We start from the raw sequence: 101,239 nt of genomic DNA, 5'->3' as shown, positions 1-101,239 counted from the left end.
TGCCGGTGGCCGAGGAAGCCATGGTCACCGCCCAGATCATGGGCAACCGCGTGGAGCTGGTGGCCGACGTGGGTGTGGCGGGCATTCACCGCCTGCTGAGTGTGCGGGAACAGATCGCCGCCGCCTCGGTGGTTGTCGCGGTGGCCGGCATGGAAGGCGCCCTGCCGAGCGCGGTGGGTGGTCTGGCGTCCTGCCCCGTCATCGCCGTCCCCACAAGCATCGGCTACGGCGTGTCTTTCAGCGGCGTCGCCGCGCTGCTCGGCATGCTCAACTCCTGCGCGTCCAACGTCGCCGTAGTCAACATCGACAACGGCTTCGGCGCCGGCTACGTCGCGGCGCTGGCCAACCGCCGTTGAGCGGCGGTCCGCCCAAACCCAACAGAGGAGATCGTCATGTCCCACACCTTCGACGTGCCCGCCACCTGTGTGGTGGACCGCTTTCTGCGCTACGTCCGGATCGACACCACCTCGGCCGAGGACTCTCCCCACTTCCCCTCCACCCCCATGCAGCTGGACCTGGCCCGGCTGCTCGCCCAGGAACTCCAGGAGCTCGGCCTGACGGACGCCGCCGTGGACGAGCACGGGTACGTGTTTGCCACGCTGCCCTCGAACCTGCCCCCGCGGACCGCGAAACAGATCCCGGTCATCGCCTTCATCGCCCACGTGGACACCTACTTCGGCGTCAGCGGCCGGGACGTCAAGCCCATCGTGCACCGTGCCTACGGCGGCGGCGACATCGTCCTGCCGGGCGATCCCGCCCAAGTCATCCGCGTCGATGAAAACCCGGAGCTGGCCGATTTCGTCGGGGACGACATCATCACCTCGGACGGCACCACCCTGCTCGGCGCCGACGACAAGGCCGGCGTCGCCGAAATCATGGCGGCGGTGGAATACCTGGTGCGGCACCCCGACATTCCACGCGGCACCATCAAGATCGCCTTCACCCCCGATGAAGAAGTGGGTAACGGCACGAAGCACTTCGATGTGGCCGCGTTCGGCGCGGCCTTCGCCTACACCATCGACGGCGGCTACCCCGGTGAGGTGGAAAACGAAACCTTCTGCGCCGACACCGCCATCATCCAATTCACCGGCCGTGACGTGCACCCGGGCTATGCCAAGGGAAAGATGGTCAACGCCGTCCGCGCTGCGGCATATTTCGCCGGTCTATATTCTGAGGAATCGCTCCCGGAAACCACCACGGACCGCCAGGGTTATATCCATCCGTACCAGATCGAGGGGAACGTGAGCGCCGCCAAGCTGACCACCCTGATTCGCGACTTCAGCGTGGAGGGATTGGAGCAGTTCCGCGACATCCTGAAAAGCTATGCGGCAATCACCCAGGAGCGTTTTCCCGGTATCGGCGTGAGCATCGAAATCAAGGAGTCGTACCGGAACATGATCTACAAGCTCCGCGAGGAGCCACGGGTCATGGATTACGCCATCGAGGCGGTGCAGCGGGCCGGCCTGGCGCCCATCATGAAGGCCATCCGCGGAGGCACCGACGGATCGCGGCTCAGTTACATGGGTCTGCTGACGCCCAATCTATTCGCCGGCGGCATGAATTTCCACAGCAAGCAGGAGTGGGTGGCTGTCGGGGCCATGGTCAAGGCGGCGGAGACGATCCTTCATCTTGTCCAGATCTGGCGCGAGCGGTCGCTGGATAAACGCTGACGCTGCGCTCCGGCGGCGGTCAGGCGACCGGATCCGTTTCATCCCGACGGCGGCGGATGGCCCGCCCGGAATCGTGGAGGTGCCGTGGTCAAAATTTACACCCGAACTGGCGACGCCGGACAGACAAGCCTCTTCACGGGCGAGCGCGTCCCCAAGGATCATCTGCGGCTTCATGTGTACGGGACTCTGGACGAGCTCAACGCCGTGCTGGGACTTGCGCTTGCGGCTGAGCCCGGACCGGAGGTCGCCCACCGCATCAGCCGGCTGCAAACGCTCCTGTTCATCCTCTGCTCCGACCTGGCCACGCCGCTCCCAGCCCGCGGTGAGGCTGACCGCGTGACCCGCATCGACGCCCGGCACATCCGCTACCTGGAAGCGGACATCGACGTCATGTCCGCTGTGCTGCCGCCCCTCGGCCAGTTCATCCTCCCCGGCGGATGCCCGGACGCAGCCGCACTGCACCTGGCCCGCACCGTCTGCCGGCGGGCGGAGCGCTGGCTGATCCGCCTCCGGGCCGAGACCGAGCTCGGCGACCACGTGCCGGTGCTCGTCAACCGGCTGAGCGATTACCTTTTCACGCTGGCCCGCTACGCCAACCACCTGGCGGATTGCGGCGACAAGTTGCTCGACCGGGGGTTTCCAGAGATCGACCACCTGTGACATCCTCCCCGCCGCAGCTTGACAACCGCCGGACGGGACGGCTACACTGCCTCCACCCCGTCTCCGGGCAGGCCCGATGACCCTGATTCTCCTCATCTATAACCTCGCCCTGGCCCTGCTGTTGCCGCCGGCCTTGGTTTATTTCCTCATCCGACGCGCCGTCAAGGGCCGCGCGTTCGCCGGCGTCGGCGAACGCCTCGCCTTCAGGCTGCCGCCGCCGAACGACGGGCAAGACGCCATCTGGATCCACGCGGTGAGCGTCGGTGAAGTGCTTGCGGTGGCCCCGCTGGTGGAGCGTATCCGCCGCGATGAGCCGGACACACGGATCTACCTGTCCACCATCACCCCCACCGGCCAGGCTACCGCCCGGAAGACCTTCGCCGACACCGTCGTCCCCTTCTACTGTCCGTATGACCTATGGTGGCCGGTCCGGCGGGTGTTGCAGCGGATCCGCCCCCGCCGGCTGGTGATCGCCGAGACGGAGATCTGGCCCACGCTGCTTGCGGCCGCCCGCCGCCAGGGCACCCCCGTTCACCTGGTCAACGGCCGTATCTCCGACCGGTCCCTGCCTCGCTACCGGCGGGTGCGTGCGCTGCTGCGTCCGTTCCTGGACATCCCGGATCACTGGCTGATGCAGACTGAGGAGGATGCGCGGCGTATTCGCGAACTGGGCGCCCCGCCCGCGCGGATCCAGGTGGCGGGCAACCTGAAATTCGACTCGCTCCGGTTGATTCAGCCCAACACAGCGCTCGCCGCCGCCATCGGGACCTGCTGGGGAACCGATCGGCCCCTCGTGCTTCTCTGCGGCAGCACCATGGAAGGCGAGGAGGCCATCCTGGCCGACCAGTTCATCCGCCTCCGGCCGAGCCGGCCGGCGCTCCGGCTGCTGGTGGCGCCACGGCATCCCGAGCGGTTCGGCCGGGCGGCCGACGCGTTCCGGCAGCGCGGCCTGCGCGTAGCGCTCCGCTCCAGTCTGACCTCCGACGCCTCGGGGGAACCGGCGGACGTGGTGATTCTGGACACGCTGGGTGAACTCGCCGGGCTCTACGCGGCGGCCGATCTGGTGTTCATCGGCGGCACCCTAACGCCCACCGGCGGTCACAACGTGCTGGAACCCGCCGCCGCCGGCCGTCCCATCCTGATCGGTCCGTCCATGGAAAATTTCCGCGAGATCGCCGCACTCTTCCGCCAGGCGGAGGCCCTACAGCAGGCCGCCGACACCGACGACTTCGCGCGTCGGCTGGCACGCCTCCTCGACCATCCCGACGAGCGCGCTGCCCTGGGTCACCGCGCCCTTGAACTGATCCGGTCACACCAGGGAGCCGCCGACCGGTGCTGGACAATCATCCGCGGCCGGTTTCCGGCAGGGAGCGCGACGCCATGAATCCGTATGCTCCGCCCGCGGTGCTCGCCCCCGTCCTCCGTCCCGCTGCCTGGCTCTACGGCCTGGCTACGGCGTGGCGCAACCGGCAATATGAAGCCGGGACACGGCCAACGGAGCAGTTGGCGCACCCGGTGCTTGCGGTGGGCAACCTTACCGTGGGTGGGACGGGCAAGACGCCGGTGGTGGCGCACTTGGCGGCCGAGCTCCAGCGGCGCGGCTGGCGCCCGGCCATCCTCAGCCGCGGCTATCGCCGGCGGGGTGAACGCGGCGAGGCGGTTGCGGTGGTGTCCGACGGCACGATCATCCGCCTCGGTCCCGAGGACGCGGGAGACGAACCGGTGCTGCTGGCGCGGCGCCTGCCCGGCGTCCCGGTGTTATGCCATCGCCGCCGCGGTATCGCCGGCCGCTGGGCCGAGGCCAACCTGTCCGTGAACCTGTTCATCCTGGATGACGGGTTTCAACACCTGGCGCTCGACCGGGACTGCAACCTGCTACTGCTTGACGGCGCCGAGCCGTTGGGCAACGGCCGGCTTCTGCCCGCCGGTCCGCTGCGGGAGCACCCCCGCGGCATGCGCCGGGCGGATTTAATCCTGTTCACCCGCTGCGCGGCGCCCGCCGTCGCGCTGCCGCCGGACGTGGCGCGCCATGCTTGCAGTGTGCCCGTTTTCTCCTCGGACTTCGTCCCGGCCGGCCTCGTGGATGGAGACGCGCGGGCCGCCGGTGCGCTCGATGCTCTCCGCGGCCGACGGGCCGTGGCCTTCTGCGGCCTGGCCCGCCCCGAGACGTTTTTCGGGATACTGGAATCGGCCGGGATCGCCCTCATCGCCCGACTGGCCTTCGCCGATCACCAGATTTACGACGCCGCCGCCCGCGAGCGAATCGCGGCGGCCTGCCGACGCGACACGCCCGACGTGCTCCTCACCACCGAGAAAGATCTCGTGAAGCTGCCCCCGGAGGCCTGGCCGTGTCCCCTCCGCGCTGTTTCCATCGCCGTGCACGTTCACCAACCCAGCTGGCTGGACGCCATCGAGGCCCGACTGACCGCCCGGCAGTCCGGAAAATAGAAATTCAGGATAGCGTCCACCGTAGCCCCCGCGCACGCCATGGCTACCGCCCCGGCCAGGCATAATCCGGCGTTATGCCCAAAACCGCGGCCGGAAAATTGCAACCGGTCCCCCGCCTGCCGCACCTGGAAGCGATTGCTGCGAATCAGGTTCCACCCAAAGGTCCGCCCGCAGGCGATCCGGAACTCCTCCACGGGGATCCGGCGCTCGCCGCAATCGCCCGCCAGCACCACCACGGGAGATCGCCCGGGCGGCTCCTCAACCCGGATCCTTGCGGGTGCGAACCCTCCGAGCGCCGAACCGATTCGCGGCAGGAAATCCGGGCTGGCCGCTATGGCTGTCCAGACCGCGTCGGGATTTTCCCGGCAGCGATCGCAGGTTCGGCCGGGGCCGGTATCCACCGCCCCCGGCCAGATCCAGGCGGCGGGAAGCGGCGCTCCCCCACAGCAGGCAGTAAATGGCGCCATGGCCAGCTGACCGTTCCGGACGAGCACCACGTCGCGCAGTGGTGCCAGCACGCGGCGGACCGCTGCCGCACCGTTCTCCTCGCCCTGGTACAGCATGCAATGGGTGTTGTCGCACAAGTCGCACCCTTCGTCCGCATGGCGTCCCCGCCACCGGAGCGTCTGGGTGCGCACCACCGTCGCCAACGCCTGAAGCGCCGCCGGCGGGGCGGATGCCCCCAACTCAGCCGAGACGACTCCCGCCACATAATCCTCAAGGGGCCGGTGCGCGACGAGCTGGAGCCAGTCGCCTGCGATCGCGGGACGGACGGTGACGGTGCCGCAAAACACGCGGCGGAATCCATTCGCCAACCGGATCTCAATCCGTCCGTCGGGGGCTGCCGGTGTCACCGCGCACTGGCGGCCATTCTCGCGAATCTGACCGGCGTGCACCGCCTGCACCCGCCCCCCGTTCCGGCTGAGCGCCACCGCCGCTCCCGGCGGCAGGACGCGCACTATCCCGCCGCCGTCATTAAAACTGAAACTGGCGGTATCCACGGCCACCAGTTCGACGGCCGGCGGACGGAACAAGCCAAGCACATCGATCCGGACCACAGGCGTCGGCGCCGCCGCCTCACCGCGGCTCAGCGCGGTGCTGAGCAGCATCATCAGAATCACGGCCCGGCTTGCGACTAACACTCGGCGGTTCATGGCATCATCCGTCGCCACCGGCAAAAGTCACGCAGCACGTCGCAGGCCAGGGGCGCCGCTGTGGTCGCAGCCATCCCCCGGGGCACGAACAGGACGATGCACGCCCGGGGGTGTCCGGCCGGCCAGAAGGCCGCGACCATGCACACCGCATCGGGCCGCCGTCCGGCGACGTCGCCGTACGGTGACTGCGACGACGAGGTTTTGACCCATAGCTCGGCGGAACCGAACCGTCGCGCCAGCTCCAGGCCGGTGCCACCTGCGGCCGCCGCATGCAACCCTCGCCGCACGACTGCCAGGGCGGCCGGATCTCCCACCGGCGAGCCGAGCGCCAGCTCGCGCACCCCCGTCCCGGCCGGCCAGTCCACCCGGCGGCCCAGCACCAGCGCCGCCAGCGCGCGGCTCCAGGCTTCGAAGGTCAAGCTTCGGGCGGTCAGCCGTCCGGCGATGAAGGTGTTTTGCCACTCTTCCGCTGTCGCTATTTCAGTGGTCGCATCGGACCATCCGACGGGGAAAAACGGGGCGTTGATCCTCTGGAACTCGTCCGGTTCCAATCGCGGTGTCACCTGCTGGAACCATGCATTGCAACTCTGCGCCAGCGCCTGTTCCAGGTTCAGGCGCCCGTGGCCGGGACCGTACCAGCACCGATGCCGGGGATCCCGCCAGCCTGTGCACAGAAGGGTTTCGGTTTCGTCGGATTTTCCGCAGGCCAGCAGCGCGTAGGCAAGGAACGGCTTGACCCAGGAGCCGGCGGGCACACGGGCGTCGCCTACGGCCGTCGCGCCCGCCGGGTACAGCCGGCCCGCCTCCAGATCGCCCAGCAGGGCGTAGGCGCCGGGTTCGCCCGCCACGCGGCCGGCCCAGTCCCCGGGAGCCGCGCCGCTCGCTGCCGAGGCGCCGAGCGCTGCGGCGAAGACCAGGATGGTCAACCGTTGACAACTACGGCGCGGCCAGGTAATCGACACGCTCGTAGATCCCCGTCGGCACCTTTTTCTGCACGAAACGGATCCGGTCCACCGCCTGGAAAACGCTAAGCAACGACGGCACCACATGGGTCATGAAACGGGGGGCGCCGTCGGACGACTGTTCCGCCGCGGACTGTCCCATGTCTGTCAGCAACCGGCGATACGTGTCCCCGACCGCCGCCAGGTTCCAGCCGGCGGCGGCGTCCACGCCATCCGCAACTGCGGCCAGCCGCCGCGCCTCGGCGAGCATCGGGGCGGAGGAGGCGACGAGCAGCACCCCCGGCGACGCTTCGGCCAGCCACACATCCACAGGCTCGCGGCAGCGGAATACGCCGGGTTCCGCCTCCGCCCACGCCACCGCCGCCGGATTGGTCAGGTAGGCGGCCGCCAACGCGCGGGTCAGGAGTTCCCGGAACCGGCCCACCGAACCCGCCGCGTTCTCGCCGATCAGGGTCAGTCCGCCACCCGGCATACTCCATGTCCGGGCGTCGCCGGTCTGCGGCGCATCCCACGTCCAGCCGGTCCGCCACGGCCCGGCCGCAGCCAGGTAGGTGTCGAGATCCGTTCCGACACCGGCTGCACCGGACCAGAGCGTTTCAACGGAAACGTCGGGTGACGACTGATCGATGGCCCGCTCGAAGTCGGATGTTTCGGCTGCGGCGACTTTATAGGCGGTCCCCTGATACAACGTGCGCGGCGCGAGTTCGGCCTGCCGTTCGGCCGGCAGCCGGAGGACCCCTTCCAGCAGCAGTTCCTGGACGTCGTCCGCCGCCGACCGCCGCACCGACCAGAAGGGCGCGATGACGCCCGGATTCGGCGCCGCAGCCGTCGGAAACACCGCCGGTCCGTCCGCCGTCGTCAGGAAGAGCCGTTCCTCGGTCCAGCCGGCGCCGTCGCGCGCGATCACCAGCAGCGCCCGGGCGCAGCCGGTCCACTCGCCGTCCGGATCGTGAACCCAGTAGCGGTGGTAATACGACGTCTTGCGGATCGCGGCCAGATCCAAGTCCAGCCGCAACGCGTATGGCCGCTCCGCGGCCGCCTCTGGAAAGCTCCAGCCGCCGCCCTCGCGGCGCAGGCGGATCACCTCGCGCAGCAGTCGGTCCGACGTGGCCAGGTACACCGTGGCCCCGTCGCGCCACAGCCCGAGGAACACGCCGTCGTCCTCCAGAAATCGCCCGCGGTAGGCAGTGCCTTTGGCGTCCCGCGCCTCCAGCGCAGCGGCGACCGCGTCGGCGGCCGCCCGCCCGTTGGGCCCCGTCTCCACCGCCAGGAGGCCCTCCCGCCGGCCCGGGTCGTACACGGCCAGCACCGCCCGGCGGGCGTCGAGCTGACGCAGAAAGCTCAGATCCAGCTCCCGGCCCGCCAGCGCTGAAAGCTTACCCAGTCGGTCCTCCCACTTGAGGAAAACCCGCGACCGGATGAACAGCTCCCGCGCCGCACCGGATTCCCATGACTTCCTGGCCGTGGAAGCCTCCCACTGGGCCAGCAATCCGTTCAAGTCGGGAGTCTCGGCGTACAGCATCGCCCCGGCCGGAATGGCCGGCGCAGGCGTCCCCGCAGCCGCAGGTCGACCGGTCGCGCCCATCGCTGCCACCAGAGCCAGGATTCCCAACAGCCGCCCGATGCCTCTCATGATCCACCTCTCAGTTGCTCAGCTGGTGGTCCAGCTGGAAACGGGCATCCCAAGCCCGGCGCTGGCGGGCCTTTTCCTCGAGCAGAACGAACAGCCGGTCGGCCACACCCTGTCGCGCGGACGCATCCAGCCGCCATGTCAGGGCCCTCAGCCAGACGTTCTCCAGCGCCCCGCGCAGGTTCAGCCGGTCCATCAGATTCTCGACCACGATCAAATCATCCGGTCCGCGGGCTTCTCGGGACAGGAATTCCGCCAGGCCGCTCCCGACGTCGTCGCCGGATTCCGGATTGTCCCGGGCCATCAGGTGTTCGTAGTTCAGCGCCGACTGGTTGACCAGCGTGACCGCCGTACGCTCCAGGCCGGCGGGCACCGCCTTCTGGAGCAGCGGCAGCACCGGCTCACTCTCGGTCCGGGTGCGGAACAACACCGGCAGGTATTTGGCCTGCAGGGCGGTGTTGCCCGCGCCTTCCGCCCGCTCCACGAGCCACCGAACCAGCAGGCGCGCGTCGGGATAGCCCGCCAAGTCGGCCTCCGCCGCGGGGAAGGCGGCCGGAGCGCCGAACTGGAGCGCATGCAGACGCAACGCCAGGAGGCGACGCACTTCCGACCAGCCGGTTGACGGCGGGGTGATCGGCACGCCCCTGGCCAATTCGGCAGCCCATGGCCGATCCTTCAACCCATACCGGATGACGGTCTCGATGGTCTCGGTCTTCGCCTCCAATGGAACATCGGGCCGATCCAGATACGCCAGCAGGCGGGCGAGGGTGACTTGCCGATAGTCGGCGGCGAATTGCATCCGCAAGCGGTAGCCGGCCGTAACCGGGGAACCCCGGTCCAACCCCTCGAACACGGCCAGAACGGGCTCCATCAGGTCATACCGATCGTGTTCCGCCAGGAACAGCAGGATCCGGTGGGCCATCTCGAGCCGGTCTTCGGCCCGATTCATGGCCTCGCGGAAGCGGGCGGCCGTCCCCGCCACATCACCCCGCTCCGCGTCGTACACCGCGACCAGGAACGATTCTTCGGCGGTGAGACAGCGATCCTCGATGGCCGACAGAACCAAATCCCGCGACAGCTCCGCTGCCTGCACAGTCCAGCCGAAGGCGCGCAGGAAGCGACTGTTCAATTCGCTCCAAGATGTGGTCCCTCCGGGCTGGGACTCGATCCATGCCTGGAATGCCTTGGCTGGCGGGGGCCCGCCCGTCGGTTTCTGGCTGTTCAACCAGGTCCACCACCGCCGCCAGTCCGCCGGGGTCAACTGGCCCACCGTGTGCGACAGGGTGTCATCGGCGCACAGCGTCGCCCGCTGGACGCTCAGGTTGTCGCCGGCTTGAACCGATGGCCCGGCCGCGCCCCAGCTCCGCACCAAGGTGGCGAGACGGGCCTCGCGGCCCAGCGTGCTGTCTTCGGGCGCCACTTCAGCCGCCAGAGCCGCTAGTCGGCCGTCGGTGTCCACAGCCGCCAAGTTGCGGTTCAGGCAGAATTCCAGCGCCGCAACGGGCCGCGCATGGCGTCGGACGCATCCTTCCACCACCGCCCACCGGTCCGCCGGCGGCAGGGCGAACAACAGGACCATCAGCGAGTCACCGGACGGTCCGTATTCCTCCAGCGCACCCTGGCTGATCATGACATCGGGCCACGTGTCGCGGAACCGGGTCAAGAGGGCATATCGCTTGCCGATGCCCACAAGTTCCAGTCCGTTGCCGGACAGAAAGTTGCCGACCTTGTCGGCGGCCAGCAACTCGAGGAGCTGGCCATAGGCCGTCGTCACCGCCGCGGCATCCGAGCCGGCGGCGGCCAGCCGCAGCCGGTTCCAGGCGTCGTCGAGCGGCCGTGCCTCCATGGCCGTCAGCCACGGCAGGCACCGCCGCGCCTCGGCGGTGCGACCCAGAGCCAACAGGCGCTTGAAGAGGGCTTCGTACTCGAGCCGGCGATGGTTGTTCCGTTCCAGCTCCGCCACCATCCACGCCGCACCGGAATCGGCCTTGCCCGACGCCAGCAACCAATCTCCATACCGGGCGGCATAGCGGTACCAATGGGGCGGCATCAGCGTCATGTCGTCCTCGACGGCCGTCTCCAACAGATCGCGCACCGGCACCAGGCGCAGGATGCGTTTGAACGGTTTGTCCGCCGCCAATTCACTGCCCGGGCATCCCGCCAGCAACGCGGTGTGGGCGTCGCGCCAGACCGGGCTCTGGTCCGCGAACACCGTCTGCAGGGACTGGGCGGCCTGCGCGTACTCCTTCTTGGCCGCCAGGAATTCGACGAGCGCCCCCTTGTGCCACTGAACCGCGCTGAAACCGTCGCCGAGTTCCGTCAATGCGCCCTGCCGGGACAGCAGCTCGAAGTACCGCCACGCTTCCTCCAGCCCCGGCTCGTGGTCCGGATTCCGGTAGATCTGGCGCAGTCGCTCCAGCTCCGCCGGCGTCCTGGCCTGGAGCATCTCCAACCAAGCCTGCTCCGCCTGCAGCCGTCGGTGATCCCAATCGCCGGGATCGATCCGGGACAGGATCACGTCGTTCAGTGCAGACAGCTCCGCCCACATACCCCGGGCAAACAGGTATTCGCGGATGCGCCAGTTGACGTAGTTACCTCCGTCGCTGCGAACCTTGGCCAGGTAGAGCGGTCCGAGCAGCTCCGTGATCGCGCCTTGCTCAGCCGGCTGAATCAGAACCTCCAGGGCACTGTCCTTCAACGGGCCGTTGAGATACCCGCCCAGGCGTGTCTGGAATTGACGGACCACCGCCTGACGGATCTCGGCCGGCAGGGTTTCCCTTAAGCCGGCGCCCGCCAGCGACAGCCACGCCGCGGCGCGCTCGATCTCGTTCTGACGGACCGCCGCGTCAACAATCGCCAGCAGCCGCTCCACAAGCAGAGGCATCCGGTCGGATCGGGCCGCGATGGTCATCAGGTTGTTGCTGTCCAGATCCCAGGCCAGTGCATCATCCGGTTTGGCCGAATGCAACAGCTTGAGGAGGGTATCCACGGCCCAATCGTTCCGATGCCACTCCGCGTAGAGCAGCATCTCGGCCATCGCCTGAACGCGAGGTACGTCGGAGTTGGCTTGCGCGTATTGACGGGCCAGGTCGCGCGCCTCACCCTCCAGACCCGCGCGCCATGCGGCAGTGGCCGCATCCCGCAGCCAGTCGGGATCGTTGTAGTTGAGACGGGCCAGCTCCAGGCAGCGATCCTTCATCGCCCGCCAGTCGCCCATGAGCTCCAGCGGTCGGAGCGCCTCGGCGCCCAAATCGACCCGCTGCGGCACCACCTTCAGACACTGGGTGTACAGCGCCGCCGCCGCCTTGGGATTATTCCGCAGCATTTCAAGGCGGGCCAGCACCAGAGGCCAGCGGTAATCGGACGGACTGTCGGCCGCGGCCTTCCGGAAGTAGCCCTCCAGCCGGGGCAGCAACTCCGCCCGCTGGGCCGCCAGCACGCCCCGTTCCAGCACCTTCCGGTCTTCGGGCACGAGCTTCAGGATCTCATAATATTCGTCCACCGACTGGACGCGGTCGCCGGCGGCCCACGCCGCCGCGGCCGCCCGGCTCCGCAGGTCCACCGCCCGCTCCTTCCGGACGGCGGGATCGGGAACGAGGGACCCAAGCCGCGCCAACGTCTGCCGGATCTCCGGAACAGCGGCGGCCGGCTGGCCGGCTGCCGTCAGGGCGGACCAGCGGAGTTCCATCACCGCCAGATCGTCCGGCTCCGCGTTCAGCCAGTCGGCGGCCACCGTCGCGGCCTCCAGTGGCTTCCCGTCATCGGTCAGGATGTGGATGAGCCGTTCGGTGAACTCGCGCCGGTACGGCGCCACGGCCCGCGGCAGGGCGTTGCGAAGCACACCCGCTGCCCGGCTGCGTCGGTCGAGGCTCACGTAGGTGTCCACCGACCGCCGGATGACACCCAGGTTGACGGGGTGTTCGCGCACCAGTTCAGCCAGCGCACGGTCGGCCTCATCGCCCCGCCCGTCATCCACCAGTTGCTGAATCCAGGCGAAGCTGGCGCTCAGCCGTTCCGCACCGGGCGGCGCCAGCTGCACCAAAATCCGGTATCCACGCATCCGGTCGGCGGCGGTCAGCAGGTCGGAAAGCTGGCCCAGCGCCTCGCGGATGGTGTCGGTTCCGGCGGATTCCGTCACCAGTGAGGCGGCCCACTCCGCCAGCGGAAATTCATCCGCCCGATTCCATTCCTGCAGAAAATTGCGCAAGTTGTTCAGGTACTCCACCGGCTTGGGACCACGGCGCAGCCGCTCGGAAACCGCCTGCATAAAGATGCGGCGGTTCTCCTCTTTCTGGAGGAGCTGGTTGAGGCGGGCCCGAGCCTCCCAGTGCCGGTCGCCCCACGCCAGCGCCAGTTTGAGATATTCGGTCATGGCCGCGCCGGTCTGACCGTCTTCTTCCAACAGTACGCCCATTTCGAACGGGAACAGGTCAGGATCTTTCCGGCGCTGCCGGATCTCCCGGATCACCGAACGCGCCTCATCGAACAGATAGTAGTCCCAAAACACGGTGGCCACGCTCAGCCACTGGTCGGGATCGTCCGGATATAGCGTCAGCACCTGTCGCCAGCGGCGCGCGCCGCCGGCTACGTCGCCGCCCAGGGCCAGGCAATCACCGGCCTCGATAAGCATCTCGCCTTGTCGGCCGGTGCGCCGCCCCAGGTCTGCCAGCAGGTCCGCCGCCTGCGCGTAGCGGGCGGGATCCTGGACGCCGCCCGAGCGGAGCAGTTCCGCGGCGCGGCGGGCGATGGTGTCATCACCCGGATACAGCTCCACCAGCCGCTGGTACAGCGGGGTGGCCGCCTCGAACCGGCACCGCCAGATGTTGGCCTCGGCGCTCAGGTAGAGCTGCAGCGGGTCATCGCCGGACGACGCGGCGGTCAGCACGCCGTCCAGCAGCTTCCGGGCGGTCAAGTCCTGGAAGTAGCGGTCGCGTGCCTCGGCGGAGAGCATGAAATAGGTCGCGACGAGCTGCCGGTAACGGCTCGCATCTATCTGGCTGGCCAGCCGCATGGCCTCCGCCTGGAACCGGGGACTGAGTGGAAATCGGTCGAGGGCGGCCGTCGCCACCTCCAGGGCATACCGCCGGTAAGGCTTTTCACCCAACGGTCCGGACGCCTGGGGGAGCACCGAGCCGATGTACGATTCCAGGCTGGAGCCGTCGAATGTCTGAACCAGCTTGGCGGTGAGTTGCTGGAATTCCTGGATCCGCTTGATGCGGATGTAAAAGCGGGCCAGCCGGTTAAACCAGCCGGGACCCTTGAACTGATCCGTGGCCCGGCGGTATAGCGCCTCCTGTTCCGCCGCCAGATCGCCCGATTCGAGGAGGCCCGCCAGCTTCTCATACAACTGCTCGTCCTGCGGGTGCGCGTCGATAAGCCGGCGGTACACCGCCACCGCGTCCAGCAGGCGCCGGTGACTCGTTAGAAAATTCGTCAGGGCGTCCAGCGCCTGCCACCGGTTCCGTCGGGGCGACTCGTCGCCCGGTGTCCAGTACTCCAGGGAGCTTGCGCCGAGCGGCACAGCGGGTTGGGACTGGCCCTCCACCGCCACGGCTTGACGGTAACAGCGTTCGACGGTGACCGTCGCCGCGTCGCCGCCAGCCGCGGCGGTCTCGGCCGCCTGCAGCCACAACCCGCGCCGCAGGTCTGGATCGCGCGCTGCCTGCGCCAGCTCCTCCAGCAAGACCTGGGCACCCGTCCGGTCCCCGGCTCGCACGTAGAGCGGGGCCAGACCGGCCCGATAACGCACGTAGTCGTCCGGCGCCAGGGCTGGCCGGAGCTCGGCGACTACCGCCTCGGCTCGTCGGGCCAGGAAATACGGCTCGCCGGCCCGTTCCAGCTCCCGCAGCTCGCCCGCCGGATTCACGCCGTTGAGCAAGATGGAGAGCATACCGTTGAGGAATCCCGGGTTGGCGTCAGCGGTCACCAGGGTGGCCAGGCCGCCCAGAGACCGGGCGGTGTACCCGTCCACGCCGCTCTCGGGCGCGACCAGCAGTCGGTACGCCGCCCGAAGCGCTTCCTCGCGGACCAGTGCCAGCGGCACGCCGGGTACGCGCACCGTCTGGCCGACCGGGACCGCCAGATAGAAACTGTGGAAGTACCGAAGAGCCTCGGCGTCGTCCCGGCAGCGATGGGCCAGAATGCCCATCACCGCAAGCTCCTCGCTCCGCCAGGCCGCCGCCGGCGCGGCGGTCCCCAGGCGGGCGTTCCGAATCAGCCGGTAATCGCGCAGGAGCGAGGCGGCACCGCTCAGGTTCTCTCGGAACATCTGGGCGTGGTACAGGCGATAGACCGCGCCGGCGTCCAGCGGATCGCGCCGCAGCCGTTCCTCGGCCTCGCGCAGTGTGTCGGGCCACAGCCTGGCTTTCTCCAGCGCCCCGAACAGGTGCCGGACCGTTTCCGCTTCCATCAAGGGGTGGAACTCTTTCTCGAACAGCGCACGGACCGCCGCAGTCTCACCGCGTGCCGCCATTGCCCGCGCCTGGAACGCCGTCACCGTGTCGCGATCATCCGGGAAGGCCTGCCGGTATTCGCCCAGGGCCGCGGCCAGCGTGTCCCAGCGCGCATCGGCCAGCAGGGCTTCCAGCCACGACTGGAAGACGGCCGCCTGGTCGGGGCGCCCGTTGAAAGCGGCGATATGCCGGCGGTGCAGGGCGTCCTGTTCCGCCGGCGTCAGCCCGGCCGGAACCGCCAGGCTCATGATCCGGTTCCACACCTCGGCGAGGCTGAGCGGCGCCTTCTCCCCGCTGGTCAGAAGAGCGGCGGAACGTTCCAACAACTCCAGCTCCGGGCGGGCCAGGCCGTGCCGCCGGTAGAACGCCGCCAAGCAGGTCACGCCTTCCGCCGACGGGCCGATCTGCTCGTTCCAGTTCCGCCAGACGGCTTCGGCTTCCTCCAGCCGGCCGGTCTGCTCCAGCAGGCGGGCCCGCACGGGTAGGCGCCAGTTCTCGTCGCCGGTCGCCAGTAACTCCAGCGCACGTCCCGGCGGGATGGGCACGAGAACGTTCTGTCCGTCGAGCGCCCGCCGCTCGTAGAGCGCGGTCAGCTCCGGTGAACCACGCTCCAGGTACTCGGGCTGGATCAACCGCAGGCATTTCCACGTGCCGGTGTCCGAGGCTAGGAAAGTCAGGCCGGCGGCTAGCAGGACGGTGCAGAGCGCGATTTTCTTCATGGCAGGATCCTCACTTGGTAATCCTTCCGATACACGTTGTGGGCCTGGTCCTCCGCCACCAGGGACAGCACCCGCATCCCCGGCGCCGACCCGGCGGGCACGGACAGCATGCCCGTGCAGCAACGGTCGGCGGCGCTCCACGCCAGGCGCACCCGGCCGCCGCCTTCGATCGTCGCGGTCAGGTGGCGAGTGTCCGGCGGGGCGTCCACATCGAGCCGGAGCCGGGCGCCGCCCGCGACCGTCTCCACCATGTTGCGCCACCGCACCGCCGGCGCCCGGCTGTCGATCACGAAGCTTTTCTCCTCGCGATACAGCCGGCCGCCGCCGTCCCGCAGGATCACGAGGCAGCGATGGGTGCCGTCAGCCACTTCGGCCGGCACAAAGAATCGCGTCTGCCAAACGCCCAGCGATTCGATCCACCGCATGGGCAGCGTCTCACCCCACGGAAGCCGGACCGTGGCCGCTACCACCGACGGGTCGGCGGCCACCCGCAGCACGGGATCCTTGGGCTGGATGACCCGCGGGCGGAGCAGCGACCGCGGCGCAGCCAGAAACGACGTGTACGGGGTGACGAACTTGTATTTGCGCGACAGCTCAATGATCTCGCGGATGCCGGCGGCGTCCTCCCCCTCCCGGTTGATGCGGTCGAGCAGGAAATCCACCCGGGCCCGGGCCCAGACGCGCGGCAGCAGGTCGTGTTCCAGGTTGCGTTCGGGCAGGACGGCCGTGACCGTTTGCTCATAGGCGGCGCCGTCCGGCGCCGCGCCGCGCAGACGCAGTGTGACGTCGGGCGCCGGCTTGTAGCGCCCCACCCACGTCCCGCTGGCTGCGGCGAAGATACTCACCGGGTGAGCCGGGTACACGCGGTTCAACACGCCGGCGCCCCCCTCGAGGCCCAGCCCGCCGAACGGCTCCCGCCCGAACCGGCCCACCTGCAGCCGTAGATCGGTGGTGATGTCCTCGCGGCTGCCCAGGGCGAGGACCTGGCCGCCGGTCCAGCCGGCCAGGATCTCCAGCAGCGTCCGGTTGGCGTCATCGCCGGTGGCCACACCGTGCACCTTGACACCGCGACCCTGGAGGAGCGGCTTGACTTTGACCAGCACGGCGGCATTCTTGACATGACCGGTCGTGGGCATCCAGTCGCCGATCAGCACGAGGTGGCGGTCCAGCGACCGCCCCTGCGCCGCCTGAGCCGTCGCGACCTCCAGGGCGGGCACCGGATCGGTGCCGCCGGCCAGGTAACCGCTGAGAAACACCTCCAGCGCCCGGCCGACATTCTCCGGCGTGGCCGCAACCGGCTTGGGGAAAACCGGCCGTGCCTTCTCACCGAACAGCACCAGATTGAAATCGTCCGTCGGCTGCAGCGCCCCCAAGTAGGCGCGCAGGGCCTCGTGCGCCTGTTGGAGCTTGCCCCACCACATGGACAACGACGTGTCCAGTGCCACGATCGCCGTGACCGGCCGCCGGCCGGACGCAGGCGAAGCCGGGAAGAGGTGGTCCAGCAGGAAGTAGCCGTCGTCCGTCGCCTCGCTGGCCGGCCGGTCCTCCGCCGTCAACGCCCGTCCCGCCAGCAGCTCGGACTCCCGCCCCCGCCAGGTCAGCCAGACGGATGACGGCTGGGCGGTGTCCACCGACCACTTGAAGCCGAAATCTTCCGTCAGCACGACATTGCGGCCCTGCCAGGCCCCCACGACCCGGTTGGCGTCCGGCTGGCGCCACGGCAACGGGTAGGCGGCGGCAGCCAGCGCGAAATCCCGGATCGCCCGTCCGTCGGCCACAGCCAGCTCCACGCTGAGGGAGCGGACGGTCTGGGCAGGGAAGATCCGGCTCTTGAGCGGCAGAACCATCTCCACCCGCCCGTCATGCACCGCCAGGTGCTGCTGGTACTCCAGCTCCACCCGCTTGAAGCCACGAGGCGGTATGGGTGCCACCTTGACCGTAAAGAAGTCGGCGGGGATCTCCGACTCCTCCCCTTCGCCGCCCATTTGGAGCAAGCCCGGATCGATGGCCTGTGCGGCCAGATCCCGGTAGATTTCGGCCGCTTTGCGTTTCTCCAGGATCACGCCGGGAATGCGAGTGACGCCGTCCCAGATGGCGAAGTCACTCAGCGACGCCCCCGGCGGAAAGGAGAACAGGTAGGTCCCCTCCAGAATCCGGTGGTCGTGGCTGGCGTAGTACTGGATCATCCGGACGCGCATCAGGCCCTGGTCCACCTCGATGCGGATCTGCATCTCCTCCAGGCTGAGAATGGCCGGGTCCGGCTGCGACTTGACCGACGACGGGATGAGCACCCCTGCGTCGGCCAGGGGCCGCGCTCCCAACAGGACGGTCCAGATCAGCAGCCAGCGGATTCGGGCTCTGTTCATGACGCATGCTCCGGTTTCAAGAATTCGGCAGTCAAGGGGACACGCAGCACTCCGTTGTCGGTGGCAACATACAGGGTGGCGCCGTCGGCCAGCACGGCCTGTACGCTCCGTGACGGCAGCGGCAGCTCCAGGCGCACGGCCTGCAGGCGGGCCGGGTCGAGCCGCCACAGTCCCTCCTCCAGCGTGCCGGCCAGGATCCACGGGCCGGTGGCGCAGAGCGCGTTGGGGTTCACGTTGAGCCGGCGGCCGGCGCCACGAAATTCGCGCCAGGTGCCGTCCGGCGCCAGTAGCTGGATCCCGCCGCCGTACGTGCCCACGATCACGCCCTGGGCGCAGGCCTGCAGTGCGGTGATCCAATTGACCCGCAGCGGCGAGTTGTCGACCTGGTGGACGGCCGCCACGCGCTCGCCCACCATGACGGCGAGACCGCCCAGCGTACCCACATACAAGCGGCCCTCCCGCTGGACCGCGCAGTACACCTTGTTCGACGGCAAGCCGTGCAAGGCGTAAAACAACGCCTCGGACCCGCCGCGCAGAACCGACAGCCCCTGGCCATGACACACCCAGGTGACGCCCCCGGCGGGGATCACCTGGTTGATATAGGCCGAACGGAGCGGGCTTTCCGCCGCACCCGCCGGCTGGACTCCGGCGGCGCTCACCGTCCACAGTCCCTGCGCAGTGCCCGCCCAAAGGCGCGCCCCGTCCCAGGCCAGGTGGTTGATCGTGTTCAGCGCGGGGGTGTCCACACCTTCGCGACGGCGGCCCGTCCCGTCCCGCGCCTCGATCCCGCCGTCGAAGTATCCCAGCCAGACCGACCCGCCGCCGGCGGCCAGAGCCATGACCGACGGACGCGCAAGCTCGCCCGCCGGCACCTCGACGGGACGGCAGCCCGTCGCTCCGGGCGTCCAGCGAAAGATGCCGCGGTCCGTGAGCAGGTCGATCGCCGCCGGTCCCGCCACGGCGCTCCGGACCAGACCGGGCGCGCCGATCGGGATGAAGCGCCGCCGGCCGGCGTTCCAATCGGACCATGCGACAGCGTAGACCTGATCCTCGATGCAGGCACAGATCACCTGCCCGACGCGGTGGCCGGCGAACGACACCGGGCGGCCGGGGAAGAGCATCTCGATGAAATCGCCCGCCGGCGACAGCACCGCCAGTCCGGCGTCGGTGGCCGTCAGCAACGAGGCGTCGGGCAGCGCCTCGAGCCCGGCAACCGATTGCAGGGGCGGCAGCGCCCCACCCGGCCGGACCAGCCGTCCATCATCCAGGCGGTAGAGCCCGTGGCGGAAGGTCCCGAGCACCGGGCCGCGGCGGCTCATGGCCACGGCCGCCACCCCGTCGTCCCGCAAACCGGGGAGTGCCACGGCCCGGAACCGCCCCGCTTCCAACTCCAGCAGCTGGCCGCGGCGGGTGGCGCACCAGATCTGACCCGCTTGGCCGGGTGCGAGCGCCGTCACCCAGTCCGCCGAAAGGATCGGCAGATTGAACCGCTCCACCGTCCGCCCGTCCCAGCGGGCCAGCCCGCCGCCTAGGCCCAGATAGAGACGGCCACCCAGCTCCGCCATGGCGGTGACCCGCCCCACCGGGAGTCCGTCGAGCACACTCACCGACTGCCACCCGGCGCCGCCGTCGCGGCTGGCGAGCAGGCCCCGATCGCCGCCATAAACCAACCGCTCATCGAGACGGGCGCCGGCCCGCCAAGAACGGCCGTCGGTCCACAACTCGCAGCCGGCGCCGGCGGGCACTGCGGCGGTCGCGGCCCACGGCGCCGGGTACCACGTGTCGCGCGCAGTCTCCTCCGCCAGCTCCAGGCGCCGCTGGAAGACCAGGTACAGCGTGAAGCAGGCGACCAGCACCGTCGCCGCCAACGCGATGAGCGGACCCCGCAACGGGTTTCGGGCAGGAGTTGTGTCCATACAGCTATTGCCATTATAGGGCACCCCCTTCGCGGATTCAACGCCGCGCCCTTCGCCTTGGACCGTTCGGCCCATTCTGATATAATTCGATTTCTTTACCGATACCGGTGACCACCGCCGGACGGGGGGAGCAGCCGGTCCCATGACGGTCAAACTGATCGCGCGCAACAAGAAGGCGTTCCATGACTACGAAGTCGTGGAGAAAATAGAGGCCGGCCTGGCCCTCCAGGGGACCGAGGTCAAGGCGCTGCGCGAAGGCCGGATCAACCTGAAGGACTCCCACGCCAAAATCCGCAACGGCGAGATGTGGCTGGTGGAATGTCACATCAGTCCGTACACCCATGGCAACATCCACAACCACGACCCGATCCGCCCGCGCAAACTCCTGCTCCACGGCTCCGAAATCCGGCGGCTCATCGGCAAGGTCGTTGAGAAAGGCATGACCCTGATCCCGCTGTCGGTCTACTTCAACCCCAAGGGCCGGGTGAAGGTGGAACTCGGGCTGTGCCGGGGCAAGAAGACCGTGGACAAGCGCCGCACCGAGCAGGAGCGGACCGAAAAGCGCGAGATCGAGAAGATCATGAAGAACCGGGGGCGGGAATGAGGCGGCCGTTGTTTCGCACCATCCTGTTTGCCTGGATCGGCGCCGCGACGGCGATATCGGGTGCGGCGTTGGACCTGATGGACCGAGGCGCCTTCGCGGTCTATCGCGATGGACGTCCCGTGGGCAGTGAAGATTTCCAAATCTCTCTGCTGGATGGCGCGGGCACCGTCCGGGCCGCCACTGCGCTCCGGGTGCTGCAGGACGCCTTGACCCGCGACGTCGTCCAGACCAGCACCCTGGTCCTAGACCGCAACCTGGCGCCCCGTTCCTATCAGCTCACCAGCCAGGTGGGCGTCATGAAGCAAAGCCTCCAGGTGGAGTTCAAGCTGCGGCTGGCCATCTGCCGGTTCGATCTCGGCACGTCGCAGAAATCGGAGGCGGCCGTGCTGGCGCCCGACGTGACCATCCTCGACGACAACGTGTTTTGCCATTGGGCGATGCTCCTGTCCCGCTACAACCTGGAGCTCAAGGGCGCCCAGACCGTCCAGGTGTTCATCCCTCAGATGGGCGAGCGGGGGACCGGGCCCATGGTGATCGAGCACCTCGGTCGGGAGCGCGTCGAGGGTCTCAAGGGACGGCCGCACCGGTTCCGGGTCCGGAGCACCCAACTCACCGCCAACGTCTGGTACGACGACGGGCGCGTGCTCAAAATCCAGGTTCCAGAAAACCGGGCCGAGGTCGTCCGGGTGCAATAATCGGGGACACAGGGAAACACTCCGCCATGATCATCCACACCGAAACGCGCACCTACGAGACCACCGGCCGCACCGACATCCTCGACCTGACGGGGGACGCGGCGACCTGCGTCGCCTCCGCCGGCGTCCGCCGGGGGCAGCTGACCGTGTGCGTGCCCGGCTCCACCGCCGCCGTGACCACCATCGAGTACGAGGACGGCGCGCTGGCTGACCTACGCGAAGCGGTGGAGCGGCTGGCACCGGCCGGTGTGCCCTACCACCACGACCGGCGCTGGGGCGACGGCAACGGCTACGCCCACGTCCGGGCGGCTCTGCTGGGCCCCGCCCTGACCCTGCCCGTCGACGATGCCCGTCCCGTTCTCGGCACCTGGCAACAGGTCGTATTGCTGGATTTCGACAACCGACCCCGCCGGCGGTCGGTGGTCTTCCATGTGATGGGGGAGTGAATGATCCGACCGCTCGCCATCTGCATCCTCGCCTGTCTAACCGTTTCGCTGGCGGCCGCGGCCGCCGCACCGACTGACACCGACGGCGGCGCGCCGCTCCGGGGCGTGATCCGCCAGGCGGACGAGCGGACGTGGTTGGCGGCCGACGACGGTCGGCGCCTGCTCATCGAGGGAGACGGGGCGATCTGTTTCAAGTACGCCAACTGCCGGATCGAGGTGCTCGATCCCCAAATCGGCGCGGACACCATCCTCCAGTTCACCCGCTACCGCATCCTGGCGGGCGACGACGGCCAGGTGCTGGACTTCCCCCCGCGTAAGATCCTCAACACCAAAAACCGCCAGCCGTACACCGAATTCCAGTTCGTGCATGTGGGGCCGACCCTGCGTTTCACGCTGTATCTCGCCAACCGCAGCGACAAGCCCTTGCGGGTCCGTTTCCCGTCCAGCCAAAAATATGACTTCGCCGTGATGACGTCCGACCAGCAGACCACCCTGTGGCGATGGTCGTGGGGGCGCAACTTCGAGATCGGCTACAGTGACCTGATCCTCGCGCCCGGCCAGCAATACACGTTCACCGAGAAGTGGGAGTACCAGCGCGACTATGTCGAGGACGGCGAGTACATCGCCTTCGCCGAGCTGCACTGCCTGCCCCACGGCATCCTGACCGACGTCCAGAAGTTCGTCATCCAGACCAAACTCCACCAGCTGGGCATGCAACCCTATTTCCTCCCGCTGGAGTTGAACAACACCTGGACCTATCGCGCAGCGGGCGGCGGCCCCCTCCTGAAGAGCCAGATCACCGGGCTGGCGACGGCCGGCGGTCGGGAGTACTACATCATCTCCTTTTTCCCCGACATCGACTGCCTGGACGCCAGCGGCGAGCCGCAGCTGGGGGACAGCCGATTCATCCGTTGGGATCCGGCCACCGCCGAATATCGGGAATGGACGCCGCAGGGCGAGCGCAGCCTGTTGGGCGTGGGCGGCACGCGCCGCCTGTTGCCGGCGGAGAAGCCCGCCAGCACGCCGGTGGGCCAGTTCAGCACCTGTCTGGAGTACCGCGCGCTGGAGGATCGCACCTGGAAACTGCGCGGCCTGATCGTGCCCGGACTCGGCCTGATCCGCACCGTGGTGCCGCGCGAAGACCGGCCGCCCGTGGAGCTGGAACTCGTGGACGTGGCCCTCGGACCGGCGGCGCGCCGGCCGGAGGCTGCGCCGCCACCCGCCGCCCCCGGCGACGCATTGGGCGACTTCCGGCTGCTGTACCGCCGCAGCGGCGGACAACCGCCTGAAGATTTCCTGCTCAGCCTGCGGGCCAACGGCACCCTGGTGGTCCTGGAACGGGGTGCCATCACCCGCCAGACGGTGGTGTCGGCCGACCGTCTCTGGGCGCTCATCCAGATCATGGACCGAGCCGGGCTGTTCCAGCTCAATGAACGCTACGGCGACGGCGACATCGATAATCCGTTGACGATCGAACTCGACGTCGTGTTCGACGGACGAAGCCGACAGGTGCACATGCGGACCAGCGCCAAGGACAAGCCGCCACAGGCGTTCTGGACCATCGTCAATGAGATCGAGAACCTGCTGAAAAGCCTTCCGTGAGGGGGAACCCGTGCGTCAAGTCGTCACTATTATGCTTCTGGCCGCACTGGCGGTCGCCCCACCCGGACACCCGCAGCCACAGGAACCGGCAAAGGCCGCCGACACGGTGACCACCGGCGTGTCCATGGTGCTGGTGAACGTGACGGTGCTCACCAGCTACGGCTTCCCCGTCGCCGGGCTCAAGGCGGACAACTTCAAGGTGTTCGACAACGGCCAACAGATGGCCATCGCCGCGTTTCAGGAAGCCGCCCAGCGTTTGAACATCGTCATGATCATCGATTCGAGCGGCAGCACCTACAAACAGATGAGTCTGATCAAGCAGGGGGCCATTGACTTCCTGCGTCGGCTGCAGGACACCCGCCCCCAGGACCGTCTGGCCATTGTCCATTTCAACGACGACGTCAGCCTGCTGGCCGACTTCGAAACCGGCTGGCGCGAGAAGGCGGCCCTGGTGCAGGACCGCCTCGACGCCATGGGGGGCACCGCCCTGTACGACGCCATCTTCCTCTCCACCCGCGATGTGATCCAGCGGACGCCCGGTCGACGCATCGTCGTGCTGTACACCGACGGCATCGACAACAAGAGCCTGAAGGATTTCAGCGACGCGTTCACAACGGCGCTGGCTTCCGATGCCACCTTCTTCGTTCTGACGGTGGACAACATGAAGCAGGCGCTGGCCGACGCCGACAAGGATGTCTACCAGTTGTCCCGCCGCCAGTACTACGAGCACGCCCAGGGCGAAGCCGCCAGCCGCACCGGCCGCGTGGAGCCGCAATGGACCCAGTCCATGCATCAGCAGTACCCGGCGCCGGCCGTGCTGGAGACCTCGTACCGCCTGGCCCATCAGCGGCTGGCACGGCTGGCCGAGACTTCCGGCGGCAAGTTTTTCAAGGTGGGTTCGTACGAGGAGCTGCCGGGCATTTACCGCGCCATCGCCGCCGAACTGCCCTATACTTACACGCTGGGCTACCAGCCCGATTTCGCCACGTTCAAACCCGGCGAGTTCCACACCATCGAGGTGCGCGTGGACGATCCGGCGCTGCGCCCCCGCTACCGCCGCGGCTACTACTACACCGCGCCTCCCGCTGCCGAACCGACCAAGCCGTAGGCGGAGTGGGCTGGACACTCTCCTGGCGGGACGTCCGGCAGCACGGCACGACGTGTTCGGAAATTCGTTCACCGACAGCCACAGCTTCCCATGTTTCGGTGGATTCAATAAAGAGATCGTCCACCATTTCCGGCTGATCGGCGAACGGACGCCGGGGCCGCATCCAATTACTCACGCCCAGACAATCGGCTGGCCGCGGCTATTTTCCCAGCACGAGGTCCGCGGCGTCGATCCTTCCATCGCCATTCAGGTCACCGTCCAATCCTGCCGGCAGCGGCGAAATTTCCGCCAGGTACCGTGCCAGGTCCAGGTAGACGGATCGCTCCTCCCGGATCACGAACGGCTCCAGGGTAAGCTCCAAGATGACTCGGTCGGGGTCACCTGGCGGGGCCGAGGCGAATTGAATGTCGAAACTTGTGATAAAGGAGGAACCCAGATGAGCGGTGACCACGCCGGCCAAAGGCGGTCCGGCGGTGATTAGATGGAACGATCGCCCGCCCATGTCGGAGCCGCCATCCACGTCCAGCCAGTATTGTGCCCGCTGGGCGGGTTCCCCGGTCGGCATGTCGCCCCAGATCTCGCTCTCATTCACCGACAGCTCGGCGGCGGTGTACGGATCCGTCTCGAAGACGCACCAGACGGGGTCGCCTAGAAATCCTGTGGTCCGGTCGGCGTCGGGATGGCCCAAATACACATTGAAATGGGCGTTTTCGGTCCCGTGGCCGCTTCCCCGTGATCGCAGGATCACCAGCCAACCGGCCGGGTCTTCGATCTCGTATTCTATGGCGTAATAGATGTAGCCCCGTTCGCCCGACTGGTCGGCAGCTATGGAATATTGATACTGCCGGGCTTGCACCTGAAAGCCATAGTCGGCGTAGATATGTCCCGTCGTTCCGTCGCAAGGGATTGCCAGCAGCTGATGGGCGAGCACTTTCGCCCCTGGACATACATTCGGGTATGTGAAATACATGTGTCCGTATGTGCTGTTGACACCCCAACGGCCTTCAACATAAAAGAGCGCGCCCGAGGTGTTCAAAGGGCTTTCTTGCCCGATCAGAACGACATCTCCGCCCGGTTCGGTTAACACATGAACGGGACCTGGATTGGCTCCGAAAGAAGCGGTCAGGGTCATGTCAGCCGATACATTCTGGATGGTGAGCGGGTTTAATCGCGTGTTGGCAAAGCCTCCCGTACCCGACCAACAGAAGAACAGATTGCCGCCGTCAGCCACTGCTCGGACCGGCGTACAATCGCCGCCCGGCGGCACCGTCTGTACAGTATCCCCCTGCAACTGCCCGGGTCCAGACGCGAGAAAAGTGACTGTATAAGCTGCCACCGGAGAAGATAACATTGTCGTGGCGAGCAATCCAGCCAGACACAGATAGAGGGTCGAACGACGCCTGTTGATGCCGCCGGTACGAGCATAATGGTTGATCATCTATTTCTCCTTGGTTATCATCCACAATATCGGCGATCCATCCGTTTACCCGATTCATCAGTCCCGGACAAACTGCAAACAGTCTGTCAAATCCGGTGGTTGCCCTCGACGGGCCCGGTCCGCCAGCGCACCAGGATCGGGCAGTCGTTCCAGCGGCGGCGCCAGCGTGGTGTTCTGGCCGTGCACCACGGTTGGATCGGGCGCGGCCAGCAGATGCAGCGTCACGCCTCGCGCCTCCACAACCGGGAAATCGGTTCGGGTGACGTCGGGTCCGGTTTCATAGCATACCAGTGCACTGGCGTTGGTGACGATGCCGCCCTCGAGACGGACCCGCGCCAGCGGACTGACCAGACGCAACCACGCACCACCCAACCGATGCTCGGCGAGCAGGCAGTTCGTGATCGCGGTTTGGCGGGTGAACCAGGGTTCCAGGGCATGGGCAGCCGCGTTGCTTGAGAACACGCACCCCTCCAGCCGGAGCTCCGCCAGGTCGGCGCGCCCCGTCCGCGGTGTGGCCAGCAACGGGGCCTGCCCCGCAATGCGATTACCGATCAGCCAGGCATGCCGGAGGGTCGCCCGGGCGGTGGCGCCTCGGGACCCGGAGGCGGCGAGGCGAACCAGCGGCTCGGTGCCGGTGGGATCCTGGCATTCGTTGTCGATGAGCGCCAAGCGTTCGCCCGTGAATTCGGTCGCCACCCGGACGTCCAGGACGGCGGCGGGGCGGCGGTTCCCCTGCAGCACCAGGTTGCGAATACTGACCCGGTCCGCCGCCAACTGCAGCGCGATGCCGTCGAGGGCGACCGGCGCGTCGCCCTCACCGGCCACCACCAGCGCCATCCCAGCGGGGCCGCGATCATCCCGCAGCGACAGGGCGAACTCCCGATACTTCCCGGGCGCGATGGTCAGGATGAATCGTCGGGTACCGGCGGCCACGGCCCGCGCGAACGCCTGCTGCAGGGGTTGCGCGAGATCCGCGCTGCACCGCGCCCGGAACTCTGTCGCTTCACTCACTGCCGCCGCCTCCTGCGCCGCAGCCAAATACCCGGCCGCCCCCATCGAGGCAACCACACCCGCACCCAGCCACCCGATGAGTGTCAGGCGCCACCGCCTCTCAACCTGGTGCACCTTCAGGCCGCTCAGTCGTCCTCCTCGGCTTTGCCTTGAAAGACGGTTGTTTCACCCGTGGTGAAAGTTCCTTCGCCGTGATGCTCCCAGAACGTATCGGTGCCATCGCTGTAGCGGGCGCCCGAGCCGGAGACGGCGCGAGGCAAAGTCACTGTACGGCCGCTCGGCAGGGTGACCGTCACCGCGTCGGCGACGTTGTCGAACCGGGCGCTGAGGCGTTCGCCGGTGGCTGACACGTAGACGGTTTCCAGCCGGACCTGGTCCGGAGCGATGTCGAAGTCTGGCTCAGCCGCCGCCGGTTCCGCCGCCGGAGCGGGCGGCGCCGGGGTTGACGTGCAGGCGGCCAAACCCAGAACAAGGCACAGGAGCACATTTGCAAGAATCAGGCGCATCGGAACACCTCTTTCTATGGAATTGCCGAAACGATCGCCTTGCCAAGCATACCACAGACTGAATGCCGCCGGCAGTACGGGAACAGCCGGCGCCACGGCATCATCCCCACCTATGTTTGTCAGCCGGATGGTCCGAGTTTGCGTATACTGGATGGACGATTCGCTTTTTTTGAGGAAACGATCCACCATGTCCCGGTTCAATCGTCACTTGTCCGCCGCCGCCGGCCCGGACGCTTACGACGCCGAGGCCGAGGCCACTGGCTGGCGCGGGCCCGAAATCGCCTTCGACCTCATGCATCCTCACCTCGAGCCGGGTCAGACGCTTCTGGAGATCGGGATCGGCACCGGCCTGGCCGCCGCGCGGTTCCACCAGGCCGGTCTCATCGTGCACGGCCTGGACAAAGATCCGGCAATGCTGGACTCGTGCCGCCGCAAAGGTTTGACCGATTTGATCCGGCACGATCTGCGCCACATCCCCTACCCCTGCCCCGCCCGGAGCGTGCACGGCGTTGTTTGCGTGGGAGTGTTCCAATTCTTCCGGAGGCTGGGACCGGTATTCGGGGAAGTCGCCCGGATCCTCCGCCCGGGCGGATTCTTCGTGTTTGTGGTGGGCGACCGGGCCGGCTGTGAACACACATCATGGGTGGTCGAGGCGGCGCTCACCCACACCGGTCGGCCCGTCACCATGTACCGCCACAGCGAGCGACAGATCGTCGGTTGGCTCACCCCGGCCGGATTCGACCCGCTGGACCAGATGGCGTTCACCCTGTTCGTGGACCGCACCCGCACCCGGTCCTTTCCCGCCCGAGCCTATCTGGCGCAGCGGAAGAACACGCTGAGGGCGGATTGATCCCACCGGGAACACTTGAACCCTGCTCCGGCCGCGGTGCAACCCGATTCATCCACTGCGCATCTTAGAAAACGATTCCGCCGCCACGTAGACGGTGGAATCCATAAGAGCAACAGCAACAACTTTGGCCGGGAGGCGGTCATGACGGGTCCGGGACGATTCTGGCTGATGGTGTCAGCGGCGACCGCCGCAGCTTTGAGCTGGGTGGTTTTCATCGCCGTGGCGCGCCCCGGCTGGGCCGAAGCGGCTCTCGAACGCGCCGGCCGCGGGACATCGGAGGAAAGCATGGCGGATTTAACCGTTACGGTTCGGCTCATCGGTGACGACGGACGGCTCACGGAACCCACGGAGATGCCGCGAGTGGTCAAGAGCGACGACGAGTGGCGGCGGCAGCTCACCCCCGAGCAGTACCGGATCACCCGTGGCAAAGGGACGGAGCGACCGTTCTGCGGGCGCTTCCACGATCACAAGCAGCCGGGTCGCTACGACTGCGTCGGCTGCGCCCTGCCGCTGTTCGACGCCCGGGCCAAGTTCGACTCCGGCACCGGCTGGCCCAGCTTTTTCCGGCCGGTGGCGGTTGAGAACATTCGGACCGAAACCGACATCAGTTGGGGCATGACCCGCGAAGAGATCCTGTGCGCCCGCTGCGGCGCCCATCTCGGCCACGTCTTCGACGACGGCCCGGCGCCCACGGGACTTCGCTATTGCCTGAATTCCGAATCCCTCGTCTTCGTTCCCGACTCCCGGCAGACGAAACCCTAGGTTATTCACCAGCTGTTGAGGTCGTCGCCTCAATGAGGGGACATCGGATCGGGCGGGTCAGCCACCGATACCCCGCATCGCGGCCCGCCGCTTTCGAACGCCTCGATCACCGCATCGTAGCGGAGAATGAACTGGATGTCGTCCATCCCCTCCAGAAGCCGGATCTGATTGAACCTGTCCAGGGGAAAACCCACCGCCTGGCCATCGGGCGTGATCACCGTCCGGGCCGCCAGGTCGATGGTGAGGCGCGCAGCCGGATCGTTTCTCGCCCACTCCACCAGGCGGTGGTGGCAGTCACCGGGGACAATGACGGGCAACAATCCGTTCTGAAGGGCGTTCTGCCGAAAGATGTCGGCGAACGACGGGCAGATCACCGCCCGGAAACCGAACTGGACCAGGGCCCATGCCGCGTGTTCCCGCGAGCTGCCGCAGCCGAAGTTCTCGCCCGATACCAGCACGGCGGCGCCGGCGGCATCGGGCCGGTTGAGGACGAAATCGGCCCGCGGATTCCCCGCGGCGTCGTACCGCCAGTCGTGAAACAGGCGCTTCCCGAAACCGTCCTTGCCGACGGCGGTGAGGAAGCGGGCCGGCATGATCTGATCGGTGTCCACCTGATCCACCGGCAGGACCACGTAACGGCTGGCCAGCGGCGACGGAAACACGGACGGGACATGCCCTTGGGCTGGATTGTCCATTTCATCCCTCCAGGAAGATCCGCGGGTCCGTCACCACCCCGGTGACCGCGGCCGCGGCCGCCGCCGGCGGCCCGGCCAGCAGCGTGCGGCTGCCGCTCCCCTGCCGGCCTTCGAAGTTGCGGTTACTCGTCGAGACGCACCAGGCGCCCGGCGGCACCCGGTCGCCGTTCAGGGCCAGGCACATGGAGCAGCCCGGCTCGCGCCACTCCGCTCCTGCCGCCTGGAACACCTTGTCCAGGCCCGCCGCCTCGGCCGCCCGCTTCACGGCGCGGGAGCCGGGCACCACCAGTGCCCGCACGCCGGGCGCCACACGCCGGCCGCGGAAGACCGCGGCCGCGGCCGCGAGGTCCCCGAGTCGGCCATTGGTGCAGCTGCCGATGAACACCACATCCACCGGGTGGCCCAGCAGCGGCCGTCCCGCCGGCAGGCCCATGTAATCCAGCGCCTTGCTCAAGCTCTGCCGGATTTCTGCATCGCCCACTCCGTCCGGATCGGGGATGTTTCCGGTGATGGGCATGCCCATGGCCGGGGTGGTGCCGAAGGTGATCATGGGTTCAAACGCGCCCGCGTCAAGAGAGACAACGCGATCGTAGACCGCCTCCGGATCCGATGGCAGGCGCCGCCAAGCGGCCACCGCGGATTCCCACGCTGTGCCTTGCGGCGCGTACGGCCGGCCGCATAAGTATTCGAACGTGGTGTCGTCAGGCGCAACGAGACCGGCACGGGCGCCCGCCTCGATGGACATGTTGCACACCGTCATCCGCTCCTCCATGGACAGCGCCCGTACCGCCGCGCCGGCATACTCCAGCACCTGGCCGGTCCCGCCCCCCGTGCCGAGCGCCGCAACGAGCGCTAGCACGAGGTCCTTGGCGGTTACCCCGCGTTGCAGCCGGCCGGCGATCTCCACGCGGCACGTATTCGACGGCCGCTGCAGCAGACACTGGGTGGCCAGGACTTGCTCCACTTCCGACGTGCCGATGCCGAAGGCCAGGGCGCCGAACGCGCCGTGGGTGGCCGTGTGACTGTCGCCGCAGACGATGGTCATCCCGGGCAGGGTCAGGCCCAACTCCGGCCCGATGACATGCACGACGCCCTGGTGCGGGTGACCCGGTCCGTAGCAGGTGATGCCGTGGAACCGGCAGTTGGCCTCCAGCTCCGCCACCTGGGCGGCCGCCTGGGGGTCCGCCGGTCCGTCGGCGGGACCCGTGGGCACGCTGTGGTCGGCGGTGGCCACCGTCCGTTCCGGTCGCCGCACCTCGCGGCCCCGGCGGCGGAGTCCGGTGAACGCCTGCGGCGACGTCACCTCGTGGACGTAGTGGCGGTCGATGTACAGGATCGCCGGAGCTCCGGGCGGCTGGACCACCACGTGGGCGTCCCAGATCTTCCGGTACAGCGTCCGCGGCGCGCTCATGCCGCCCTCCGCAGGGCGGCGCATACGGCGTCGCCCACTTCGGCCGTCCCCGCCGGTTGGTCCGGCCGCAGGTCGGCGGTCAGGACGCCGTTGCCGATCACCGCGGCGATGGCCGCTTCCACGGCGTCCGCCTCCGCCGCCAGACCGAAGCTGAGCCGCAGCAGCGCCGCCGCCGAACCGATGGCGCCCAGCGGATTGGCCGCGCCCCGGCCTGCCAGGCCCGGCGCCGAACCGTGGACCGGTTCGTAGAGCCCGACCCGGCCGCCGCCCGGACCGGCGTCGCCCAGGGACGCCGACGCAAGCAGGCCGATGGATCCGACCAGCACCGCGGCTTCGTCGCTGAGGATGTCGCCGAACATGTTCTCCGTGAGCAGCACGTCAAATCGGTTGGGATTGAGGATAAGCTGCATGGCGCAGGTGTCTACCAGCAGGTGCTCCAGTTCCACTTCCGGATAATCCGCGGCCACCTCCGCCACCACCCGCCGCCAGAGCTGGGAACATTCCAGGACATTGGATTTGTCCACGCTGGTGACTTTCCGGCGGCGGCGGCGCGCCTCTTCAAACGCGATCCGGGCGACCCGATCGATCTCAGCGTGGCTGTACCGCATGGTGTTGACGGCTTCAGCCCTTGCACCGTCGCCGAACAGTCCGCGCGGCCGACCGTAATAGAGACCGCCCGTAAGCTCCCGCACGATGAGCAGATCCGTTCCGGCCACCACCGTCTCCTGCAGCGGCGACGCATTGCCCAGCGGCGCCCAGGCGCGCACCGGACGCAGGTTGGCGTAAACACCCATCGTCCGCCGCAACTCCAGGAGCCCCTGTTCCGGCCGCCGCTGGGGGGGCAACCCGTCGAACGCCGGCGATCCCACCGCCCCCAGCAGCACGGCTCCGCTCTTCCGGGCCCGATCCCGCGTTTCCGGCGGCAGGGGGTGACCGGTGCTGCAAAGCGCTGCTCCGCCGATTACACCGTCGGTGACCTCCAACCGATGACCGCCGGTGCCGGCCACCGTCTCCAGAACCTTCACCGCCTCACGGGTGACCTCCGGTCCGATGCCGTCGCCGGGCAGAACGAGAATGTTCAGATCCATCGCCGCCTCACAGGTAGAAGGACGGCGCCAGGGTCCAGTCGTCCGGTTCCGGCGCTTCCGGAGCCGGCGCATATTTCCAGCGCCCGAACAGGACATCCCGGACCAGGTGGGCGATCTCGTCGTCGGTCAGCCCCTTCTTCCGGTCGGCCGCCCGGGTGAACGCCCGGTACACCGCGTCCAGCTGGTCTTGGGTGAGGTTAAAGCCGAGATCCTCGCAGCGCCGGTCCAGCGAGTGACGGCCGCTGTGCTTGCCCAGCACAATCCGGCTCTCGGGTACGCCCACCTCCACCGGGTCGATGATTTCGTACGTGGTGCGCTCCTTAAACCAGCCATCCTGGTGGATGCCGGCCTCGTGGGCGAAGGCGTTGGCGCCGACGATGGCCTTGTTGGGCTGCGGCCCGAAGGCGATCAGCTCGGTCAGCAGCCGGCTGGACGGATAGAGTTGCCGGGTCACCACCCCGGTGTCGAACGGCAGCGCGTCCTGGCGCGCCTTCAGGATCATCACCACCTCCTCCAGCGCGCAGTTGCCCGCTCGTTCGCCGATCCCATTGACAGTGCATTCCACCTGCCGGGCGCCGGCTCGGACGGCGGCGAGGGAGTTGGCCACCGCCAGTCCCAGGTCGTTATGGCAGTGCACACTCACCGTGGCTTGACCATCAACGGTGCGGACCATGCGGCCGATGAGTGCGGCGTATTCCTCGGGCAGGCAATGGCCCACCGTGTCCGGCAGGTTGACGGTGGCGGCTCCGACGGCGACCACCGTGCGACACACCTGTTCAAGGAAGTCGGGATCCGAGCGGGCGGCGTCCTCAGCGGAGAACTCCACGTCGTCGGCATAGCGGCGCGCCTGCTCCACGGCGGCTGCCGCCTCCTCCAGGGCCTGTTCCCGGGTCTTGCGGAGCTTGTACACCAGGTGGATGTCGCTCGTGGCGATGAACGTGTGGATGCGGGGCCGGCGCGACGCTTCCAGCGCCCGGGCCGCCCGCTCGATATCCTGCGGACACGCCCGGGCCAGCGCCGCCACCCGAGCCGCTGGCAGCTCACGGCAGATCGCGGCCACTGCCTCGAAGTCGCCGTCTGAGGCGATGGGGAAGCCCGCCTCGAGAATATCCACGCCCAACTCGACGAGTTGGCGCGCCATCTTCAGCTTCTCGCCCTTGAACATGCTGCATCCCGGCGCCTGTTCCCCGTCGCGCAATGTGGTGTCAAAAACCGTGATCCGATCGTTCATGATTCACCTCCCGGGCCCGGCGCCGCCGGAAGCCGGCCGGCGACAGGCGCAGTATTTCCGCCGAGGGTGACAGGAGGTTAAAAATATGTCAAATTTATAATTTTACATTTATAAATTAATTTCTATTATTTAATAAACTTCAACAACCCAAAGCATCACCTTCCCGCATTTCAATAAACCGTATCAATGGCCATATTCACTCAGCGTAGAAACCAATTGGCCTGTCACGTCTTTATCGTCGACAGGTTGCCGCATCCACTATCTCTGGAACGCCTGACTGTTGAATAATTTCCTTGAATTATTATTTGACATATTTTAATTATAAATATTTATACAATGTCATCAGGAGCTCCTTAACATGGACCTGCACACCCTGAAGATCTTCATGGCCGTGGCCCGCGAGCGCAGTTTCTCCCGCGCGGCGGAGAAGACCCTGCGCACCCAGCCGGCGGTGTCGCTGGCTATCCAGCGGCTGGAGGGCGAACTCGGCGAAAAGCTCATCGACCGGACCGGCAAGGAGCCGGTGCTCACCGACGCGGGACGGATGGTCCTGGAGTACGCCAACCGGTTCGAGAACATGGAGCGCGAGCTGGAGACCGCCCTCGCCGAGTTGCACGATGTCCGGGCCGGCCGGCTGTCCATCGGCGCCAACGAATCCACCACCCTCTATCTCATCGGCCACATCATGCAATACCGGCGGCTTTACCCCCGGGTTCAGGTCCAAGTGCGGCGGTGCCTGTCCAGCAAAATCCCCACCCAGATCGTGGACGGCGATCTGGAACTCGGCGTCATCAGCTACCGCCCGGCCGATGAGCAGATTCAGTCGACGCCCTTGTTTACCGATCATCTTGCCTTCGTCGTCTCGCCCCGTCACCGCTTCGCCCGTCGCAAATCCATCTCCATCGCGGAGCTCGGCATGGAGACGTTCATCGCCCACAACGTCCACTCCCCCTACCGCGAACTCGTTCTGCAGGCCTTCCAGCAACACCGGGTCCCCTTGCACATGGATCTGGAGATGCCCACGATTGAAACCATCAAGATCCTGGTGCAGCGCGACGAGGGCGTCGCCTTCCTGCCGCGGATGTGCGTGGTGCAGGAATTGCAGCAGGAGGTCCTCCGCGCCATCCGGGTCAAGGAGCTCGACGTGGAGCGCCAGATCCGGCTGGTCTATCCGGCCCGCCGGCAGCTCAGCCACGCTGCCACGGCGTTTCTGGAATTGGTCGGGAAGCGGGAGAATCGGAGAACCGGTGAATCGAAAGAGAGGGTGCGAACGTTCAGGGTGCCGGGGTGATGGCGTCAGAAGGCAGGTGCCAGCGCCAGGTGCGCACCGGCGGCTCGCCGCCGGAGGCATCGTATCCGCCCCGGCGCAACGCCCTGTCGAAGCGGGTGAAATCGATGGCTGAGCTGAACTCGACGGTGTCGGCGTCAAGCCACCTGACAACCTCGATGGTGAGGGGATAGGGATCGACGGACGTCTCGGCCGGCAGTCGCGCCCCCATCCGGCCGCCGCCGGCCACGAGATCGGCCACCCGATAGACTGTCATGACCGGGTGTCCTTCCCCCACCGACACGATCGCCACGCGGACGCCGTCGGGGGCGATGGCCACGGACTGGATCTGCGCCAACAGGTCCGTCTCCGCCCACACGAGGTGGAAATTCCCCGCCGCGTCAACCCAACCCAGCGCGTCGCCATCCTCACACGCCGCCACCGCCAGCGCCCGGCACGGCCCGCCGGCGATGGGGTACTCGCGCACGTTGCGGTAATCAGGCCCGCACGCCACGAAACTCAGCACGACGATGCCGGCCAGCAAAACGATCCGCCCCGGTGAAGCGATCATGCGATTCTCCAACCATCAGACTGCACCCAGCCTATCCCGGCCATTCGCCAAGTCAAGAGGAATTCGGTCACACAGATCGGATCCTGCCTCCAGGCGCCTGACCGCACTCAAACCGATATGCCACAACTGCTCAGACCTCCTCTTTCACCAATTCACCCATTCACCGATCTTCTTTTCCATTGGCCTCCCACCCATCTTTGTGTACCCTGTCTCTTCATGGCTCGATCCCCGGTAGGAGAGTTTCCTCCATGAAGCACCGTGTCGTCCTCCTGATCTTGCTGGCGCTGGCCGCCGGCGCATCTGCAGCCTGGGGCTGCACCGTCATCGGCGTGGGCAAGAAAGCCTCCGTCGACGGCTCCGTCATCGTCTCCCACACAGACTGCGGCCCCGATTCCCGTATCCGGGTGGTACCGGCCCAGACCTTCGCTCCCGGCGCGAAGGCCCCGGTCTATTGGGGTTTGCAGGATCCAGCCCAGCCGCTGGCGGCGCCTGCGGAGATCCTCGGTTACATCCCCCAGGTGGAGAGGACATACGCCTACTTTCGTTCCGCCTACTCCCACATGAACGAGCACCAGCTGGCCATCGCCGAGAGCACCACCAACCAGCGGCCGGAACTGGCCAACGAGAAAGGGAAGTGCGAACAGATCATGACCATCGAGCAGGCGCAGATATTCGCCCTGCAGCGCTGCCGCACCGCCCGCGAGGCGGTGCGTCTCATCGGGGAGCTGGTCACCGCCTACGGTTTCCTGTGCTCCAGCGGCGACGGTTCCGAAACCCTCTGCATCGGCGACCCGAACGAGGCGTGGGTCATGGAGGTGTTCGGCGTAGGGCCGCAGTGGAAGAAAGCCAGCGGGGCCCCCGGCGCCATCTGGGCTGCCCAACGACTGCCCGACGACCACGCCACCATGATCCCCAACTGGAGCATCCTCAAGGAGCTCCACCCGGAGGACACGGCAAACTGCATGGTCTCGGCCAACTGGCGGCAGGCAGCCATCGACCGCGGCTGGTACGATCCGGCCGCCGGCCGCCCGTTTGTCTGGCAGGAGATCTACGCGCCTCTGCCGCAGGAGTTCGCCACGAGCCGATTCTGGCTCTTCCACACGACCTTCGCCCCGTCTTATCGCGAGTGGCCCGACCGGAAACTCTCGGACGACCCGCTCAAGGGGATCAACCCGTACTACCAGTACGTGGAGCCCCTGTCCATCTACCCGTTCTCCGTCAAGCCCGAGCGGCCCGTTTCCGTCCGCGACGTGATCGCATTCCAGCGCTCCGTGTTCGAGGGGACCATCTACGACCTCACCGCTGACCCCAACTGGCTGGTGCCCGACGGCAAGGGCGGCTTCGTGAAGAGCCCGCTGGCCACCCCGTTCCCGGGAAAGGATCTGCGGCTGTTGTTGAAGCTGACGAACCGCCGCCCCGTGGCCCGGCACCGCGGCCACTACGGCATGGTCTGTCAGCTGCGAAGCTGGCTCCCCGACCCGGTGGGCGGCGTCTACTGGGTGTACCTCGACAATCCCTACTTCAGTCCCTACGTCCCCTTTTACGCCGGAGTAACGGCCACTGCCGCATGCTACCAGACCTACGATCCCGAGCGCTTCTCCGAGGAATCAGCCCGCTGGGCCATCGACTTCGTGGACAATCTGGCCGGCCTCCGGTTCCAGCAGGTCATCAAGGATGTCCGCGCCGTCCGCGACCCATGGGAGGAAAAGATGTTCGCCCGGCAGGCCGAGGTGGAGGCCGAAGCGGTCCGGCTGCACGGACAGGATCCGGCGGCGGCCCGTGATTACCTGACTCGATACTGCGTCGGTCTGCAGGCGGAGGTCCCGTCGATGTTCCGGCAGCTGCGGGAGGCGATCATCACGAAGTATACGAATAACCGGGAATGAGGGGATGGGGAATCGGTGAATTTGAACTATCCGAAACCGGGAATTTGACTCGTCCATTCCCTTCAAGATGGCCAGTATCTAAGGCCGGCGGTCCCTTGTTTCGACGGGACCGGGTGCAATAAACCGGAGCGTTGGGCGACCATGCTCAATCGAGGGAGATGTCATGGCGTGTTCATTTCCCAGCTGAAGTTCCGACCATCGGCGGAAGCCGCCAATCTTGCTTTGGAGCGCCGGCACCGCGGTCTTCGCGATTCTGCTCCTGTTCGGGTGCGGCGGGTCGCCGGCGGGTCCCGGCGAACAGCCGGCGGCGGCACCGGCGACCGAGACAACCGCCCACGCCGCCGAAGCCTCCGCGGCTGACTATCAGGATCCCGTCATCGCCCCCATCATGCCGCCATGGACCGGCGACCACGACGGCATGGTCAAGCGCCGGTACATCCGGGCGCTGGTCCCTTACAGCAAAACGTATTTCTTCATTGACCGGGGCGACCAGCGCGGGATAGCCACGGAAATGCTCCGGGAGTTCCAGAAGGTCCTCAACCAGAAGCTCCGCACCCGGGCGCTAAAGGTCCACGTGGTGGCCATCCCGGTTCGCCGCGACCAACTGATCCAGTACCTGATCGAAGGCCGCGGCGACCTGGCCCTGGGCAACCTGACCGTCATCCCTGAACGGCAGGAGCTGGTGGATTTTTCCGATCCGGCCATGACCGGCGTTCAGGAGGTCGTGGTCACTGGCCCGGCTGGACCGGACGTCCGGAGCTTAGACGATCTCGCCAGCCGGGAAGTCTGGGTGCGGACGTCCAGCAGCTACTGGGAGCACCTGCAGGCGGTCAATGCCGAACGGCGCGAGACCAAGCAGCCCGAGATCCTCCTCCGGGCGGCCGACGAGCAACTGGAGGACGAAGACATCCTGGAGATGGTCAATGCCGGCCTGCTGCCGGCGACGGTGGTGGACAGCCATCTGGCAAGATTCTGGGTTCAGATCTATCCGGACATCCGGGTGCACGAAACGCTGGCGGTGAACACCGGCGGCGACATCGCGGCAGCGTTCCGCAAGGGGAGCCCCGGGCTGGCCAAGGAAGTCAACGCCTTCGTCAAGTCCCACAAGATGGGCACCCTGTTCGCCAACACCCTCCTGCAGCGTTCCCTGAAGGACACCCGCTGGATCAAGAACTCCACCAACGAGCGGGAGGTGAAGAAGTTCAAAGCCCTCGTCGCGCTGCTCCAGAAATACGCCGGCCAATACGATTTCGACTGGCTGATGATCGCCGCCCAGGCGTACCAGGAGTCAGGGCTGGACCAAGGGGTGCGCAGTCCCGTCGGCGCCATCGGGGTCATGCAGGTTATGCCCACCACCGCCCGGTCCCGGGAAGTGAACATCCCCGATATCGAGAAGGAAGACCGCAACATCCACGCCGGCGTCAAGTACATGCGGTTCATGATGGACGAGTATTTCAAGGACGCGCCCATGGACCGGATCAACAAGGGCTTGTTCGCGTTCGCCTGCTACAACGCCGGTCCCAACCGAATCGCCCGGCTGCAGAAGGAGGCGACCGCCGCCGGACTCGATCCCAACAAGTGGTTCCATAACGTCGAGATCATCGTTGTCAAGCGGGTGGGCCGCGAGACGGTGACCTACGTCAGCAACATCTACAAGTACTACCTGGCCTTCAAGCTGGTGCAGGAGCGGATGAATCAGCGCCAGAAGGTCCAAGCCGCCGCCGGAAATAAGGAAGCCAGATTTCGCCGCCGGCCCGCTGCGGACAGCGGAACATACCCACCGTCGGAATCCGAAACAACCGCATCCACATTCAGAATCCGGCCTGACATTTCTTCCGGTGGCACCCCCGGCCGGCTCATGGTGTACTTTCCCACGCATCGAGAATCATGCTAGTCTGTTGCAGTATCTCCCGGAATCGAAAATTTTCCTTCAGGAGGATTGATGTCCATGTCCCGGATGAATCGAACCTCCGTCTGTGTCGTCCTGAGTGGCTTGCTGATCCTCGGCCTGAGCGGAGTCCTGCAGGCGGCCGAGACGGCCGGCACCACCCTGGAAAACCTTCAGGCCGCTTTCAACGGGGAAAGCAACGCCCGCGCCCGCTATCTCGCCTTCGCCCAGAAGGCCGATGAGGAAGGGTACGGCGCCGTCGCCAGCCTGTTCCGGGCGGCGTCCAAAGCCGAAGAGATCCACGCAAACACCCATGCCCAGGTGATCAAATCGATGGGTGGCGTTCCCAAAGCGGACATTCAGAAAGCCGTCGTGAAGACAACGCGGGAAAACCTGCAGGCGGCTATCGGGGGAGAATCGTACGAGCGCGACACGATGTATCCTGCGTTCATCGAGGTCGCCAGAAAGGATAAAAACAAGGCGGCCCTGCGGACTTTCAATTTCGCCAAAGGGGCGGAGACTGGGCACGCCAAAATATACGCGGAAATCCTGGCCAAGCTGGACAGCCTGAAAGGCAGTAAAAAGACGGATTATCAGGTCTGCACCGAGTGCGGCTACACCGTCGCCCAAATCAATTTCGACAAGTGCCCCAACTGCTTCGAGCCAATCAGCATGTACATGGTCGTGAATTAGAGCCGGTCCCGCACCCGCACACACCACCATGTTACCGCCGATCCCGAGCTGGGACACGCTGCATGTTCTGATCGTCCATTTCCCCATCGCCCTCCTGCTGGTGGCGCCGATCTTCCTGGTGCTGGCGATGGCCGTCTCGGTCCATCGCCGCGCCTTTGCCCTGTCGGCTCTGATCCTGATGGTGCTGGGCACCGCCGCCGCCTTTGTCGCCGTTTCCACCGGACAAGCCGCCGGGGAGCTGGCCGACAAGACCGAGGCCACCATGCCCGTCATCGAGCAGCACGAGGAGATGGGCGAAACCACCCGGAACGTCTTCACCGCGCTCACCGTGTTGTACGCCCTGATTCTGTTCGGTCCGGCCGTCCTGAAAAAGGAACTCGGGGCGAAAGCGTTCGTCCTGACGAGCGCCGTGTACCTGGTCCTCTATCTGGTCGGTGTCTGGGGGCTGATCAACACCGGACATCTCGGCGGGCGCCTGGTACACGAGTTCGGCATCCGCGCACTGATGTAGGCGGGCACCAAATTCCACGGCGGACGGGACGACCGCCTCGTCCGCCCACTGCTCCGTCCCGCCGGCTCCGTGCCATGCCCGGTTGACGGCTATCGTTCGCAGCTCAATCTTTGTTCATCCGGTTCACCGGCCCGTGGGGGTTGAATGCGGCCTACGGCTCGGCCAGGAGCCAGGGGCGCACCGGGGAGGCGTCGAGGTCGCCGAGGGGGAGCGGGGTGACCCAGAGCCGGTACTCGCCCGGCGGCGCATCGACGAGATCAAGGTTCTCCAGCAGGTAGATTCCGGCACTGAACAGGATCCGATGAGCGGGAGCCGACTCGTCGCCGAAAGCGTCCACCGACGGCGTGTCGATGCCCACGAGACGGACGCCGCCGTCCGCCAAAACCCGTGCGGCGGACGCGGTGATGAAGGCGAACGGCCCCTCGAACTCGCGGCCCACCGGTGAGGTGCCCGTCCGAAAGAGCACTCGCTCGACTCCCAGCGCCCGCCGCGCGGCCGCTTCGTCCGCGGGGGCGCCGGCGGTGTCCATCACCCGGGCGGGACCGCAGCCGAGCGCCGGCGAAAAGTCGCCGATACCCGGCGCGCCGGGCAGCATGTGCCCCGGCGCGTCCAGATGGGTGCCGGCATGCACCGACAGCGCCAGGCGGGACACGCACCAGGTGATGTCACCGACGGAGTTCCGCTTCGTCACGACCTCCACCGCACGGTCACCGGGCCACACCCGGGTGGCGGGCCCCAGCGGCCGGCTGATGTCGATCCAGCGGACGTCCCGTTCCGGGTTTTTGGCATCCGTCATCTCTCACCTCCGCGACGCCCCACAATTAGTGCTCCTGGGTGCGGTTGTCGCTGCCGAATTGTACGCGACCCGCAACAATCGTCGCAACCACTCCCGACAACCCCACAGCGATGGCCGAAACCCGGCCTGCATCAAATTCGTATGCTACGGACAGAGGACGGAATCCATCCGCCACAATCGATACCCAACCGGGAGGACACCATGAAACGATCCTTGACGCTCGCGCTGCTGACCCTGGCGCTGCTGGCGCCGGTCCTGGCCGACGGCGAGGCACCGGCGGTACCGGCCAAAGGGAAGCCGGCTTTGCTGGTCATCGACATCCAGAACGCCTACCTCGGCTACGTCCCCGAACAGCACCGGGGCGTTGGGATGTTCATGATCAATGCCGCCATCGACGTGTTCCGGAAGAACGGCTATCCCATCATTTTCGTCTATCACACCGATCCCAAGCAGGGGCCGCCTCCGGGGTCCGAACCGTTCGAGTTTCCGAAAACCGTTCCCATCCAGGCGGGCGATCTGAAGGTGATCAAGAACTATCCCAGCGCGTTCAAGAAGACGGATCTGGAAAAAATCCTGCGTGACCAGGGAGCGGACACGGTGTTCCTCTGCGGCCTGAGCGCTGTGGGCTGTGTGCTATACACCTACTTCGACGCCAAGGAACTGGAGTTCCGCACCTTCATGATCAAGGACGCCATCATGAGCCACCGACCCGACCTGACGCGTTCGGTGGAGGAGATCACCGGCGCCGTGGATCTCGACGCGGTCGCTTACATGCTGGAGTGCACCAGGCGCTGACGCAACGGACCACAGCCGCGCATCTATCCACGCGGCCGTACCGGACACAAACCGGTGCGGCATATTTTTCGGCCTTCGCCCGAGAGCGGAAGACTCACCGCACGTTTCGGTACAATTCCTTCCCGTTGGCAACTTTTCTGGCGTATCATCGATAATCATCTGGCAGCCCATCGTTCGCGAGGAGGCGTATCATGTCAATCGGTCCCTTGTCCGGTTTCATGCAGTTGTCAAATTTCGAGGCGCTGGCTTCCGGCCTGGACTCGGTCGCCCAGGGTGTCTCGGCCACGCTGGCCCAGACCGCCTCGGTTCCGCTGGACCAGGTCATCCAGAGTTTCGCGCCGCCGGGACTGGTCCCGCCGGCAGGGCTTGCGACGGTAGCCGGCGCGGCCGAGTTTCCGTCGCCGGCCAATTTTCTCAGCGCCGTGGCTGGCGCATCACCCCACCTGGGCGCCGTGCGGGACATCCTGGCCGATCCGGGATTCGATCCGACGGCCGGGCTGGCCCAATCGCTGGGCGGCGTGTTCGACGGCGGACTGCTGAATCGCCTCATCGGCCAGGACGGGTTGCTCAATCCGCTGCTGGGCGGGCTATCCCTGGTGACACCCGGCGCCGGTGATTTATCCGGTCAGGACGCGGTGGGTCGGCGCGCCATGCCCGGTGGGCTTGATGAAGTCGGTCGTCGCGGGATCCCCGACACGTTGGAAGAAGTGGGTCGCCGCACCCTGCCCGGCGGGCTCGACGAAGTGGGTCGCCGCGGCATCCCCGACGGTGCCGATCAAGTCGGCCGGCGCGCCATGCCTGACGGCCTGGAAGAGGTGGGTCGGCGTACCATTCCCGACGGGTTGGAGGAAGTGGGCCGGCGTACCCTGCCCGGCGGACTGGACGAGGTGGGCCGCCGCGCCATGCCCGGCGGACTGGACGAGGTGGGCCGCCGCGCCATGCCCGACGGTCTGGACGAGGTGGGCCGCCGCGCCATGCCCGGCGGACTGGACGAGGTGGGCCGCCGCGCCATGCCCGGCGGACTGGACGAGGTGGGCCGCCGCGCCATGCCCGACGGTCTGGACGAGGTGGGCCGCCGCGCCATGCCCGACGGACTGGACGAGGTGGGCCGCCGCGCCATGCCCGACGGTCTGGACGAGGTGGGTCGGCGCACCCTGCCGGGCGGTCTCGATGAGGTGGGCCGGCGCGCCATGCCCGACGGACTGGACGAGGTGGGTCGGCGCACTGTACCAAGTGGCGTGGCGGAGCAGACAGGACCTGGAATCTATGCCGGAATTGAGCCGTCTCCGTTCCTGGATGGTCTCACTGACACGCTGCGCGACGTGGCCGGACTGCGCGACATGCGTTCGGCCGAGGGACTGGACGCGCTGGGCCGCCTTCGGGAGCAGCTCGGCGCCCTGGGCCGCCTGGAAACCGGTGTGCGCGATCTTTGCGGCCTGAAGCAGAGTCTCGACGGCAACCGCCTTGACGGCGGCAAGTAGCGGGCTGCTCCGTCCATGCCCCGGGTCGCTCTGGTGTGCATGCCGTGGGCCTCGGCTCGCCGGGGCTCCATCGCTCTGGGCGTGCTGAAACGCGCCCTGTGGCGCGACAGGCACGCCGCCGACATCCACCACCTCAACATCCGCCTGGCCGGCCGGATGCATCCCGGGTTGTACGAGTGCATCTCCAATGTCACCCTGCTCGGCGACTGGCTGTTCTCTCAGCACCTGTTCGGCACGTACGGCTCGGGTGAACTGGCCAACAGTCTCGCCGAGATCACCCGGACCGAAGGCCGCGACATTCTGGCCATCCTCGACCAGTTGCCCATGAACACCGAAGCAATCGTCCGGGATATCCTGCCCCCGTTTCTGGACGAGTGCCTCACCGAGATCCCGTGGGGGGATTACGACGTGGTGGGATTCACGTCGGTGTTCGTTCAGCATGTCGCCAGCCTGCTGCTGGCCAGACGGATCAAGGATCGCTGGCCCGGCGTCCGCATCGTCATGGGCGGCTCGAACCTGGCCGGACCCATGGGCCGGGAGAACCTGCGGGCGTTCGAGTGGATCGATGCCGTCGTCGACGGCGAAGGGGACGCGATCCTGCCGCAGCTGATCCGGCGTCTGCGCTGCGGCGAGCCGATCCGCGGTCTGCCGGGCGTGTCGTGCCGCGATTCGGATGGCCTTCATTTCGCCGACGCTCCGGCGCCACTGATCCCGCTCCGTGACGCGCCCGTCCCCGACTACGCCGCGTTTTTCGATGAGCTGCGGCGACAGGGGCTGCGCGACCGCATCCAGCCCCGGATTCTGTACGAAGGCGCCCGCGGCTGCTGGTGGGGCGAGAAGTCGCCCTGCACGTTCTGCAGCCAGAACGGCCAGGCCATGCCGTTCCGGGCGAAGCCGCCGCGGCGACTCCGGCGGGAGATGCGCGCCCAGGCCCGCCGCCACGACTGCCTGGACTTCGAGGCGGTGGACAACGTGCTGGATCCCCGCCAGCTCCGTGAGCTGATGCCGCGGCTGGGCAGGGACGGCCTGGATTTCCGGCTGTTCTACGACATCCGTCCCACCCTGACTCGACGCCAGGTGGCGCAGCTCCGCGCCGCCGGTGTCCGCGCCGTCGAGGCGGGCATCGAGAGCGTTCATGACGGCATGCTCCGCCTGATGGGCAAGGGAACATCCGCGCTGCAGAACATCCAGTTGCTCAAGTGGTGCGCCGAGCAAGATATCGCCGTGACCTGGCACCTGTTGTTCGGCATCCCGGGAGAGCAGGCGGCGTTCTACTCCGAAACCCTGGCCGCGGCGCGGCTCATCACCCACCTGCCGCCGCCCCTCAAGGCCGGCCGGGTGTTCCTGCAGCGCTTCAGTCCCTACTTCCAAGATCCGGAACGCTGGGGGATCCGGAACGTCCGCCCCACACCGCTGTACCGTTACGTCTACCCCCCCGACCGGGTCCGTCTGGCGGAACTGGCCTTCCACTTCAAGTGGGACTGGCCGGGACGGCTTTCGGACCGTCGCGATCTGGCGGGCCCGTTGCAGGATCTGGTGACGGACTGGCGGGCAGCCTATCGGGACCGGCGGATCCAATTTCAATTCCGCCGCGGCCCGGGGATGGTGGAGCTGTGGGACAACCGCCCGCTGGCCGGTCCGTGGCGGATCGGCGAGTTGCGCCGCACCGTGTTGAAAGACCTGGCCGCCGTGGCTTGGGAAGCCTGCATCGAAGCCCGACCGCTCCGCGCGGTGGCGGCGGCCGCCACCGCCGCCGGCATCCGCCCGGATTCATCCGAGGCGGTGGGTCAGGTTTTGGCGGAATTGGTCCGCGGCGGACTGATGATGGAGGCGCGGGGCAACTATCTGTCCCTGGGCGTGCCGTGGAACCGCCCGCTCTGAATTCGAAATCAACCGAGGAGGCTGATATGCCCAAGAAAAAACGTCCGGACGTCGTCACCCAGCTGCTGAATGGCGATTTGACGACAGCCCAACTGGTGTCACTCGACGCCCGGCAGACCGCCGCGCTGCTTCATGCCGGCCACCTCCTGTACACCGAGGGGCGCTGGCAACAGGCGGCGGACATCTTTTCCGGCCTGGCGGTGCTGGATCCCCAGAATCCTTACGTGCACGGCATGCTCGGCGCCATCCGCCAGCAGGAGGGCAACCTGCCGGCCGCCCTCGCCCACTACACCCGCTGCCTGGAACTGGCCCCCGGCGACCCCGCCGCCTGGACCAACCGCGGCGAGATTCTGCTCCGATCGGGCCGGCTGGAGGAGGCCGCCCGGGATCTGGCCGAGGCGGTGAGACACGATCCGGACGGCCGCCATCCCGCCGCCCATCGGGCCCGGTTGCTCGCCGCTCTGGCCCAGGACGCCCTGCGGGCGGCGACGAAAGGAGGGCCGGCCGCAGTGGAAGAGGTCCTTCGATCGCTCCAAGTTCAAATCGGCGCCCTGCGCGACAAGAAGGATTGACCTGCCGCCCGGCGGTCGCGTCCGATGCGACATCACGAATCCGCCGCTGTGTCAGCGGCAACGGGTTTCTGCAGGCTGAAGTAACGGAAATGCCGGCCCAGGATGTTTGTGCCGGGAAGGCCCACTTCCAAACCAGCCGTCCGCAGGTAGCTGGCGAACGTCTCCGGTGCCACGGCCGTGTCGATCCGCAGATCCCCGCCCATGGCTTCCCGCAGGCAGGCAACCCGCGCCGGCCAATCCACAGCCGGGTCGTTGAACAGTTCCCAAGCCCGGCGGTCATCCGGCGACACCACCCGGGAGGCGAGCCAGAGCCCTATGTGGCGGGGTGAGATGATCGTGAACGACCGGCCCGGATGGAGGAAATCGGCGACATCGCCCGCGCGGTAACCAAAGCCCAGCCGATCGAGCACCCGCACCAAGTGCCGCTCGCCGATGGAATATTCCCGGTGACCCGGCAATTCCAGCGGACGGGCGAACGAGGTGGCGTTCTCCACCAGAAAGGCGCCGCCTCCCGGCGGGAGCACCTCCCACAGGGCTTCCACGAAGCGGATGGCCCCCCAGTTCACCGCAAAGGACGGTGCGTCCGTCTCCTCCGGCACGTCGAGGCCATATCGATCGACCAGGCTCCAGGCCAGCGCCCAGTAGCGCCGGTGGCGGGCATCGTCTGGCGGGACTCCCTCCATGGGCGGGCCGTCCCACGTTCGGGGCACGCCGTCGATGGTCCGGAAATCCCCGATGACCTCGTTGGAAAGGACGAAATCGACTTCGGTGATTGTCCGGCGCAAGCGTTCGGCGTCACCGGACACGAGGCGCACCGGCGGCCGTGTGTCCCGTAGCCGCTTACGCTGGGCGGATTGCAGCTCAGGCGACAGGTCCAGGATGGCGTACTCGGCCAGCCGGCCCGCACCCGCCAGCACCGGCACGACCCCGGCGGCCACATCGCCGAGTCCGCCGCCCACCTCCAAGACGACAGCGGGCCGGTCCGCCGGCAGCAGATCCATCTCCAGGAGGAAGTGCCCCAGCGCCTCACCGTAGGTCCAACCGTTCCGCACAAACGGACCAGGTCGCCGGAGCAGGTGCGACAGGCTCACCTCGTCGCGCATGGTGGCGCGCTTGTCCCGCCGGTGGAACCGGCGGTTATCAGTACACGGGTTGGCGGTACGAGGAGTCGTCTCAACCACGACCTGTCTCTCTTTGGAGGCGTTGAGGGGCTGCCGGGCCGTCATCCGGCAGCGATTTTTCTTGGAGTGATTTTAGCACGGCGGGCGAATCGGCCGGCTGCGATTGGCAGGCAGAGCCAGACCGGGATTCAAGGCGTGCGCAAATTGCTCAGACTGGCCGACGGCAGGAGGGAAAATGGTGGACAGGGCCGGGGTTGAACCGGCGGCCTCCCGCGTGTGAGGCGGGCGTTCTCCCACTGAACTACCTGTCCACGCCGTCAAGGGTGCCTATCATAAAGAAGCGGCTGGGAATTGGCAAGCATTTTTTCGGTCGTGTCACCGCCCCGCCCGGGCGGCGCTCAGGCCTCCGGCGCAGGCTCCGGAGCCGCTCCACGCTCCGCCGGCGCTGCCACCCCGTCCCAGAGCGCCCGATAGGCCGGCGCCCGCCGCTTGAACCGGCGAAACTGGAGCAGCGAGTAGGCGAGCGACCCGACGGTGAACACCGGCAGCCAGCCCGCCCAGCCGAATGAATTGCGGAGTTTTTTCCAGGCGGACCAATCCCGGTGGGCGTCGTTGCGGACGGCGACATCCCGCAGGTAGCCCAAATAGACGCTCATGGCGTCGGCGAACACGCCCCAGAAGGTCCCGGTGTTGCCGTGAACCGCCCCGCCGCCGGCGCGCAACGCGGCGAAGTACGCATCAAGGGTGTCGCCGGGCGCCTCGCTCCAGGTGCGGCCGACGCGCCACATGGAATGCGAGTCGGAGCCGGCCACGAGCGGCGCCGCACCGCCCGCGCGGGCGGCCCGGGCGCGACAGCCGTCGGCGAATGCGTTGTTGACCCGTGGCGGCAGGCAGGCGTTGATTCCCTCGTACGCCGGAAAGCGCGGCAGGAGCCGATCGAGGAGCCGGATCCCGTCGGGCCCCGTTGGAAAATGGTAGAAGGGGTGGTTCCACGTATAGAATAGGCCGCGCCTGTCGAGCCAGTTCAGGAGTGCCGCCCAGTCGCGGCGCAGCGGCTGGATGGCGGCATGATCGTCCGCCGTGAGGCGGTAGACGCCCACGTGGAGCGTGTAGTCAAATTCGGAAACCCGCGTGGAAACTTCCTCGGACATGAAGAAGTCGTCCCGCTCCGGGTGCCGCCGCATAAAGTCGAGGCAGCCTCCAATGGCGTCGTGGTCAGTGATGGTGACGAAGTCCATCCCCCGCCGCTTGGCCGTCCGGTAGATGCGGTCGGGGGTGTTGTAGGAGTCCATGGGTTCCAGCAGCTTGACGTGGTTTGTCTTGCCGCTGAAGTACGAATGGACGTGCAGATCGCAGCGGGCCATGGCGGACGGGACGCTCCTCGCCGGCGCTCGTCGGCGGCGCCGGCCGGTCCCCATTGTAGCGGCCGGGCGGGCGATTACAATCCCTTTTATTGCCGGGGGCGCTGTGCTACACTGGGCCCAGTTCAATCCGCACGCGGCAGGCAGAACGCGCTCCGATGGTCCTCGAAAAGATCGGCAAGTATAAGATCATCGACAAGATCGGCACCGGCGCCATGGGTGTGGTCTACAAGGGCTTCGACGCCAAGATGGGCCGCTACGTGGCCATCAAGACCATGTCGCCCCAGTACGTGAACAACGACGAGAGCCGCGCCCGCTTCTACCGCGAGGCCATCGCCCCGGCCAAGCTCTTCCACCCCAACATCGTGGCCATCTATGACCTGGACGAAGAAGAAGGCACGCCGTTCATCGTGATGGAGTTCCTCGACGGGCCGGACCTGAAGTATTTCCGCTCGGCCAAGATCAAGTTCACCATCCCTCAGATCCTCAACATTCTGATCCAGGTGTCGGAGGGGCTCGACTATGCCCACAAGCGCGGCATCATCCACCGCGACGTCAAGCCGGCCAACATCCTGTTGCTGAAGAACGGCACAGCGAAAATCGTCGACTTCGGCATCGCCCGCGTCACCGAGAGCACCCAGCAGACGCGCACCGGCGTGGCCATGGGCACCCCTGCCTACATGAGCCCGGAGCAGGCCAAGGGGATGAAGGTGGATCACCGCACCGACCTCTATTCGGTGGGCGTCATCGCCTACGAGCTCATCTCCGGCCAGAACCCGTTTCAGGCGGAAAACTACACCGGCGTCCTGTACAAGATCATCAACCACTTCCCCGCTCCGCTCTGCAAGGAAGTGCCGGAGTGCCCGGCCGACCTGAGCACCGCCGTCATGCGGTGCCTGGAAAAGGAGCGTGACGACCGCTTTCCCGACCTAAAGGCGTTCTCCAAGGCACTGCAGGGAATCCTGGCCGCCTACGCCGCCGAATCCAGCCGCCTCGACCTCACCCTCCAGGGCGTGGAGGGTCTTGAAACCGGCGCCCTCCAGGAGCCGTACAAGGCCCGTCTGATCCGCAAGTACATCAAGGAGCTGCAATTCGAGGCCGCCTCCAAGCTCCTCGACAAACTCAAGACCGAGCATATCGACGCCACCCTGCTGCAGTCGCTCCATACCGAGCTGCGGGAGATGCACGCCCGCAAGCGGGTGACCGACCTCCTCAAGCTGGGCACGGACCTGGCCGAAGGCGGCGATTACGACCTGGCCCTGGCCAACTTCAACGAGATCCTCGAGCTGGACCCGGACAACGTCGAGGCCATTACCTGGGTCCAGAAGGTGCGCCGGCTGCAGAAGGAGAAGGTGTTCAAGGAGCAGATCCAGCCGCTCCTGGAACAGGCTCGGGCGCGCACCGGGACCGGCGCTTATCTCGAGGCCATCGAGCTGTTGGGGCGGATTGCCACGCTGGATCCCGAGTATCTCGAAGTCCGCGCACTGATTGAGGAGAATGAACGCCTGCTCGCCAGGGCCAACCAGGTGCGCGGGCTCACGGGCGAGGTGCAGGCTGCCCTGCGCCAGGCCAACCTGCCGTCGGCGTTCACACGCCTGGCCGAGCTGGAAGCGCTGGCCCCCGACGAGGCCGCCACCCGCAAGAACCGCGCCGCCGTCTGGCAACGCTTCCTGGCCGACTTCAAGACGCACACCGCCGACATCCACGACCGCGACCGGCTGCTGGATCTGCGCGACTGGCTGCAGGGGTCGTTCACCCAGCGGCCCGTCGTCGCCTTCTGCTCATCTGCCGCCCATTCCCAGGAGCGGGAGGAGTTGCTGCAGGAGATCCGCCATGTGGTCACCGGCTGGCTCCAGGCGCAAAACCTCGACCCGGCCCAGCTGCTGCTGCGCACGCTGATGCCCGTGTTCCCCAAGCAGAGTCTGCTCCAGTCGCTGGCGGTGGAGGTGGAGAACCTCCGCCAGACGGTCATCGAAACCCGCCAGCGCCAGCTGGCCATGGAGCAGAAGCTGTCGGAGGGCATCCAGGAAGTCCACCAGCTGCTTCAGACCGACCGGCTCGATGAGGCCCAGCGCAGCCTGCAGCAGCTCGGACGGATGTTTCCCAACGATGCCGCGCTGGTGCCGCTCCGCGAAGAGGTCGCCGCGGTGCTGGCCCGCCGCGACACCGAACGAAAGCTGCAACAGCAGCTCGAGGGTGTACGCCGCCTGCTCCAGGCCGACGCGGTGGATCAGGCCGCGGCGGAGCTGGCTGCGCTGGAGAGCGCCCACGGCCGCCACACCGAGGTCATCGCCCTGCGGACCGCCGTCGACGAGCGGGCCCGTGAGCTGCGGGAGCAGGCGGAGATCCGGCGTTTCCAGAGCGAGATCCAGAGCCTCAAGGCCGCCAGCCGGATCGACGCCGCCATCGCCCTGACCCGCGAAGCCATCCAGCGCTTCCCCGAAGAGGCCGTGTTCCTGCCGCTGCTGCGCGAGCTTCAGGAGCGCAAAGACGAGCTGGCACGGCACGACGAGATCCGCGCCAAGCAGCAGGAAATCCAGGAGCACCTCCAGCGCCAGCAGTTCCTGCAGGCCTCCAAGTTGGCCTACGATCTGAAGAACCGCTTCGCCGACCATCCGGATGTCATCGCCGTCCTCAAACTGTTTCACGACCAGCGGGGCGAGTACATCCGCGGCGCCATCGCTTCGGCCCAGTCGTTCACCGCCAACAAGGCGTTCGACGAGGCGCGGGGCTTGCTGGAGCGCGCCGCCGCCGAGTGTCCGGATTCGGTTGACCTGCAGAACGCCATCCAGGAAACCGCCGTGGCGCAGGCCGTTCAGGGCGGAATCGGCGAGGTTCGCGCCCACGTGGTGGACAAGAAGTACGATTTGGCGCTGGCCACCCTGGAAGGCTTGCTGGCCCGCTATCCCGAACAGGGCAGCATCGTCCGGCTCTACGGCGAGGTTCGGCAGCAGCGCAACGCGTATATCCAGGAGACGATCCAGCACGCCCAAGCCTTCGCCCGCGACGGCGACTTCGATCGCGGGCTGTCGCTGTTGCGCACCGCGTTGGAAATCGTGCCCAACGCCAACGAGATCCAGGACAACCTCGAGGAGATGGACCGCCTGCGCGAGTCCATCGTCCGCCAGCGGCGCGAGGCGGCGGAAGAAGCCCGGTTGGTCGAGGCCGAAATCGAGCGGGCCGTCGCCGAGTCGCGGAAGCAACAGCACGCCGGCAATCTGTTTGACGCGTTGCGGGTGCTGGAGGAAACGCGGCACCGATTCCCCAAGGCGGCACCGCAGCTCGAGGGTGCGATCCAGGAGATTCAGGAGACCATCAACCTCCAAAAGCACCTGCCCGAAATTGCCCTGCCCGCGCCGGTGCGCCGGCTGCCCCTCTGGCTGATCATCGCGCTGGCCGCCCTGGTGGTGGGGGGCGTCGTCGGCGTGGTCATGTACCTGCTGCGGCCGGCACCGGCGCCCGGACCGGCGCCGGCCAAGCCCGCGGTGCTGGCCATCGATCTGCGACCCTGGGGCGAGGTGGACGCGGTGATCCGGCTGGACACCGACACGGAGATTGATCTGACCCAGAAGATCACGCCGCTCCAGCTCGAGCTCGATCCCGGCCGCTACAAGGTGGTCTACCACTTCGCCGGACAACCCGCCCGCAGCGCCTCCGAAGAGTTGCAGCTCGAAGACAGCGGCTACCGCGTGCTCAAGAAGGTCGCCCCGCAGTTGGAGCAGAATCTCGACCGCACCGTGAACGAGCTGATCGGCCAGTGACCGCCACGCACACCACGCCCGCCTTACCATCAGCACGCATCGGACCGGATATCGATCAATTTGTCGCGGCTGTGGAATCCCCCGACTGAATCAGGCCTTTCAATTCTTCCAGCAGGACATCCATCTCGGACTGGAGCGGTTCCAGCTCCTGCGCTTCCACCATGACGCGCAGGAGTGGCTCGGTGCCCGAATAGCGGATCACGGTGCGTCCGCCGCGCCGGACCAGCAGCGCGTCGATGGCCCGCACGGGCGGCAACGATTCCAGCGGAGGTTTCCGGTCCGCCCGCAGGTTAAACACCCGCACCGGAAACGGCTGGTACCCGGCCAGCAGATCGGCCAGCGGCCGGCGGGTCACGGCCAGGATGTGCAGCAGGAACAGACCGGCGAGCAGGCCGTCGCCGGTCATGGCCGGCGACGAGAGGATCAGGTGGCCGGATGGCTCACCGCCCAGCGCCAGGGCGCCGTCCAGCATGCGGGCCTGGATGTGGCGGTCGCCCACCGGCGTCCGCTCCAGCCGGATGCCCCAACCGGCCAGCGCCGTCTCGAGTCCCAGGTTGGTCAAGACCGTCCCCACGACAGTTTGCCCGGTGAGCTGGCCCCGCGACCGCAGGTGATGCGCAAACACATACAGGAGCGCGTCCCCGTCGAGGATCCGCCCCGACGCATCGCAGGCGATGATCCGGTCGCCGTCGCCGTCGAGCGCGAATCCCAGGTCGGCGCGCGCTGCGGTGACGGCCGCCGCCACCCGCTCCGGACAGGTGGCCCCGCAGCCGCGGTTGATGTTAAAACCGTCCGGCTCGGCGCAGATCGCCTGCAGGCGGAAGGCGGCACAATCCACCAGCGCCAATACCGCCGGCGTGGATGCGCCGTGGGCGCAATCGACCACCACGCGGGTGGTCGGGGGCAGCCCGTCCAGCGGGCACCGGTTCAGCAACCGGGCCACGTAGCGGCCCACCAGATCGGGCGCCACATGGAACCGACCGCCGCCGTCCAGCAGCGGCGCCTCGACCGCGGTCCACGTCGGCTGCGGGCGCTCGTCCACACGAATGGCGATGGCGGCTTCCTCGGCGGTGGAGAGCTTGAATCCCCGGTCGGTGAAGAATTTCAATCCGTTGTCTTCCGCCGGATTGTGGGAGGCTGAGATCACCATTCCCCCGCAGCATCCGAGATCCAGGATCAAGCCGGCGGCCGCCGGCGTCGGCAAGACGCCGGCGTCCAGAAGCGGCACCCCGGCTCGCTCGAGCGCGGCGGCCACCTGTCGGGTGATCCAGGGTCCCGAGGCGCGGGTGTCTCGGGCCACGAGAAAGGGGCGGCCGGGGAGCCGCGCCGCGGCGCGGGCGGCCGCGGCCTCCGTCGCCGTCTGAATCGTGGCGGCATCCAGCGGGTAGACGCCGGCCCGGCCGCGGATGCCGTCGGTGCCGAACAGACGATTGGCCATGGGGTGTCGCCGTCAGTTGCCCGCGCCACTGATCCGGATCGCCACTTTTTCCGGCACGATCCGTTCCACCCGAAGGGCGTTGGCGAAGGCAGGATTGAGGATGCGATAACGCAGGGGCACGTCCTGGAAGTCGCTGGAGGGCATACAATCGGCCCCATCAATGTAAATCTCCAGATCATCGGCGGTCAGGCGGTCCCGCAGCGACACGGTGACCGAGGTCCGCGCGTCGGCGGTCTGGCGGCGCAGACGGTAACCGCCGGACACGCCGCGCACCTGAACGGGCAATCGGTTCAGGATCACCGGCACCATGCGCTCCTGGATCCGGATTTCCACTCGGACCTTGTTGGAATATTCCAAGGTGACAAACGGGCTATCCAGCGGCACGTTCACGAACTGGACCAGCGTCTGTTGCCGTCCGGTGATATCGACCGTCTGAGTTGGCAGTTCGGTGTAGTTGCGCACGTGCGATGATGGGCCGGCGATGCCGACGCGGGACGGCACGGCCGCGACGCCGCGCACCTCAAAGTTCTCGGCTGGCTGGCCTGTGTATTTTACCAGCACGGGGACGGTCTTGCGCTGGAGTGGGTCCAGGACCACGGTGATCGTGGCGGGGCGGATGTTAACGATCTTGATGCCCGAGGGCGTTCGAAAGTTGCGCGGTTCCAAAGCGATCACGTTCTCCCCTTCGTGCGCGGTGTGCAGGTCCAGCGTCGCCACCAGGTTTTTGACCGCCGCGTCCTTGCCGAGCTCCGAAGACTGGATCTGCACCAGGACGCTCTTGACGAAATCGTTGGAGATCTCGAGCGACGCCGGTTTGTTGATGATCTCCACGGGCACTTCCAGAATCCGTTCCACCTGCTGTTCCGACGAGACCAGCAGCCACATGGAGAAGCCGATGAACAGCGAAAGCACCTTCAGCCCTGCATTCTGGAACAGGGTTCGGCGGAGGGCGCTCCCCATGGAATACAGGAGGCTCACAGCTCGGTCTCCTTGCGCTTCCACAGCCAGTTGAACCGGCTCCGCTCGCGGCTGGGGGCGAGCTGCGACTTCAGGAACGCGGTGAGGGTTTCAGAATCGGTGAAGCGCTTCAGCCGGCCGCCCACCGCCACCGACATCCGGCCCGTTTCCTCCGACACCACCACAGCCACCGCATCGGTTTCTTCGGTGATGCCGATGGCTGCGCGGTGCCGCGTGCCGTACTCTTTGCTCAGATGGGGCTCCAGCGTCAGCGGCAGAAAGCACGACGCGGCAGCGATCCGGTCCCGCTGCACGATCACCGCGCCGTCGTGCAGTGGCGTGTCGGGCTGGAACAGGGTCACCAACAGGTCGTAACTCAGGCGGGCATTGAGTTCGTGGCCATTCTCCATGTAACTCTTCAGACCGGTGGCCCGCTCCACGACAATGAGGGCGCCGGTGCGCTTCGACGACAGGGTCATCGCTGCCAATACGATGTCGTCCACGACGCCGGTTCGTTCCGGCTCGAAGAAGCGCCCGAGGAAACGCGCCTCGCCGATATTGGCCAAGATCTTGCGGATTTCGGCCTGGTAGACCACGATGATGGCGAAGACCGCGTAGGTCACAAAATTTGTCAGGAACCACTGGATGGTGTGGAGCTGCGCGGTCCGGGACACGAAATAAACCAACACCAGGAAGGCGATACCACCGGCGATCTTGGCGGCGCGGGTGCCCTTAAGCAGCAGGAAGAGGCGGTAGATCACGAAGGAGATGATGAGGATATCCAGCACATCGGTGACGGATATCGTATTCACCCGGATGAACCTCGCGAACTGCTCGAAGCGCTCCATGCTACACCGCCGCTTCGCTTCGAATGGCGGCCGCGACCCGGAGCGCCTGCCGGGTGGCGGCCACGTCGTGGCACCGAATGATCCGGGCGCCGTGAGCCGCCGCCAACACGGCCGCGGCCAGCGAGCCGGGTAGCCGCTCCGCCGCCGGCAATCCGGTGATGGCGCCGATGAACGACTTGCGAGAGGCCCCGACCAGGATGGGACGCCCGAACGCGCGGAACTCGGCTAACCGGTTCAGGATGACGAGATTCTGCTGGATGGTTTTCCCAAAACCGATGCCGGGATCCAGGATCATTGTATGCGGCGGCAGGGGAAGTTGCAAGACTTGCTCAAAAAAGGTTTCGATCTCGGCCATGATGTCAACGGCGGGGGGGCGCTCCTGCATGTCGCCCGGCACGCCGCGCATGTGCATGGCGACGACGGCCGCACCGGCGTCGGCCACCACCCGTCGCATCGCCTCGTCGCGCAGGCCGCCGATGTCGTTGATGATCTCGGCCCCCTCGGCCAGGACGACGCGGGCCACGCCCGCTTTGGCCGTATCGACGGAGATGGGCACCGGCAGCCGCGGCGCCAGCTCGCACAGCACCGGCAGCACCCGGCCCAACTCCTCGGCCTCGGACACCGGTCGGGCGCCCGGCCGGCTCGACTCGCCGCCCAGGTCGATCAGGTCGGCGCCATCCTCCACCAGTTGCCAGGCGTGGCGGACGGCGGCCGCGGCCTCCAGGCAGAAGCCCCCGTCATAGAACGAGTCCGGGGTGATGTTGATCACCCCCATGACCAATGCGGATTGCGGCAGCGGGATCGTTCGGCGGCTGGTGACGATCGTCCCGGATGTGTCGGCGTCGGAATCAGGCCGGCGCGGGCCCTTCCTTGGTGGTGATGATGCCGGGGACAACTTCTTCTTCCTGCTTGGTGTCGGTCGGCTTGGAGTCGGTCGGTTTGGAGGCGGTCCGTTCCTTGTGCTTGACGATGGTCTCGCCCCGGATGGCCATCTCGACCTCCTCGGCGTCCAGAACCTCGAATTCCAGCAGGGCCTGGGCGATCCGCTCCATGGCCTCGCGGTGCTGCTCGACGAGGCTCGTCGCCTCGGTGTAGCTGGCGCGCACCAGCTGCTGGACTTCCTGATCGATGAGTTCCGCGGTCTGTTCGCTGTAGTCCCGGTGCTGCGCGATCTCGCGCCCCAGGAAGATCTGCTCCTCCTTTTTCCCGAAGGCGAGCGGCCCCAAATGGTCGCTCATGCCCCACTCGCACACCATCTTGCGGGCCATCTCGGTGGCGCGCTCGATGTCGTTGGCGGCGCCGGTGGTCTTGATCTTTAGGAAGGCCTCTTCGGCGATGCGCCCTCCCATCAGCACCTTGAGTTGGGCCAGGAGGTAATTGCGGGAATAGTTGTAGCGGTCGTCCACCGGCAGCTGCTGGGTGATGCCGAGAGCCATGCCGCGCGGGATGATGGCTACCTTGTGGATGGGGTCGGCTTCGGGCAGCAGCGCGGCCAGCAAGGCGTGCCCCGCTTCGTGGTAGGCGGTGATCTTCTTTTCCTGTTCGTTGATGATGAGCGAGCGGCGTTCCTTGCCCATCAGGACCTTGTCCTTGGCTGTCTCGAAGTCGCCCATGGTGACGCTCTTGAGATTGTAGCGGGCGGCGTTGAGCGCGGCCTCGTTGACCAGGTTGGCCAGTTGCGCGCCGGAAAATCCCGGCGTGGAACGGGCGATGATCTCCAGGTCCACGTCGTGGCTGACGGGAATCTTGCGGGTGTGCACCCGCAGGATGCCGAGCCGGCCGCGGACATCGGGCAGGTTCACCACCACCTGGCGGTCGAACCGGCCGGGCCGGAGCAGCGCCGGGTCGAGCACATCGGGCCGGTTGGTGGCGGCGATGAGGATGACCCCCTCGTTGGACTCGAAGCCGTCCATCTCCACCAGGAGCTGGTTCAGGGTCTGTTCGCGCTCATCGTGGCCGCCGCCCAGGCCGGCCCCGCGGTGGCGGCCCACGGCGTCGATTTCGTCGATGAAGATGATGCAGGGGGCATGCTTCTTACCTTGGTCGAACAGGTCGCGCACGCGGGAGGCGCCGACACCGACGAACATCTCCACAAAGTCCGAGCCGCTGATGGAAAAGAACGGCACGTTGGCCTCGCCGGCCACCGCGCGCGCCAGCAGAGTCTTGCCCGTCCCGGGCGCCCCCACCAGGAGCACGCCCTTGGGGATTCGTCCACCCAGCTTCTGAAACTTCTGGGGCTCCTTCAGGAACTCCACGACCTCGGTGAGCTCCTCGATGGCCTCATCGACGCCGGCCACATCCTTGAACGTGACCTTCTTCTGCTGGCTGGTCAGTAGTTTGGCCCGACTTTTGCCGAAGGAGATGGCCTTGTTGCCGGTGCCCTGCATCTGGCGCATCAGGAACACCCAGAAACCGACGAACAGGATCAACGGCAGCCAGATGGACAGCGCCCACGTCAGCCACGAATCCTTCTCGGCCGGGACCACGTGCACGTTGGCGCCGGCCTTGACCAGCGCGTCCGCCACTTGCGCCTGGGAATTCTCCGGCACGGCGGCGGTGAAGCGGTCGCCGTTGCCGAGCCGCCCCTCCACCATGGCGCCCTTGATGGTGGCCTCCTGGATGGCTTTGGCGCTGATCTTCTCCTGGAACTTTGTGTAGTCCAGCTCCTTGACCGGGCCTTTCTGGTGGCTGTTGTAGAGCCCGTAGAGCACCACCACGGTGATGATGATGAACAGCCACAACAGGATGTTCTTGATTGTATTATTCAACTCCGCCTCCGCGTTCCGTCTTGGGACCGGTCGCCCGACAATGGTTTAGATGGCGATCCGGTGAAAAAGTGGCCGCTCCCCCGCTATTTGAACGTGGCCAGGTACGGCAGATTGCGGAATTCCTCCTGCACGTCGAGGCCGTAACCGAACACGAACTCGTCGTCCTTCGCCTCAAAGCCGATGTAGTCGGGCTGGATGTTGGTCCGGCGCTGGACCGGCTTGTCAATGAGCACCGCCAAACGGGCCGACTTGACCCCCTGAACCTGGATGTGGTTCAGCAGGTGGTCCAGGATGATCCCGGTGTCCAGCACCGTTGAGACGATCAGGACGTGTTTTTCGGTGATGGCCAGGGTCGGGTAAATAACGGTCTCGTCAATCTCCTTGATATAGCTATCTTCGACGAGGGAATCCTTGTAGTACAGGTTGATGAACTGGCAGCGGACCGGGATCTCCAGACAACGGATCAGGTCGGCCATGAAGATGAACGAGCCCCGCAGGATCCCCAGCACGTGGAGTTCCTCGCCCTGCATGTCCTGATTGATCTGCCGGGCCAGCTCGCGGACCCGTTCGCGGATCTGCTCCTCGGTGCGCCAGACCACGTAGGGTTTGCTCTTTTTCTTCATTCTGCCCGCCTTACGATGGTGATCAACCTGTCGGCACCCAAACATCCATCATCATTATAGCACAGGCCGAGCGACAACTCGGGCATTCCCAGGATATTACCGTCGGCGGCGCACACCACCACGACCCGATCGCGGTCGAACACCGGAATGCGGCGCTCCTGCAGAACCGCCTTGAGTTTGCGGGTGCCGCAGCTGAGCCGGATCCGGTCGCCGGGTCGAACGGAGCGGACACGCAGCATCCCGTCGGGCCGTGGCACCACAATGTGCGGCTCCGTCAGGCCGGCCGGCGGCGGTCCGTCGAGCGCCTCGAAGGCTGCGCCGGCCTCGGGCACCTCCAGCCGGCCCGGCACATCGAGCCCATACTCAAACGCGGCACTCCTGGCCGGGCCGAGGGCCAGACGGACCACGCCGCTGCCGAGGCGGACCTCCAAGCCGCCGGGCAGCACCGTCCGCCGGCCGCTCCGGCCGGCACGCAACAACCGCAGCGCGCGGTCCACATGCTGCCGTTCCAGCCGCCGCAGATCGCCGCGGGCCCGCCGGATGACGGCGCGCAGCACCGATCCCTGCAGCGCTTCTGGCAGCGCGAGGAAATCGGCCAGCGCGAAGCGGATGCCGTCCGCCGACTCGGCGAGCGGCGGCAGCAGCCGCTCCACGGCGGCGTCCAGGGCGGCCGCTTCTTCGCGCAGCAGGTCGGCCGTCCGCGCCACCACGGCCGCCGCATCCCCAAATCCCGCCTCCGCGAGCGCCGGCAGCACCCGGTGGCGCAGCCGGTTGCGCCGGTGACGCCCATCCCGGTTGGTGGCATCCTCGTGCCACGCCAGGCCGTGCGCGCGCAGGTACGCCAGGATCTCCGATCGGCTCGTCGCCAGCAGCGGCCGGATGCGGCCGTCGGTCGTGGCCGGCGCCATGCCGCCAAGGCCCGTGCTGCCGGCGCCGCGGAGCAGCCGCAACCAGAAGGTCTCGACCTGATCGTCGCGCTGGTGGCCCAGGGCGATCCGGTGGAAGCCGGACCGACGGAACTCGTCGAAAATTGCCAGGCGGCGCTGGCGCATCCATTCCTCGCGGTTGGCCCGCGGCGGGGGCGCCGGCGCAAGCTCCCGCCGGTGGAACGGCAGCGCCAGCCGGGCGGCGGTCTCCCGGCACAGTGCCTCGGCGTCGTCCCCGGCCGGCCCGCGGCGATGGTTGATGTGCAGCACCTCCAGGTGGAAGGGGACCGTGGACGCCAGCCGGGCGAGGAGGTGGACCAGGGCAATGGAATCGGGACCGCCGGAGCAGGCGGCCAGCACGCGCTCACCCGGCCGGATGAGCCCGTTCGCCCGGATGAATTGGAGGATGTCCCGGAGCCGCATGTTTCCCTCCGCCCGGCGCCGGCGCGGTCCGAGATCGGCCCGGTCGCCGGTTCCGGACGCAGTGGCACAGGATCGGGTGAGCGCTGACAGGTGAAACAGGACGAAGACGGCGCCCGGATGGGCGGAAAAAATGGTGCCGGTGCAGGGAATCGAACCCCGGACGCCGCGGATATGAGCCGCGTGCTCTAACCGTCTGAGCTACACCGGCACAGGCGCATTAAAATACCCAAACCATCCCGGATTGTCAAGTGAAAGCGAGGACGGACCGGCACCGGGCGCTCCCCAATTTCCCCTTGCCCCGACCGCCTCCCGGTGGCACCATAGGGCGACGCGCCGCACTCGGCACCCGCGGTCGCCAACGGGGAAGCCATGGTTGTGTTGGTCTCACGCATCATCCTGGTCCTGCTGATCCTGCTGGGGATCCGCCTGCTGGCGCGCGTGCTGGCGCCCCTGTTCGCCCCCCGCGGAACCCGACCCGCGACCCGGGCGCGCCGACCGGCCCGGGCGGTGCAGCGGGGCGAGATGCTCCGCGACCCGGTGTGCGGCACCTGGGTGGACCAGCGGATCGCGGTGACGGCGAGCCGTGACGGCCGGACAGTCCACTTCTGCTCCGCCGCCTGCCGGGACCGCTACCTCACGGAGCCGCCGTCATGATCACCGCCGGCCTCACGGGTGGGATCGCCTCGGGCAAGACCACCGTGGCTGGTATGTTCGCCCGTCTTGGTGCGCGGGTGATCGACGCCGACGCCGTGGCCCATGAGATCCTCCTCCGCAACGAGATTGTCTCCGCCGTGACCGCCCGGTTCGGCGGCAGCGTGCTGGATGATCGCGGTCGGGTGGATCGCAAGCGGCTGGGCGGCGCCGTGTTTGCCGACCCCGCCCACCGGGCGTGGCTCAACCGCCTGATGCACCCCCCGGTGCGGGCGGAGATCCAGCGCCGCCTGGCCGAGCCGTCCGATGACGGGCCACCGCCGCTCACCATCGTGGACGTGCCTCTGCTCGTGGAGTCCGGTGAGCCCCGGCGCTACGGGCCGTTGATTCTGGCTTATTGTCCGGAGGAAATCCAGGTGGAACGACTGATGCGGCGGGATGCGCTGAACCGGTCCGCCGCCCTGCAGCGGATCCGGGCCCAGCAGCCCATCGACGAGAAGCGGGCGGCGGCCGATTTCGTCATCGACACCTCGGGCCCGCTGGCCGACACCTTCCGCCAGGTTCAGGACGTCCGCCGGCGGTTGTTGCAAGACGCAGCGGCGCGCTGAGTGGCGGGTCCGGGTGGGGCGGGATTACTGCTTCTTCTTCTCGGTCTTCTTGACGTTGTTGGGGCGCGTCTTCCCGTGGGTGCCCCGATAGATCTTGCCGCGACGGGTGCGCTGATCGCCTTTGCCCATGGTGAACTCCTGTGCCATCGTAATCGAACCATCATCCGGGCGGCCGGCCCGGCAGAACGAGTAGTTCTACCAGAACACTGTCCGCTTGTCAACGGCGGTCCCGGCGGCGGGCCCGCCGGTAAGGGGTTCACCTCCCGCCCCGGTTATGATAGGATGAGGGATCCTTGGCCCGCCGTCTCCGCTCCCGGCCAGGTCTGGAGCGGACCGTGCGGCGGGAATGGGCAAGGGGCAGTGACGCGTGCACGCACCATTAATATAAGGAGACCCGTTATGGCCAAGTACCGCATTGCCTGGCTCCCCGGCGACGGCATCGGGGTGGAAGTCAACGAGGCGGCCAAGCTCGTCCTCGACCGCATCGGGCTGGACGCCGAGTACATCCACGGCGACATCGGCTGGGAGTTCTGGTGCAAGGAAGGGGATGCGTTTCCCCAGCGCACCATCGACCTGCTGAACAATGTCGACGCCGCCCTGTTCGGCGCCATCACCTCCAAGCCGGTCAAGGCCGCCGAGGCTGAGCTGGTGCCCGAACTGAAAGGCAAGGGGCTGGTTTATCGCTCCCCCATCGTCCGCATGCGGCAACTGTTCGACCTGTACGTCTGCCTGCGGCCTTGCAAAGCGTACCCCGGCAATCCGCTCAACTTCAAGGAGGGGATCGACCTGGTGATCTTCCGTGAGAACACCGAGGACCTGTACGCCGGCGTCGAGTTCAACCCGGTGCCCGCGGAGCTGCGCGACACACTCCTGAAGCTGTCCAAGCCCTTCGCCGCCTTCAAGGACGTGCCCCTGGACCAGTACGCCGTCTCGACGAAGATCAACACCCGCAAGGGCACCGAGCGGATCATCCGCGCCGCCTTCGAGTTCGCGAAGAAGTTCAACCGGAAGAAGGTGACCTGCGTCCACAAGGCCAATGTGGTCCGCGCCACCGACGGGCTGTTCCTGGAAACATTCAAGGAGGTGGCCAAGGGCTACCCCGGCATCGCCACCGACGACGCCAACATCGACGCCATGTGCATGTGGCTGCTGAAGAACCCGTTCAACTACGACGTGCTGGTGGCGCCTAACCTGTACGGCGACATTGTCAGCGACCTCTGCGCCCAGATGGTGGGCGGCCTCGGCTTCGGCTGCTCCGGCAACATCGGCGAGAAGCTGGCCGTGTTTGAACCCACCCACGGGTCCGCGCCGAAGTACGCCGGCCAGTACAAGTGCAACCCCATCGCCACCATCCTGGCGGCCAAGATGATGCTGGACTGGCTGGGTGAAACCGAGAAGGGCGCCCGCCTGGAGCAGGCCACCGCGGCGGTCATCGCCGAGGGAAAGGTCCGCACGTACGACATGGGCGGCGCCAGCAAGACGCTGGAGATGGCCCAGGCCGTCGCCGCCAAGCTGTAACGACACCTCCGGCTTCGAACTCCGGCAACCCATCGGCCGCCGGCCGCCGCCTTGAGCGGCGGCCGGCGGCCTGTTCTTGACATTCCGGCGCGTTGCGCTATCATGGGACCGCTTTTTGGGCGGGGCGTTAGCTCAGCTGGCAGAGCAACGGCCTTTTAAGCCGTGGGTCGCTGGTTCGAATCCAGCACGCCTCACCACTTTTCCTCCTTTTCTCGCCGCGCCGCCGCGACGGATATCAGCCCGGCTACTGTGCTTTTCGCCTTGACTTGCGCCCGAGGTTGAGGTAAAAATGCCGACTCTGTTCTTTGGACACTGATCCGTCCCCATCGTCTAGAGGCCTAGGACACTGGCCTTTCACGCCGGCAACAGGGGTTCGAATCCCCTTGGGGACGCCAACATAGCGAGCCGCTCCACACCCGGAGCGGCTTTTTTTCAGTACTCGTCCCAGCTTTTGACGGACAACTCGGCCAGATTCAGTCGGCAGACGGCGTGGATAAACGCCCCCGCCAGCCGCGCATTGGTCAGGAGCGGCACATTGTAATCGATGGCGCTGCGACGGATTCGGTAGTCGTTGCTGAGTTCGTCGCGGCTCAGGTTCTTGGGGATGTTCACCACCAGGTCCACCCGCCGCTCCCGGATGACGTCCAGGCTGTTGGGTCGGCCGTCCTCGTCGGGCCAACGAACCGCCTCAGCCGTCACGCCGTGCCCGGCCAGGAAGGCGGCGGTGCCGCGGGTGGCGTAGAGGGGGAGCCCCCGCGCCTGCAGCAGCCGGCAGGCCGCCAGCAGCTCCAGCTTCGACCGCGGCTCGCCGGTGGACAGCAGCACGCCCCGCTCCGGCACGGCGTAGCCCACCGCGAGCATCGCTTTGAGCACCGCCTCGTGGAAGTCCTCGCCGAGGCAACCCACCTCGCCTGTGGAGGCCATCTCAACGCCCAGGATCGGATCGGCCTTGTGCAAGCGGGCGAAGGAGAACTGCGGCGCCTTCACGCCCACGCAATCCAACTCGAAGATGGATTTGTTCGGTTTCTCCACCGCGCGGCCCAGCATCACCCGCGTGGCCAGCTCCACCAGGTCGAGCTTGAGCACCTTGGACACGAACGGGAAGGAGCGCGATGCGCGCAGGTTGCACTCGATCACCCGGATGTGGTTGTCCCGGGCCAGAAACTGGATGTTGAACGGGCCGGAGATCTCCAGCGCGCCGGCGATCTGGCGGGTGATCCGCTTGATGCGCCGCACCGTCTCGAGATACAGCTTCTGGGGCGGGAAGACCATGGTGGCGTCGCCCGAGTGCACGCCGGCGAATTCCACGTGCTCGGAGATGGCGTAGGCCAGGATCTCGCCGGCGCGGGCCACGGCGTCGATCTCGATCTCCTTGGCGTTCTCGATGAACTCGGAAACCACCACCGGGTACTGGCGCGACACGTTCGCCGCGAGCCCGAGGAAGTGCTCCAGCTCCTCGCGGTTGGAGACCACGTTCATCGCCGCGCCCGACAGCACGTAGGACGGGCGCACCAGCACGGGGTAGCCCACCGCGTCGACGAAGGCGAGGATGTCGGCGACGCTGGCGAGCTCCCGCCAGCGCGGCTGGTCCACACCGAGCCGGTCCAGGAGGGAGGAAAACTTGTGGCGGTCTTCGGCGGCGTCGATGGACTCGGGGCTCGTGCCCAGCACCGGCACGCCCCGGCGGTGCAGCCGCGGCGCCAGGGTGTTGGCAATCTGACCGCCGGTGGACACGATCACGCCGAGCGGCCGCTCCAGTTCCACGATATCGAGCACCCGCTCGAGACTCAGCTCTTCGAAGTAAAGGCGGTCGCACATGTCATAGTCGGTGCTCACCGTCTCCGGGTTGTAGTTGATCATCACCGCCTGCAGGCCCTCGGCGCGGACGGTCCGCACGGCGCTCACACCGCACCAGTCGAACTCGACACTGGAGCCGATGCAGTAGGCGCCGGAGCCGAGCACCACCACGCCGCCTCCGTCGGCGGTGAAATCGACATCGTGCGTGTCGCCGCCGTAGGTGAGGTAGAGGTAGTTCGTCCGCGCCGGGTACTCGGCAGCCAGGGTGTCGATCTGCTTGACGCTGGGCACGATCCCCCGCGCCTGGCGGTGGCGGCGCACCGCCAGCGTTTCCGCCTCGATGGTCTCGGCCGACGGGTCCCGGACCAGCCGGGCGATCTGGAAATCGGAAAACCCGCGCCGCTTGGCCTCGCGGAGCAGCGCGTCGGAGACCGCCTCGAGCCGGCCGCAGGCGGCCAGTTCGCCGGCCAGCTCATGGATATGCTCCAGGCGCTGGAGGAACCAGCGGTCGATGCGCGTCCGCGCGTGGATCGCCTCGATCGTCCAGCCGCGGGCCAGCGCCGCGGCGATGACGAAGACGCGCGTGTCGGTGGGCTCGGCCAGCGCCCGGCCGATGTCGTCCACGACCGGCTCCCGGTTGGCGACGAAGCCGTGCATGCCCTGACCGATCATCCGCAGCCCCTTCTGGAATGCCTCCTCGAAGGTGCGGCCGATGGCCATGACCTCGCCCACGCTCTTCATGGAGCTGCCCAGCTGCTTGTCCACCCCTTTGAACTTGCCCAGATCCCAGCGCGGGATCTTGCACACCACGTAGTCGAGCGCCGGTTCGAAGCAGGCGGTGGTGGTGCCGGTGACGGCGTTGCGGAGCTCAGGCAGGGCGTGACCCAGCGCCAGCTTCGCCGCCACGAACGCCAGCGGGTAGCCGGTGGCCTTGGACGCCAGAGCGCTGGAGCGCGACAGCCGGGCGTTGACCTCGATGACCCGGTAGTCGGCGGAGTCGGGATCAAGGGCGAACTGGATGTTGCACTCGCCCACGATGCCCAGGTGGCGGATGATCCGGAGGGAGAGCGCCCGCAGCTGGTGATACTCGGCGTTGGTCAGCGTCTGGGACGGCGCGACCACGATGCTCTCGCCGGTGTGGATGCCCAACGGGTCGAAGTTCTCCATGTTGCAGACGGCGATGCAGTTGTCGAACCGGTCCCGCACCACCTCGTACTCCACTTCCTTCCAGCCTTTGAGCGACTGCTCCACCAGGATCTGCGGCGCATAGGCGAACGCCCGCTCGGCGCGGACGGCCAGCTCCGCCGCGTCGGTGCAAAAGCCGCTCCCCTGCCCGCCCAGGGTGAAGGCGGCGCGGATGATCACCGGGAAGCCCAGCGCGCGGGCCGCCGCCGCGGCGTCCGCCACGGAGGTGACCGCCATGCTGCGGATGGTGCGCACGCCGATCTCGTCAAGGCGCCGGACGAACCGCTCCCGGTCCTCGGTGTCGGCGACGGCCTCGATGGACGTGCCGAGCACCCGGACGCCGTGCCGCTCCAGCGCCCCGGCGGCGTGGAGCTGCAGGCCGCAGTTGAGCGCCGTCTGGCCGCCGAAGCCGAGAAGGATACCGTCAGGCCGTTCCTTTCGGATCACCGCTTCCACAAAGAACGGTGTGACGGGAAGGAAATAGACGCGGTCGGCCACGCCCTCCGAAGTCTGCACCGTGGCGATGTTCGGGTTGATCAGGACGGTCCGAATGCCTTCCTCCCGCAGCGCCTTGAGCGCCTGGGAGCCGGAATAGTCGAACTCGCCGGCCTCGCCGATCTTCAGCGCGCCGGAGCCCAGCACGAGCACGGAGCGGATCTCAGCGCCCATGACGCACCAGGTCCATGAAATCGTCGAACAGGAACTCGGTGTCGGTGGGGCCGCCCGAGGCCTCGGGGTGGAACTGCACCGAGAAGAACGGCCGCGTCCGGTGGCGGAGCCCCTCGTTGGTGCCGTCATTCAGGTTGACGTAGAGCGGCTCCCAGCGGTCGTCCAGCCCCGCCGGATCCACCGCGAAGCCGTGGTTCTGCGAGGTGATGAACGCCCGCGGCGTACCGGGCCGGCCCACGGGCTGGTTGTGGCCGCGGTGGCCGAACGCCAGCTTGTAGGTACGCGCGCCGGCCGCCCGCGCCACCAGTTGGTGCCCCAGGCAGATGCCGAACACGGGCCGACCCGCATCGAGCACCGTGCGGATATGCGCCACCGCCGTGGCGCAACGCGCCGGGTCGCCGGGGCCGTTGGAGACCACCAGGCCGTCGAAATCCATGGCGGTGAAGTCGTGGTCCCACGGCACCCGGACCACCGTGGCGTCGCGCCGCAGGAGGCAGCGCAGGATGTTGTGCTTCACGCCGCAGTCCAGCAGCACGATCCGCCGCCGGCCGTCCCCGTAGGTCTGCACCGCGCGGGCGCTCACCTGGGCCACCAGGTCCTCGCGGTTGGGATCGCGCCACCCCGCCGGCGCGGTCTCCCCTTCGGGGATGATCCGGCCGAGCAGGGTGCCGTGGGTGCGGAGGCGCCGGGTGATCGCCCGGGTGTCGACGCCCGAGAGGCCCGGCACGCCGTGGGCCGCCAGCCAGTCACCGAGGCTGGACCGGGCAGCCCAGTGGCTGTGCCGCCCCGAATAGTCGGTGATGACCAGCCCGGCCACCCGGACCGCCTCCGACTCGAAGTTGGCGCAGACGCCGTTTTCAATCTTCAACTCTGGCACACCGTAGTTGCCCACCAGCGGGTAGGTGATCACCAGGATCTGGCCGGTGTACGAAGGGTCCGACAGGCTCTCGGGATAGCCGGTCATGGCGGTGTTGAAGACCACCTCGCCGGCCGCCGGCCGCACGGCGCCAAAGAGACGGCCGGTGTGTTCGCTGCCGTCCTCGAGGATCAGGCGGCCTGCCGCCGCCGCTGTCTGTTGCATGCATGCGCCCCCGAAAATTTCGGCAATGGTAACACAACCCTTCGGCACTGCTGAACACTTTTTCAATCAGCAAGTTGTTTGATGTAACCCATTATAAAAATGGAATTGAATTACCCCCTCTTCCAGCCCTATGATGGGAGTGCGTGCCGCACGGTCACCCCTGCCTAACTTCAGACGGGAGCGGCCGGATCCGGCCCCGGAGGTCGCCATATTGACGGAGCTTCTGCCTCTGGACGAAATCTTCCGGCTCAACACCGGCCTGCTCCGCCACGCGTTGGCCGGGGTGGATGACGCCTCCGCCCGCCGCCAGCTTCATCCCGCAATCAATCCTATTGCCTTCCTGGTCATTCACCTTCTCGACGCCCGGTTCTCGATGGCCCGCATGATCGGCGCGCCGGCTGAAAATCCACCTCAAGCGACATGGGACGCGGCCGCCTCCTCCGACGCCCTGCCCGGCGTGCCTCCGTTGGAGGAACTCCTCGCCTTGTGGCACGTGGTATCTACGGCGCTGGCCGAACGCGAGCCGCGGCTACTCGCCGCCGATCGGGCGGCCCCGGCACCCCACCCCTTCCCCGTGACCCACCCGTCGGTGTGCGGCGGGCCGGCTTTTTTACTGCAGCACGAGTCGTACCATCTGGGGCAGCTCGGGCTGCTGCGCCGGATGCTGGGCCTCCCCGCCATGGCGTGGACATCGGGCGACTGACGCCACCGCCGGAGGCCGGATGCACGGAACATCACCCCCCTCACCTGCCCGATGGCTGCCACTCCCGGCCGACTGTTGCCCAGCCGTCGGCGAGATCCACGTCTGGCGGGCTGGATTGGATTGGGCACCCGGCGCCCTGGCCGAGGCTGCGTCCTCCCTGAGCTCCGACGAGCGGGAGCGCGTCGCGCGGCTGCGGCTGCCGGCGCATCGGGAGGCGTTCGTCGCCGCCCGGGCGTTCCTCCGTGGCGTACTGGCCCGCTGTCTCGGTGCGGACGCGGCGGCGCTCCGCTTCGGAGCGACCGCCCACGGCAAGCCGTACCTGACCGCGCCCGCAACTTGCCTGCATTTCAACCTGGCTCATTCGGGCAGCGTAGCACTGCTCGCGGTGGCCGGCGACGGGCCAGTCGGCGTCGACGTGGAACGCGTCCGCGCCGACCTGGACCTGGATGGAATCGCCCGGCGGTTCTTCCGTCCCGAGGAAAGCGCGGCGCTCGCCGCCCTGCCGCCGGAGCGTCGCACCGACGGATTCTTCGCCGTGTGGACGCGGAAGGAGGCGTTGCTCAAGGCGCTGGGCAAGGGCATCGCCGGCGGCGTGGACCGGTTCGGCGTCACCGTGGACCCGGTCGCGCCCGCCCGCGTGATTGCCGCCGCAGGCGGGCCCGGCGAGGCAGCCCGCTGGTGGCTGGCCGACCTCGCCGCCGGCCCCGGCTACCGCGCCGCCGTGGCGGCGCCGACCACGCCCAGCCGGTTGCTCACCTGGGCGTGGCCCGGTCCGGCGGACAGCCCGGCATCCCGCGCAGCGGAGAAAACCCCATGACCCAGCCACCGGACGTTGCCTGGCGCCGGTTCACGTTCGGGCTGCTGCCCATCGTCTTGCTCTTCGCCTGGGCGGCATCGAGCGGTTGCCGGCCGGAACCCCGCCGGGACTGGGCTGGACTGAGCGCGGCCGCCGCGCAGGCGGGCGACTGGCACGTCGAGGGGCGCACGTGGCTGGAGAATCCCGCCGCCAGTCCCAACGGGCGCTATCCGGGCTACGACCGCGGCCGGCTGGAGGGGTGGCGGCACGGAGACCGGCTGACCCTGACCCGGCGGGAGCCGGACGGCCTGGCGGAGATAGTGATCATCGAAGGTCTCCAGGCCCGGGGGTTCGTGGTGCATCACTTCATCCGATTTTTTGACGGTCGCACCGAGGGCACCCGCTTCACCTGCGCCGATCCGGGTGAGTTGTACGACAACTGGCCCGTCGCCGCCCTGCTCGTTGATGCCGCCGACGGTTATCCCTGGCTGGGAAAAGCCGGGCAGCCCCGGCCCACCCCCGCTCCCGAACCGTTTCCCCACCGCCGCGCGCCCACGGTCTGGTTCCGGCTCACGCTCCGGCGCGATCCGCCGCCGGGTTTCTCGGAGTATCTCGACTTCCGGCTGGGACTCTCCCCCCGCGACGGCCTCGTCCGAACCGCGGTGGGCGCCCTGCGGGAAAACCCGAAGGATCCCGGGGCCGAAATCCTGCACCGGGTGGTGGTGTTCGACCGGGTGACCGTTCGCCCCATCGGCCCCGCAGAAGGCCTGCTGCCGGCCGACGCCGCCCGGGCAGCCTGGTGGGACGCGGTGATGAACCGCGCGATCCCCCCGCCCCGCCCTCTCATTCTGGCCAATCCCTGATCCCGTTTTCACCGCCGAGACGCAGAGACGTAGAGATCGCAAGCGATGTTCTGCATCACGACGGGTCATCGGGTTTGAACACTGGCCGCCCGACCAATCAGTCCTGTCCGGCGGCTTGCACCCGGCGGTCGAGACTTCTCCGCGCCTCGGTGTCTCCGCGGCGAATACCGGCCAATTCAACTCCGGCCTTGACACGACCGCCTTTCCGGTTTATAGATGGGCCGATCGAAACCGAATCGGAGCAAATCATTCGGATAGGATAGCGCGCGTGATGTTCGTCGACGACCGGTCCCGCTTCTACTTTTACTTTTACTTTCCGCCTTCGCGGGGCCGGGGGAGCATGCGCGCCGACTAGCTGACCAGCCAGATCAAAAGTTCCCACAAGCCCCGAAGCGATTCGGGGCTTTTTTATTTTCAACGGAGGTCAACGACCATGCGCATCGCGATCCAGGGCGGCATCGGGTCATTCCACCACGAGGCGGCCGACCGCTTCGCACCCGGTGCCGCCGAGCCAATGGTCTGCCGCACGTTCAGCGCCGTGTGCGAAGCGGTGCGCACCGGCGCCGCCGCGCGCGGCCTCATGGCAGTGGAGAACTCGCTGGCGGGCGGCATCGTCGCCAATTTCGCCCTGCTGGGCGAGTATCCGCTCCACGTGCACGAGGAGCTGTACCTGCGCGTGGAGCAGCACCTCCTGGCCCTGCCCGGCCAGCGGCTGGCGGACATCCGCACCGTGCACTCCCACCCCGTGGCCCTTCTCCAGTGCAGCCGCTTCCTGGCGGCCCACCCGCACCTGGAATGCGTGGAGAGATGGGACACCGCCGCCAGCGCCGCGGACATCCGGTGCGGAAGCTTGTGCGGAACCGCCGCCATCGCCGGCCCCCTGGCCGCCGAGCTTCACGGCCTGGCGGCGCTCGCCACCGGCATCCAGGACCACGCCGACAACTATACCCGCTTCCTGGTGCTGGCGGCCGCACCGCCCGCCGGCGATCCGCCACCCGACAAGGCGTCGGTGCAGTTCCGCCTGCCCCACCGGCCGGGGACGCTGGCCGCCGCGCTGGCGGCACTGCGCCGCGCCGGGGTGAACCTGACCTTCATCCAGTCGCTCCCCATCGCCGAGAACCCTTACGAGTATGTCTTTCACGTGGATATCGAATGGGAGCGCCCCGGGGCCCTCGACCCGGCGATGGCGGCGCTGAGCGGCCGCGCCGCGGCGGTGCGCCTTGTGGGCGCCTATCACCGCGGTTGCCGCCCCGCGGTGGCCCGGGCGGTGACATCATGACCCGCGCTGCGGCGAACCCGTCGACTGCGCCACCCCTCTGGCTCAAGGGGCGGCCGTACGTCATCGCCGGTCCCTGCAGCGCCGAAACAGAGACACAGGTGCTCCGCACGGCGCGCCGGCTGCGGCGGGACCGGCGGGTGGCCGCGTTCCGGGCCGGCATCTGGAAGCCCCGCACCCGGCCCGACTGCTTCGAGGGCGTCGGCGTCGCCGGCCTGCCGTGGCTCCAGCGCGTCCGCCGGGATACAGGCCTGCCCGTGGCGGTGGAGGTGGCTCGCGCCCAGCACGTCTACGAGGCGCTGAAGCACGGCGTCGACATCCTCTGGGTGGGGGCGCGCACCACGGTCAATCCGTTCTCGGTACAGGAGGTGGCCGAGGCGCTCCGCGGCGCTGACGTGCCGGTGTGGGTGAAAAATCCCGTCAGCCCCGACCTGTCGCTCTGGCTCGGGGCGGCGGAGCGCCTGGCGCGGGCGGGCGTCCGCCGCCTGGGGGCGATCCACCGCGGCTTCTCCACCGCCGACGCCGGCCCGTGGCGGAACGCGCCGCGGTGGGAGCTGGCGTTGGCTTTCCGGAAGGAGGCACCGGACCTCCCGCTGCTCGGCGACCCCAGCCACCTGGGCGGCCGGCGGCAATTCGTTGCGGAAATCGCCCGGCGCGCCCTGGACCTCGGCTTCGACGGACTCATGGTCGAAGCGCACACCCGCCCCGCCGCGGCGCTCAGTGACGCCGCCCAGCAGCTCACGCCGGCGGCGTTGACGGCGCTCCTCGACTCGCTGCCTGGCCACCGGCGCGGCGCGCCGTGCGACACAGCGCCGGCGGCGGGCCTGGCGGCGCTGCGCGGCGAGATCGACCGCCTCGACGAGGAACTCATGCGGCTCCTGTCGCGCCGAAACCTGGTGGCAGGCCAGATCGGCCGCTACAAGAAGGCGCATCGCATGGCGGCGTTCCAGGGCGGCCGCTGGCGCCAGGTGCTGGACGACCGGCTGGAGCAGGCCGTCCGGCTGGGCCTCGACCGGCGGCTGGTGGAGGAGATCCTGCAGCGGATTCACGACCTGTCGCTCCAGGTCCAGATCTCGGCCATGCGGCGGTAAGGGGCGCGGGCGGCTCTTTCCCTACGGCCGGCTGCGCCTCCGCGCGTTACCGGCCGACGACAGGACCTTCCGAATGGTTCGCCGTTGACCCAACCGCGGTGAGACTGGTGGAACCCTGGCCGGTCCGCCCGGCATCTCAACGACCATCGCCGGTGAGAGAAACGGGACCACCATCGGAGCGACACCGCAATGGCCCACTCAGAATCCCAACCGATTGATGCCGTCATCGTGGGCGCCGGCCTGGCCGGCCTGGCCTGCGCCCGGGTGTTGCAGGCCGCGGGTCTCGCCGTCACGGTGCTCGAAGCGGCGGATGCCCCCGGCGGCCGGGTGCGCACCGATGCCGTGGACGGCTTCCGCCTGGACCGGGGCTTTCAGGTGCTGCTCACCGCTTACCCGGAGGCCCGCCGGGTGTTGGACTACGCCGCCCTCGACCTGCGGCCGTTCGAGCCGGGTGCGCGGGTGCGTGCCGGCGGGCACTTTCACCGTGTGGCCGATCCCTTCCGTCGCCCCTCGCGGGCGCTGGCCGCGGCGTTGGCGCCGGTGGGCACCATCGGCGACAAGCTGCGTGTGGCCCGGTTGAGCCGCGCCCTCAAGCGGCTGCCGCCCGACGCTCTCCTCAACGCGCCGGACGGTTCCACGGCGGCCGAACTGGATGCGCTGGGTTTTTCGCCGACCATGGTGAAACGCTTTTTCCGCCCCTTCTTCGGCGGCGTGTTCCTGGAAAGCGGTCTGGTGACGTCTCGTCGGATGTTCCGGTTCATATTCGGCTTGTTCGCCGCCGGCGATGCGGCGCTGCCGGCGGACGGCATGGGCGCCATATCGGCCCAGCTCGCCGCGGCGCTTACCACAGGCACCCTGCGGCTCGACGCGCCGGTGGCGCGCCTCGACGGCACCGCCGCGGTGCTCGCCTCCGGCGAACGGGTGGCCGGGCGGGCAGTGGTGCTGGCCATGCCCGGCGCCGACGCGACGCGCCTGGCGGGTGCGTCCGTCGCCGCGCCCGCCGCCAAGGGGGTCACCTGTCTGTACTACGCCGCCGACGTCGATCCCGTGGGCGAGCCCGTGCTGGTGCTCAACGGCGACGGGGACGGCCCGGTGAACAATCTGTGCGTGCCGAGCGTCGTCGCCCCCGGCTACGCGCCGCCAGGGGCCGCGCTCGTCTCGGCCACGGTGCTGGGCGTTCCGGCGGCGGGCGACACCGAACTCGACGCGGCGGTCCGGGCCCAGCTCCGCGGCTGGTTCGGGCCGGCCGTGGCGGGCTGGCGGCTCCTGCGGACTTACCGCATCCTCCACGCCCTGCCGGTGCGAGACGAGCTGGACCCGGCCGCCCTGCAGCGGCAGATCCGGATCCGCCCCGGCCTTTGGCGCTGCGGCGACGAGTGTGACACGCCGTCCATCAATGGCGCGCTCCGTTCCGGCCGGCTGGCCGCCGAAGCGATCCTGACCATCTGCGGCTGACTCGTCACTTGCCTGGCGGAACATGCAGCGGACCACACCGCCGGGACGGCTCCGCGGCCGTTGCCGCGCGCCGGGCGGGCGCTTGAAAATCCGCCGGCGATGACCCATAATGAGAGTGCTCATTCACCCGGCGACACGGATCAGATTCGCCACCGGGGACACGGCTGCATCAGCCGTCTGACCGGCTGTCATATTCTTGATCTTTCAGAGGGGGAATAGCCGATGACCGCCCAGGTTCCCGACACGCTCCAGTACGACGGCCATGCCTACGCCATCGCCGCCATCGAACGCGACTGGCCGTTCCACCCCGACGCCCTCGGCTTGCGCGAAGGACAGCCGGCCGCCGCCTGCACCGCCTGCTGGCGCGGGCACGTGGGCCACTATGCGGTCCGCGACGGGCGCCTGTATCTAATTCGGCTCAACCTGCTCGCCGGGCCGAATCCGCCGGCGGCCTGGGACGGCATTCCGCCCGGAGACAAGCCCGACTCCATGGGTTTGTGGGAATACCGGGACATCCTCCATCCCGTGCCGTATTCCGGCGGTGTGGTCATCGCCCGGGAGTTCATCCAGGAGTTCTACGTCCACATGGGCTTCCAGCACCCCCTCGGCTACAAGGTGGTGCACGAGCTCCGTTTCGACCGCGGGGCGCTGCAGCTCGCCACCGACCACTCCGCCCGGATGGCGGAGTTGCGCCGCCTGGTCCGGAGCGGGCATCCGGAGCAGGCGGGCATCGCCTGCTGCAGCACCAACGTCGCCCGCCTCATCGAAGACGCGTTTTCGCTGTCGTACGAGAAAAAATGGCGGTGATCCGTCGCACCGTTGAGTGATCCATGAAAATCAGGGAACGACAGTCCTAATTTCAAAGATGCTCCAGTGTTTGGCTTCCGGCGGCGCGCTCTGGGCAGTGACAATCTCGCGCAATCTCACCCCACGACCGAACCGGGGATTTCATCAGGCGTGCGCCGGGCGGGCGCTTGAAAATCCGCCGGCGATGACCTAAAATGAGAGTGCTCATTTACCAGGCGACACGGATCAGATTCGCCACCGGGGATACGGCTGCAACAGCCGTCTGACCGGTTGTCATATTCTTGATCTTTCAAAGGGGGAATAGCCGATGACCGCACAGGTCCCCGATTCAATCCGGTACGACGGCAAATACTACGCCATCGCCGCCATCGAGCGCGCCTGGCCCTTTGATCCCAATGCCCTCGGTCTGAGGAAGGGATGCTCTCTAATTAGCACCGCCTGCTGGCGGGGATATGAGGCCGGCTACGAGGTCCGGGACGGGTTTCTGTTCCTCGTCCGGTTGAGGGTGCTTTACTATTCGCATCAATCCCCGCCGTCATGGAACGGTCTTGAACCGCGCCTTTGCACCAATGACACCAACATGTGGGAGTACCCCGATCTTCGATACCCCATTGATTATTCGGGCGGCCTGATCATCGGTCGGGGATTCCTGCAGGAGTTTTACGTCCACATGGGCTTTCAGCGGCCGCACTGCTATGAGGTGGTGCACGAGCTCACCTTCGAGCACGGTTGGTTGCGCCAGGCCACCGACCACTCGCTGCGGATGGAATTCGCCCGCGAGCTGATTCGTTCAGGCCACGGAGAGTGGGCGGGCGTCAACCTGTCGCGTGACGATACGGATCGTTTCATCGACGAGTCGTTTTCCATGTCGTGCGACAAGAAGTGGCCCTGAGCCCACCGAAGGAACCAGGGTGTGCCGTCACGACGCGCAGCCGGCGCGTCTGTCGCAATGCAGGGTGAGCACCGCCACGCGAAGAGGTGAGCGTTGATTCATGTCCGAACCCATGACGGCTTACATCCACTGGCCGGCGATTTCAGCCTGCTCGCGTCGCGGGGCCAACGCTGAAGCGCCAAATGGTGCGGGAAATGGTCATCGGGTGAGCCGTGGACGGCGAGAGGCGCGTCAACGGTGTGCCCGGACCAGCAGCACCAGTCCCAGGAACAGCACCAGCGTGGCAACGATACCGGGCACCGAGACCAGCGCCACGGAAAATCCCTGCAGCCAGGCCAGCACGCCGATCTCCGGCATCAGCATGCCGCCCACGAACGCCAGCGACAGGTACTGGACGGCCATGAAGCCGAGCACGACCGCGCCGAGGACGATGCAGATCCATGCCAGCGCGAGGCGCCCGCGATCCGGTTGTCCCGCCATGGATGTTGCGCCTCTGTGAAATCGCGCCCCCTATCCGGCCACGACGCGCCGGCGGCGACGCACCCGCGCCGCTAACGCGGCTCCGCCTGCAGGTCCAGCCCGCCGGCCCGCAGCTGTTCCAGCGCGGCGACGGCGGCTTCGTACTGCTCCCGCACCGCGGCCACCTTCTCGTTCCACGCCCCCTCGTACTCCGCCCGCAGCGCTGCGATTTTTTCGGGCCACGCGTTCTCATAGTCTTTCTTCAAGCGGGCGATCCGCTGGTTCCAGGCCCGCTCGTACTCGTTTCGGAGCTCGCCCAGGCGGGCCAGCGCCGTCCCGTATTCGTCTTTCAGGCTCTTCCAGCGCTCCACCAGGCGGACGTACTCGTCGCTGATGGACCGCGCCGCAGCTTCGACGGCGGCCGCGTATTCCGCCTTCAGGCCGTCCACGAGCTCCCGGACGGGGACAATCCGGTCCACCCGGTGCGCGTTGGCGCCGGCGAAGGCGAAGCCGTCGTCCAGGCGCCCCTGGCGGGCGTTGTCCAGCGCCAGCGAGATGCAGTAGGCGGCCGCCCGGGCGTCGCAGCTCTCCAGGCAGCGCCACGGGCAGCGGAACGACCGGCGCGCGCCGCGGGCGACCTCGTCGAGAAAGGGGTTGCGGATCGCCCGGCCGGGCAGCCCCACCGGGCTCTTGATGATGACGATGTCCTCCTTCCGACACCGCACGTACGCCTCCTTGAAGCGCGGGTCGGCGTCGCACTCGTCGGTGGCGACGAAGCGGGTGCCGAGCTGCACGCCCCGCGCCCCGAGCCGCAGGATCCGGTGCATGTCGGCGCCGGTGTACACGCCGCCGCCGGCGATGACCGGGATCGGCCGGCCGAATTCCGCCTCGAACGGCCGGACCTCGGCAATCACGCCGGGGACGATCCGCTCCAGCGCGAACGCCGGATCGTCGATCTGCTCCGGTTTGAAGCCCAGGTGGCCGCCGGCCAGCGGGCCCTCCACCACCACCGCGTCAGGCACGTCGCCGTAGCTTTTCCGCCAGTGGGTGAAGATCAGCCGGGCCGCCCGGCCGGAGCTGACGATGGGGACGACCTTGACGTTGGCCGCCCGCAGCGCCGCCACCGGGATGCCCCGCAGCGGCAGACCGGCGCCGAGGAAGACGATGTCCGCCCGCTCCTCCACCACCACCTGCAGCAGCTCGTGAAAGTCGTTCACCGCCACCATCAGGTTCACGCCGATCACGCCGCGGGTGCGCGCGCGGGCCCGGCGGATCTCGCTCCGGAGCGCCCGCTGGTCGGCCGCGCGGCCGTCGGCGTAATAATCGGGCTCGATCATGCCGATGGCGTTGGCGGCGATCACGCCGACGCCGCCGGCCTCGGCCACGGCGGCGGCGAGCCCGGCGAGCGAGATGCCGACGCCCATGCCGCCCTGCACGATGGGCACCGCAGCCCGCAGGTCACCGATGACCAGCGGGGGCAGGTCCTTTTTCGGCGCGAGCCATTCGGGCAGCTCCAGGCGGGGCAACTGCAGCTTCGGCAACTGGATTTTCGGAAAATTGTTGAAGTCCAATGAGATTTCCTTGCGTGTGATTCCCACAGTCTGGTTGTATTGTACTCCAGTCCGGGTGATAAAAGGCCAAAATGATGCCTGTTCCACTAATTATGGTTGGTCCGCAACCGGATCGCCGCCGCCATCGGCCGGAGACGGACGTATAATACCAGCCGGAGGAACGGTCATGCGCGCAGCGGACAGCGACCGGCGGTACCGCGGCGGCGAAGAGATCGCCAACAGCATCATTCACGGGACGGGCGCCCTGGCCGCCGTGGCGGGGCTGGTGGTTCTGGTCGCCGCGGCCGCCGCCACCGACGACGGGTGGCGCATCGTCAGCGCCGCCATCTACGGCGCCACGCTGATTCTGCTGTACACCGCCTCCACCCTGTACCATGGCATCGCCCACCCGCGCGCCCGGCGAGTGCTCCGCTTCATCGACCACGCGGCCATCTTCCTGCTCATCGCCGGCACCTACACGCCCTTCACCCTGGTGAGCCTGCGCGGGCCATGGGGCTGGTCGCTGTTCGGGGTGATCTGGGGACTGGCGCTGACAGGGATCACCGCCCAGTCCCGCCTGCTGCACCGCTGGACCGCCCTGTCGCTGGCCCTCTACGTCGCCATGGGCTGGGCGGCGGTGGTGGCCGTGCGGCCGCTGCTCGACGCGGTGGCCCCGGGCGGCCTGCTGCTGTTGCTGCTCGGCGGGATCGCCTACACCGCGGGCATCGGGTTCTACGTGTGGCGCCGCCTGCCCTACCACCACGCCGTCTGGCACGGTTTCGTGCTGGCCGGCAGCGCATGCCACTATTTTGCCATCCTGGGCTTCGTCATTCCGGCCGGCTAGCCGCATCAGTCCGACTGTGTTATAATTCCGCCACACGCCGATCCACCGATTTATCGGGGCAATCCGCTTACCGGGAGAGATCCATGATGGACGTGACCGCGGTGGCGCAAACGCCCAAGCCGGGAAACAGGCACCCGGCGGACGGCTGCGCCCGTCGATCCGGCGCTCCAGCCGGCCCCGGCAGACCGGAATCCGCAGGCGTCCCCACCGAACCCCGCCCGACCGACTTGTCCCCAGGAGGCCATCGATGAATCACGACGCCGTCCAGATCATGTTTCAGGTGTCCAACGCATTCCTCAGCGTCATCGACCTCATCCTGCTCGCCGTCGCCGTGGTGGTGGCCGCCATCTGCACCCGGCGCCGGCAGGGCGCGGCGGCGGCCTGGATGCTCGCTGTGGCTTGTGCCGGGCTGTTCGCCGCCGGCCTGACGCGCTGGGTCGTCGAGTTCAGCGCGGCGACGCTCATCGGTCGATTCAGCGCCACCGGATTCCAATGGGTGGAACTTGGCTTGGCCGCAACGGAGATTCTGCTGACCGCCCTCTTCGCCGCCGGACTCTTCATGTTCCGTCCCACCGAACCTCCCGCCGCGCCGGCCGGGGAGGTGCGCCATGGATAACCTGTCGCCGGGCTGGCTCTGGACAGCCGTGAGCTTCCTCTGGATCGTCGTGTACGGCGCGGCGGCCGCGGCGGCCTTCTGGCGGTTCCGCACAAAACGTCCAGGCATCCTCATCGGCGGGGCCTTCGCCCTGCTCGCGGCGAAGGTGGTGGGAATGCAACTCCTGCAACAGTTCGCCTTCGCCGAACGGCCGTTCAACAATCCGACCCGGCTGGTGACCTACACCGTCAATTGGCTGCTCACCGCGGCGCTGCTGCTGGCGGTGGCGGTGGGCGTGGCGCTGATTCCGCGCGCGCTGAACCGGCGCGGCTGATCCGCTACGATCTGGCCGGGGCCGAACCCATCCGCATAGAAAACACCCGGGACCCGGGGCTGAATCCCCGGGTCCCGGTCCACTGACTGTATTACCGGTGACCCACCGGCGTGCGGGCTAGCGCGCTCCGGCGGCGATCCCTTCGATCTCGTCGGCCAGGGGGCCGGCGTCGTAGAGCACCCGCAGGGCGTGGATCATGCCGGCGGCGTGCACCGACACGGTCCGGTTCGCCGTCATGTCGAAAACGAAGCGGCCCGGCAGGCTCTCGATGTTGCCGTCGAACACCAGGCCCACCAGCTCGCCGGCCCGGTTGATCACCGGCGAGCCGGAGTTGCCGCCGATGATATCGCAGGTGGAGACAAAGTTGAGCGGCGTCTCCATCTGGACCTTGTCCTTACGCTCCAGGAACCGCGCCGGCAGATCGTACGGGGGCTTCAGGCCAAAGCCGAGCGCCCGGTCGTACAGGCCGTGGAAGGTGGTGAGCGGCGGGGCCTGGGTGCCGTTCATCGGGTAGCCGGCGACGGTCCCGTAGCTCAGGCGGAGCGTGCCAGTGGCGTCAGGGTAGGCGTTCTTGCCGTACACGGCGAAACGCGCCTGCCCGATCTTTTCGCTGGCGGCCACCTCGATGCTGGTGATGTTTGCTTCCTGCCACTGCCGCCGCTCGCGGAGGATGGGCGCCACCCGGCGGGCCAGTACGATGAGCGGGTCGTCGCTCGCGTCCACCGCCGCCGCACCGCCCTCGAGCAGCTGCTGCCGGATCTTGGGATCGGCCAAGCCGGTCCCCTCGATGAGCCGGTGCGCCACCTCGGTCGGCTCGCCGCCGTCCAGCAGCGCCTGCACGAACGCGTCGGCGGCGCCGAGCTCCTCCCGGGCCTGAAGCAGGAAGTCGGCCAGCAGCACCTCCTCGAGCGCCGGGTAGATGGGCGCTCGCGACAGGAGCCGGAACCGCAACGTCTCGAGGTCGGCGTCGTGGAAGCCCTCGAGGCGCTCGGCGTCCGGCTTGCCGATCTCGGCCGCGTACTGCACGAGGGTCAGGGCCGTCGACGAGAGGCGCGACCGGTACCCGCCCAGCGACTGGAATTCGAGGGCGGCGATGTGCGCCCGCTGCAACTGCGTCGTCGCGGCGATCGCCGGCCAGGCGCCGCCGAATGCCTTCGCCCATTCGGGATTGGCGTCGATCCGGTTGCGGAATTCTGTTTCCTCGGCGGCCTTGCGGTCCAGCAGACTCCGGTTGAGCATGCCTTCGTATTCACCGATCGACGACTTGAGCGAATTCTCCGCGCCGAAGATGCCGCCCAGCGCCTGCCGGGCCTCCTCGGGTCCGCGGGCCGCATAGGCCCGGAGCACGCCCAGCGTCCGTTTCAGGGTGGCGATGCGGCGGGGCAGCAGCACGTCGCGCTGCAGCTCCAACTGCGCCAGCGTGTAGAGCCGGTTCGTCCGCGCCGGATGGCCCGACACGAACACCAGTTCGCCGGCGGCGGCACCGGCGGCGTTCCACTTCAGGTAATGCTTCACCTGCAGCGGCCGGCCGGCGTCGTACACCCGGAAGATGGTCAGGTCAAGATCATGGCGGGGATAGGTGAAGTTGTCGGCGTCACCGCCGAAGAACGCGGCCTGCTGCTCCGGGCAGAACACCAGGCGCACGTCGGTGTACTTGCGGTAACGGTACAGCCAGTACTCGCCGCCGTGGTACAGCGAGATCACCGTGCAATCCAGGCCGGTCGCCGCGTGGCCCTCCTTCTCCAGCCGGGCGATCTCGCTCCGACGGGCCTTCATCGCCTCCGCGCCGGTCACACCGGCCGGAACCGCGCCCAGCACGCGGGCGGTGACATTCTCCATGGACTCGAGCACGCGGACCTCCTGGTCCGGGCACTTCAGCTCCTCGGCGCGGGTCCTGGCGTAGAATCCGTCGCGCACCAGATCCCGTTCCCGGGTGGACAGTTTCTGGATCTGCCCCAGACCCACATGGTGGTTCGTCAGGATCAAACCGTCGGGGCTGACGAACGAGCCGGACCCGCCGGACCCCACCCGGACGCTGGCCAAACGGACGTGCTCCAGCCAGGCCGCATCGGGCTGGAACCCATACTGCTCCGCCAGAAGCCGCAGGGGCGGATTGTCGTACGTCCACATCCCCTCGTCGGCCGAGACCCAGGGGGCCGCGCCCCAGCCGCACACGACCACCGCCACGGCGGCCAGCCACACCCACCGAGACATTCTGCTGCGATCGCTCATGATCACCTCGTGAAATGATGATGGCGCGCGCCCCCGGCACGGGCCCGCTTGTCGCGGAACGGTCCGGGATCGCGCGGCGTCAGGATTTGCGGACTGTCGGGGGGGTGCACCGCTGTCGTTCTGTCCGTCCCGTCCGGCCCGCTTGCGCACGCCGCCGGCCAGGCCGCCGGCGTGGAAATTGAATATACGGGAGCGGGGCGCCAATGTTCAAGATAACGTGACCGCGCCGTTTCCATCCGGTCCCTGTGAAAACGGCCCCAATTCATGATACAGTCGCCTCATGCGAGTCAAGCGCTTCATCAGCAGCGCCGGCTTGGAAATCTTGGCGGGCCAGGACGACGTCAGCAACGAGGCGGTCACTTTCCGGCTCGGACAGCCGGGCGACTACTGGTTCCACGTCCATGGTTTCTCCGGCTCCCACGTGGTTCTGCGCGCGCCGGCCGACGGGGACGCCGACCGCGACAGCATCCGCGAGGCGGCCGCAGTCGCCGCCTGGTATTCGCGGATGCGCACCGGCGGGAACGTCGGCGTGACCATGTGCCGCGTGCGCGACGTGCGCAAGCCCGGCGGGGTCAAGACGGGCACCGTGCGCATCCGCAACGCCCGCACGATCACGGTCCGACCGGCGCTCCCCGACGCGGCGGACGACTGAGCGGCGGCTCCGGGAGGTATCATGTTCGAGGCCTACGAAGAACTCGCCGGCGAACTGGCCCAGTTGTCGAATTACTATCAGAAATACGCCCGGATCATCCGGGACCACGGGCCGGCTCTGCGTCAGCGCCTCGACGCCACCAGCGGCTCCGGGCGGGTGCACCTCTGGCGCAAGGCCCACAATTACCGACGGGAGATGGCCGCGGTGATCCGGGCGGCGCGAAACGACGGTGAGCGGCGGACTTTTCTGGGCACCTACTTCGCCTTTCAGGTCCTGCATCTTCACGCCCTGAGCATCCACACGCTCCGCCGCGATGCCGCTGCAGCCCGCGACCGGCTGCCGGTCTACCACCAGATCCTCACCCGGCTGCGGTTCCAACTGCGCGACCTGATCACCGCCTATCTCGGCGCGCTGGTGGAGACCTGCTCCCGCGGCGAGCCGCTTGACGGCGTAGCCTTCTGCAACGTCGGCATGCTCCTGGACCAGGACGACCTGGATATCGCCATCTTCGCCCGCCCCGACGTGGACGCCGCCCTCTGGAATCCTGTGGTCAGCGCCGTGGGTGCGGAGTTTTTCCGCTATGCCACCAAGATGCATTTCTACCTGGCCGAGAAGACGGTGGGCCGGACTTTCCTGACCACCATCGAGGACATCCGCACCTACCTGCGCCGCGGCGCGCACAATTTCGTGCTGATCTCCGAGCTGCTCCTGACAGAGCGGCTCGTGGGCGACGAGAGCCTCATCGCCGACGTGGAGCGCGAGATCATCGACCTGTTCTACCACGAGCAGGGCCGGCCCCGCCTCCACGAAGGCTACCTGCGGGGCATGATCGGCGAGGTGCACGAGCAGCTCCGCTTCGACCTGAGTTCGCCCTGGGTCAGCCCCAAGACCCACGGGCTCCGGCTCATTCACAACCTCACCAACATGCTGAAGACCATCCATGACATCCGCGCCCACGGTTCGCGCGAGACACTGGAGCTGCTCAAGGTCCGCGATCCGAATAACGCCGGACTCTATGCCGGTCTCCAGGACGTGTTCAGTTTCATCGAGATGTTCTTCTACGTGTATCAGCTCATGGTCTCGGTGGAGGATACCTTCGACAGCAACGACGCCGTGGCCGTCGGACACCTGGACCGTGTCGCCGAGGCGCTGGGCTTCGCCCCGCAGGGGCCGGTCCGGCCCGCCCTCCGGCTGCTGACCCATTACTACGAGGAACTGGACCGGCTGCGCGCTCTGGCGCCTCAGGCGCTGGCGATGGTCAATCAGCACCTCCAGCGCGTGACCGTGTTCAACCAGATCACGGCGGGCGGCCGGCCCGCGGATTACCCCGTGGCCTGGACGGAAAATGTTTTCCTCAATATCCTCCTGCTGTTTCAGGTTTACCTGGGCATGATCTACTGGGACGACATCTTCCAGCTCCTGGCCCGCGATTCGGGCGCCGCGATCCAGACCATCATGAACAGCCTGGAGCAGCTCCCCGACGAACAGCAGTCGCCGGCCTTCGAGCGGTTGCTGCGCCTGCTCGCCTTCGACATGGATTCCATCGTGCAGACGGCCGTGCTGTTCCAGAGCGTCGCCGATCGGCCGACGTTCGCCCGGTACGCGGCCTTCACCCGGGAGTGGCTGCTGGAACATTTCGCCACCCGGCCCGGCCGTCTGGCTGCGCTGATCGAGATCCTGCCCCACCGGCCGGCGACCGTCACGGAATTCCTGCTGGGGTTCGACCGGGATCAACTGCTCCGGCTCCGCCGGCTCGCCGGGCACCCCGCCACCCAGTCCGCCGTCGACGCACGGGCCAGCAAGCGGTTCAGCCTGCTGTGCGACCTGCTGGCCTTTTCCTCCAACCATTACCGCCGCTGCTTCGCTCGCGTGTCGCGGGAGCAGCCGGAGATCGTGACGCATCCCGACGACCGCGATTACCTGCGGGGCACCGCCGACACCCTGTGGGCCGAACTGGCCGATGCCGAAGGACCGGAGGAACTCAGACGCCGGCTCGGCGTCTACTATGAATTCGGCTTCTGCCGCTGCGGCCTCCTGGCCGTCAGTCAGCCCGGCGACCTGAAGCTGCTCTACGGCGTGTACCACGAATTTTTCCGCCGGTATTTCCGCTGGCTCTACCGGGCCTGCCAGTGGCAGGTGGAAGCGCAGGGTCTGGCCGGTCTGCACTACCGCGAACGCGACGAAGACGATCAACCGCTCGCCGTCTTCTGCTCGGGCGGCTACGCCCGTGAGGAAGCGTTCGAGCAGGACCTGGATCTCTTTGTGCTGACCCGGGAGCAGAGCCCGGAATTCGGTCGCTACGCCATCGGTCTGATCAACGACCTGAATCGCGAGCTGACCCGCCGTGGCATCATGCCCCACCACCGCCTGACGGAGTTCTTCGGCACATTCGCCTTCTCGCTGGACCGGCTCGAAGCGTTCCTGGCCACGCCGCGCGAGCACGATTTCATCGAGCTGTCGTTGCTGATGGGCAGCCGCCTGCTGATCGGCAGCCACTCGTTCGACACCGCGATCGGCGAGTTGCTGGACCGCTATCTGTTCCGGCAACCGGACCGTTTCATCCGCGACATGCTCGCGGAGATCGACGCGCGGCGGACGTACCAGTTCAGCCGGCGCGGCGACACGGTGAACGTCCGCGAGGACCCGGGCGCGCTGCGCGACATCCAGACGGCGGTGACCGCCGCGCTGGCCCGCATCGGGCGTCGGGAGCCGACTCTCTGGACGGCGTGCGCGACGCTGGCGGACGCCCTCCCGGCGCAGGCGGCCGACCTGCGGACACTGGAGCGGGCCTATCGCTTCATGCGCTATTTCCGCGACACGTACTCGCTGTCGCAGACTGAGGCTGATCACATCCTGCGGGACCGGCTGCTCGCCACCGCCCACCGCATGGGCTTCGCGCCGGACGAGATCGCCGGCGCGAGCGGCACCGCGCCGCGACTGTTGCGCACCTACCGGTATCACCGGGTGCGATCGCAGCGGGCCATTGCGCGCATTGCGTCGGCCATCGCGCCGTAACGCATATCGTCGCCGACGATGTGGCTGTTTTATTGTTGACACTCTTCCGTCTTCTATCTAAAGTAGTCATACGTTCGCGGATCGAACGTTCCCATGTGGACAGCACGAGCGCGCGTACAGTACGATCACGGCAACCCGGCGACAACCGGTCGGCTGTTGCAAACCGGAGCGGGGTGTACCACCCGCTCGCTCCAACCACAAGGATGACCGCATGCGCATCGGGATCGCTTACGACCTGAAGGACGATTATCTGGCGGAAGGGTTTTCCGAAGAGGCCGCCGCCGAGTTCGATCAGATCGACACCATCGTGGCGATCGAGACGGCGCTGGCCGCTGCCGGCCACGCCACCGACCGAATCGGCAATGCCCGCCGGCTGATCGCCCGCCTGGCTGCCGGCGACCGCTGGGACATGGTCTTCAACATCGCCGAAGGACTTCACGGCCTCGGACGGGAATCCCTGGTGCCGGCGCTGCTCGACGCCTTTGCCATCCCCTACACGTTCTCCGATCCGGTGGTGCTCGGCTTGTCGCTGCACAAGGGTCTGGCCAAGCACGCCGTGCGCGATTTGGGCGTGCCGACGCCGGACTTCGCTGTCGTGACGGACCGCCTCGACGCCGCCGCCGTCGCGCTGCCTTGCCCCCTGTTCGTGAAGCCGGTGGCCGAAGGCACCAGCAAGGGCATCAACGCCCGCTCCAAGGTCACCGAACCGAGCGACCTGCCGGATGTGTGCGCCGAACTGCTCCGCACCTTCCGCCAGCCGGTGCTGGTGGAAACGTATCTGCCGGGACGCGAGTTCACGGTGGGCGTACTGGGCACCGGGCGCCGCGCGCGCGCCGTCGGCGTGCTCGAGGTGTCGGTGCGCGGACATGCGGAGACCGACGCCTACTCGTTTGCCACCAAGAAAAATTACCGGGACCTCGTCGACTACAGCCGGCTCGACGGCGAGCTGGCGCAACCGTGTATGGACCTGGCGCTGCGCGTCTGGCGGGGCCTGGGTTGCCGCGACGCCGGACGCGTGGATATCCGTCTGGACGCGGCCGGCACACCAAACTTTCTGGAGGTGAATCCGCTAGCGGGACTCCACCCGATTGATTCCGACCTGCCGATTATCTGCCGGTTGTCCGGGATTGCGTACGGGCAGCTCATTGCACAGATCATGGAGTCCGCCCGCGAGAGGCTGAGCGCATGAAAAAAAACAAACGCGTGGTCATCCTGCACAACCCGGTCCTCCCGGACGCGCCCGAAGACGACAAGAATCTGCTCGACCAGGTGAACGCCGTCCAGCAGGCGCTGAAGAAGCTGCACTATGAACCGATGGTGGTCACCTTCGACCTGAACATCCCCCGCACCATCGATCTGATCCGAGAAGCGGACCCGTGCTGCGTTTTCAATCTGGTGGAATCCGTCAGCGACGACAGCCGGCTGCTGCACTGGGGCGCGTCCCTGCTGGATCATCTGGGAATCCCCTACACCGGCTGCCCCACCGAGGCCCTGTTCATCAGCACGAATAAAATTCTCGCCAAGCGGGTGCTGCGCGGTGCCGGATTCCAGACCGCCCCGTGGGTCTCGCAGGACGACTGCACCATGCCGCCGGGCAAGCACACGTTCATCATCAAATCGAACTGGGATCATGCCTCGAGCTGGTTCACGGAAGACGCCATTGTCACCGTGAAGACCTCGGCGATCCGCAACATCCTCAACGAACGGCGCATCCGGACCGGGCGGGAGTATTTCGCCGAGCATTACATCGACGGTCGGGAATTCAACGTCGCCGTGCTGGCCGGCCAGGTGCTGCCCGTGCCGGAGATCCGGTTTCTCGACTATCCGGATGGCAAGTACAAGGTGGTCGATTACCAGGCCAAGTGGGACGAGGAAAGTTTTGAATTCCTGCACACGGAGCGGAGTTTCGAATTCGAGCCTGAGGAGCAACCCCTGCTCCGGCAGCTCAGTGAGATCGCCGAACACTGCTGGCGAACGTTCGGGCTGGGCGGTTACGCCCGGGTGGATTTCCGGGTGGATCCCCAAGGCCAACCCTGGGTATTGGAAGTCAACGCCAACCCCTGCATTGCCCCGTACAGCGGCTTTGCCGCCGCGGCCGCCCGGGTCGGCCTGAATTACACTCAGATGATCCGGCGCATTGTCCGGGATGCGCTGGACCGACACGCCATGGAGGCCAACCGTGAACCCAGAAGCTGTCCGGTTTCGTGAACAGCCCACGCCTGACGATCCCCGGCGGGTGAGGGAGATCCTGGAGTCGGCCGGTTTCTTCTATCCCTTTGAGGTGGATGTCGCGGTGGAGCTGGTGGAGACGGGGCTGGAGCACGGTTCCGAGAGCGGCTATCACTTCCTCTTCGCCGAAGCGGACGACCGGGTGGTCGGCTACACCTGCTTCGGATCCATCCCGTGCACCGTCGGCAGTTTTGACCTGTACTGGATCGGCGTCCACGATGATTACCGCGGACAGGGCATCGGCAAGATCCTACTGCGCGAGTCCGAGCGGCGGATTGCGGCCATGTCCGGTCGGGCTGTTTACATCGAGACGGCGTCGCGGCCGCAATACCTGCCCACCCGTGAATTCTACCTTCGCACCGGCTACAGCATCGAGGCGGTGCTGAAGGATTACTACGCCCCGGGCGACGACAAGGTCATTTTCGTCAAGCGGCTCAGCGGCTGATTGCTGCCGTCGTCTCCCGCTGCTTCCTTAATATATAGCGCACCGATCGCCCACGACCGCTCCGCCGGATGGCGCCGCCGGCCGCCGGCGGATTTCCCCCCTTGGCGCTCGGCGAGGCGATGTGATGAAATAGCCCATCATCGCGGCCCATCCGGTGGAGGTCTCATGCACGGACATCGGTTGATCCTGGGATTGCTGGCCTTCGCCCTGTGTTGCGGAAGCGCCGGGGCGGCCGACGACCCCGCCCCGCGCCGGAACGGCGTCTGCCTGGTGCTCGGCGGGGGCGGCGCCCGCGGACTGGCGCACATCGGCGTGCTCAAGGCGCTCGAGGAGGAGGGGCTCGAGCCGGCGGCCGTGATCGGCACCAGCGCCGGCGCCCTGGTGGGTTCGCTGTACTGCGCCGGTTATACCAGCCAGCAGATCGCCGATTTCTTCCTGACCATGGACTATGCGGACCTGATCCGCGAGGAACCGAACCGGCGGTTGGTGGACTACGACCAGAAGGAGGCCGGCCGGTTCCCGGGACTCACCCTATACCTGGAGGGCCGGGCGCTGGATCTGCCGTCGGGCATCATCGCCGGCCAGGGCGTCATCAAGCAGCTCGATCGGGCCTTCACTGCGGCGGGAGTGCAGCACGTGCACGACTTCGACCGACTGCCCCGCCCCTTCCGCTGCGTAGCCACCGATCTCCGGCACGGCCGAACGCACACATTCAGCGGCGGTCGCCTCAGCCAGGCCGTGCGCGCCAGCATCTCGATCCCCTCGGTGTTCACCCCTGTCGAACTGGAAGGCATGCTGCTGGTGGACGGCGGCATCCTCAACAACATCCCCGTGGACATCGCCCGCGAGTGGGGCTACCCGGCGGTCGTTGCCGTCAACGTCTCCGGCTCCTCCGCGCCGGAGCGGAAAAAGCTGAAGAACCTCATCGAAATCTGGGATGAGTCCAGCACCCTCGTCCGACAGGAGAAGGACCACCGGCTCATGGCGATGGCGGATCTGGTCGTCGCTCCGGATGTGCTCGATTTTTCCATCGCCGACTTTCACCTGGCCCCCGAACTCATTCAAAAAGGGTACGAGGCCGCCCGGGCGGACCTGCCCCGGCTCCGCGAGATCTTCGCCGCCGCACCGGGCGCGCCGCCGCGCGCCGCGCCGGACCGCCGGGGATACACGCGGCCGCTGGAGGTCGTGGAGCTGGTGGGCGACGACACGGACAATCCTCTCGAAGCATTGACCAAATCGGGCGCTCGGCTCGGCAAGCCGGTCACCCCCGACATGCTGGAACGTTCCGTGGAAAAGATCTACGCCATGGACCGCTATCGCACCGTGGGCTACGATCTGAAGCTGGACAACGGCGAGGCTGAGCTCGCCTACCTGGTGGACACGCTGCCCAAAGCGTCGCTGACCCTGGGCCTGCGCTATGACACCGATTACCAGTTCACCGGGCGGGCCCGATTGCGCGATCGCAATGTGCTGCAGACCGGTTCCGACCTGGAGCTGGATCTGCTGCTGGGCCAGCTCAAGGAGTTCCGCTTCGGTCTGCGCACGCCGGTGCCGGCGGGCGTACCCGTGATCTGGCGCAACGAGCTGTTCTTCGTCCGCACGCCCCACAAGATCCTGTACCAGGAAGAGCCGGTGGAGGTGTTTGACGAAAAGCATTACGGGTTCACCACCGGCCTCACGGTCGACGTGGGCAACGCGGTCGGCGTGTACGGCGCGCTGGTTTTCGAGAAGGCGAACATGGCCACCTACGGCCGGTTCGACGAGAGCGGCAGCGACCGGCTCACCTTCATCCGGGTGGGCGCCGGGGTGGACACGCTGGACCAGTGGGCGTTCCCCCGGTCCGGTTTCCGCGTCGACGGACACGTGGACCGAGCACTCCCCGGGCTCGGCGGCGATCTCGATTACATCCGCATCACCGGGACGGCGGACGCTTACTGGCCGCTGACCGAAAACAACGTGCTGCATGTTTCCGGTTACGCCGGCTGGGGTGTTGACCTGCCGGCTTACCTCATTCATTTCGCCGGCGGGCAGAACGATCTCCGGATGGCTTCGACGCCGCTTCCCGGTTATGCGGTGGATGAGGTCTTCGGCCGGGACCTCTGGACCGGTTTGGTCGAGTACCGGCGCCGCTTTCCCAGCCCCGCCATCGGACTGAGCAGCGACGCGTACCTGCTGGTCCGGTACGGTCTGGCCGGCGCCCGCTACCCGGATTTGTCATCCGACGGTCTGATTGAACTGGGCGTGCCGTACCGCTACTTCCACGGCGGCAGCGTGGGCTACGCGCTGACCACGCTGCTGGGCCCACTGCAGGTGTTTGTGGGCGCGGGTGAATCGGGCCGCTGGGAGCTGACCATCAGGCTGGGACCCGATTTCTAGCGCCGGCGCCCGAATCCATCCGCATCCGCCGGCGCCGGACGCCGCTGCCCACAGCTCCACACTGAAGGATTCCCTTCGCCCGCCAACTGTGGCATGATGGAACGTCTTGAAAACATTGCCGCGGAGGTTTCCATGGACAGACTCATCCGACCCGTGATCGGGCTGCTGCTTGTGGGGCTGCTGGCCACGGTGCTCGCCGCCGCCGACATCGAGCTGACGTCGGTGGTTTATCCCGAAAAAAAGACGGTCAACATCCTGTTCAAGGGCACGGACCGCGCCCCGGCCGCCGAGCTCAAGGCCAAGGTGCGCAGCCAGGCCGGTCAGGCGGCTATCGAACTGGCGTATAAAAAATTGGAACCGGCCGTCCTGTTCGGCGGCGACATCACCACCCACGTGGTGTGGGCGGTGACTCCCACCGGTGAGGCGGAGAACCTCGGCGAAGTGGCAACGCTCGGCCCCAACGGCACAAATCGTTACGCTACGGCGAAAAAGGACTTCGCCCTGCTCGTGACCGCCGAGCCGTATGTGTCCGTCCTGGAACCTTCGAACATCATTCTGTTCATTTCGACCGCGCCGAAACCGAAGGACGCCAAGAGCCGCACTTTCCCCTTCAGCGGGCTCCGCGACAAGTCGAAGCTGTTCACCTGCGAGCGGCAATCCGTCCGGGGCATGGCCTACACAGGCAACACACCGGTCGCCCTGCTCCAGGCGCGCAAGGCCGTGGAGCTGGCCGAGCGGTTTCGGGCCGACCAAGTGCTGCCCGACGCCGTCAAGTCGGCTAAAAACGCCCTGGCTCAGGCAACCACCCTGCTGACTGAAAAAGGCGCGGGCAACAAGTCCGGGCAGGACAGCGCGCGGCGCTCCGTCGAGTTTGCGACTCAGGCGCTGAAGGAACATTTCCGAATCGAGGCGGAAAAGGATGCCGCCGCGCTCGAAGCCAAACGCCAGGCGGAGAAGGCGGCCCTCGAACAGCAGGCCGCCGCTGCCGACGCCGCCCGCCAGCAGACCGAAGCCTCGCTGCAGCAGTCGGAGGCCGCCCGCCGACAATCCGAGGAGGCCCGTCGCCAGGCCGAGGAGGCCCGCCGCCAGGCGGAAGCTTCCATCGCCCAGTCGAAGAAAGAGCTGGCCAAGCTGGACCAGGAACGGGCCCGGCTGAAGGCGGAGCGCGACGCCCTGGCCAGCCGCCTGTCGGGCGCCCTGGCCCAGGTGTCAGCCACCACCGAGACTGCGCGGGGTTATGTGGTCAGCCTGTCGGACATCACCTTCGACACCGGCAAGGCCAGCCTGAAGCTGGATGCCAAGTATTCGCTGGCCAAGCTGGCCGGCATCCTGACCTTGTTGTCGGATCTGACCCTGAACATCGAGGGACACACCGACGCCACGGGTTCTGCGGAGACCAACCAGAAGCTGTCGGCCGCCCGTGCCCTGGCGGTCCTGACCTTCCTGAAAGAGATGGGCGTGCCCGAGGCGCGGATGACCGCCCGGGGCTTTGGTCCGGATCAGCCCATTGCGCCCAACGACACCGCCGAGGGCCGGGCGCGCAACCGCCGCGTCGAGATCATCCTGCCCAAGACTCAGTGACCCGTGCCGCCGCCGGCGGCATCCGGCCTCCGGGATGCCGCCGGCGCGCGTTGCTTTGCCTGGCCTTTCCGGCCCCCGCGGGCGGTCAGCGCCCCCCCTTCCGCTTCTTCTTTCCCTTGCCTGCATCCTCGCCGGTTTCCGGTTTCTCGTCCTCCGGTTGGGGCGGCGGTTCGGGCGGCGGTGCGTTCTTCTGACTGCGCAGCGCCAGGTATATGATGCCGCCGAAAAAGCAGGCGGCCAGAATCAACACAACGATCACATCCGGCTTCATACTGGCTCCTTGACTGGATGCCCGGCCACCGGTGCCATCGCCGCGCCGACGGCGCGACACACGGCAACCGGCGTCCCGGGTGCATGAAACGGGTCGGTTACGGAAAGCGTCCATCCGCGCCGGCTGGCCGGGCACGGCGCCGGAGGGGACGGTTCAGGAGTTGTTGGTGGCGGGCGGCGCACGGCGGAGCGGCAGCAGACGGACACCCGCAGCCGCAATGCCGGCGGCGGCGCACCAGATGCCGTCGGTGCGGTCATAGACCGGTGGGGTCACACTGACGCTTGTCGGGATGAGCCCCGCCGTCCGACAATCGAAGCCATCGGGTGCCGGATGAACCGGCAGGAGCCGCAGCGGCTTGCGGGCCGGCGCGCGCGGCGGTTCTTCGCTGTTGCCGCGCGGATGGTCCACCTGGGTGAAATCCAAACCGGATCCGGACGCTGCTCCGGCGGACAGCATGATTCGGAGCACGGGAGCGAGGAGCTGCAGGATCAGGGCGGACAAAATCAGCCCGTAGAGAATGCGGTGGGGTTTTACTGTCTGACCGCGCGGCATGCTGTCCGTTTGGACCGTCCAGGTGTTTGGAAGTGCCGGCCTGCATCTGGAGTATAGTCGCGCTGTCCCCGCGAGTCAACACGGATGCAGCCGCGATGGTCCGCGGACGCTGTTGCGCCGCTCTCTCTCCGGTTGTCAAACAGCGGCCGAGTCGTTATAATTCCTCGACATCTTGCGGGGGAAGGACCATCATGCACACTCGTCTTTCGACCATTTGCGGCATCCTGCTCATCGCAGCGGCCGCCATACCGTCCGTTTTCGGTCAGATTCAGCCCGACGACCGGCGGGCACTGCTGGAACGGCTGCGCCGGGAGATCGCCGCGCACGGCTACACCTTCACGGTCGGGGACAACCCCGCGCTGGATCTGCCGCTGGAGGCGCTGTGCGGTACGCGCCCCCACGACCCCAACTGGAGCCTGGAGGGCGCCGACGCCATCGATGCCAAGCGCGCCCTGCCCACCCGGTTTGACTGGCGCGAAGCCGGCGGTTTGCCGCCGGTGCGCAACCAGGGTAGTTGCGGCAGCTGCTGGGCGTTCGCCGCCGTCGGCGTCCTGGAATGCCAGATCCTCCTGGTGGACGGCGAGGTGGTCAACCTGTCCGAACAACAGCTCGTGGACTGCAACCGCGGCGGCCCGTTCGGCAACAGCGGCTGCAACGGCGGCTTCACCTCCAACGCGATGTTCTACCTCGCCTCCCAGGGTGTCACTTTCGAGGCTTGGTACCCGTACAAGCAGATGGATTTCCCCTACGGCACGTGCATCGGTGACGCCGTCTCCAAGTCCTACAAGCCGGCCCGCCGCGGCGGCGTCGCCAACGAAGTGGCGGCGATCAAACAGGCGATTTATGACCACGGGCCGGTCGCCTGCTCCGTCGCCGTGGACGACCTGTTCCAGGCGTACACCGGCGGCATCTACAACGGCCCTGGCGCCACCTACACCAACCACGCCGTGCTCCTGGTGGGCTGGGACGACAACAACGGCGACGGCTACTGGATCATGCGCAACAGCTGGGGCACCAGCTGGGGCCTGGACGGTTACATGCTCATCCGCTGGGGCGCCGCGCAGATCGGCAGCGACTGCATCTGGGCGGAGACGGATCCCATCGCCGCTCCGGCCCTCGTTCAGAGCGCGGTCACCGTGGACTCCGCCGGCAACGGTGTGCTCGATCCGGGCGAAACCGCCACCGTCCGCCTCACCGTGCACAACCACGGCACCGCGGCTGCGGGCATCTCCGTCGGCCTGGCATCCGACGATCCGCTCGTGACGGTGACCCAGCCGGCTGACACGCTCCCGGATCTGGCCAAGGGCGCCGAAGCAGACGCCGAGTTCACCGTCACCGCCAGCCCGGATGCACCCAAAGCCCACCGGCTGGAGTTCGCGCTGAACTTCGCCGGCGGCGGATTCGCGGCCAACGGCCGGTTCTGGCACCGTCTGCGCCGGCCCCAGGCCCTCGTCATCGATATGGACGGCAACGCCAACAGCGGACCGGCGGTGCTGGCTGCCCTGCTCGCCAACGGCGTCGATGCCGTCCGCTTCACCGATTACGACCTGTCCGAGCTGGACGGGATTCCCATGCTGTTCGTCTGTCTGGGCGTGTCACCCCACGATTACATCTTGTCCACCCTGGATGGTGTGTATCTCCGCCGCGCCTTGGCCCGGGGTCAGAACATGTACCTCGAAGGCGGTGACGTCTGGTCCGTATCGCCGGTCAATCAGATTCTCCAGCCCTGGTTCAACGCCACCTGCGTTAGCAGCGGCGCCGCGCCGCTGACCGCAGTGACGGGCGCCGCCGGGACGTCATACGCCGGGTTCGACCTGCCGTATACCGGCGACAACGAGAACATCGACCAAATCGCCCCGGCGGCGGACGGCTGGCAGATCCTGCAGAACGCGCCCTCCGCCTTCGGCTGCGGCGTCGCCACCAACGGCCACAACTACTGGGGCACCTGGTACCCCTTCAAGGCGATCGCCGCCTCGTTCGAATTCGGCGGTCTGGCTGAAGGGAGCGGCGACAACTCCCGGCTGGAGCTGATGCGCCGGATGGCTGAGTATCTCACCCCGCCCAAGCCGGGCGATCTGAACCTCAACGGCGCCTTCGACGCCGAGGACATCACGTTGCTCGCCCATTGCGTGGCCGGCAATCTGCTGCTCCCCGAGGACGCTGACCCCGACTACGACGGCGACGGGCGGGCCGGCGCGACCGACCTGCTCCGGCTGATTCTCTTCGTCACCGACTGAGCGGGGGCATTCGACTCTTCACCGGCCGGCACGGTTTCCGGCCGCAGGCCATGACTCCGGGCCGCCCCGGGGGAGCTCCGGCTGCTGCCGTTCCAGAATGCCCGTCAGGCAGCCGATGGCGCCGGCCGCTTTGGCCAGCTCGTTCACCTCCGTGGTCAGGCACTCGATCCCCGCCCGTTCCAGAAACACCCGGGTGGCCGGATTGCCGTCCGGCATCAGGATCCGCCGCGGTCCCAGGGTCACGAAGTTCAGCGCCCGGCCGTCGTCCAGTTCCGGGCCCGGCGGGGGTTCCAGCAAGTCGATATTCCGCGCCCGCAGCGCCGCGGCGGCCGCCGGCGGCACCGCGCCCGGCCAGCCGACGGCGAGGTCACCGTCCACGATCCGCAAGAGTCCCATGAGATGCATGGACCGGAACGGCAACGGCGTCCGGATCACCGCGACCCCCAGCTCCGCCAGCATCGCGGCCACCTGGGCGGCTCCGGCGGCGTTGGTCCGCCGTCCGGTGGCAAGCAGGACGGTGTCGGGATCCAGCCACATGGCATCCGCCCCCTCAAACGTCCCCCCGCCGCGGATGGCGCGCAGGACCGGCACCCCCAGCTCCGCCAGCCGCCAGGCCACGAGGCGCTCTTCACCTGCCCGAACCGACGAAGCCGGCCGCCCGAGGATCGCTCCCTCCGGGGTCATGAACAGCAGATCAGCGACGAACATCAGGTTGGGTGGCACCGCACCGGCCGGCTCCACCAGCCGGACCGTCACTCCTGCGGCGCGGAAAGTCTCGGCCAACCGGTCGTGCTGCGCCCGCGCCCGTGCCGGGTCCGGTTGCGCCAGCATCTGGACGGCCAGCGGGTCCGCCAGCCCCTCGATCTCGGCGCCCGGCCGGTGCAGCAGCACGGTGCGCAGGGGATGCCACTCGGCGGCCACCCCGCACGCCGACCAGATCCGGCCGATCTCCTCCCGGTGGGAATCCTCGCGCGGGGACCAGCCCGGCCCGCCGTACGCCGGCGTCTCGTACCGTTCGTTCATGACCGCCTCCTGCTGCCGCGGCGTGATCCGTTTGCAATCATCCGGTCCTCATTGTAATATACATTCGACGATCCGAACGTCCGCTGCGCCCGGTTGACCATCAGGAGTTCACGCCGATGAGCCAGCCTCCCACCACCGACGGCCACGTGCCCACCGGTTCGGGCGGCGGCGATTTCCAGGCCCGGATGAACCGGCTGATCGAGATCTCCATCGCCTTGTCGGCGGAGCGCAAGCTCGACGTCCTGTTGGAGCGGATTCTGACGTCGACCCGGGAGATCACCGGTGCCGACGCCGGCACGCTGTATCGGCTGCAGGACGGCCGGCTCCACTTCGAGGTGATCCAGAACGCGACGCTCGGCATCGCCACCGGCGGCACCACCGGCAACAAAGCCCGGCTGGAGCCGGTGAAGCTCGACAAGGCGAACGTCTGCGCCTACGCCGCCATCCTGGGCCGGACCGTCGCCATCGCCGACGTGTACGAGTCCCGCGAGTTCGACTTCTCCGGTCCCCGGCAATACGACCGGGTGACGGGCTACCGCTCCCGATCGATGCTGGTGGTCCCCATGAAGAATCACGCCGGCGTCGTCACCGGCGTACTGCAGCTCCTCAACGCCACTGAGCCCGGCACCGGCGCCGTCGTGCCGTTCCGCTCCGAGGACACCGCCATCGTCGAGGCGCTGGCCTCTCAGGCGGCGGTGGCCATCGACAACGTCACCCTGATCCAGGAGACGAAGGATCTGTTCGAGGCGGTCATCCGGGTCATGGCCGCCGCCGTGGACGCCAAATCCCATTACACCGGCAACCACATTCAACGGGTGGCCATCCTCAACTCCATGCTGGCCCAGGCGGTCCACGACACCGCTGAGGGGCCCCTGGCCGCGGTCCGGTTCTCCGAGCCCGAAATGGAGGCGATCCGAATCGCCGGCTGGCTGCACGACATCGGCAAGATCACCACGCCGGTCTGGATCATGGACAAGGCGACGAAGCTGGAGACGCTCATGGACCGGCTGGAGCTGGTGGAGCTGCGCTTCCGGTTAATCCGGGAACTGCTCCGGCCCCAAGCCGGGACACCGCCGAAGCCGGCCGAGGACGCCGGGCCGGCGACCCGACTCGCCGAACTCGACGAAGCGCTCGACGCCGTCCGGCGCGCCAACGTCCCGGCGGAAAACGCCGACCCGGCGCTCCTGGCCCGCGTCCAGGAGATCAGCCGGCGGACCTACCTCGACGACGGCGTCGAGCACCCCTACCTGACCCCCGACGAAACCGAGAACCTGACCATCCGCCGTGGCACCCTCACCGAGGACCAGCGCCGCATCATGCAGACCCACGTCGAGTGGACCAATCGCCTGCTGAGCCACATCCCCTTCAAAGGCCACCTGGCCGACGTGCCGGTGTTCGCCGGCCAGCACCACGAGCGGCTCAACGGCCGCGGCTACCCGGACGGCGCCGGGCGGGACCGGATCCCCATCCAGTCCCGCATCCTGGCCATCGCCGATTTCTACGAGGCGCTCAGCGCCAAGGATCGTCCTTACCGCCGGCCCATGTCCAAAGAGGAGATCATCGTCATCATGCGCGAGTCGGCGGCGCGTGAAGAAATCGACGGCGACGTGCTCGAGGTGATGATCCGGAGCGACCTGATCGACGCATTCGAGGCCCTGTTCGAGGACCTCCGGCAGGAGGGTCTCTCCGCCTATACGACGCCCCCGCGGTGACGCGGCCGGAGTCGCGCCCCGCCCATCTTCCCTGGCGATCCGAGTGACACCGGGTCAGCTGAACGGCCGCGTGGAGGTCATGAGGTCGCCGACGTTGGCGGCGTCGAAAAACCCCTGGAAGCCCCCAAACCGCTCGATGTACTCGGTGATTTCGAGATGATACGGTGAAGGGGCGGTGAAGATCTGATAGAGGCCGCGCGCGGGGCTGCCGATGATCTCAGGGGTGGTGAAGTTGAGTCCCCGCTCCCGCTGCCCCGCGACGGTGGACAGGATGCCGGGGGTGTAATAGGCGGTGTGGTGCACCCGTGACCCGTACTTGGCCGCGTACTTAGCCACCACGGATTCCGGGTCCCAACCGTAGGAGATGACGATGGCCGGTTTGCGGTCGCCGAGACGGTACACGGTGGTTTCCGCCTTCTCTCCGTGGACGGTGTAGCACTCGCTGTAGCGGTATGGGGTCAGGCGCATGATCCACTCGGCGGCGGCCCGGACGCCGTCCGCCCGGATGCGGTAGGCGATATGGTCCACCTCGCCCACGGTGTGCGCCGGCGCCGGCTCGGTTACCGCGGGCGGCTCCAGCGGCTCGAAGTCGGCGCCGCTGAACCAGTCGTAGTCCGCGCCGTCGGTGTAGGCGAACCGGTCATCCAGGCCCGGGATTGGGTCGGTGACAATCCCCATGCCTGTCCGCCGGCGGGCCACGCCCAGTTCAGTGAGCACGCGCTCCACTGCAGCCAGGTCCGTGCAACGAAACGCCAGGCCGGCTAGGCGGGGAAAGCCGACCAAGGGCCCGGACTGCTCCTCGATCACGAGGCCGACAGCCGCCCCGGCCAGCCGCAGCACGTGGTAGCGGCGGCCTGTGGCCCGGTGACGGACACTCCCCGCCGGCCGGAAGTTGGTCAGCGTGGCGTATTCGGCGACCAGCGGCGCAGCCTGCCCCTCGCCCACAACGTACTGCAGATGATGGATGCCTTCTACGATGCCGTCGAGCGGCGACGGCCCCAGCCGCGCCCTCAGGTTTTCCAAGTCGCCGCGCACGCTGATCATACGGGCACCTCCTCGGAATTGCTTTCGGAAAGTTCCACCGGCGGCGCCTCCGCCTCCAGGTTGCCGTTCCACAGGTAAGTCCGGGTCTCGGCCACGGCCACCCCGCTCAACAAGAGCAGGGCCACCAGGTTGGGAATGGCCATGAGGGCGTTGGCGATGTCGGCGAACGACCAGACGATGGGCAGGGTGACCACCGAGCCCACCAGGACCATGACCACCCACAGCCAGCGATAGGGCGGCACCCCCCGGGCGCCCGCCAGGTATTCCACCGCCTTCTCGCCGTAATACGACCAGCCCAGGATTGTTGAGAAGACGAAGGTGAGCAGGCCGATGGTGAGTATGACCGGCCCCACCACGGGCAGGTCGGCGAACGCGGCGTGGGTGAGCTTGGCCCCCGCCAGGCCTTTCGTCCACTCCATGGAGTTGACCAGCACGAGCCCGGTGATGGCACACACCACCACCGTGTCCCAGAACGTGCCGGTGGAGGAGACCAGCGCCTGACGCACCGGGTTTTTCGTCTGGGCCGCGGCGGCGACGATGGGCGCGCTCCCCAGGCCCGATTCATTGGAGAACAACCCCCGGGCGATGCCGTAACGCACGGCCTCGCGCATGCCGGCACCCAGAAAACCGCCCATCGCCGCCTGGCCGGTGAAAGCCCCCTGGATGATCAGACCCAGGGTATGGGGCAGCCGGTGCCATTCCATCGCCAGCAGGATCAGGCAGCCGACGACATAGAAAATGGCCATGAACGGCACCAGCGCCTCGCAGATCCGGGCGATGGACTTGATCCCCCCCAGGATCACCACCGCGGTCATGGCGGTCAGCACGCCGCCGGTCCACCAGGGGGAGATCCCGAAAGTGGCGGCGACCATCTGGGAAATGGAGTTGGCCTGAACCATGTTGCCGATGCCGAAGGCGGTGACGGCGGTCAGCAGGGCGAACACCATGCCGAGCCACCGCCGCCCGAGGCCGCGCTCCAGCACGTACATGGGTCCGCCGGCCATCATCCCGTCACGGTTGACGACGCGGTACTTCACGGCGAGCAGCGCCTCGGCGTACTTGGTGGCCACGCCGAACACGCCGGTGAGCCACATCCAAAGCACGGCACCGGGGCCGCCGGCGGCCACGGCAGTGGCCACGCCCACGATGTTCCCCGTGCCGATGGTTGCAGCCAGCGCCGTGGTCAGGGCGCCGAACTGGCTGATGTCGCCGGAGCCCTCGCGGTTCCGTTTCAGGGACAATCGGATGGCCTTGCCCAGGTAGCCCTGGATGAAACGCAGCCGGAAGGTCAGAAAGATGTGGGTGCCGAACAGGAGGGCCAGCATGGGCCAGCCCCAGACGACCTCGCTGGCCGCGCCGAGCCAGGCTTCCAGTGTCTGCATCACGTTTGCCGACCTCCTCCGGGCGGAGTTGACCAGCGGGTCGAATCGTCGCGTGGCGCGCGACGGAGCGGAAGCGGGATTATGGAACGTCCGCGGGGTTCAAGGCAAGGGGATTGTAGCGGCGATCACATTGCCACAGTGTCTCCGGTGTCCGCCCGCCCCCGGTTGCGCCCGGCGGACGCGGTCTACGTCGCGTTCCGCACCGAGCGGGCGCCGGCGACCGCGGCCTGGATCATCAGGAATTCGCCCACGTTGTCGGCGGTGAGCAGGCCCACCAGCCGCCCGTTGCGATGCACGGGCAGGGTGTGGCAGTCGCAGGTTTGCAGGTTGGCAAACGCCAATTCCAGCATGTCGTTGGCGTCCACCTGGCGGATGTCGCGGCGCATCACCGCGCCCACGCGGGCGGACACCCCGTCGCGGACCAGCGCCTTCAGCAGGGCGTCCCGGGTGAGCACCCCCACCACGCGACCGTCATCCAGCACGGGAAAATCCTGCTGGGAGCCGGCCAGGATGCGGCTCACCGCCGTCTCCAGCGTGTCGTTCTCCGCCAGGGTCTGGAAGTCGGTGATCATGGCCCGGCTCACCGGGATGCCGCCCAGAGCCGATTTCATCTGGACCATGCCGGCCTCCTGCCCCGCCCCGATCCAGACGAACAGGGCGATGAACATCAGCAGCGGGTTGGTGAACAGGCCCACGAACCCGAACACCAGCGCCAATCCCTGACCCACCGTGGCCGCGATCTGGGTGGCCCGCGTGTACTCCAGCCGCATGGCCAACAGCGCACGCAGCACCCGGCCGCCGTCCATCGGGAAGGCGGGGATCAGGTTGAAGAACACGACAAACACATTGAGCACCATCAGCCGCTCCCAGAACGAGCCGCTGGCCACGCCCAGCGACTCCAGCGGTTCCAGCGTTTGGCTCAGGTTCAGCCAGGCGAACAGCAACACCGCGATGGCCACATTGACCGCCGGCCCGGCCAGTGCCACCCACAGCTCCTGGCGCGGATCGTCGGGCATGCGCTCCAGTCGGGCCACGCCGCCGATGGGCAGCAGCGTGATGTCGCGGGTGCGGATGCCGTACTTCTTTGCCATTAGGGCGTGTCCAAACTCGTGCAGGAGCACGCAGCCGAACAGGGCCAGGGTGAACAGCACGCCGCCGGCGGTCGCGGCCGCAGTGTGTCCCTGGAGCCAGTGGCTGAGCACCACCCATCCCAGAATGAGCAGAAACGTCGCGTGGATGTACACACCGATGCCGGCAACGGTGCCAAGCCGCCATGACCACTTCATTGTCCCGCCTCCTGTCCTTCGTCTGGATCGCCGCCGC

General features: G+C 67.4%; 81 protein-coding genes and 4 tRNA genes. 47 read left to right on the top strand and 38 right to left on the bottom strand.

What is annotated here, in order from left to right:
• The 5 genes from larB to lpxK form a co-directional block, all read left to right on the top strand.
• On the top strand, window positions 1-356 hold a 356-nt coding region (gene larB / locus GX414_00635; GenBank protein NLI45593.1), incomplete at its 5' end, for a nickel pincer cofactor biosynthesis protein LarB.
• A gap of 36 nt (window positions 357-392) precedes the next feature.
• Window positions 393-1,670 (top strand): peptidase T, encoded by a 1,278-nt coding sequence (pepT, locus tag GX414_00630; GenBank protein NLI45592.1) that lies wholly within the window; start codon window positions 393-395, stop codon window positions 1,668-1,670.
• An 84-nt stretch (window positions 1,671-1,754) separates the two neighbouring features.
• Complete coding sequence (locus GX414_00625) at window positions 1,755-2,330, top strand: cob(I)yrinic acid a,c-diamide adenosyltransferase (protein NLI45591.1); 576 nt, start codon at window positions 1,755-1,757, stop codon at window positions 2,328-2,330.
• Window positions 2,331-2,406: 76 nt separating this feature from the next.
• Window positions 2,407-3,714 (top strand): 3-deoxy-D-manno-octulosonic acid transferase, encoded by a 1,308-nt coding sequence (locus tag GX414_00620; protein NLI45590.1) that lies wholly within the window; start codon window positions 2,407-2,409, stop codon window positions 3,712-3,714.
• The gene (gene lpxK / locus GX414_00615; protein NLI45589.1) at window positions 3,711-4,778 is read left to right on the top strand and encodes a tetraacyldisaccharide 4'-kinase; all 1,068 of its coding nucleotides are present in this window, start codon (window positions 3,711-3,713) and stop codon (window positions 4,776-4,778) included. Before GX414_00620 ends, lpxK begins: the two co-directional genes overlap by 4 nt.
• On the opposite strand, the gene GX414_00610 is transcribed toward lpxK, so the two are convergent.
• From GX414_00610 to GX414_00585, 6 genes are read right to left on the bottom strand one after another with little or no spacing between them, the layout of a single operon-like run.
• The gene (locus GX414_00610; GenBank protein NLI45588.1) at window positions 4,715-5,932 is read right to left on the bottom strand and encodes a hypothetical protein; all 1,218 of its coding nucleotides are present in this window, start codon (window positions 5,930-5,932) and stop codon (window positions 4,715-4,717) included. The two genes, lpxK and GX414_00610, sit on opposite strands and share 64 nt — an antisense overlap.
• A complete protein-coding gene (locus GX414_00605) occupies window positions 5,929-6,858 on the bottom strand; it encodes a hypothetical protein (protein NLI45587.1) in 930 nt (309 codons plus the stop codon). The genes GX414_00610 and GX414_00605 overlap by 4 nt, the downstream gene beginning before the upstream one ends.
• Window positions 6,859-6,868: 10 nt before the next feature.
• Complete coding sequence (locus tag GX414_00600) at window positions 6,869-8,527, bottom strand: hypothetical protein (protein ID NLI45586.1); 1,659 nt, start codon at window positions 8,525-8,527, stop codon at window positions 6,869-6,871.
• Window positions 8,528-8,537: 10 nt separating this feature from the next.
• A complete protein-coding gene (locus tag GX414_00595) occupies window positions 8,538-15,695 on the bottom strand; it encodes a hypothetical protein (protein ID NLI45585.1) in 7,158 nt (2,385 codons plus the stop codon).
• Window positions 15,692-18,061 carry a VWA domain-containing protein gene (locus tag GX414_00590; protein NLI45584.1) on the bottom strand — a complete coding sequence of 790 codons (2,370 nt, stop codon included), beginning with the start codon at window positions 18,059-18,061 and terminating at the stop codon, window positions 15,692-15,694. Before GX414_00590 ends, GX414_00595 begins: the two co-directional genes overlap by 4 nt.
• Complete coding sequence (locus GX414_00585) at window positions 18,058-19,977, bottom strand: hypothetical protein (protein NLI45583.1); 1,920 nt, start codon at window positions 19,975-19,977, stop codon at window positions 18,058-18,060. Before GX414_00585 ends, GX414_00590 begins: the two co-directional genes overlap by 4 nt.
• A gap of 142 nt (window positions 19,978-20,119) precedes the next feature.
• Here GX414_00585 and smpB point away from each other — a divergent pair, with 142 nt between their 5' ends.
• The 5 genes from smpB to GX414_00560 are packed head-to-tail and all read left to right on the top strand — an operon-like array spanning window position 20,120 to window position 24,432.
• Window positions 20,120-20,581, top strand: a complete 462-nt coding sequence (gene smpB, locus GX414_00580; protein NLI45582.1) for an SsrA-binding protein SmpB — start codon at window positions 20,120-20,122, stop codon at window positions 20,579-20,581.
• 8 nt (window positions 20,582-20,589) lie between these two features.
• Window positions 20,590-21,276, top strand: a complete 687-nt coding sequence (locus GX414_00575; GenBank protein NLI45581.1) for a hypothetical protein — start codon at window positions 20,590-20,592, stop codon at window positions 21,274-21,276.
• A 26-nt stretch (window positions 21,277-21,302) separates the two neighbouring features.
• Window positions 21,303-21,722 carry a YjbQ family protein gene (locus tag GX414_00570; protein NLI45580.1) on the top strand — a complete coding sequence of 140 codons (420 nt, stop codon included), beginning with the start codon at window positions 21,303-21,305 and terminating at the stop codon, window positions 21,720-21,722.
• Window positions 21,723-23,324 carry a hypothetical protein gene (locus tag GX414_00565; protein ID NLI45579.1) on the top strand — a complete coding sequence of 534 codons (1,602 nt, stop codon included), beginning with the start codon at window positions 21,723-21,725 and terminating at the stop codon, window positions 23,322-23,324.
• A 10-nt stretch (window positions 23,325-23,334) separates the two neighbouring features.
• Entirely contained in the window at window positions 23,335-24,432 is a 1,098-nt protein-coding gene (locus GX414_00560) for a VWA domain-containing protein (protein ID NLI45578.1), read from the top strand.
• 199 nt (window positions 24,433-24,631) lie between these two features.
• On the opposite strand, the gene GX414_00555 is transcribed toward GX414_00560, so the two are convergent.
• The 3 genes from GX414_00555 to GX414_00545 form a co-directional block, all read right to left on the bottom strand.
• Window positions 24,632-25,870 carry a hypothetical protein gene (locus GX414_00555; protein NLI45577.1) on the bottom strand — a complete coding sequence of 413 codons (1,239 nt, stop codon included), beginning with the start codon at window positions 25,868-25,870 and terminating at the stop codon, window positions 24,632-24,634.
• A 57-nt stretch (window positions 25,871-25,927) separates the two neighbouring features.
• Window positions 25,928-26,881 (bottom strand): hypothetical protein, encoded by a 954-nt coding sequence (locus GX414_00550; GenBank protein ID NLI45576.1) that lies wholly within the window; start codon window positions 26,879-26,881, stop codon window positions 25,928-25,930.
• Between the two features lie 125 nt (window positions 26,882-27,006).
• The gene (locus GX414_00545) at window positions 27,007-27,387 is read right to left on the bottom strand and encodes a lysozyme inhibitor (protein ID NLI45575.1); all 381 of its coding nucleotides are present in this window, start codon (window positions 27,385-27,387) and stop codon (window positions 27,007-27,009) included.
• A gap of 187 nt (window positions 27,388-27,574) precedes the next feature.
• On the opposite strand from GX414_00545, the gene GX414_00540 reads away from it, so the two are divergent.
• Together GX414_00540 and msrB are read left to right on the top strand one after the other, a co-directional pair.
• A complete protein-coding gene (locus GX414_00540) occupies window positions 27,575-28,237 on the top strand; it encodes a methyltransferase domain-containing protein (GenBank protein ID NLI45574.1) in 663 nt (220 codons plus the stop codon).
• A gap of 351 nt (window positions 28,238-28,588) precedes the next feature.
• On the top strand, window positions 28,589-28,999 hold the full coding sequence (gene msrB / locus GX414_00535) for a peptide-methionine (R)-S-oxide reductase MsrB (GenBank protein NLI45573.1): 411 nt from the start codon (window positions 28,589-28,591) through the stop codon (window positions 28,997-28,999).
• 29 nt (window positions 29,000-29,028) lie between these two features.
• Here the strand turns inward: msrB and leuD are convergent, their stop codons facing one another.
• Genes leuD through GX414_00515 form a run of 4 tightly spaced genes read right to left on the bottom strand, consistent with a single transcriptional unit; the run spans window position 29,029 to window position 33,424 of the window.
• Window positions 29,029-29,694 (bottom strand): 3-isopropylmalate dehydratase small subunit, encoded by a 666-nt coding sequence (gene leuD / locus GX414_00530; GenBank protein NLI45572.1) that lies wholly within the window; start codon window positions 29,692-29,694, stop codon window positions 29,029-29,031.
• Window position 29,695: 1 nt separating this feature from the next.
• A complete protein-coding gene (gene leuC, locus GX414_00525; GenBank protein ID NLI45571.1) occupies window positions 29,696-31,105 on the bottom strand; it encodes a 3-isopropylmalate dehydratase large subunit in 1,410 nt (469 codons plus the stop codon).
• Window positions 31,102-32,193 (bottom strand): 3-isopropylmalate dehydrogenase, encoded by a 1,092-nt coding sequence (gene leuB / locus GX414_00520; protein ID NLI45570.1) that lies wholly within the window; start codon window positions 32,191-32,193, stop codon window positions 31,102-31,104. Before leuB ends, leuC begins: the two co-directional genes overlap by 4 nt.
• Before the next feature lie 7 nt (window positions 32,194-32,200).
• Window positions 32,201-33,424, bottom strand: a complete 1,224-nt coding sequence (locus GX414_00515; protein ID NLI45569.1) for a 2-isopropylmalate synthase — start codon at window positions 33,422-33,424, stop codon at window positions 32,201-32,203.
• A gap of 358 nt (window positions 33,425-33,782) precedes the next feature.
• On the opposite strand from GX414_00515, the gene GX414_00510 reads away from it, so the two are divergent.
• Window positions 33,783-34,715 (top strand): LysR family transcriptional regulator, encoded by a 933-nt coding sequence (locus GX414_00510; protein NLI45568.1) that lies wholly within the window; start codon window positions 33,783-33,785, stop codon window positions 34,713-34,715.
• On the opposite strand, the gene GX414_00505 is transcribed toward GX414_00510, so the two are convergent.
• Window positions 34,699-35,262 (bottom strand): hypothetical protein, encoded by a 564-nt coding sequence (locus tag GX414_00505; protein ID NLI45567.1) that lies wholly within the window; start codon window positions 35,260-35,262, stop codon window positions 34,699-34,701. The genes GX414_00510 and GX414_00505 overlap by 17 nt on opposite strands.
• A 248-nt stretch (window positions 35,263-35,510) precedes the next feature.
• Here GX414_00505 and GX414_00500 point away from each other — a divergent pair, with 248 nt between their 5' ends.
• The 4 genes from GX414_00500 to GX414_00485 all read left to right on the top strand — a co-directional run bounded on the left by GX414_00500 (window position 35,511) and on the right by GX414_00485 (window position 40,240).
• Complete coding sequence (locus GX414_00500) at window positions 35,511-37,148, top strand: peptidase (protein NLI45566.1); 1,638 nt, start codon at window positions 35,511-35,513, stop codon at window positions 37,146-37,148.
• Window positions 37,149-37,365: 217 nt separating this feature from the next.
• Window positions 37,366-39,042 carry a lytic transglycosylase F gene (locus GX414_00495; protein ID NLI45565.1) on the top strand — a complete coding sequence of 559 codons (1,677 nt, stop codon included), beginning with the start codon at window positions 37,366-37,368 and terminating at the stop codon, window positions 39,040-39,042.
• Window positions 39,043-39,096: 54 nt separating this feature from the next.
• Window positions 39,097-39,729, top strand: a complete 633-nt coding sequence (locus GX414_00490; GenBank protein ID NLI45564.1) for a rubrerythrin — start codon at window positions 39,097-39,099, stop codon at window positions 39,727-39,729.
• A gap of 28 nt (window positions 39,730-39,757) precedes the next feature.
• Window positions 39,758-40,240, top strand: a complete 483-nt coding sequence (locus GX414_00485; protein ID NLI45563.1) for a DUF2231 domain-containing protein — start codon at window positions 39,758-39,760, stop codon at window positions 40,238-40,240.
• Between the two features lie 151 nt (window positions 40,241-40,391).
• On the opposite strand, the gene GX414_00480 is transcribed toward GX414_00485, so the two are convergent.
• Window positions 40,392-41,036, bottom strand: a complete 645-nt coding sequence (locus GX414_00480; protein NLI45562.1) for a cyclase family protein — start codon at window positions 41,034-41,036, stop codon at window positions 40,392-40,394.
• 201 nt (window positions 41,037-41,237) lie between these two features.
• Between GX414_00480 and GX414_00475 the strand changes: the two genes are divergently transcribed.
• From GX414_00475 to GX414_00460, 4 genes are all read left to right on the top strand, one after another.
• Window positions 41,238-41,831, top strand: coding sequence for an isochorismatase family protein (locus tag GX414_00475; GenBank protein ID NLI45561.1), 594 nt, complete (start codon window positions 41,238-41,240; stop codon window positions 41,829-41,831).
• Window positions 41,832-42,022: 191 nt separating this feature from the next.
• Window positions 42,023-43,312, top strand: coding sequence for a hypothetical protein (locus GX414_00470; GenBank protein NLI45560.1), 1,290 nt, complete (start codon window positions 42,023-42,025; stop codon window positions 43,310-43,312).
• A gap of 15 nt (window positions 43,313-43,327) precedes the next feature.
• Window positions 43,328-45,193 carry a RiPP maturation radical SAM protein 1 gene (locus GX414_00465; protein ID NLI45559.1) on the top strand — a complete coding sequence of 622 codons (1,866 nt, stop codon included), beginning with the start codon at window positions 43,328-43,330 and terminating at the stop codon, window positions 45,191-45,193.
• A 26-nt stretch (window positions 45,194-45,219) separates the two neighbouring features.
• Entirely contained in the window at window positions 45,220-45,765 is a 546-nt protein-coding gene (locus GX414_00460) for a tetratricopeptide repeat protein (protein NLI45558.1), read from the top strand.
• Between the two features lie 32 nt (window positions 45,766-45,797).
• Here GX414_00460 and GX414_00455 read toward each other — a convergent pair whose 3' ends face one another.
• The 3 genes from GX414_00455 to GX414_00445 form a co-directional block, all read right to left on the bottom strand.
• The gene (locus tag GX414_00455; protein ID NLI45557.1) at window positions 45,798-46,946 is read right to left on the bottom strand and encodes a class I SAM-dependent methyltransferase; all 1,149 of its coding nucleotides are present in this window, start codon (window positions 46,944-46,946) and stop codon (window positions 45,798-45,800) included.
• A gap of 176 nt (window positions 46,947-47,122) precedes the next feature.
• A tRNA-Val gene (locus tag GX414_00450) sits at window positions 47,123-47,197 on the bottom strand.
• 87 nt (window positions 47,198-47,284) lie between these two features.
• The gene (locus GX414_00445) at window positions 47,285-48,250 is read right to left on the bottom strand and encodes a hypothetical protein (GenBank protein NLI45556.1); all 966 of its coding nucleotides are present in this window, start codon (window positions 48,248-48,250) and stop codon (window positions 47,285-47,287) included.
• A 155-nt stretch (window positions 48,251-48,405) separates the two neighbouring features.
• Here GX414_00445 and GX414_00440 point away from each other — a divergent pair, with 155 nt between their 5' ends.
• The gene (locus GX414_00440; GenBank protein NLI45555.1) at window positions 48,406-52,008 is read left to right on the top strand and encodes a protein kinase; all 3,603 of its coding nucleotides are present in this window, start codon (window positions 48,406-48,408) and stop codon (window positions 52,006-52,008) included.
• Window positions 52,009-52,063: 55 nt separating this feature from the next.
• Here GX414_00440 and GX414_00435 read toward each other — a convergent pair whose 3' ends face one another.
• The 8 genes from GX414_00435 to GX414_00400 form a co-directional block, all read right to left on the bottom strand.
• Window positions 52,064-53,446 carry a phosphoglucosamine mutase gene (locus tag GX414_00435; GenBank protein NLI45554.1) on the bottom strand — a complete coding sequence of 461 codons (1,383 nt, stop codon included), beginning with the start codon at window positions 53,444-53,446 and terminating at the stop codon, window positions 52,064-52,066.
• A gap of 12 nt (window positions 53,447-53,458) precedes the next feature.
• The gene (locus GX414_00430) at window positions 53,459-54,424 is read right to left on the bottom strand and encodes a hypothetical protein (protein NLI45553.1); all 966 of its coding nucleotides are present in this window, start codon (window positions 54,422-54,424) and stop codon (window positions 53,459-53,461) included.
• Window positions 54,421-55,251: a TIGR00159 family protein gene (locus GX414_00425; GenBank protein ID NLI45552.1), complete on the bottom strand. Its 831-nt coding sequence runs from the start codon at window positions 55,249-55,251 to the stop codon at window positions 54,421-54,423. Before GX414_00425 ends, GX414_00430 begins: the two co-directional genes overlap by 4 nt.
• 1 nt (window position 55,252) lies before the next feature.
• Entirely contained in the window at window positions 55,253-56,026 is a 774-nt protein-coding gene (gene folP, locus GX414_00420; GenBank protein NLI45551.1) for a dihydropteroate synthase, read from the bottom strand.
• 73 nt (window positions 56,027-56,099) lie between these two features.
• Window positions 56,100-58,019, bottom strand: coding sequence for an ATP-dependent metallopeptidase FtsH/Yme1/Tma family protein (locus GX414_00415; GenBank protein NLI45550.1), 1,920 nt, complete (start codon window positions 58,017-58,019; stop codon window positions 56,100-56,102).
• Between the two features lie 83 nt (window positions 58,020-58,102).
• Window positions 58,103-58,642, bottom strand: a complete 540-nt coding sequence (locus GX414_00410) for a hypoxanthine phosphoribosyltransferase (GenBank protein ID NLI45549.1) — start codon at window positions 58,640-58,642, stop codon at window positions 58,103-58,105.
• On the bottom strand, window positions 58,639-59,991 hold the full coding sequence (tilS, locus tag GX414_00405; protein NLI45548.1) for a tRNA lysidine(34) synthetase TilS: 1,353 nt from the start codon (window positions 59,989-59,991) through the stop codon (window positions 58,639-58,641). Before tilS ends, GX414_00410 begins: the two co-directional genes overlap by 4 nt.
• A 131-nt stretch (window positions 59,992-60,122) precedes the next feature.
• A tRNA-Met gene (locus GX414_00400) sits at window positions 60,123-60,199 on the bottom strand.
• Between the two features lie 161 nt (window positions 60,200-60,360).
• Here GX414_00400 and GX414_00395 point away from each other — a divergent pair.
• Both GX414_00395 and GX414_00390 read left to right on the top strand, forming a co-directional pair.
• Window positions 60,361-60,645, top strand: coding sequence for a YHS domain-containing protein (locus GX414_00395; GenBank protein NLI45547.1), 285 nt, complete (start codon window positions 60,361-60,363; stop codon window positions 60,643-60,645).
• Window positions 60,642-61,250 carry a dephospho-CoA kinase gene (locus tag GX414_00390; protein ID NLI45546.1) on the top strand — a complete coding sequence of 203 codons (609 nt, stop codon included), beginning with the start codon at window positions 60,642-60,644 and terminating at the stop codon, window positions 61,248-61,250. The genes GX414_00395 and GX414_00390 overlap by 4 nt, the downstream gene beginning before the upstream one ends.
• A gap of 24 nt (window positions 61,251-61,274) precedes the next feature.
• On the opposite strand, the gene GX414_00385 is transcribed toward GX414_00390, so the two are convergent.
• Window positions 61,275-61,379 (bottom strand): 30S ribosomal protein THX, encoded by a 105-nt coding sequence (locus GX414_00385; protein NLI45545.1) that lies wholly within the window; start codon window positions 61,377-61,379, stop codon window positions 61,275-61,277.
• Between the two features lie 270 nt (window positions 61,380-61,649).
• Between GX414_00385 and GX414_00380 the strand changes: the two genes are divergently transcribed.
• The 3 genes from GX414_00380 (at window position 61,650) to GX414_00370 (ending at window position 63,163) form a co-directional block, all read left to right on the top strand.
• Window positions 61,650-62,768 carry an isocitrate/isopropylmalate dehydrogenase family protein gene (locus GX414_00380; GenBank protein ID NLI45544.1) on the top strand — a complete coding sequence of 373 codons (1,119 nt, stop codon included), beginning with the start codon at window positions 61,650-61,652 and terminating at the stop codon, window positions 62,766-62,768.
• 121 nt (window positions 62,769-62,889) lie between these two features.
• A tRNA-Lys gene (locus GX414_00375) sits at window positions 62,890-62,965 on the top strand.
• A 122-nt stretch (window positions 62,966-63,087) separates the two neighbouring features.
• Window positions 63,088-63,163: transfer RNA gene (locus GX414_00370), tRNA-Glu, on the top strand.
• A 37-nt stretch (window positions 63,164-63,200) separates the two neighbouring features.
• Here the strand turns inward: GX414_00370 and carB are convergent.
• Both carB and carA read right to left on the bottom strand, forming a co-directional pair.
• Entirely contained in the window at window positions 63,201-66,419 is a 3,219-nt protein-coding gene (gene carB, locus GX414_00365; protein ID NLI45543.1) for a carbamoyl-phosphate synthase (glutamine-hydrolyzing) large subunit, read from the bottom strand.
• Window positions 66,409-67,500 carry a glutamine-hydrolyzing carbamoyl-phosphate synthase small subunit gene (carA, locus tag GX414_00360; GenBank protein NLI45542.1) on the bottom strand — a complete coding sequence of 364 codons (1,092 nt, stop codon included), beginning with the start codon at window positions 67,498-67,500 and terminating at the stop codon, window positions 66,409-66,411. The genes carB and carA overlap by 11 nt, the downstream gene beginning before the upstream one ends.
• A gap of 211 nt (window positions 67,501-67,711) precedes the next feature.
• Between carA and GX414_00355 the strand changes: the two genes are divergently transcribed.
• The 8 genes from GX414_00355 to GX414_00320 all read left to right on the top strand — a co-directional run bounded on the left by GX414_00355 (window position 67,712) and on the right by GX414_00320 (window position 75,383).
• The gene (locus tag GX414_00355) at window positions 67,712-68,203 is read left to right on the top strand and encodes a DinB family protein (GenBank protein ID NLI45541.1); all 492 of its coding nucleotides are present in this window, start codon (window positions 67,712-67,714) and stop codon (window positions 68,201-68,203) included.
• A 115-nt stretch (window positions 68,204-68,318) separates the two neighbouring features.
• Complete coding sequence (locus GX414_00350; protein NLI45540.1) at window positions 68,319-69,020, top strand: 4'-phosphopantetheinyl transferase superfamily protein; 702 nt, start codon at window positions 68,319-68,321, stop codon at window positions 69,018-69,020.
• Window positions 69,017-69,862, top strand: a complete 846-nt coding sequence (locus tag GX414_00345) for a hypothetical protein (protein NLI45539.1) — start codon at window positions 69,017-69,019, stop codon at window positions 69,860-69,862. The genes GX414_00350 and GX414_00345 overlap by 4 nt, the downstream gene beginning before the upstream one ends.
• A 433-nt stretch (window positions 69,863-70,295) precedes the next feature.
• Window positions 70,296-71,141, top strand: a complete 846-nt coding sequence (locus tag GX414_00340; GenBank protein ID NLI45538.1) for a hypothetical protein — start codon at window positions 70,296-70,298, stop codon at window positions 71,139-71,141.
• The gene (locus GX414_00335) at window positions 71,138-72,229 is read left to right on the top strand and encodes a bifunctional 3-deoxy-7-phosphoheptulonate synthase/chorismate mutase type II (GenBank protein ID NLI45537.1); all 1,092 of its coding nucleotides are present in this window, start codon (window positions 71,138-71,140) and stop codon (window positions 72,227-72,229) included. Before GX414_00340 ends, GX414_00335 begins: the two co-directional genes overlap by 4 nt.
• Before the next feature lie 189 nt (window positions 72,230-72,418).
• A complete protein-coding gene (locus GX414_00330; GenBank protein NLI45536.1) occupies window positions 72,419-73,684 on the top strand; it encodes an FAD-dependent oxidoreductase in 1,266 nt (421 codons plus the stop codon).
• Between the two features lie 222 nt (window positions 73,685-73,906).
• Window positions 73,907-74,491, top strand: a complete 585-nt coding sequence (locus tag GX414_00325; protein ID NLI45535.1) for a hypothetical protein — start codon at window positions 73,907-73,909, stop codon at window positions 74,489-74,491.
• A gap of 307 nt (window positions 74,492-74,798) precedes the next feature.
• Window positions 74,799-75,383 carry a hypothetical protein gene (locus GX414_00320; GenBank protein ID NLI45534.1) on the top strand — a complete coding sequence of 195 codons (585 nt, stop codon included), beginning with the start codon at window positions 74,799-74,801 and terminating at the stop codon, window positions 75,381-75,383.
• Between the two features lie 231 nt (window positions 75,384-75,614).
• Here GX414_00320 and GX414_00315 read toward each other — a convergent pair whose 3' ends face one another.
• Window positions 75,615-75,863, bottom strand: a complete 249-nt coding sequence (locus tag GX414_00315) for a hypothetical protein (GenBank protein NLI45533.1) — start codon at window positions 75,861-75,863, stop codon at window positions 75,615-75,617.
• Window positions 75,864-75,934: 71 nt separating this feature from the next.
• Window positions 75,935-77,413 (bottom strand): nitronate monooxygenase, encoded by a 1,479-nt coding sequence (locus GX414_00310; protein NLI45532.1) that lies wholly within the window; start codon window positions 77,411-77,413, stop codon window positions 75,935-75,937.
• A gap of 166 nt (window positions 77,414-77,579) precedes the next feature.
• Here GX414_00310 and GX414_00305 point away from each other — a divergent pair, with 166 nt between their 5' ends.
• The 3 genes from GX414_00305 to GX414_00295 all read left to right on the top strand — a co-directional run bounded on the left by GX414_00305 (window position 77,580) and on the right by GX414_00295 (window position 79,165).
• A complete protein-coding gene (locus tag GX414_00305) occupies window positions 77,580-78,236 on the top strand; it encodes a hemolysin III family protein (GenBank protein ID NLI45531.1) in 657 nt (218 codons plus the stop codon).
• Between the two features lie 247 nt (window positions 78,237-78,483).
• A complete protein-coding gene (locus GX414_00300; protein NLI45530.1) occupies window positions 78,484-78,852 on the top strand; it encodes a hypothetical protein in 369 nt (122 codons plus the stop codon).
• Window positions 78,845-79,165: a hypothetical protein gene (locus GX414_00295; protein ID NLI45529.1), complete on the top strand. Its 321-nt coding sequence runs from the start codon at window positions 78,845-78,847 to the stop codon at window positions 79,163-79,165. Before GX414_00300 ends, GX414_00295 begins: the two co-directional genes overlap by 8 nt.
• 117 nt (window positions 79,166-79,282) lie before the next feature.
• On the opposite strand, the gene GX414_00290 is transcribed toward GX414_00295, so the two are convergent.
• Window positions 79,283-81,397, bottom strand: coding sequence for a S46 family peptidase (locus GX414_00290; GenBank protein ID NLI45528.1), 2,115 nt, complete (start codon window positions 81,395-81,397; stop codon window positions 79,283-79,285).
• A gap of 280 nt (window positions 81,398-81,677) precedes the next feature.
• Here GX414_00290 and GX414_00285 point away from each other — a divergent pair, with 280 nt between their 5' ends.
• The 7 genes from GX414_00285 to GX414_00255 all read left to right on the top strand — a co-directional run bounded on the left by GX414_00285 (window position 81,678) and on the right by GX414_00255 (window position 91,695).
• Window positions 81,678-82,049, top strand: coding sequence for a DUF814 domain-containing protein (locus tag GX414_00285; GenBank protein NLI45527.1), 372 nt, complete (start codon window positions 81,678-81,680; stop codon window positions 82,047-82,049).
• A 21-nt stretch (window positions 82,050-82,070) separates the two neighbouring features.
• Window positions 82,071-85,064, top strand: a complete 2,994-nt coding sequence (locus GX414_00280; GenBank protein ID NLI45526.1) for a hypothetical protein — start codon at window positions 82,071-82,073, stop codon at window positions 85,062-85,064.
• A gap of 211 nt (window positions 85,065-85,275) precedes the next feature.
• Window positions 85,276-86,253 carry a D-alanine--D-alanine ligase gene (locus GX414_00275; protein NLI45525.1) on the top strand — a complete coding sequence of 326 codons (978 nt, stop codon included), beginning with the start codon at window positions 85,276-85,278 and terminating at the stop codon, window positions 86,251-86,253.
• On the top strand, window positions 86,250-87,272 hold the full coding sequence (locus GX414_00270) for a D-alanine--D-alanine ligase (protein ID NLI45524.1): 1,023 nt from the start codon (window positions 86,250-86,252) through the stop codon (window positions 87,270-87,272). The genes GX414_00275 and GX414_00270 overlap by 4 nt, the downstream gene beginning before the upstream one ends.
• Window positions 87,211-87,738 carry a GNAT family N-acetyltransferase gene (locus GX414_00265; protein NLI45523.1) on the top strand — a complete coding sequence of 176 codons (528 nt, stop codon included), beginning with the start codon at window positions 87,211-87,213 and terminating at the stop codon, window positions 87,736-87,738. Before GX414_00270 ends, GX414_00265 begins: the two co-directional genes overlap by 62 nt.
• 165 nt (window positions 87,739-87,903) lie before the next feature.
• Complete coding sequence (locus GX414_00260) at window positions 87,904-90,114, top strand: BamA/TamA family outer membrane protein (protein NLI45522.1); 2,211 nt, start codon at window positions 87,904-87,906, stop codon at window positions 90,112-90,114.
• Window positions 90,115-90,246: 132 nt separating this feature from the next.
• Entirely contained in the window at window positions 90,247-91,695 is a 1,449-nt protein-coding gene (locus GX414_00255) for an OmpA family protein (protein ID NLI45521.1), read from the top strand.
• An 85-nt stretch (window positions 91,696-91,780) separates the two neighbouring features.
• Here GX414_00255 and GX414_00250 read toward each other — a convergent pair whose 3' ends face one another.
• Together GX414_00250 and GX414_00245 are read right to left on the bottom strand one after the other, a co-directional pair.
• Complete coding sequence (locus GX414_00250; protein ID NLI45520.1) at window positions 91,781-91,966, bottom strand: hypothetical protein; 186 nt, start codon at window positions 91,964-91,966, stop codon at window positions 91,781-91,783.
• 153 nt (window positions 91,967-92,119) lie between these two features.
• Entirely contained in the window at window positions 92,120-92,518 is a 399-nt protein-coding gene (locus GX414_00245; GenBank protein NLI45519.1) for a hypothetical protein, read from the bottom strand.
• A 191-nt stretch (window positions 92,519-92,709) separates the two neighbouring features.
• Between GX414_00245 and GX414_00240 the strand changes: the two genes are divergently transcribed.
• Window positions 92,710-94,755 carry a hypothetical protein gene (locus tag GX414_00240; protein ID NLI45518.1) on the top strand — a complete coding sequence of 682 codons (2,046 nt, stop codon included), beginning with the start codon at window positions 92,710-92,712 and terminating at the stop codon, window positions 94,753-94,755.
• 18 nt (window positions 94,756-94,773) lie between these two features.
• Here GX414_00240 and GX414_00235 read toward each other — a convergent pair whose 3' ends face one another.
• Window positions 94,774-95,778 carry an amidinotransferase gene (locus tag GX414_00235; protein ID NLI45517.1) on the bottom strand — a complete coding sequence of 335 codons (1,005 nt, stop codon included), beginning with the start codon at window positions 95,776-95,778 and terminating at the stop codon, window positions 94,774-94,776.
• Between the two features lie 116 nt (window positions 95,779-95,894).
• On the opposite strand from GX414_00235, the gene GX414_00230 reads away from it, so the two are divergent.
• Window positions 95,895-97,490 (top strand): GAF domain-containing protein, encoded by a 1,596-nt coding sequence (locus tag GX414_00230; protein NLI45516.1) that lies wholly within the window; start codon window positions 95,895-95,897, stop codon window positions 97,488-97,490.
• Between the two features lie 54 nt (window positions 97,491-97,544).
• Here the strand turns inward: GX414_00230 and GX414_00225 are convergent, their stop codons facing one another.
• The 3 genes from GX414_00225 to GX414_00215 all read right to left on the bottom strand — a co-directional run bounded on the left by GX414_00225 (window position 97,545) and on the right by GX414_00215 (window position 101,202).
• Window positions 97,545-98,534 (bottom strand): hypothetical protein, encoded by a 990-nt coding sequence (locus GX414_00225; protein NLI45515.1) that lies wholly within the window; start codon window positions 98,532-98,534, stop codon window positions 97,545-97,547.
• On the bottom strand, window positions 98,531-99,916 hold the full coding sequence (locus GX414_00220) for a sodium:alanine symporter family protein (GenBank protein NLI45514.1): 1,386 nt from the start codon (window positions 99,914-99,916) through the stop codon (window positions 98,531-98,533). Before GX414_00220 ends, GX414_00225 begins: the two co-directional genes overlap by 4 nt.
• Before the next feature lie 185 nt (window positions 99,917-100,101).
• Window positions 100,102-101,202 (bottom strand): site-2 protease family protein, encoded by a 1,101-nt coding sequence (locus GX414_00215; protein ID NLI45513.1) that lies wholly within the window; start codon window positions 101,200-101,202, stop codon window positions 100,102-100,104.
• Between the last annotated feature and the right edge of the window lie 37 nt (window positions 101,203-101,239).

The organism is Acidobacteriota bacterium (assembly GCA_012517875.1).
Lineage (GTDB): Bacteria > Acidobacteriota > JAAYUB01 > JAAYUB01 > JAAYUB01 > JAAYUB01.
Note: the sequence above shows the minus strand (reverse complement) of the source record. Positions and strands in the feature narration are given on the sequence as shown.

What these genes read in the sequence shown, in the direction of transcription:
- GX414_00410 (NLI45549.1), bottom strand. Translation starts at nt 58,642, where the DNA reads ATGAAGAAAAAGAGCAAACCCTACGTGGTCTGGCGCACCGAGGAGCAG.
- GX414_00325 (NLI45535.1), top strand. Translation starts at nt 73,907, where the DNA reads ATGACCGCCCAGGTTCCCGACACGCTCCAGTACGACGGCCATGCCTAC.
- GX414_00385 (NLI45545.1), bottom strand. Translation starts at nt 61,379, where the DNA reads ATGGGCAAAGGCGATCAGCGCACCCGTCGCGGCAAGATCTATCGGGGC.
- GX414_00305 (NLI45531.1), top strand. Translation starts at nt 77,580, where the DNA reads ATGCGCGCAGCGGACAGCGACCGGCGGTACCGCGGCGGCGAAGAGATC.
- GX414_00315 (NLI45533.1), bottom strand. Translation starts at nt 75,863, where the DNA reads ATGGCGGGACAACCGGATCGCGGGCGCCTCGCGCTGGCATGGATCTGC.
- GX414_00390 (NLI45546.1), top strand. Translation starts at nt 60,642, where the DNA reads ATGATCACCGCCGGCCTCACGGGTGGGATCGCCTCGGGCAAGACCACC.
- GX414_00435 (NLI45554.1), bottom strand. Translation starts at nt 53,446, where the DNA reads ATGGCCAATCGTCTGTTCGGCACCGACGGCATCCGCGGCCGGGCCGGC.
- GX414_00620 (NLI45590.1), top strand. Translation starts at nt 2,407, where the DNA reads ATGACCCTGATTCTCCTCATCTATAACCTCGCCCTGGCCCTGCTGTTG.
- GX414_00255 (NLI45521.1), top strand. Translation starts at nt 90,247, where the DNA reads ATGGACAGACTCATCCGACCCGTGATCGGGCTGCTGCTTGTGGGGCTG.
- leuB (NLI45570.1), bottom strand. Translation starts at nt 32,193, where the DNA reads ATGGATCTGAACATTCTCGTTCTGCCCGGCGACGGCATCGGACCGGAG.
- GX414_00475 (NLI45561.1), top strand. Translation starts at nt 41,238, where the DNA reads ATGAAACGATCCTTGACGCTCGCGCTGCTGACCCTGGCGCTGCTGGCG.
- GX414_00425 (NLI45552.1), bottom strand. Translation starts at nt 55,251, where the DNA reads ATGGAGCGCTTCGAGCAGTTCGCGAGGTTCATCCGGGTGAATACGATA.
- GX414_00505 (NLI45567.1), bottom strand. Translation starts at nt 35,262, where the DNA reads ATGATCGCTTCACCGGGGCGGATCGTTTTGCTGGCCGGCATCGTCGTG.
- GX414_00565 (NLI45579.1), top strand. Translation starts at nt 21,723, where the DNA reads ATGATCCGACCGCTCGCCATCTGCATCCTCGCCTGTCTAACCGTTTCG.
- GX414_00340 (NLI45538.1), top strand. Translation starts at nt 70,296, where the DNA reads ATGCGCATCGCGATCCAGGGCGGCATCGGGTCATTCCACCACGAGGCG.
- GX414_00500 (NLI45566.1), top strand. Translation starts at nt 35,511, where the DNA reads ATGAAGCACCGTGTCGTCCTCCTGATCTTGCTGGCGCTGGCCGCCGGC.
- GX414_00555 (NLI45577.1), bottom strand. Translation starts at nt 25,870, where the DNA reads ATGATCAACCATTATGCTCGTACCGGCGGCATCAACAGGCGTCGTTCG.
- leuC (NLI45571.1), bottom strand. Translation starts at nt 31,105, where the DNA reads ATGAGCGCGCCGCGGACGCTGTACCGGAAGATCTGGGACGCCCACGTG.
- lpxK (NLI45589.1), top strand. Translation starts at nt 3,711, where the DNA reads ATGAATCCGTATGCTCCGCCCGCGGTGCTCGCCCCCGTCCTCCGTCCC.
- GX414_00590 (NLI45584.1), bottom strand. Translation starts at nt 18,061, where the DNA reads ATGAACAGAGCCCGAATCCGCTGGCTGCTGATCTGGACCGTCCTGTTG.
- GX414_00610 (NLI45588.1), bottom strand. Translation starts at nt 5,932, where the DNA reads ATGAACCGCCGAGTGTTAGTCGCAAGCCGGGCCGTGATTCTGATGATG.
- GX414_00545 (NLI45575.1), bottom strand. Translation starts at nt 27,387, where the DNA reads ATGCGCCTGATTCTTGCAAATGTGCTCCTGTGCCTTGTTCTGGGTTTG.
- GX414_00275 (NLI45525.1), top strand. Translation starts at nt 85,276, where the DNA reads ATGCGCATCGGGATCGCTTACGACCTGAAGGACGATTATCTGGCGGAA.
- carB (NLI45543.1), bottom strand. Translation starts at nt 66,419, where the DNA reads ATGGGCGCTGAGATCCGCTCCGTGCTCGTGCTGGGCTCCGGCGCGCTG.
- GX414_00465 (NLI45559.1), top strand. Translation starts at nt 43,328, where the DNA reads ATGCCCCGGGTCGCTCTGGTGTGCATGCCGTGGGCCTCGGCTCGCCGG.
- GX414_00295 (NLI45529.1), top strand. Translation starts at nt 78,845, where the DNA reads ATGGATAACCTGTCGCCGGGCTGGCTCTGGACAGCCGTGAGCTTCCTC.
- GX414_00345 (NLI45539.1), top strand. Translation starts at nt 69,017, where the DNA reads ATGACCCAGCCACCGGACGTTGCCTGGCGCCGGTTCACGTTCGGGCTG.
- GX414_00490 (NLI45564.1), top strand. Translation starts at nt 39,097, where the DNA reads ATGTCCCGGATGAATCGAACCTCCGTCTGTGTCGTCCTGAGTGGCTTG.
- GX414_00395 (NLI45547.1), top strand. Translation starts at nt 60,361, where the DNA reads ATGGTTGTGTTGGTCTCACGCATCATCCTGGTCCTGCTGATCCTGCTG.
- GX414_00230 (NLI45516.1), top strand. Translation starts at nt 95,895, where the DNA reads ATGAGCCAGCCTCCCACCACCGACGGCCACGTGCCCACCGGTTCGGGC.
- GX414_00570 (NLI45580.1), top strand. Translation starts at nt 21,303, where the DNA reads ATGATCATCCACACCGAAACGCGCACCTACGAGACCACCGGCCGCACC.
- GX414_00215 (NLI45513.1), bottom strand. Translation starts at nt 101,202, where the DNA reads ATGAAGTGGTCATGGCGGCTTGGCACCGTTGCCGGCATCGGTGTGTAC.
- smpB (NLI45582.1), top strand. Translation starts at nt 20,120, where the DNA reads ATGACGGTCAAACTGATCGCGCGCAACAAGAAGGCGTTCCATGACTAC.
- GX414_00335 (NLI45537.1), top strand. Translation starts at nt 71,138, where the DNA reads ATGACCCGCGCTGCGGCGAACCCGTCGACTGCGCCACCCCTCTGGCTC.
- GX414_00460 (NLI45558.1), top strand. Translation starts at nt 45,220, where the DNA reads ATGCCCAAGAAAAAACGTCCGGACGTCGTCACCCAGCTGCTGAATGGC.
- folP (NLI45551.1), bottom strand. Translation starts at nt 56,026, where the DNA reads ATGGGGGTGATCAACATCACCCCGGACTCGTTCTATGACGGGGGCTTC.
- GX414_00290 (NLI45528.1), bottom strand. Translation starts at nt 81,397, where the DNA reads ATGAGCGATCGCAGCAGAATGTCTCGGTGGGTGTGGCTGGCCGCCGTG.
- GX414_00380 (NLI45544.1), top strand. Translation starts at nt 61,650, where the DNA reads ATGGCCAAGTACCGCATTGCCTGGCTCCCCGGCGACGGCATCGGGGTG.
- GX414_00510 (NLI45568.1), top strand. Translation starts at nt 33,783, where the DNA reads ATGGACCTGCACACCCTGAAGATCTTCATGGCCGTGGCCCGCGAGCGC.
- GX414_00245 (NLI45519.1), bottom strand. Translation starts at nt 92,518, where the DNA reads ATGCCGCGCGGTCAGACAGTAAAACCCCACCGCATTCTCTACGGGCTG.
- GX414_00540 (NLI45574.1), top strand. Translation starts at nt 27,575, where the DNA reads ATGTCCCGGTTCAATCGTCACTTGTCCGCCGCCGCCGGCCCGGACGCT.
- GX414_00445 (NLI45556.1), bottom strand. Translation starts at nt 48,250, where the DNA reads ATGGCCCGCTGCGATCTGCACGTCCATTCGTACTTCAGCGGCAAGACA.
- GX414_00600 (NLI45586.1), bottom strand. Translation starts at nt 8,527, where the DNA reads ATGAGAGGCATCGGGCGGCTGTTGGGAATCCTGGCTCTGGTGGCAGCG.
- msrB (NLI45573.1), top strand. Translation starts at nt 28,589, where the DNA reads ATGCCGCGAGTGGTCAAGAGCGACGACGAGTGGCGGCGGCAGCTCACC.
- GX414_00250 (NLI45520.1), bottom strand. Translation starts at nt 91,966, where the DNA reads ATGAAGCCGGATGTGATCGTTGTGTTGATTCTGGCCGCCTGCTTTTTC.
- tilS (NLI45548.1), bottom strand. Translation starts at nt 59,991, where the DNA reads ATGCGGCTCCGGGACATCCTCCAATTCATCCGGGCGAACGGGCTCATC.
- GX414_00220 (NLI45514.1), bottom strand. Translation starts at nt 99,916, where the DNA reads ATGCAGACACTGGAAGCCTGGCTCGGCGCGGCCAGCGAGGTCGTCTGG.
- GX414_00480 (NLI45562.1), bottom strand. Translation starts at nt 41,036, where the DNA reads ATGACGGATGCCAAAAACCCGGAACGGGACGTCCGCTGGATCGACATC.
- GX414_00470 (NLI45560.1), top strand. Translation starts at nt 42,023, where the DNA reads ATGTCAATCGGTCCCTTGTCCGGTTTCATGCAGTTGTCAAATTTCGAG.
- GX414_00265 (NLI45523.1), top strand. Translation starts at nt 87,211, where the DNA reads ATGCGCTGGACCGACACGCCATGGAGGCCAACCGTGAACCCAGAAGCT.
- GX414_00585 (NLI45583.1), bottom strand. Translation starts at nt 19,977, where the DNA reads ATGGACACAACTCCTGCCCGAAACCCGTTGCGGGGTCCGCTCATCGCG.
- GX414_00225 (NLI45515.1), bottom strand. Translation starts at nt 98,534, where the DNA reads ATGATCAGCGTGCGCGGCGACTTGGAAAACCTGAGGGCGCGGCTGGGG.
- carA (NLI45542.1), bottom strand. Translation starts at nt 67,500, where the DNA reads ATGCAACAGACAGCGGCGGCGGCAGGCCGCCTGATCCTCGAGGACGGC.
- leuD (NLI45572.1), bottom strand. Translation starts at nt 29,694, where the DNA reads ATGGACAATCCAGCCCAAGGGCATGTCCCGTCCGTGTTTCCGTCGCCG.
- GX414_00280 (NLI45526.1), top strand. Translation starts at nt 82,071, where the DNA reads ATGTTCGAGGCCTACGAAGAACTCGCCGGCGAACTGGCCCAGTTGTCG.
- GX414_00260 (NLI45522.1), top strand. Translation starts at nt 87,904, where the DNA reads ATGCACGGACATCGGTTGATCCTGGGATTGCTGGCCTTCGCCCTGTGT.
- GX414_00235 (NLI45517.1), bottom strand. Translation starts at nt 95,778, where the DNA reads ATGAACGAACGGTACGAGACGCCGGCGTACGGCGGGCCGGGCTGGTCC.
- GX414_00485 (NLI45563.1), top strand. Translation starts at nt 39,758, where the DNA reads ATGTTACCGCCGATCCCGAGCTGGGACACGCTGCATGTTCTGATCGTC.
- pepT (NLI45592.1), top strand. Translation starts at nt 393, where the DNA reads ATGTCCCACACCTTCGACGTGCCCGCCACCTGTGTGGTGGACCGCTTT.
- GX414_00440 (NLI45555.1), top strand. Translation starts at nt 48,406, where the DNA reads ATGGTCCTCGAAAAGATCGGCAAGTATAAGATCATCGACAAGATCGGC.
- GX414_00270 (NLI45524.1), top strand. Translation starts at nt 86,250, where the DNA reads ATGAAAAAAAACAAACGCGTGGTCATCCTGCACAACCCGGTCCTCCCG.
- GX414_00595 (NLI45585.1), bottom strand. Translation starts at nt 15,695, where the DNA reads ATGAAGAAAATCGCGCTCTGCACCGTCCTGCTAGCCGCCGGCCTGACT.
- GX414_00300 (NLI45530.1), top strand. Translation starts at nt 78,484, where the DNA reads ATGAATCACGACGCCGTCCAGATCATGTTTCAGGTGTCCAACGCATTC.
- GX414_00285 (NLI45527.1), top strand. Translation starts at nt 81,678, where the DNA reads ATGCGAGTCAAGCGCTTCATCAGCAGCGCCGGCTTGGAAATCTTGGCG.
- GX414_00320 (NLI45534.1), top strand. Translation starts at nt 74,799, where the DNA reads ATGACCGCACAGGTCCCCGATTCAATCCGGTACGACGGCAAATACTAC.
- GX414_00515 (NLI45569.1), bottom strand. Translation starts at nt 33,424, where the DNA reads ATGAACGATCGGATCACGGTTTTTGACACCACATTGCGCGACGGGGAA.
- GX414_00240 (NLI45518.1), top strand. Translation starts at nt 92,710, where the DNA reads ATGCACACTCGTCTTTCGACCATTTGCGGCATCCTGCTCATCGCAGCG.
- GX414_00330 (NLI45536.1), top strand. Translation starts at nt 72,419, where the DNA reads ATGGCCCACTCAGAATCCCAACCGATTGATGCCGTCATCGTGGGCGCC.